This window comes from Microbacterium sp. Z11_20 (assembly GCF_057197605.1).
The window spans coordinates 334,693-443,872 of record NZ_JBXVOQ010000002.1; the positions used below are offsets into that span (position 1 = coordinate 334,693).

The 109,180-nt window shown below is 70.8% G+C and carries 115 protein-coding genes and 1 tRNA gene (2 of these 116 running past the window's edge); 67 read left to right on the plus strand and 49 right to left on the minus strand.

Translation table 11 applies throughout. The features are described from left to right. From AC2DFQ_RS06595 to AC2DFQ_RS06605, 3 genes are all read left to right on the plus strand, one after another. Window positions 1–1,470: the 3' portion of a gamma-glutamyltransferase family protein gene (locus AC2DFQ_RS06595; protein ID WP_484533338.1), read on the plus strand. 324 nt of this gene lie to the left of the window's left edge; the window shows 1,470 of its 1,794 coding nt (coding positions 325–1,794); its start codon lies off the left edge, out of view; it ends in the stop codon at window positions 1,468–1,470. Between the two features lie 123 nt (window positions 1,471–1,593). After that, on the plus strand, window positions 1,594–2,049 hold the full coding sequence (locus AC2DFQ_RS06600) for an SRPBCC family protein (protein ID WP_484508391.1): 456 nt from the start codon (window positions 1,594–1,596) through the stop codon (window positions 2,047–2,049). Window positions 2,050–2,146: 97 nt separating this feature from the next. Next, the gene (locus AC2DFQ_RS06605; RefSeq protein WP_484533339.1) at window positions 2,147–2,641 is read left to right on the plus strand and encodes a GNAT family N-acetyltransferase; all 495 of its coding nucleotides are present in this window, start codon (window positions 2,147–2,149) and stop codon (window positions 2,639–2,641) included. Between the two features lie 14 nt (window positions 2,642–2,655). On the opposite strand, the gene AC2DFQ_RS06610 is transcribed toward AC2DFQ_RS06605, so the two are convergent. Together AC2DFQ_RS06610 and AC2DFQ_RS06615 are read right to left on the minus strand one after the other, a co-directional pair. Further along, window positions 2,656–3,543, minus strand: coding sequence for an SMP-30/gluconolactonase/LRE family protein (locus AC2DFQ_RS06610; protein WP_484533340.1), 888 nt, complete (start codon window positions 3,541–3,543; stop codon window positions 2,656–2,658). Then, complete coding sequence (locus AC2DFQ_RS06615; protein ID WP_484508394.1) at window positions 3,533–5,341, minus strand: glycoside hydrolase family 15 protein; 1,809 nt, start codon at window positions 5,339–5,341, stop codon at window positions 3,533–3,535. The genes AC2DFQ_RS06610 and AC2DFQ_RS06615 overlap by 11 nt, the downstream gene beginning before the upstream one ends. Window positions 5,342–5,510: 169 nt before the next feature. On the opposite strand from AC2DFQ_RS06615, the gene AC2DFQ_RS06620 reads away from it, so the two are divergent. Together AC2DFQ_RS06620 and AC2DFQ_RS06625 are read left to right on the plus strand one after the other, a co-directional pair. After that, entirely contained in the window at window positions 5,511–6,098 is a 588-nt protein-coding gene (locus AC2DFQ_RS06620; protein ID WP_484533341.1) for a Dps family protein, read from the plus strand. Window positions 6,099–6,161: 63 nt separating this feature from the next. Beyond that, entirely contained in the window at window positions 6,162–7,052 is an 891-nt protein-coding gene (locus AC2DFQ_RS06625) for an SDR family oxidoreductase (protein WP_484533342.1), read from the plus strand. Between the two features lie 190 nt (window positions 7,053–7,242). Here AC2DFQ_RS06625 and AC2DFQ_RS06630 read toward each other — a convergent pair whose 3' ends face one another. From AC2DFQ_RS06630 to AC2DFQ_RS06655, 6 genes are all read right to left on the minus strand, one after another. After that, window positions 7,243–8,910 (minus strand): MDR family MFS transporter, encoded by a 1,668-nt coding sequence (locus AC2DFQ_RS06630; RefSeq protein WP_484533343.1) that lies wholly within the window; start codon window positions 8,908–8,910, stop codon window positions 7,243–7,245. After that, window positions 8,907–9,554: a TetR/AcrR family transcriptional regulator gene (locus tag AC2DFQ_RS06635; protein WP_484533344.1), complete on the minus strand. Its 648-nt coding sequence runs from the start codon at window positions 9,552–9,554 to the stop codon at window positions 8,907–8,909. Before AC2DFQ_RS06635 ends, AC2DFQ_RS06630 begins: the two co-directional genes overlap by 4 nt. A gap of 112 nt (window positions 9,555–9,666) precedes the next feature. Beyond that, a complete protein-coding gene (locus AC2DFQ_RS06640; RefSeq protein WP_484533543.1) occupies window positions 9,667–10,806 on the minus strand; it encodes a cystathionine gamma-synthase in 1,140 nt (379 codons plus the stop codon). 104 nt (window positions 10,807–10,910) lie between these two features. Next, a complete protein-coding gene (locus tag AC2DFQ_RS06645) occupies window positions 10,911–12,263 on the minus strand; it encodes a cystathionine beta-synthase (RefSeq protein ID WP_484533345.1) in 1,353 nt (450 codons plus the stop codon). Between the two features lie 153 nt (window positions 12,264–12,416). Next, window positions 12,417–12,851: a Fe-S cluster assembly sulfur transfer protein SufU gene (sufU, locus tag AC2DFQ_RS06650; RefSeq protein WP_484508400.1), complete on the minus strand. Its 435-nt coding sequence runs from the start codon at window positions 12,849–12,851 to the stop codon at window positions 12,417–12,419. Continuing rightward, window positions 12,848–14,116, minus strand: a complete 1,269-nt coding sequence (locus AC2DFQ_RS06655; RefSeq protein WP_484533346.1) for an aminotransferase class V-fold PLP-dependent enzyme — start codon at window positions 14,114–14,116, stop codon at window positions 12,848–12,850. Before AC2DFQ_RS06655 ends, sufU begins: the two co-directional genes overlap by 4 nt. Window positions 14,117–14,477: 361 nt before the next feature. Here AC2DFQ_RS06655 and AC2DFQ_RS06660 point away from each other — a divergent pair, with 361 nt between their 5' ends. The 5 genes from AC2DFQ_RS06660 to AC2DFQ_RS06680 are packed head-to-tail and all read left to right on the plus strand — an operon-like array spanning window position 14,478 to window position 18,129. Beyond that, entirely contained in the window at window positions 14,478–15,323 is an 846-nt protein-coding gene (locus tag AC2DFQ_RS06660) for a DUF2510 domain-containing protein (RefSeq protein ID WP_484533347.1), read from the plus strand. After that, window positions 15,320–16,111 (plus strand): sulfite exporter TauE/SafE family protein, encoded by a 792-nt coding sequence (locus tag AC2DFQ_RS06665; RefSeq protein ID WP_484508403.1) that lies wholly within the window; start codon window positions 15,320–15,322, stop codon window positions 16,109–16,111. Before AC2DFQ_RS06660 ends, AC2DFQ_RS06665 begins: the two co-directional genes overlap by 4 nt. Before the next feature lie 38 nt (window positions 16,112–16,149). Further along, a complete protein-coding gene (locus AC2DFQ_RS06670; RefSeq protein ID WP_484533348.1) occupies window positions 16,150–16,596 on the plus strand; it encodes an FAS1-like dehydratase domain-containing protein in 447 nt (148 codons plus the stop codon). Then, complete coding sequence (locus AC2DFQ_RS06675; protein WP_484508405.1) at window positions 16,593–16,988, plus strand: MaoC/PaaZ C-terminal domain-containing protein; 396 nt, start codon at window positions 16,593–16,595, stop codon at window positions 16,986–16,988. Before AC2DFQ_RS06670 ends, AC2DFQ_RS06675 begins: the two co-directional genes overlap by 4 nt. A gap of 4 nt (window positions 16,989–16,992) precedes the next feature. Beyond that, a complete protein-coding gene (locus AC2DFQ_RS06680; RefSeq protein WP_484533349.1) occupies window positions 16,993–18,129 on the plus strand; it encodes a UDP-N-acetylmuramate dehydrogenase in 1,137 nt (378 codons plus the stop codon). An 84-nt stretch (window positions 18,130–18,213) separates the two neighbouring features. On the opposite strand, the gene AC2DFQ_RS06685 is transcribed toward AC2DFQ_RS06680, so the two are convergent. Further along, entirely contained in the window at window positions 18,214–19,413 is a 1,200-nt protein-coding gene (locus tag AC2DFQ_RS06685; RefSeq protein WP_484533350.1) for a pyridoxal phosphate-dependent aminotransferase, read from the minus strand. A 111-nt stretch (window positions 19,414–19,524) separates the two neighbouring features. On the opposite strand from AC2DFQ_RS06685, the gene AC2DFQ_RS06690 reads away from it, so the two are divergent. Next, window positions 19,525–19,749, plus strand: coding sequence for a hypothetical protein (locus AC2DFQ_RS06690; protein WP_484533351.1), 225 nt, complete (start codon window positions 19,525–19,527; stop codon window positions 19,747–19,749). Between the two features lie 130 nt (window positions 19,750–19,879). On the opposite strand, the gene AC2DFQ_RS06695 is transcribed toward AC2DFQ_RS06690, so the two are convergent. Genes AC2DFQ_RS06695 through AC2DFQ_RS06705 form a run of 3 tightly spaced genes read right to left on the minus strand, consistent with a single transcriptional unit; the run spans window position 19,880 to window position 22,278 of the window. Next, a complete protein-coding gene (locus AC2DFQ_RS06695; protein WP_484533352.1) occupies window positions 19,880–20,452 on the minus strand; it encodes a flavin reductase family protein in 573 nt (190 codons plus the stop codon). Window positions 20,453–20,462: 10 nt separating this feature from the next. Next, a complete protein-coding gene (locus tag AC2DFQ_RS06700; RefSeq protein WP_484533353.1) occupies window positions 20,463–21,035 on the minus strand; it encodes a carboxymuconolactone decarboxylase family protein in 573 nt (190 codons plus the stop codon). A gap of 4 nt (window positions 21,036–21,039) precedes the next feature. Further along, window positions 21,040–22,278: an acyl-CoA dehydrogenase family protein gene (locus AC2DFQ_RS06705; RefSeq protein ID WP_484508411.1), complete on the minus strand. Its 1,239-nt coding sequence runs from the start codon at window positions 22,276–22,278 to the stop codon at window positions 21,040–21,042. Between the two features lie 152 nt (window positions 22,279–22,430). Between AC2DFQ_RS06705 and AC2DFQ_RS06710 the strand changes: the two genes are divergently transcribed. Continuing rightward, window positions 22,431–23,225: an N-acyl homoserine lactonase family protein gene (locus AC2DFQ_RS06710; protein ID WP_484533354.1), complete on the plus strand. Its 795-nt coding sequence runs from the start codon at window positions 22,431–22,433 to the stop codon at window positions 23,223–23,225. A 48-nt stretch (window positions 23,226–23,273) separates the two neighbouring features. Here AC2DFQ_RS06710 and AC2DFQ_RS06715 read toward each other — a convergent pair whose 3' ends face one another. The 8 genes from AC2DFQ_RS06715 to AC2DFQ_RS06750 form a co-directional block, all read right to left on the minus strand. Continuing rightward, window positions 23,274–25,475, minus strand: a complete 2,202-nt coding sequence (locus AC2DFQ_RS06715; RefSeq protein ID WP_484533355.1) for a LuxR C-terminal-related transcriptional regulator — start codon at window positions 25,473–25,475, stop codon at window positions 23,274–23,276. Between the two features lie 116 nt (window positions 25,476–25,591). After that, window positions 25,592–27,058: a flavin-containing monooxygenase gene (locus tag AC2DFQ_RS06720; protein WP_484533356.1), complete on the minus strand. Its 1,467-nt coding sequence runs from the start codon at window positions 27,056–27,058 to the stop codon at window positions 25,592–25,594. Further along, window positions 27,055–27,972: a cupin domain-containing protein gene (locus tag AC2DFQ_RS06725; RefSeq protein ID WP_484508415.1), complete on the minus strand. Its 918-nt coding sequence runs from the start codon at window positions 27,970–27,972 to the stop codon at window positions 27,055–27,057. The genes AC2DFQ_RS06720 and AC2DFQ_RS06725 overlap by 4 nt, the downstream gene beginning before the upstream one ends. A gap of 13 nt (window positions 27,973–27,985) precedes the next feature. Then, window positions 27,986–28,747 carry an HpcH/HpaI aldolase family protein gene (locus AC2DFQ_RS06730; protein WP_484533357.1) on the minus strand — a complete coding sequence of 254 codons (762 nt, stop codon included), beginning with the start codon at window positions 28,745–28,747 and terminating at the stop codon, window positions 27,986–27,988. Next, on the minus strand, window positions 28,744–29,628 hold the full coding sequence (locus AC2DFQ_RS06735; RefSeq protein WP_484508417.1) for a DUF6282 family protein: 885 nt from the start codon (window positions 29,626–29,628) through the stop codon (window positions 28,744–28,746). Before AC2DFQ_RS06735 ends, AC2DFQ_RS06730 begins: the two co-directional genes overlap by 4 nt. Window positions 29,629–29,644: 16 nt before the next feature. Further along, window positions 29,645–30,658: a cyclase family protein gene (locus tag AC2DFQ_RS06740; RefSeq protein WP_484533358.1), complete on the minus strand. Its 1,014-nt coding sequence runs from the start codon at window positions 30,656–30,658 to the stop codon at window positions 29,645–29,647. A 114-nt stretch (window positions 30,659–30,772) separates the two neighbouring features. After that, window positions 30,773–31,705 (minus strand): ABC transporter substrate-binding protein, encoded by a 933-nt coding sequence (locus AC2DFQ_RS06745; protein WP_484533359.1) that lies wholly within the window; start codon window positions 31,703–31,705, stop codon window positions 30,773–30,775. Continuing rightward, window positions 31,702–32,643, minus strand: coding sequence for a DUF6282 family protein (locus AC2DFQ_RS06750; RefSeq protein WP_484533360.1), 942 nt, complete (start codon window positions 32,641–32,643; stop codon window positions 31,702–31,704). The genes AC2DFQ_RS06745 and AC2DFQ_RS06750 overlap by 4 nt, the downstream gene beginning before the upstream one ends. A gap of 127 nt (window positions 32,644–32,770) precedes the next feature. Between AC2DFQ_RS06750 and AC2DFQ_RS06755 the strand changes: the two genes are divergently transcribed. From AC2DFQ_RS06755 to AC2DFQ_RS06780, 6 genes are all read left to right on the plus strand, one after another. Continuing rightward, window positions 32,771–33,502, plus strand: coding sequence for an SDR family NAD(P)-dependent oxidoreductase (locus AC2DFQ_RS06755; RefSeq protein WP_484533361.1), 732 nt, complete (start codon window positions 32,771–32,773; stop codon window positions 33,500–33,502). Between the two features lie 19 nt (window positions 33,503–33,521). Beyond that, the gene (locus AC2DFQ_RS06760) at window positions 33,522–34,337 is read left to right on the plus strand and encodes an ABC transporter ATP-binding protein (RefSeq protein WP_484533362.1); all 816 of its coding nucleotides are present in this window, start codon (window positions 33,522–33,524) and stop codon (window positions 34,335–34,337) included. A gap of 103 nt (window positions 34,338–34,440) precedes the next feature. Then, complete coding sequence (locus AC2DFQ_RS06765) at window positions 34,441–35,499, plus strand: ABC transporter substrate-binding protein (protein ID WP_484508423.1); 1,059 nt, start codon at window positions 34,441–34,443, stop codon at window positions 35,497–35,499. Between the two features lie 13 nt (window positions 35,500–35,512). Continuing rightward, window positions 35,513–36,388, plus strand: a complete 876-nt coding sequence (locus tag AC2DFQ_RS06770) for an ABC transporter permease (RefSeq protein WP_484508424.1) — start codon at window positions 35,513–35,515, stop codon at window positions 36,386–36,388. Window position 36,389: 1 nt separating this feature from the next. Beyond that, window positions 36,390–37,241: an ABC transporter permease gene (locus AC2DFQ_RS06775; protein ID WP_484533363.1), complete on the plus strand. Its 852-nt coding sequence runs from the start codon at window positions 36,390–36,392 to the stop codon at window positions 37,239–37,241. Window positions 37,242–37,257: 16 nt separating this feature from the next. Beyond that, window positions 37,258–38,352, plus strand: a complete 1,095-nt coding sequence (locus AC2DFQ_RS06780; RefSeq protein ID WP_484533364.1) for a zinc-binding dehydrogenase — start codon at window positions 37,258–37,260, stop codon at window positions 38,350–38,352. Between the two features lie 127 nt (window positions 38,353–38,479). Here the strand turns inward: AC2DFQ_RS06780 and AC2DFQ_RS06785 are convergent, their stop codons facing one another. Further along, window positions 38,480–40,012 (minus strand): PucR family transcriptional regulator, encoded by a 1,533-nt coding sequence (locus tag AC2DFQ_RS06785; RefSeq protein ID WP_484533365.1) that lies wholly within the window; start codon window positions 40,010–40,012, stop codon window positions 38,480–38,482. Window positions 40,013–40,116: 104 nt separating this feature from the next. On the opposite strand from AC2DFQ_RS06785, the gene gabT reads away from it, so the two are divergent. The 7 genes from gabT (at window position 40,117) to nusG (ending at window position 46,138) form a co-directional block, all read left to right on the plus strand. Then, on the plus strand, window positions 40,117–41,469 hold the full coding sequence (gene gabT, locus AC2DFQ_RS06790; RefSeq protein ID WP_484533366.1) for a 4-aminobutyrate--2-oxoglutarate transaminase: 1,353 nt from the start codon (window positions 40,117–40,119) through the stop codon (window positions 41,467–41,469). A 121-nt stretch (window positions 41,470–41,590) separates the two neighbouring features. Continuing rightward, window positions 41,591–42,955: an NAD-dependent succinate-semialdehyde dehydrogenase gene (locus AC2DFQ_RS06795; protein WP_484533367.1), complete on the plus strand. Its 1,365-nt coding sequence runs from the start codon at window positions 41,591–41,593 to the stop codon at window positions 42,953–42,955. Continuing rightward, a complete protein-coding gene (locus tag AC2DFQ_RS06800) occupies window positions 42,952–43,833 on the plus strand; it encodes a hypothetical protein (RefSeq protein WP_484533368.1) in 882 nt (293 codons plus the stop codon). Before AC2DFQ_RS06795 ends, AC2DFQ_RS06800 begins: the two co-directional genes overlap by 4 nt. Continuing rightward, entirely contained in the window at window positions 43,830–44,297 is a 468-nt protein-coding gene (locus AC2DFQ_RS06805) for a hypothetical protein (protein WP_484533369.1), read from the plus strand. Before AC2DFQ_RS06800 ends, AC2DFQ_RS06805 begins: the two co-directional genes overlap by 4 nt. A 145-nt stretch (window positions 44,298–44,442) precedes the next feature. Next, window positions 44,443–44,515: transfer RNA gene (locus AC2DFQ_RS06810), tRNA-Trp, on the plus strand. Between the two features lie 45 nt (window positions 44,516–44,560). Next, window positions 44,561–44,836, plus strand: coding sequence for a preprotein translocase subunit SecE (gene secE / locus AC2DFQ_RS06815; protein WP_484508432.1), 276 nt, complete (start codon window positions 44,561–44,563; stop codon window positions 44,834–44,836). Window positions 44,837–44,899: 63 nt separating this feature from the next. Beyond that, window positions 44,900–46,138 (plus strand): transcription termination/antitermination protein NusG, encoded by a 1,239-nt coding sequence (gene nusG / locus AC2DFQ_RS06820; protein WP_484533370.1) that lies wholly within the window; start codon window positions 44,900–44,902, stop codon window positions 46,136–46,138. A gap of 52 nt (window positions 46,139–46,190) precedes the next feature. On the opposite strand, the gene AC2DFQ_RS06825 is transcribed toward nusG, so the two are convergent. After that, a complete protein-coding gene (locus AC2DFQ_RS06825; RefSeq protein ID WP_484533371.1) occupies window positions 46,191–46,586 on the minus strand; it encodes a VOC family protein in 396 nt (131 codons plus the stop codon). Window positions 46,587–46,671: 85 nt separating this feature from the next. Between AC2DFQ_RS06825 and AC2DFQ_RS06830 the strand changes: the two genes are divergently transcribed. After that, window positions 46,672–47,631, plus strand: a complete 960-nt coding sequence (locus AC2DFQ_RS06830; protein ID WP_484533372.1) for a helix-turn-helix transcriptional regulator — start codon at window positions 46,672–46,674, stop codon at window positions 47,629–47,631. A gap of 13 nt (window positions 47,632–47,644) precedes the next feature. On the opposite strand, the gene AC2DFQ_RS06835 is transcribed toward AC2DFQ_RS06830, so the two are convergent. Then, the gene (locus AC2DFQ_RS06835) at window positions 47,645–48,679 is read right to left on the minus strand and encodes a LacI family DNA-binding transcriptional regulator (RefSeq protein ID WP_484533373.1); all 1,035 of its coding nucleotides are present in this window, start codon (window positions 48,677–48,679) and stop codon (window positions 47,645–47,647) included. Window positions 48,680–48,841: 162 nt separating this feature from the next. On the opposite strand from AC2DFQ_RS06835, the gene AC2DFQ_RS06840 reads away from it, so the two are divergent. From AC2DFQ_RS06840 to AC2DFQ_RS06885, 10 genes are all read left to right on the plus strand, one after another. Next, entirely contained in the window at window positions 48,842–50,128 is a 1,287-nt protein-coding gene (locus AC2DFQ_RS06840) for an extracellular solute-binding protein (protein ID WP_484533374.1), read from the plus strand. Window positions 50,129–50,144: 16 nt separating this feature from the next. After that, entirely contained in the window at window positions 50,145–51,017 is an 873-nt protein-coding gene (locus tag AC2DFQ_RS06845; RefSeq protein WP_484533375.1) for a carbohydrate ABC transporter permease, read from the plus strand. Next, window positions 51,014–51,925 carry a carbohydrate ABC transporter permease gene (locus tag AC2DFQ_RS06850; RefSeq protein ID WP_484533376.1) on the plus strand — a complete coding sequence of 304 codons (912 nt, stop codon included), beginning with the start codon at window positions 51,014–51,016 and terminating at the stop codon, window positions 51,923–51,925. The genes AC2DFQ_RS06845 and AC2DFQ_RS06850 overlap by 4 nt, the downstream gene beginning before the upstream one ends. Next, window positions 51,922–53,202, plus strand: coding sequence for a glycoside hydrolase 5 family protein (locus AC2DFQ_RS06855; RefSeq protein WP_484533377.1), 1,281 nt, complete (start codon window positions 51,922–51,924; stop codon window positions 53,200–53,202). Before AC2DFQ_RS06850 ends, AC2DFQ_RS06855 begins: the two co-directional genes overlap by 4 nt. Before the next feature lie 26 nt (window positions 53,203–53,228). Then, on the plus strand, window positions 53,229–56,234 hold the full coding sequence (locus AC2DFQ_RS06860) for an alpha-mannosidase (RefSeq protein WP_484533378.1): 3,006 nt from the start codon (window positions 53,229–53,231) through the stop codon (window positions 56,232–56,234). Window positions 56,235–56,362: 128 nt separating this feature from the next. Then, on the plus strand, window positions 56,363–56,794 hold the full coding sequence (gene rplK / locus AC2DFQ_RS06865) for a 50S ribosomal protein L11 (protein WP_484508442.1): 432 nt from the start codon (window positions 56,363–56,365) through the stop codon (window positions 56,792–56,794). Between the two features lie 11 nt (window positions 56,795–56,805). Continuing rightward, window positions 56,806–57,498: a 50S ribosomal protein L1 gene (gene rplA, locus AC2DFQ_RS06870; RefSeq protein WP_484508443.1), complete on the plus strand. Its 693-nt coding sequence runs from the start codon at window positions 56,806–56,808 to the stop codon at window positions 57,496–57,498. A gap of 177 nt (window positions 57,499–57,675) precedes the next feature. After that, on the plus strand, window positions 57,676–58,479 hold the full coding sequence (locus tag AC2DFQ_RS06875) for an amino acid ABC transporter substrate-binding protein (protein WP_484533379.1): 804 nt from the start codon (window positions 57,676–57,678) through the stop codon (window positions 58,477–58,479). A 63-nt stretch (window positions 58,480–58,542) separates the two neighbouring features. Continuing rightward, complete coding sequence (locus tag AC2DFQ_RS06880; protein WP_484508445.1) at window positions 58,543–59,208, plus strand: amino acid ABC transporter permease; 666 nt, start codon at window positions 58,543–58,545, stop codon at window positions 59,206–59,208. Then, on the plus strand, window positions 59,195–60,016 hold the full coding sequence (locus tag AC2DFQ_RS06885) for an amino acid ABC transporter ATP-binding protein (RefSeq protein ID WP_484508446.1): 822 nt from the start codon (window positions 59,195–59,197) through the stop codon (window positions 60,014–60,016). Before AC2DFQ_RS06880 ends, AC2DFQ_RS06885 begins: the two co-directional genes overlap by 14 nt. A 27-nt stretch (window positions 60,017–60,043) precedes the next feature. On the opposite strand, the gene AC2DFQ_RS06890 is transcribed toward AC2DFQ_RS06885, so the two are convergent. Both AC2DFQ_RS06890 and AC2DFQ_RS06895 read right to left on the minus strand, forming a co-directional pair. Beyond that, entirely contained in the window at window positions 60,044–60,319 is a 276-nt protein-coding gene (locus AC2DFQ_RS06890; protein WP_484533380.1) for an acylphosphatase, read from the minus strand. Window positions 60,320–60,350: 31 nt separating this feature from the next. Continuing rightward, entirely contained in the window at window positions 60,351–60,998 is a 648-nt protein-coding gene (locus AC2DFQ_RS06895) for a LysE/ArgO family amino acid transporter (RefSeq protein WP_484533381.1), read from the minus strand. Window positions 60,999–61,067: 69 nt separating this feature from the next. Here AC2DFQ_RS06895 and AC2DFQ_RS06900 point away from each other — a divergent pair, with 69 nt between their 5' ends. Beyond that, a complete protein-coding gene (locus AC2DFQ_RS06900; protein ID WP_484533382.1) occupies window positions 61,068–61,991 on the plus strand; it encodes a LysR family transcriptional regulator ArgP in 924 nt (307 codons plus the stop codon). On the opposite strand, the gene AC2DFQ_RS06905 is transcribed toward AC2DFQ_RS06900, so the two are convergent. The 4 genes from AC2DFQ_RS06905 to AC2DFQ_RS06920 form a co-directional block, all read right to left on the minus strand. Next, complete coding sequence (locus tag AC2DFQ_RS06905) at window positions 61,949–62,980, minus strand: NADP-dependent oxidoreductase (RefSeq protein ID WP_484533383.1); 1,032 nt, start codon at window positions 62,978–62,980, stop codon at window positions 61,949–61,951. The two genes, AC2DFQ_RS06900 and AC2DFQ_RS06905, sit on opposite strands and share 43 nt — an antisense overlap. A gap of 143 nt (window positions 62,981–63,123) precedes the next feature. Further along, complete coding sequence (locus AC2DFQ_RS06910) at window positions 63,124–63,639, minus strand: MarR family winged helix-turn-helix transcriptional regulator (RefSeq protein ID WP_484508451.1); 516 nt, start codon at window positions 63,637–63,639, stop codon at window positions 63,124–63,126. 1 nt (window position 63,640) lies between these two features. Then, window positions 63,641–65,326 carry an MDR family MFS transporter gene (locus tag AC2DFQ_RS06915; protein ID WP_484508452.1) on the minus strand — a complete coding sequence of 562 codons (1,686 nt, stop codon included), beginning with the start codon at window positions 65,324–65,326 and terminating at the stop codon, window positions 63,641–63,643. 95 nt (window positions 65,327–65,421) lie between these two features. Beyond that, on the minus strand, window positions 65,422–66,102 hold the full coding sequence (locus AC2DFQ_RS06920) for a YqaJ viral recombinase family protein (protein WP_484508453.1): 681 nt from the start codon (window positions 66,100–66,102) through the stop codon (window positions 65,422–65,424). Window positions 66,103–66,385: 283 nt separating this feature from the next. Between AC2DFQ_RS06920 and AC2DFQ_RS06925 the strand changes: the two genes are divergently transcribed. The 3 genes from AC2DFQ_RS06925 to rplL all read left to right on the plus strand — a co-directional run bounded on the left by AC2DFQ_RS06925 (window position 66,386) and on the right by rplL (window position 68,675). Continuing rightward, the gene (locus AC2DFQ_RS06925) at window positions 66,386–67,369 is read left to right on the plus strand and encodes a hypothetical protein (protein WP_484533384.1); all 984 of its coding nucleotides are present in this window, start codon (window positions 66,386–66,388) and stop codon (window positions 67,367–67,369) included. A 355-nt stretch (window positions 67,370–67,724) separates the two neighbouring features. Continuing rightward, window positions 67,725–68,240, plus strand: coding sequence for a 50S ribosomal protein L10 (gene rplJ / locus AC2DFQ_RS06930; RefSeq protein WP_484508455.1), 516 nt, complete (start codon window positions 67,725–67,727; stop codon window positions 68,238–68,240). A 45-nt stretch (window positions 68,241–68,285) separates the two neighbouring features. After that, on the plus strand, window positions 68,286–68,675 hold the full coding sequence (rplL, locus tag AC2DFQ_RS06935; protein ID WP_484508456.1) for a 50S ribosomal protein L7/L12: 390 nt from the start codon (window positions 68,286–68,288) through the stop codon (window positions 68,673–68,675). A 64-nt stretch (window positions 68,676–68,739) separates the two neighbouring features. Here rplL and AC2DFQ_RS06940 read toward each other — a convergent pair whose 3' ends face one another. Beyond that, window positions 68,740–69,786 (minus strand): LacI family DNA-binding transcriptional regulator, encoded by a 1,047-nt coding sequence (locus AC2DFQ_RS06940; protein WP_484508457.1) that lies wholly within the window; start codon window positions 69,784–69,786, stop codon window positions 68,740–68,742. 245 nt (window positions 69,787–70,031) lie between these two features. Here AC2DFQ_RS06940 and AC2DFQ_RS06945 point away from each other — a divergent pair, with 245 nt between their 5' ends. From AC2DFQ_RS06945 to AC2DFQ_RS06960, 4 genes are all read left to right on the plus strand, one after another. Further along, the gene (locus AC2DFQ_RS06945) at window positions 70,032–71,387 is read left to right on the plus strand and encodes an ABC transporter substrate-binding protein (protein WP_484533385.1); all 1,356 of its coding nucleotides are present in this window, start codon (window positions 70,032–70,034) and stop codon (window positions 71,385–71,387) included. 114 nt (window positions 71,388–71,501) lie between these two features. After that, complete coding sequence (locus AC2DFQ_RS06950) at window positions 71,502–72,470, plus strand: carbohydrate ABC transporter permease (RefSeq protein WP_484508459.1); 969 nt, start codon at window positions 71,502–71,504, stop codon at window positions 72,468–72,470. Then, window positions 72,467–73,453, plus strand: a complete 987-nt coding sequence (locus tag AC2DFQ_RS06955) for a carbohydrate ABC transporter permease (protein WP_484508460.1) — start codon at window positions 72,467–72,469, stop codon at window positions 73,451–73,453. Before AC2DFQ_RS06950 ends, AC2DFQ_RS06955 begins: the two co-directional genes overlap by 4 nt. Window positions 73,454–73,518: 65 nt before the next feature. After that, on the plus strand, window positions 73,519–75,984 hold the full coding sequence (locus AC2DFQ_RS06960) for an HAD-IC family P-type ATPase (protein WP_484533386.1): 2,466 nt from the start codon (window positions 73,519–73,521) through the stop codon (window positions 75,982–75,984). Here the strand turns inward: AC2DFQ_RS06960 and AC2DFQ_RS06965 are convergent, their stop codons facing one another. Genes AC2DFQ_RS06965 through AC2DFQ_RS06975 form a run of 3 tightly spaced genes read right to left on the minus strand, consistent with a single transcriptional unit; the run spans window position 75,985 to window position 77,833 of the window. Beyond that, window positions 75,985–76,392, minus strand: a complete 408-nt coding sequence (locus AC2DFQ_RS06965; RefSeq protein WP_484508462.1) for a hypothetical protein — start codon at window positions 76,390–76,392, stop codon at window positions 75,985–75,987. Window positions 76,393–76,435: 43 nt separating this feature from the next. Beyond that, the gene (locus tag AC2DFQ_RS06970) at window positions 76,436–77,110 is read right to left on the minus strand and encodes a DUF305 domain-containing protein (RefSeq protein WP_484533387.1); all 675 of its coding nucleotides are present in this window, start codon (window positions 77,108–77,110) and stop codon (window positions 76,436–76,438) included. A 6-nt stretch (window positions 77,111–77,116) separates the two neighbouring features. After that, a complete protein-coding gene (locus AC2DFQ_RS06975) occupies window positions 77,117–77,833 on the minus strand; it encodes a thioredoxin-like domain-containing protein (protein WP_484533388.1) in 717 nt (238 codons plus the stop codon). 223 nt (window positions 77,834–78,056) lie between these two features. Between AC2DFQ_RS06975 and AC2DFQ_RS06980 the strand changes: the two genes are divergently transcribed. After that, window positions 78,057–79,403 carry a multidrug effflux MFS transporter gene (locus tag AC2DFQ_RS06980; RefSeq protein WP_484533389.1) on the plus strand — a complete coding sequence of 449 codons (1,347 nt, stop codon included), beginning with the start codon at window positions 78,057–78,059 and terminating at the stop codon, window positions 79,401–79,403. Between the two features lie 18 nt (window positions 79,404–79,421). Here AC2DFQ_RS06980 and AC2DFQ_RS06985 read toward each other — a convergent pair whose 3' ends face one another. Then, window positions 79,422–79,916: a nitroreductase family deazaflavin-dependent oxidoreductase gene (locus AC2DFQ_RS06985; protein WP_484533390.1), complete on the minus strand. Its 495-nt coding sequence runs from the start codon at window positions 79,914–79,916 to the stop codon at window positions 79,422–79,424. Between the two features lie 78 nt (window positions 79,917–79,994). On the opposite strand from AC2DFQ_RS06985, the gene AC2DFQ_RS06990 reads away from it, so the two are divergent. From AC2DFQ_RS06990 to AC2DFQ_RS07005, 4 genes are read left to right on the plus strand one after another with little or no spacing between them, the layout of a single operon-like run. After that, on the plus strand, window positions 79,995–80,687 hold the full coding sequence (locus tag AC2DFQ_RS06990; protein WP_484508467.1) for a phosphatase PAP2 family protein: 693 nt from the start codon (window positions 79,995–79,997) through the stop codon (window positions 80,685–80,687). Between the two features lie 55 nt (window positions 80,688–80,742). Further along, window positions 80,743–82,272 carry an SDR family oxidoreductase gene (locus AC2DFQ_RS06995; RefSeq protein ID WP_484533391.1) on the plus strand — a complete coding sequence of 510 codons (1,530 nt, stop codon included), beginning with the start codon at window positions 80,743–80,745 and terminating at the stop codon, window positions 82,270–82,272. A gap of 9 nt (window positions 82,273–82,281) precedes the next feature. After that, window positions 82,282–82,767, plus strand: coding sequence for a MogA/MoaB family molybdenum cofactor biosynthesis protein (locus AC2DFQ_RS07000; protein ID WP_484508469.1), 486 nt, complete (start codon window positions 82,282–82,284; stop codon window positions 82,765–82,767). Continuing rightward, window positions 82,764–83,192 carry a molybdenum cofactor biosynthesis protein MoaE gene (locus tag AC2DFQ_RS07005; RefSeq protein ID WP_484533392.1) on the plus strand — a complete coding sequence of 143 codons (429 nt, stop codon included), beginning with the start codon at window positions 82,764–82,766 and terminating at the stop codon, window positions 83,190–83,192. Before AC2DFQ_RS07000 ends, AC2DFQ_RS07005 begins: the two co-directional genes overlap by 4 nt. A 10-nt stretch (window positions 83,193–83,202) precedes the next feature. Here the strand turns inward: AC2DFQ_RS07005 and AC2DFQ_RS07010 are convergent, their stop codons facing one another. The 4 genes from AC2DFQ_RS07010 to AC2DFQ_RS07025 are packed head-to-tail and all read right to left on the minus strand — an operon-like array spanning window position 83,203 to window position 85,920. Then, entirely contained in the window at window positions 83,203–83,436 is a 234-nt protein-coding gene (locus AC2DFQ_RS07010; RefSeq protein ID WP_484508471.1) for a MoaD/ThiS family protein, read from the minus strand. Beyond that, window positions 83,433–83,915 (minus strand): cyclic pyranopterin monophosphate synthase MoaC, encoded by a 483-nt coding sequence (gene moaC, locus AC2DFQ_RS07015; RefSeq protein ID WP_484533393.1) that lies wholly within the window; start codon window positions 83,913–83,915, stop codon window positions 83,433–83,435. Before moaC ends, AC2DFQ_RS07010 begins: the two co-directional genes overlap by 4 nt. Further along, a complete protein-coding gene (locus AC2DFQ_RS07020; protein ID WP_484533394.1) occupies window positions 83,912–85,144 on the minus strand; it encodes a molybdopterin molybdotransferase MoeA in 1,233 nt (410 codons plus the stop codon). Before AC2DFQ_RS07020 ends, moaC begins: the two co-directional genes overlap by 4 nt. Continuing rightward, entirely contained in the window at window positions 85,141–85,920 is a 780-nt protein-coding gene (locus tag AC2DFQ_RS07025; protein ID WP_484533395.1) for a HesA/MoeB/ThiF family protein, read from the minus strand. Before AC2DFQ_RS07025 ends, AC2DFQ_RS07020 begins: the two co-directional genes overlap by 4 nt. Window positions 85,921–86,001: 81 nt before the next feature. Between AC2DFQ_RS07025 and AC2DFQ_RS07030 the strand changes: the two genes are divergently transcribed. The 5 genes from AC2DFQ_RS07030 to AC2DFQ_RS07050 are packed head-to-tail and all read left to right on the plus strand — an operon-like array spanning window position 86,002 to window position 89,611. After that, window positions 86,002–86,394, plus strand: coding sequence for a TOBE domain-containing protein (locus tag AC2DFQ_RS07030; protein WP_484533396.1), 393 nt, complete (start codon window positions 86,002–86,004; stop codon window positions 86,392–86,394). 7 nt (window positions 86,395–86,401) lie between these two features. After that, on the plus strand, window positions 86,402–87,157 hold the full coding sequence (modA, locus tag AC2DFQ_RS07035; protein ID WP_484533544.1) for a molybdate ABC transporter substrate-binding protein: 756 nt from the start codon (window positions 86,402–86,404) through the stop codon (window positions 87,155–87,157). Beyond that, window positions 87,154–87,939: a molybdate ABC transporter permease subunit gene (gene modB, locus AC2DFQ_RS07040; RefSeq protein WP_484533397.1), complete on the plus strand. Its 786-nt coding sequence runs from the start codon at window positions 87,154–87,156 to the stop codon at window positions 87,937–87,939. Before modA ends, modB begins: the two co-directional genes overlap by 4 nt. Next, entirely contained in the window at window positions 87,936–89,018 is a 1,083-nt protein-coding gene (locus AC2DFQ_RS07045; RefSeq protein WP_484533398.1) for a sulfate/molybdate ABC transporter ATP-binding protein, read from the plus strand. The genes modB and AC2DFQ_RS07045 overlap by 4 nt, the downstream gene beginning before the upstream one ends. Further along, complete coding sequence (locus AC2DFQ_RS07050) at window positions 89,015–89,611, plus strand: GNAT family N-acetyltransferase (RefSeq protein ID WP_484533399.1); 597 nt, start codon at window positions 89,015–89,017, stop codon at window positions 89,609–89,611. The genes AC2DFQ_RS07045 and AC2DFQ_RS07050 overlap by 4 nt, the downstream gene beginning before the upstream one ends. A 7-nt stretch (window positions 89,612–89,618) precedes the next feature. Here the strand turns inward: AC2DFQ_RS07050 and AC2DFQ_RS07055 are convergent, their stop codons facing one another. After that, window positions 89,619–90,155 carry a GNAT family N-acetyltransferase gene (locus AC2DFQ_RS07055; RefSeq protein ID WP_484533400.1) on the minus strand — a complete coding sequence of 179 codons (537 nt, stop codon included), beginning with the start codon at window positions 90,153–90,155 and terminating at the stop codon, window positions 89,619–89,621. Window positions 90,156–90,309: 154 nt separating this feature from the next. On the opposite strand from AC2DFQ_RS07055, the gene moaA reads away from it, so the two are divergent. The 3 genes from moaA to AC2DFQ_RS07070 all read left to right on the plus strand — a co-directional run bounded on the left by moaA (window position 90,310) and on the right by AC2DFQ_RS07070 (window position 92,322). Further along, window positions 90,310–91,368 (plus strand): GTP 3',8-cyclase MoaA, encoded by a 1,059-nt coding sequence (gene moaA, locus AC2DFQ_RS07060; protein ID WP_484533401.1) that lies wholly within the window; start codon window positions 90,310–90,312, stop codon window positions 91,366–91,368. A gap of 64 nt (window positions 91,369–91,432) precedes the next feature. Then, entirely contained in the window at window positions 91,433–91,996 is a 564-nt protein-coding gene (locus AC2DFQ_RS07065) for a PadR family transcriptional regulator (protein WP_484533402.1), read from the plus strand. Window positions 91,997–92,085: 89 nt separating this feature from the next. After that, the gene (locus AC2DFQ_RS07070; RefSeq protein WP_484508483.1) at window positions 92,086–92,322 is read left to right on the plus strand and encodes a hypothetical protein; all 237 of its coding nucleotides are present in this window, start codon (window positions 92,086–92,088) and stop codon (window positions 92,320–92,322) included. A 15-nt stretch (window positions 92,323–92,337) separates the two neighbouring features. Here the strand turns inward: AC2DFQ_RS07070 and AC2DFQ_RS07075 are convergent, their stop codons facing one another. Beyond that, window positions 92,338–92,661 (minus strand): heavy-metal-associated domain-containing protein, encoded by a 324-nt coding sequence (locus AC2DFQ_RS07075; protein WP_484508484.1) that lies wholly within the window; start codon window positions 92,659–92,661, stop codon window positions 92,338–92,340. 27 nt (window positions 92,662–92,688) lie between these two features. Then, entirely contained in the window at window positions 92,689–92,970 is a 282-nt protein-coding gene (locus tag AC2DFQ_RS07080) for a metal-sensitive transcriptional regulator (RefSeq protein WP_484508485.1), read from the minus strand. Window positions 92,971–93,054: 84 nt separating this feature from the next. Here AC2DFQ_RS07080 and AC2DFQ_RS07085 point away from each other — a divergent pair, with 84 nt between their 5' ends. The 7 genes from AC2DFQ_RS07085 (at window position 93,055) to AC2DFQ_RS07115 (ending at window position 99,270) form a co-directional block, all read left to right on the plus strand. Beyond that, window positions 93,055–93,549: a MarR family winged helix-turn-helix transcriptional regulator gene (locus AC2DFQ_RS07085; protein WP_484508486.1), complete on the plus strand. Its 495-nt coding sequence runs from the start codon at window positions 93,055–93,057 to the stop codon at window positions 93,547–93,549. Window positions 93,550–93,584: 35 nt separating this feature from the next. After that, the gene (locus AC2DFQ_RS07090; protein WP_484533403.1) at window positions 93,585–93,938 is read left to right on the plus strand and encodes a hypothetical protein; all 354 of its coding nucleotides are present in this window, start codon (window positions 93,585–93,587) and stop codon (window positions 93,936–93,938) included. A gap of 75 nt (window positions 93,939–94,013) precedes the next feature. Continuing rightward, window positions 94,014–94,730: a hypothetical protein gene (locus AC2DFQ_RS07095; RefSeq protein WP_484533404.1), complete on the plus strand. Its 717-nt coding sequence runs from the start codon at window positions 94,014–94,016 to the stop codon at window positions 94,728–94,730. A gap of 11 nt (window positions 94,731–94,741) precedes the next feature. Continuing rightward, entirely contained in the window at window positions 94,742–97,246 is a 2,505-nt protein-coding gene (locus AC2DFQ_RS07100; RefSeq protein WP_484508489.1) for a DEAD/DEAH box helicase, read from the plus strand. A 26-nt stretch (window positions 97,247–97,272) separates the two neighbouring features. After that, window positions 97,273–97,488, plus strand: a complete 216-nt coding sequence (locus AC2DFQ_RS07105) for an SCO4848 family membrane protein (RefSeq protein WP_484533405.1) — start codon at window positions 97,273–97,275, stop codon at window positions 97,486–97,488. A 108-nt stretch (window positions 97,489–97,596) separates the two neighbouring features. Further along, the gene (gene gnd / locus AC2DFQ_RS07110) at window positions 97,597–98,658 is read left to right on the plus strand and encodes a phosphogluconate dehydrogenase (NAD(+)-dependent, decarboxylating) (protein WP_484533406.1); all 1,062 of its coding nucleotides are present in this window, start codon (window positions 97,597–97,599) and stop codon (window positions 98,656–98,658) included. A 123-nt stretch (window positions 98,659–98,781) separates the two neighbouring features. Further along, window positions 98,782–99,270 carry a bifunctional nuclease family protein gene (locus AC2DFQ_RS07115; RefSeq protein ID WP_484533407.1) on the plus strand — a complete coding sequence of 163 codons (489 nt, stop codon included), beginning with the start codon at window positions 98,782–98,784 and terminating at the stop codon, window positions 99,268–99,270. Window positions 99,271–100,041: 771 nt separating this feature from the next. On the opposite strand, the gene AC2DFQ_RS07120 is transcribed toward AC2DFQ_RS07115, so the two are convergent. The 3 genes from AC2DFQ_RS07120 to AC2DFQ_RS07130 all read right to left on the minus strand — a co-directional run bounded on the left by AC2DFQ_RS07120 (window position 100,042) and on the right by AC2DFQ_RS07130 (window position 102,764). Next, the gene (locus AC2DFQ_RS07120) at window positions 100,042–101,211 is read right to left on the minus strand and encodes a DUF222 domain-containing protein (protein WP_484533408.1); all 1,170 of its coding nucleotides are present in this window, start codon (window positions 101,209–101,211) and stop codon (window positions 100,042–100,044) included. Between the two features lie 257 nt (window positions 101,212–101,468). Beyond that, a complete protein-coding gene (locus AC2DFQ_RS07125) occupies window positions 101,469–102,506 on the minus strand; it encodes an LLM class flavin-dependent oxidoreductase (RefSeq protein ID WP_484533409.1) in 1,038 nt (345 codons plus the stop codon). 69 nt (window positions 102,507–102,575) lie between these two features. Beyond that, complete coding sequence (locus AC2DFQ_RS07130; RefSeq protein ID WP_484508496.1) at window positions 102,576–102,764, minus strand: hypothetical protein; 189 nt, start codon at window positions 102,762–102,764, stop codon at window positions 102,576–102,578. Window positions 102,765–102,965: 201 nt separating this feature from the next. Here AC2DFQ_RS07130 and AC2DFQ_RS07135 point away from each other — a divergent pair, with 201 nt between their 5' ends. After that, the gene (locus AC2DFQ_RS07135) at window positions 102,966–104,138 is read left to right on the plus strand and encodes a zinc-dependent alcohol dehydrogenase (RefSeq protein WP_484533410.1); all 1,173 of its coding nucleotides are present in this window, start codon (window positions 102,966–102,968) and stop codon (window positions 104,136–104,138) included. On the opposite strand, the gene AC2DFQ_RS07140 is transcribed toward AC2DFQ_RS07135, so the two are convergent. From AC2DFQ_RS07140 to AC2DFQ_RS07150, 3 genes are read right to left on the minus strand one after another with little or no spacing between them, the layout of a single operon-like run. Further along, window positions 104,116–105,105 (minus strand): glycosyltransferase family 2 protein, encoded by a 990-nt coding sequence (locus AC2DFQ_RS07140; protein ID WP_484533411.1) that lies wholly within the window; start codon window positions 105,103–105,105, stop codon window positions 104,116–104,118. The two genes, AC2DFQ_RS07135 and AC2DFQ_RS07140, sit on opposite strands and share 23 nt — an antisense overlap. A gap of 13 nt (window positions 105,106–105,118) precedes the next feature. Next, on the minus strand, window positions 105,119–105,304 hold the full coding sequence (locus AC2DFQ_RS07145) for a CDGSH iron-sulfur domain-containing protein (RefSeq protein WP_484508499.1): 186 nt from the start codon (window positions 105,302–105,304) through the stop codon (window positions 105,119–105,121). A 14-nt stretch (window positions 105,305–105,318) separates the two neighbouring features. After that, window positions 105,319–106,266 (minus strand): iron-containing redox enzyme family protein, encoded by a 948-nt coding sequence (locus AC2DFQ_RS07150; RefSeq protein ID WP_484533412.1) that lies wholly within the window; start codon window positions 106,264–106,266, stop codon window positions 105,319–105,321. Window positions 106,267–106,738: 472 nt separating this feature from the next. Between AC2DFQ_RS07150 and AC2DFQ_RS07155 the strand changes: the two genes are divergently transcribed. After that, window positions 106,739–107,263, plus strand: coding sequence for a DUF2231 domain-containing protein (locus tag AC2DFQ_RS07155; RefSeq protein ID WP_484533413.1), 525 nt, complete (start codon window positions 106,739–106,741; stop codon window positions 107,261–107,263). A gap of 1 nt (window position 107,264) precedes the next feature. Here the strand turns inward: AC2DFQ_RS07155 and AC2DFQ_RS07160 are convergent, their stop codons facing one another. Next, a complete protein-coding gene (locus tag AC2DFQ_RS07160) occupies window positions 107,265–108,221 on the minus strand; it encodes an SDR family NAD(P)-dependent oxidoreductase (RefSeq protein WP_484533414.1) in 957 nt (318 codons plus the stop codon). 154 nt (window positions 108,222–108,375) lie between these two features. On the opposite strand from AC2DFQ_RS07160, the gene AC2DFQ_RS07165 reads away from it, so the two are divergent. Next, the gene (locus tag AC2DFQ_RS07165) at window positions 108,376–109,134 is read left to right on the plus strand and encodes an MBL fold metallo-hydrolase (RefSeq protein WP_484508503.1); all 759 of its coding nucleotides are present in this window, start codon (window positions 108,376–108,378) and stop codon (window positions 109,132–109,134) included. 30 nt (window positions 109,135–109,164) lie between these two features. On the opposite strand, the gene chrA is transcribed toward AC2DFQ_RS07165, so the two are convergent. Beyond that, window positions 109,165–109,180 carry the final stretch of a chromate efflux transporter gene (gene chrA / locus AC2DFQ_RS07170; protein ID WP_484533415.1) on the minus strand. It continues 1,178 nt past the right edge of the window, so only the last 16 of its 1,194 coding nucleotides appear in the window; its start codon lies beyond the right edge, outside the window; the stop codon is at window positions 109,165–109,167.

Sequence of the window (109,180 nt, forward strand, 5' to 3'; positions counted from 1 at the left end):
CCCGGCGCCGGCGGCCTGGCCGCGGCCATCCCGGGTGCCTTTCCGGCTCTGCTCCTCCTCTTGCGCGAGTACGGCACATGGGAGTTCGCCGATGTCGTGGCGTATGCGATCGAGTACGCCGACCACGGTGTGCCGGTGGTACCGAGCTGGGCGCGGACGGTCGGCGCGGTCGCCGACCTGTTCCGTGAGCACTGGCCCACGTCCGCGGCGCTGTGGATGCCGGACGGCCGGGTTCCCGCGGCAGGGGAGACGTTCCGCAACCCGCGCTGGGCCGACGCGCTGCGTCGGCTGTCCGCCGCATCCGCGGGGGGATCGTCGCGGGCCGAGCGCATCGACGGGGTGCTCCGCGAATGGCGCGAGGGATTCGTCGCGGATGAGCTCACCGCGTTCCTGCGCGAACCGCACCGGCACTCCGACGGTGGATCGTACGCCGGTGTCCTCAGCGCGGACGACCTGCGCGGGTACGACGCGGCCTGGGAGCAACCCGTCGCGTACCGCTTCCGCGGAGTGGAGGTCGTCAAGGCGCCGGCCTGGGGTTCGGGACCCGTGCTGCTGCAGGCGCTCGCCATCCTCTCCGTCTTCCCCGACGACGCCCTCGACCCCTCCACCGCGCAGGGTGCCCACCTCGTGATCGAGGCGTTCAAGCTCGCGTTCGCCGACCGGGAGGCCTACTACGGCGAAGATGCCCGCGATGTGCTGGAGGTCGTGCTCAGCGACGATTACGCCCGCTCACGCGCCGCTCAGATCACCGACGTGGCCAGCCCCGAGTGGCGTCCGGGATCCATTCCGGGACGGGCGCCGTTCGTCCCTCCCCTGTTCGCCCAGCCGTCCGCGCAGGGCGGCAGCGTGGGCGAGCCGACCGTGCGCGCGTCGGGGGAGACCCGTGGCGACACGTGTCACCTGGATGTCGTGGACGCTGCCGGCAACATCGCCAGCATCACCCCGTCCGGCGGCTGGCTGCAGTCGTCGCCGGTCGTGCCGGGGCTCGGGCTCGCGGCGGGCACGCGTCTGCAGATGACGTGGCTGGACGAGAGCGCCCCGGCCGCTCTCCGGCCCGGCGCGCGCCCGCGCACGACCCTCTCCCCGACGCTGCTGGTCCGCGGCGGGGCGGTGGTCGAAGCGCTCGGCACACCGGGCGGTGACCAGCAGGACCAGTGGCAGCTGCCGTACCTGCTCCGCCGCATCCTGGGCGGGTACTCGGCCCAGGCGGCGATCGATGCCCCGGCCTTCCACACGACCCACCTCCCCAGCTCGTTCTGGCCGCGCGCGTGGGAGCCGCGGGGCGTCGTCGCGGAGGATCGCCTCGGCCCCGCGGTGACGGACGACCTGCGCTCCCGGGGCCACGACGTGACCGTTGTCGACGGCTGGTCGCTCGGGCGTCTTTCCGCGGTGTCGCGCGAGCCCGGCACCGGCGTCCTGTCGGCCGCGGCGAACCCTCGCGGCGCTGCCGGTTACGCCGCCGGCCGCTGACCTCGCCTCGCGCCCGCCCCCGGCACCGGGATGAAACGGACGCGCGGGGCCGTTTGTCAATCCCTCCCCTTCGGCCACGGAACTGCGGTGGGCTGGAGGCAGTTGACCAACACGAGGAGTGACATGGTTCAGATCATCGAAACGATCGACGTCGACGTGCCCGTGAGCACGGCCTACAACCAGTGGACGCAGTTCGAGACGTTTCCGTCGTTCCTGGACGAGGTCGTGTCGATCGAGCAGCGCGACGCCACCCACCTGCACTGGAAGGTGAAGGTCGGCCCCGCCGAGCGCGAGTTCGACGCCGAAGTCACCGAGCAGCACCCCGACGAGCGCGTCGCGTGGCGCAGTGTCGGCGGGGAGACCGAGCACGCCGGAGTCGTGACCTTCCACAAGCTCACCGACACCTCCACGCGCGTGACCGTGCAGATCGACTGGGAGCCCGAGGGGCTCCTGGAGAAGGTCGGCTCGCTCGTGGGCGTCGGCCAGCACGCCGTCAAGAAGGATCTCAAGAACTTCAAGGAGTTCATCGAGAGCCGCGGCGCCGAGACCGGCCAGTGGCGCGAAGACGTCCCGCGCTGACATTCCCTGACCAACGGCGCCCCGGTTGTCGACGCTTCGGCACCGGGGCGCCGTGGTGTGTTTACTCGCGCGCGGATCGACACGGACGGAGGACACCATGAGCGGACAGGACACCGCTGAGCCCGAGGCGCGGGTGCGCCCCATCGAGGCGCGCGACGCGGGGGAGGTGTTGACGCTCCAGCGGGCGGCGTTCGTGTCGGAGGCCCTCATCTACGGCAGCGCCGACATGCCTCCGCTGACTCAGACGCTGGAAGAGGTCGAGGCCGAGTTGCAGGACAACCTCGGATGCGTCGCCCTGCAGGGCGAGCGCATGGTCGCCGCCGCCCGGGCGCGGCTCGACGGCGACCTGCTGCTCATCGGCCGCATCGCCGTGGCGCCCGACATCCAGGGTGCCGGGTTGGGCTCGTTGATCCTCCACGCCGTCGAAGACCGCGGCAGGAAGGCCGGCGCGACGGAGTCCGAGCTGTTCACCGGCAGTCTGAGCGAAGCGAACCTCCGGCTGTACACGCGAGAGGGCTATCAGGAGACCGAGCGTGCCGGCGGCGAATCCGGCGAGGACCAGATCTTCCTCCGTAAGCGCCTCGTGCCCTGACGGCGGCCGTTTCCCTAGCGGCTCGAACCGCCGCTGCCGAAGACATGCACCGGACGACCCTGCGCGAGACCCTCGACGGCGAACAGCGAACCGCTCAGCGGTGCAGCCGCGAGCTGATCGTCGGTCATGTTCTCCCGCGCAGTGCCGATGAACAGCGTGCCGTGCTCGGGATCGCCGAAGGCCACGGAGGTGACCCGGGGGGCGGGGACGGCGACGCTCCCCACCGGCTGTCCGTCCGGACTCCACTGCACGACTTCGCCGTCGCCGTAGATGCCGTTCCAGAACGACCCTGTCGTGTCCATCGCGATGCCGTCGGAGTCGCGTCCGCGCAGATACGGCTCGAGGTCGCCGAGCGGATCCTTGCCCGGGCCGTAGGAGGCACGGTAGACGGTCTGCGTCTCGGTGTCGGTGACGTACATGACGTCGCCGGAGTCCGACCATTCCATCCCGTTCGGGATGGTGAAGCCGTCGTGCAGCATCCATGCCTCACCGTCGGCGGTGAAGATGTAGACGGCGCCGTTCGGCTCGCCCGCGCCATCCATGGAACCGACGACGAAACGCCCGAACGGGTCGACCTTGCCCTCGTTGAAACGCGACTCGCGATGGGCGTGCCGCACGTGCGCGATCGTCCGCCCGAGCGTTCCGTCGGGGTAGAGCTCGACGATGCGGTCCTTCAGCGCGGCCACGTAGCCGCCGCCGGCCGCAGGCTGGACGGCGCTGACCGGAGCGGGAAGGGCGCTGACGCGATCCTCCGACCCGTCGACCGGGCCGTCCAGGCGCGCGCGGTGGAACGTCCCCGCCTCGATGTCCACCCATGCCAATTCTTCGGTGCGTTCGTCCCAGAAGATGCTCTCGGGGACCACGGACTGCAGCTGACGGAACAGACGGGGTTCAGCGTTCATCGAGCACCTCCGGGGGGACGAGATCGCGGATGGTCAGGGCGGCGCTCACCACGGCGAGGTGACTGAGCGCCTGCGGCACGTTGCCCCAGAAGCCGCCGTCGTGCTCGGAGATCATCTCGGCGAAGATGCCGACGTCGTTCGCGCGCGCGACCAGGTCGTCCATCGCCGCGACGGCCTCCTCGTGCCGGCCGATGCACGCCAGGGCCGACACCCGCCAGAACGCCGAGGCGACGAACGTGTGCTCTTCCTGATCCATCCCGGTGTAGCGGTACAGCAGTGCCCCGGCGCTCAGGTCGCGTGTGATGGCGTCGATGGTGGCGGCCATGCGCTCGCCGCGGTCGAAGCCGCTCTCGGCATGCAGCAGCACGGAGGTGTCGAGGTCGGTCGTCCCGGGGTACATGACGTAGCTTCCCGCCGCCTCCGACCAGCCGTATCGCCCGATCCACTGCGCGATCCGGTCGCGTTCGGAGCGCCAGCGGTCGGGGCTTCCGGGTATGGCGTCGCGCTCGGCAAGGAAGACCGCGTCGTTGAGCGCCTGCCAGCATCCCATCTTCGACGACGTGTAATGGCGGACGGTGGGAAGCTCCCACATCCCCGAATCCGGCTGACGCCACAGATCGCACGTGCGATCGGCCATGGCCGCGAGCGACCGACCCGTCGCGACGTCGAGGATGTTTCCCCCGTCGACGTACGTGCGACAGATGGCGAAGAGGTCGCCGTAGACACCGAGCTGAAGCTGCGCGCGGGCCGGGTTGCCGGTGACCACCGGGCCGATGCCCTGCCAGCCGTCGACGTCGTACTCCACGGTACCGTCGGTGACCTCGCCGCGCAGCGAATAGAACACGTGCAGCTCGGGGCCGTTGCGCCGGATGGTCTGCAGCAGCCACGAGATGGCGGCATGCGTCTCCTCGCGAAGCCCGAACCTCACCAGAGCGTGGGTGGTGTACGCCAGGTCGCGCACCCACGCGAAGCGGTAGTCCCAGTTCTTGCCGCCGCCGGCGCTCTCGGGCAGGGAGGTGGTGGCAGCGGCGGCGATGGCGCCGGTGGGGGCGTAGACGAGGAGCTTGAGCGCCAGGGCGCTGCGCTGCACGGCCGCCTGCCACGGTCCCTCGTAGGAGAACTCTCGAGACCATGCGCGCCAGGCGTCGATGGTGCGGTCGATCCCTCGCTGCACGTTGCCCGGGTCGGGCAGATGCAGCGGCTCGCCGTCGGTGGCCACGAGGATCAGAACGGCCGACGAGTCGGGGGCCGTCGTGAAGGAGCCGTGCATGGCGGGACCGGCGTCGCCGTCGCGTTCGGCGTGCGGGGTGCCGAACCCCTCACCCACCACGGCCAGGGAGATGTCGCCGGCCCGCAGGATCGCGACCCCCTCCCGCTCCTCGATCCACGGAGCCGCCGTCTGCAGACGCGTCCCGGGCTGGATGCGCCACTGGAAGCGCACGCGGCCCTCGACGCCCTCGATCCGCCGGGCGAGCTCCGCCCACGGCAGGCGCCCGGCGACGCCGGTGACCATCGCATCCGTCACGCGGGCACGCCCGGACGCGGTGATGAATGTCGTCTCCAGCACGTTGGTGCTCGGGATGTAGCGGCGCTGGACCGAGTACTCCGCATCCGGGGCCAGCTCGATGCGTCCGCCGGTGTGATCATCCAGGAGCCCGGCGAACACCGGCACCGAATCGAGGTGGGGGAGCGGCAGCCAGTCGATCTGCCCCCGTCGCCCCACCAGCGCGACCGTACGGCCGTCGCCGATCGGCGCATACTCGCGCAGGTCGGCGTGCCGGGACGGAGAGGAGGGCATGCAGCCACGGTAGGGAACGCGCGGGCTCCCGGGCGCCGGGGTTGCGCGCGCCACGCGCGGGCAGTAGGGCCGCATAGCAACGGGGAACGGCACCGACAAGCCCCGGCCACCTGGCTCGCTCCCCGCGTAGCGTCGCATACGTCTCGTTCCCGACTGCAAGGAGAACACCATGGCCACCACGACCGAAAAGGCCGCCGCACCCGCCAAGGACGCCCCCACCCGCAACCGCCGCCGCCCGGCGCGCGGCGGCTCCGGCGCCGGCTTGACCAAGGAGGAGAACGCCGAGCACGGCTTCACCGCATCCGCCGATCTGAGCGAGAACCTGCAGAAGGTGCTCGTCGACCTCATCGAGCTGTCGATCCAGGGCAAGCAGGCGCACTGGAACGTCGTCGGCCGGAACTTCCGCGACACCCATCTGCAGCTGGACGAGGTCATCGAGTCCGCGCGCGAGTTCAGCGACACCGTCGCCGAGCGCATGCGTTCGCTGCACGCCCTGCCCGACGGTCGCAGCGACACCGTCGCCGAGACGACGACCCTGCCGGAGTTCCCGCAGGGCGAGATCGACACGGCCGAAGTGATCGACCTCATCACCGAGCGTCTGGATGCGGTCACGACGACGTGCCGCGAGGTGCACGACGACGTGGATGAGGAAGACCCCACCAGCGCCGACATCCTCCACGCCGTCCTCGAGCGCCTCGAGCAGCTGTCGTGGATGGTCAGCGCCGAGAACCGCACGCCCTCCAGCCGCAAGGCCTAGCCGCCGAGGTGCCCCGCCGCAACCCCCGCGGCGGGGCCGCCTCCCGCTCCTAGCGTGGCGGGCATGGCTGACATGTACACCGCCCAGGACCCCACGACGCAGTACCCCCGCCCCCCGTTCCCCCCGCAGCAGCAGTCGGGCCCGGGCGACATCCACAAGATGGACCCGGCTCCCGACCACGGCGAGAGCACCTACATCGGGCTCGGCCGGCTGCCCGGGCGGAAGGCCCTGATCACCGGCGCGGACTCCGGCATCGGGCGAGCCATCGCGATCGCCTACGCCCGTGAGGGCGCCGACGTCGCCCTCAGCTACCTGCCCGAGGAGCAGTCCCAGGCCGAGGAGGTGGCCGCGCTCATCGAGAAGGAGGGGCGCACCGCCGTGCTGCTGCCCGGTGACCTCCAGGTGGAGCAGACCAACGTGGACGTCGTCGAGAAGGCCGTCGACGGACTCGGGGGCCTGGACATCCTCGTCATCAACGCCGGCACGATGCCCACGGTGGACAGCATCGACGATTTCGAGACGAAGACACTCGACCACGTCGTGAAGGCCAACATCTATCCGCTGTTCTGGCTCACGAAGGCCGCGTCGCCGCACCTGAAGCCCGGCGCGGCGATCATCACCACCTCGAGCATCCAGGGCTTCCAGCCGTCGCCCTCGCTCGCGGAGTACGCGGTGTCGAAGGCGGGCATCGCGAACTGGACCCGGGCCCTCTCGCAGCAGCTCATCGAGCGCGGCATCCGCGTCAACGGCGTTGCGCCGGGGCCGGTGTGGACGCCGTTGCAGCCGGCGTTCGTGCCCAACGAGAAGATCGAGGAGTTCGGCGCGGAGACGCCGATCGGCCGGGCCGCTCAGCCTGTCGAGCTCGCCCCCGCGTTCGTCTTCCTCGCTTCGCAGGAGTCCAGCTACATCATCGGCGAGACCATCGCCGTGACGGGCGGCATGCCGGTGCACTAGCCATGCGGCAGTGGTCCGGCGGCGGCCGGCGGTGGCCGGACCGGTCGCCTGAGCCTCCGAGCCCGTTCAGAATTCAGGAGATTCCGGCGCTCGGCGGCCCTTCCGGCGTCGGGCTACGGCGTGTCTCCTGAGTTGTGAACGGGTGACGGCCGGGGAGCCGCCGGCGCTCAGCGCCCGTTCGGGCGTCGGGCTACGGCGTGTCTCCGGCATTCCGCGCGCTGCGGCGGGAGGAAACGACCTTGGCGGTGGCGCGCTGCTCGGCCTCGAGCCGCTCGGCCTCCGCGCCGCCGATGGCTTCGCCGCGTGCGACGAGCCCGGCGACATCCGAGAGCGGGATCTGCCTGAGGAAGAGCGCGAGGATGAGCGCGATGGCGATGAACGGGATGAGGTACCAGAACACCGGCGCCAGCGCGTCGGCGTAGGCGGTGACCACGCCCTCGCGGACGGGCTCGGGCAGAGCGTTCAAGGTGGCCGGATCGATGGTGGCGGTCGCCTGACCGGCTTGGGCGGCGGATGCCCCGGCATCGGTGAAGACCGCCGTGAGGTTCTCGGTGAGGCGGGTGGTGAACAGCGTCCCGAAGACGGCCGTGCCGAGGGCCGCGCCCACCTCGCGGAAGTGGTTGTTCGTGCTGGTGGCGGTGCCGATGTCGGCGGCGGGAACCGCGTTCTGCACGACCAGCACGACCACCTGCATGATGAGGCCGAGACCCGCCCCGAACACGAACAGGTACACGCAGATGAGCCAGATCGGGGTGGATGCGGCGAGGGTCGTCATCGCGGCCATGGCGGCGCCGGTCACGATCGTGCCGAGGATCGGGAAGAGCTTGTACCGTCCCGTGCGCGTGATGAGGAGCCCCGAGACGATCGAGGTGCCCAGGAGGCCCACCATCATCGGCAGCATCAGGAGGCCGGACTCGGCAGCGGACGTGCGCGAGGACATCTGCAGGAACGTCGGGATGAACCCGATGGCGGCGAACATGCTGATACCCAGCGCCAGGCCGATCGCGGTCGCGTTCACGAACACGGGGTTGCGGAACATCGACAGCGGCATGATCGGATCCGCCGCGCGCGACTCCGTGAAGATGAACAGCGCAGCGGACACGACGAGTCCGAGACACCACGCCCACGTGGCCATCGACTCCCAGCCGAAGTCGGAGTCGCCGCCGAAGTCGGTGAAGAAGATCAGGCACGTCGTGGCGGCGGAGAGGAACAGCACGCCCAGCCAGTCGATCGGCTTGTCCGCCTTCTTGTCCGGCAGGCGCAGGGCGAACACGGCGATCAGGAACGCGATGATGCCGACGGGGATGTTGATGTAGAAAGCCCACTGCCAGGTCATGTGGTCGACGAAGAAACCGCCCAGGAGGGGGCCCGCGACCGCGGAGAGACCGAAGACGCCGCCGAGCGGTCCGAGGTACTTGCCGCGCTCGGAGGCGGGCACGATGTCGGCGATGATCGCCTGCGAGAGGATGATGAGGCCGCCGCCGCCGAGTCCCTGGATGGCGCGGAAGGTGACGAACATCCAGAAGTCGGTCGCGAAGGCACAGGCCACCGAGGCGAGCGTGAAGATCGCGATCGCGATCATGAACAGGCGCCGGCGACCGAGGATGTCGCCGAACTTGCCGTAGACGGGCATGACGATCGTGGTCGCGAGGATGTAGGCCGTGGTGATCCACACCTGATGCGACACCCCGCCGAGCTCTCCCACGATCGTCGGCATCGCGGTCGAGACGATCGTCTGGTCGAGGCTGGCCAGCAGCATCCCGGCGATGAGCGCCGAGAAGATGATCCAGATGCGTCGCTGGGTCAGCAGGAGCGGTGCCGCGCCCGGCGGCGTGGTGGCGGTGGGAGAGGTGGTCATGGGCGTCCTGTCGGGGCGTGCTGATCGGTGAACAGTTCGTTGGCGGCGGTGAGGCGCCGCGAGAAGATCTGGGCGAAGGTGTCTGTGTTGGTCGGCTGGAGCAGTTCGTCGGCGGTCGCACGCGACAGCGCGGCGAAGATCTGCGCGGCGGCCACCGCCCGGAGATCCCCGTCGGCGAGTCCTTCGCGGAGGGCGATCAGCCGGGCATCGTCCTGCTCGCGCTCGTGGACGAGTGCCACGAGTCGGGCGAGGAGTCTCGGCTCGCGTTCGACGGCCGCGCCGAGGTCGGCGATGGTCTCCGGGGCGGTGTCCATGGTGTGCCAGCGCGCGTCGGCGAGGTCGACGAGGTCGGAGAGCAGGGTGGGGGAGATCGCTGTGCCCGCGGGGCGCTGGGCCCCCGCATCCAGGAAGCGCCTGACCGCCTCGACGTCTTCGCGTTCGAGGGGAATGCCCAGGACGGCGTCTTCCTTCGAGGCGAAGTAGTTGAAGAACGTGCGGCGGGAGATCCCCACCTCGGTGCACAGCTGCTCGATGGTGAAGCCCGCCAGGCCACTCGCCGCGGTGACCCGCCGCGCCGCCGTCATGAGATGGCGCGTCGTCTCCGCCCGCTGCCGCCCGCGCAGGCCCGTTGCACTATCGGTCACAAAGTGCAGTATTGCACTCCCGCAGCATTAGTGCAAAATTCCCCCAGTCGAGTCGCCACGAAACGCGCGAAATGCCGCCCGCAGCGCACGAATTGTGGCGAGTCGACGGGGGTTAGAGGGCCTCGAGGGCCTGCGTCACGTCGGCGCGGAGATCATCGAGTGCCTCGATGCCCACCGAGAGGCGCACGACCTCGGGCGGCACGGCCAGCTCGGTCCCGCGCACCGATGCGTGGGTCATCTCGTCGGGGTAGTTCACGAGCGACTCCACACCGCCCAGCGACTCCGCGAGCTGGAACAGGCGCAGGGATTCCGCGAAGCGGCGGGCGGATGCGGCGTCCGCGAGCGCGACCGAGACGATCCCGCCGAAGGCCGACATCTGGGCCGCGGCGATCTCGTGACCGGGGTGCGCTCGGAGCCCGGGGTAGTAGACACGCGTGACCCGGTCGTGCCCGGCGAGGAACTCCGCCAGTGCCTGCGCGTTCTCACTGTGCCGCTGCATCCGAAGCCCCAGGGTCTTGATGCCGCGGGAGGTCAGCCAGGCGTCCATGGGTCCCGAGACCGCGCCGGCGGCGAACTGCAGGAACCGCACCTTCTCCGCCAGCTCGTCGTCGTCGAGGATGAGCGCGCCGCCGACGACATCGGAGTGGCCCCCCAGGTACTTCGTGGTCGAGTGCACGACCACGTCGGCGCCGTGGGCGAGCGGACGCTGCAGCGCCGGGGAGGCGAAGGTGTTGTCGACGACGACGAGAGCGCCGGAGTCGTGACCCCGCCGCGCGAGCCCGGCGATGTCGGTCACGCGCAGCAGCGGGTTGCTCGGCGTCTCGACCCACAGGATCTGGGGCGGGCGCTCGGCCAGGGCACGCGAGACCGCGTCGAGGTCGCTCATGTCGACCACGCGCAGCGTGATGCCCCACGGGCCGAGGATGCGGGCCAGGAGCCGGTACGTCCCGCCGTACACGTCATTGCCGAGCAGCACCTCGTCGCCGGGCTGCAGTGCCGCCCGCAGCAGCGCGTCCTCGGCGGCGAGCCCGGAGGCGAACGACAGCCCGTGCCGGCCCCCCTCGAGTGCCGCCAACTGCTCCTCGAGCGCGGTGCGCGTGGGGTTGCCGCTGCGGCCGTACTCGTACCCCGCGCGGAGGTTGCCGATGCCGTCCTGGACGTAGGTGGTCGAGAAATGCACGGGCGGGATCACGGCGCCGGTGCCGGGGTCGGCCGACTGCCCGGCGTGGACGGCCAGGCTGTCGAACGCCAGTCCCTCGCCGGCCGAAGCGAAGGCCGAGGCGTCGGACGCCGGGCCGTCGGGGGCAAGCCCGTCGGCGGCCGATCCGTCGGAGGAATGTGCGGCGGAATCGGCGGTCACGAGGAGGCTCCTTCAGGGGCGGGGGAGAGATCGGCGGGAGTCAGGACCGCCACCGGGCGGCCGGCGCTGGCGACGAGCACGGCATCGGCGGTCTCGAGGAGGGCGCGGGCCTCGTTCTCGGGCGTCCCGACACCCACGAGCGGGAGGGGGTCGCCGGCGAGGTCGGCGACGGGGGTGCCGGGGGATGCGGCGCGCAGGGTGCTCTCGCGAACCGCGCCGGACACCTCGCCGAGGACGGGGTCGGCTGCCGATGCCACGGGCGCGGCCGGCACGCCGCCCCGGTGCAGCGCCGTCAGAGCATCCGCCGCTGTCATGGACGGGGTGACCACGGGGAGAACCCGGTCACCGCGTTCGGCGAGCAGGTCGGCGACCGTGCGGCCGGGCGCGGCCGGGTCGACGGCGAACCCGTGCGCCAGCATCCACGAGTCGTTGAAGACCTTGGCGAGGTACCCGCGCCCGGAGTCGGGAAGGAGCACCACGACGACCGCGTCGGCGGGGAGGTCGCGCGCGACACGGAGGGCGGCGGCGACGGCCATTCCGCTCGACCCGCCCACGAGGAGACCCTCCTCGCGGGCGAGACGACGGGTCATCGCGAACGCTTCGCCGTCGTCCACTGCCTCGACGGCGTCCACGACGGCGGGATCGTACGCGCCGGGCCAGAAGTCTTCGCCGACGCCCTCGACGAAGTAGGGCCGCCCCGTCCCGCCGGAGTAGACCGACCCTTCCGGATCGGCCCCGATGATGCGGACGGCCCCGCCCGAGACCTCCCGGAGGAAGCGACCCGTGCCGCTGATGGTGCCGCCGGTGCCGACGCCCGTGACGAAGTGCGTGATGGCCCCGTCGGTGTCGCGCCAGATCTCCGGCCCGGTCGTCTCGTAGTGACTGAGCGGTCCGTTGGGGTTGTCGTACTGGTTCGGCATGAAGGCGCCGGGCGTCTCGGCCACGATGCGCCGCGACACGCTGTAGTAGGAGCGCGGGTCATCGGGAGCCACCGCGGTGGGAGCCACGACGACCTCCGCGCCGTACGCGCGGAGCACCGCGCGCTTGTCGTCGGCCACCTTGTCGGGCACGACGAAGACGCAGCGATATCCGCGCTGCTGGGCGAAGAGCGCGAGGCCCACGCCGGTGTTGCCGCTCGTCGGCTCGACGATGGTGCCGCCGGGCCGGAGCGCTCCGCTGCGCTCGGCCGCGTCGATGATGTTCGCCGCGATGCGGTCTTTCGAAGAGCCACCGGGATTGACGAACTCGATCTTCGCCAGGACCGTGGCGGCGATGCCCTCGGCGACACGGTTCAGACGGACGAGGGGGGTGTTGCCGATCAGGTCGGTCACGCTCGAGGCGTAGCGCACGGGTGCAATCCTTCGGTGTGCCGCGCGTCGGCGCGGGCGCTGTCAGTGGTCGTCGGAGAGAGAGCGAACGCGCTCAGCGACAACAACGACAGGTCTGCACGGCACCAGTGTATCGGCGGCGCGGCCGGCCGCAACCCGGCCCCGTGCGGCGGGCTACGCGGTGGTGCGCAGGCATGCTTCCAGCGCCACCCACGGCAGCATCGCGCACTTGACCCGGGTGACCAGTCGGGCGACGCCTTCGAACGCCGCCGCATCCCCGAGGCTCTCGGCGGGCTCCACGGTCCCGCCCCCGCGCATGAGCGCACGGAAGTCCTGGATCAGCGCGCCGGCCTCCTCGCGGGTCGCGCCGGTGGCGAGGTCGGACATGATCGACGACGACGCCGTCGAGATGCTGCACCCGTGCCCCTCCCAGGCGAGCGCGTCGATCCGCCCGTCGGGGGTCACCGTGATCCCCAGGGTGATCTCATCGCCGCACGTGGGGTTCAGCTCGTGGTGGGTGTGCGCGAACCCCGACACGTCGCCGCGCCCGATCGGGCGCCGGCTGTGGTCGAGGATGACCTCGCGGTAGAGGTCGCCGAGGTCGCTCATCGGTCGGCTCCGAAGAACGCGCGGACATCCCCGAGGGCCTCGCCGAGCGCCGCGATCTCGTCGTCGGTCGTGTACACGTACGCGCTGGCGCGGGTCGTCGCGGGCGTGCCGAGCCGGCGGTGCAGCGGTTGGGCGCAGTGATGGCCGGTGCGTACGGTGATGCCGCGATCATCGAGGAACTGGCCGACATCGTGCGGGTGCACGCCGTCCACCACGAAGCTGACGAGTGCCGCTCGCTCCTCGCCCGCCGCCGGCCCGACGATGCGGACGGCGGGGATGCGGGCGACGGTGTCGACGAGCGACTGCGCGAGGTCGTGCTCGCGCGCCGCAACGGCCTCCATGCCGAGATCCGTGAGGTAGTCCACGGCCGCGGCGAACCCGACGGCCTGCACCACCGGCTGCGTGCCCGGCTCGAAGCGGTGCGGAGGGGGCAGGAACTCGGCGCTGTCGAAGGTGACCGTCGTGATGGCCGAGCCGCCCGTGCGCCCGGGGGGCAGCGCGCCGAGAAGATCGGCGCGCCCGTACAGCGCACCGATGCCGGTCGGCCCGAGCATCTTGTGCGCCGAGAACGCCGCCAGGTCGACCCCCAGTGCGCGCAGGTCCAGCGGCCGGTGCGGCGCGGACTGGCACGCGTCGAGGAACGTCAGTGCGCCCCGGCTGCGGGCCAGCGCCACGACGTCCTCGACGGGGGCGATGAAGCCGGTGACGTTCGACACGTGCGCGAACGCGATGAGGCGCGTGCGCTCGGACACGACAGCGGCCATCCCGTCGATGCTCCAGAGGCCCTCGTCGTCCACGGGTACGGCGCGCAGCACCGCGCCCGTGCGAGCGGCCAGGCGCTGCCACGGCACGAGGTTGGCGTGGTGCTCGGCGAGGGGGATCACGATCTCGTCGCCGGGATGCAGCACCGCGGGGCCGTCGCCGCCGTGGAGCGCCGCATCCGTCAGGGACCAGGTGGCGAGGTTGATGGCATCCGTGGCGTTCTCGGTCCAGACGATCTCGTCCTCCCCGGCGCCGACGAAGCGCGCGACGCGCGAGCGGGCGGACTCGAACGCGGTGGTCGCAGCGCCCGTCGCTGCGCTGGAACCGCGGTGCACCGCCGCGTAGGCGGTCTCGGCGAAGTGCCGCTGTGCGTCAAGGACCGACACCGGCTGCTGCGAGGTCGCGGCGGAGTCGAGGTAGATCTGTCCCGAGCGGCGCTGCACGAACGGGAAGTCGGCGCGCACGTCCGGAAGGGTGGGCGCCGTGGCGCGTGACGTGGTCATGGTTCCTCCTGGCCCGCCGAACGGGCATCCTCCAGTCTCCTCCGATCCGGCGGCGCGCGGGCGCCTACCAGAGCGCGGATCCCGACGTCAAGCCGCAAACCGCTCGTGCGAGGCCGGGATACGTTCAGTGCGTTCCACCCTCGCGGAGGCCGCGTAGACCGGTGTTCGGGTCACCGTCTGGTCGGCGTCGCGGGGAAGGCGACCCCCGGTGGGCTGAGGCTTCCGCTTCCCGGGGGTCGTGATCTTCTTGCGGGCCGAGGGGCATACTCGCCACCGGTATCGCGGGTGCTTCGGCGCGCGCGACGCGGCGATAGTGTGAACGCGCGGAGCATTCCGCTCCCCGAGCCGAAACGAGACGGTCATGAGCACGACACCCCCGGGCTGGTACGACGACGGCCACGGTGCGCTGCGGTGGTGGGACGGTGCCTCGTGGACCGAGCATGTGCACGTGGTCGATGAGGCACCCCCGGCTGCGGAGGCTTCGCCGTCGTCGAGCGCGGCCGAGGTCCCTGCCGCGGAACTGCCCGTGACCCCCGACGCGCCCGAGAGCGCCACGCCGGGGCCCGAGGCCGCGGATGCATCCGCACCAGCGCCGACGTACCCGCCGCAGTACCCCGGTGCACCCGGCGTCGCCGGTGCGCCCGTGACTCCGGGCTACCCCGCGCAGCCCGGTTCGCCCGCCCCGGATGCCCCGAAGCAGAAGTCCAAGCTGTGGATCCTGTGGGCGGTCCTCGGCGGAGTCGTCCTGCTCCTCATCGTGCTGGCTGCCCTGCTCATCCCGCTCATCGTCGGCTTGTTCACCTCGAATACCGCCGGTGGCAGCGGCGGCGGCGGACCCGAGGAAACGCGCGCCGTTGCCGCCGTCGAGCTGTACGACGACGCGTGGGACGACGCCGACTGCGATGCCTACTTCGCCTCGACGACGGAGGAGTACCGCCAGGGCTTCGGCCTGACCGATTGCGCCGCGTTCGAGGCCGATGCCCAGGACTTCGGCGACTTCACCGACGAGTACGAGCTGGAGGTGACCGGCGTCGAGGTGATCGACGAGGAGCGCATCGAGGTCGTGACGCTCGAGACGTACCAGCAGCTGTACGACGAGACCGGCGAGCTGCTCGACGAGCCTCAGCCGGTAGAGGAATCGCTGCGCTACGTGCTCGTACCCGAGGGCGACCGCTGGGTCATCGACAGTCTCGACTCCAACGAATGAGCCAGGCTCTCCCGGCGCGCGGCGCGCGCTTCGTCCTCCCGTGCGTGGCCATCGGGCTGCTCGCCGGCCTCATGTCGGGCCTGTTCGGCGTGGGCGGCGGGACCGTCATCGTGCCTCTCCTGGTCCTCCTCCTCGGCTTTGACCAGCGCCGCGCGGCCGGCACCTCGCTCGCCGCGATCGTTCCGACCGCCACGGTGGGTGTCATCTCCTATGCCGTGTCGGGGTCGGTCGCGTGGATCCCCGCTCTGATCCTCGCCGCCGGTGCCGTCGTGGGTGCGCAGGTGGGCACCTGGTTGCTTCCCCGGGTGTCGCAGATCGCGCTGCGGTGGGGCTTCATCGGGTTCCTCGCCGTGGTGATCGTGAGCCTGTTCTTCATCATCCCCTCCCGTGAGGCGGTGCTCGATCTCAACTGGCTCACCATCCCGGGCCTGGCCGTGCTCGGCCTCATCACCGGCGTCCTCGCCGGTCTCCTCGGCGTCGGCGGCGGCATCATCGTCGTCCCCGCCCTGCTGCTGCTGTTCGGCACCAGCGACCTGGAGGCGAAGGGGACCTCGCTCCTCATGATGATCCCCACCGCCATCTCGGGAACCATCGGCAATCTCCGCCGCGGCAACGTCGACCTCCGTGCTGCGGCCGTGGTGGGCCTGGCCGCGTGCACGACGACCGCGCTGGGCGCGTGGCTGGCCACCGTCGTCGACCCCTTCGTCGGCAACGTGCTGTTCGCCGCGTTCCTCGTCTTCATCGCCGTGCAGATGGCGCTGCGGGCGATCCGCGCGGCCAAGCGCTGACAGCGGGCGGGGGCGCGCCTCCTCGGTAGGATGGCACGGTGCCCGTCAATCCCGAGCTCGTCGGTCGAACCTTCCCCGCGACCGCGCCGTACCTCGTCGGCCGGGAGAAGGTGCGCGAGTTCGCGCGTGCCGTCTTCGCCGATGCGCCGCTGCACACCGACCCGGAGGCGGCCCGCGCGCTGGGTTACGCCGATGTGGTCGCGCCGCCGACCTTCGCGATGGTGATCCAGGACCTCACGCTGCAGCTGCTGCTGGCCGAGCCGGACTCTGGCATCGAGCTGGCCCGCACCATCCACGCCGAACAGCGCTTCCGCTACACCCGGCCGATCGTCGCCGGCGACGAGCTGACCGCATCCCTCACGGTCAGCGGCATCCGGGCGCTCGGGGGCAACTCCATGGTCACCAGCGAGGCCGAGATCCGGGATGCGGCGGGCGAGCACGTCGTGACCGCGACATCGGTGCTCGTGGTCGGGCAGGCGTCATGACCGCCGTGGGAGATGTCGTCGCCGAGCGCTCGGTGCACCTGACCCGAGAGTCCCTCGTGCGCTACGCCGGCGCATCCGGGGACTTCAACCCCATCCACTACCGCGACGACATCGCCGCCGAGGTGGGGCTGGCGGGGGTACTCGCGCACGGGATGCTGACGATGGGCGTCGCCGTGGGCGCTCTGGGCGAGTGGCTCGGCGACACCGGCCGCATCCTGGAGTACGGCGTGCGGTTCACCCGGCCCGTCGTGGTCGACCCCCGAACCGGTGCCGACCTGCACATCGTGGCGAAGATCGGTGCAGTCGAGGACGACGTCCTGCGCATCGACCTGACGGTCACGCACGCCGACACCACCGTCCTGGGTAAGGCCCAGGTGCGCGTGCGCGCCTGAGTCCATGCCCGAACTCGACCCGATCCCCCTCGCGCAGCTGACGACGCTGCGCACCGGCGGTGCGCCCGAGCGGCTCGTGGAAGCCTCGACGACGCACGAGCTCGTCCAGACGTTGCGGACGCTGTGGGCGGAGGGCGAACCCTGGCTGGTCGTGGGCGGCGGCTCCAACCTCTTCGCCGGGGACGAGGCGTTCGAGGGCACCGTCGTCCTCGTGCGCACCCGGGGCGTGGAGCGGTTGCCCGGGTCGGGCCCGGGAACGGTGCGCCTGCGCGTGCAGGCCGGACACGACTGGGACGATCTCGTCGCGTACACGGTCGCGGAAGGGTTGGCCGGCATCGAGGCGATGTCGGGGATCCCGGGAACCGTCGGGGCGGCCCCCGTGCAGAACGTCGGGGCGTACGGGCAGGAGATCGTCCAGAGCCTCGTGGAGGTCGAGCTCCTCGACGAAGCCACCGGGGACATCTCGACCGTCCCCGCCGCCGAGCTCGGCCTCGGGTTCCGCACGTCCGTGCTCAAACAGCACTACGCCTCCGCGCCGGCGCGTTCGGCGGTCATCCTCACCGTCACCCTCGAACTGCAGGAGGCCGGGGCGGGCGAACGAGTCGTGCCCGGGGAGCAGCTGCGCTCGGCGCTGCGGCTCGACCCCGGTGCATCCGTGTCGCTCCAGCACATCCGCGACGAGGTCCTGACCATCCGCGGCCGCAAGGGCATGGTGCTGGCGCCGGACGATCCCGATACCTGGAGCGCCGGGTCGTTCTTCCAGAACGCCATCGTCTCCGCCGGCTTCGCCCGCACCCTTCCCCCCGAGTGCCCGCGATGGCCGGTGGCTCCCGAGCTGAACACGGTCGTGGTCATCCCGCTCGCCGAGTTCACCGGGATCGTGCCGCCCCCGGCAGCGGCCTCGTCGGATGTGAAGGTCAGCGCGGCGTGGCTGATCGAGCATTCGGGCCTCGGGAGGGGATTCGCGCTGCCCGGGTCGCGGGCGGCCCTGTCGACCAAGCACACCCTCGCCCTCACGAACCGTGGTGGGGCGACGGCGAGCGAGATCGCCGAACTCGCGCGGTTCGTGCAGCAGCGCGTGCAGGCCGAGTTCGGGCTGATCCTCCAGCCCGAGCCGGTGCTGGTGGGCGTCGAGCTCTAGCCCCCTCCCGTCGACTCGCCGGAAAACGTCGGGTTTTCGCGCGCGAACCGACGTTTCCTGGCGACCCGACGGCGGTGGGGGGCGCTAGGCGAACAGGCCCTGGAGGCGCTGGATGCCCTCGAGGAGCTGGTCGTCGCCGAGGGCGTACGACAGGCGCAGGTAGCCGCTCGGCCCGAACGCCTCGCCGGGAACGACGGCCACCTCGGCCTCGTCGAGGATGAGGTCGGCCAGCTCGAGCGAGGTCGCCGGGGTGGTGCCGCGGCACTCGCGGTTCAGCAGGCCGGTCACGTCGGGGTAGACGTAGAAGGCTCCGAGCGGGTTCGGCACGGTCACACCGGGAATCTTCTCGAGCTCCGACACGATCAACCGCCGGCGGCGGTCGAACGCGAGACGGAAGCCCTCGGCCTCGTTCTGCGGGCCGGTGAGGGCGGCAAGGGCCGCGCGCTGGGCGATGTTGTTGACGTTGCTCGACAGGTGCGACTGGAGGTTGGCCGCGAGCTTGATGGCGTCGGCCGGGCCCACCATCCAGCCCACGCGCCATCCGGTCATGGCGTACGTCTTCGCAACGCCGTTGACGAGGATCGTCTGCCCCGCCAGCTCGGGAACGGCCTCCACGATCGACTGCGCGTGGGCGCCCTCGTAGACGAGGTTCTGGTAGATCTCGTCCGAGATCACCCACACCCCGTGCTCCAGCGCCCACTCGCCGATCGCCCTGGTTTCCTCGGGGGTGTACACCGCGCCGGTCGGGTTGGAGGGCGATACGAACACGAGGGCCGTCGTGCGGTCGGTGCGGGCGGCCTCGAGCTGCTCGACGGTCACCTTGTACCCCTGCTCCGCTCCGGCGAACACCTCGACCGGCACTCCGTCGGCGAGGGCGATCGCCTCGGGGTAGGTGGTCCAGTACGGAGCGGGCAGGAGCACCTCGTCCCCGGGATTCACCACCGCCTGGAAGGCCTGGTAGACCGCCTGCTTGCCGCCGTTGGTGACGACGATCTGCGACGCCGGGACCTCCAGGCCCGAGTCGCGCAGCGTTTTGGCGGCGATGGCCTCGCGCAGCACCGGGAGCCCCGCCGCCGGGGTGTAGCGGAAGTTCGCACGATCGCGGAGCGACTCGGCCGCGGCATCCACGATGAACTGCGGCGTGGCGAAGTCGGGCTCGCCTGCGGCGTAAGAGATGACCGGGCGCCCGGCGGCCTGGAGCCCTTTGGCCTTGGCGTCCACCTTGAGGGTGGCCGACTCGGCGATGGCGGACAGCTTGCGGGAGAGGGGGGCGCGGGATGTCACCCTCCCGAGCCTACTCGCGGCGGGTCGATCGTTACGGGGTCGTTGCGGCACGGGCGGCGGGGGTCGCCTACCGTGACGGGAGGGGGGTGCGGATGATGCGGGTGCGGGTGCATGCGCTCGGCCATCGGGTTCGCCGGCCCGGAGTTCTGGCTCGCTGACGCGAGCGGGGGATACGTGCGGGTGAGTCTTCCGTCCGACGGCTGCGGTCTGCCCAGGTCCGACACGCTGGCCGCGGTGCAGGCGGGCATCTCCCGGCTGCACCTGGTGGAGGAGACCTTCACCGCCGCGCCCGCGCCGCCCGAGCTCGTCGCGCTGCTGGCGGCCGCCGCATCCTGACCTCCTCGCGCACGGGGAGCCGCGAGACTGCTTGCTGCCGACGAGACCACGACATTATGCGGCGGTCTCGTCGGCAGGCTGCAGTCTCGCGGTCCGCGGCTCGCCGTCCGCGGTCAGCGGAGCGGGCGGGTCAGTCGATGCGGGAGTGCTCGCCGAGCCGGTGCCACGTGCGGTTGTGATAGACCAGCGGATGCGTCGTCCCCGCGCCATCCGGCTCCTGCGTGTGCGCCTCGAGCGCCTGGACGAGGATCACCGTGGCCACTCCGGCCGGCACCGTGCCGACGACACGCCCCCGGATCCACGACGACGCGGCGGGGAAGTAGGGCTCGCCGGTGGGGAGGCGTGTCCACAGCGACGTGTCGGCGAAGCGGTCGATGCCGCTCGTCGCGCCGAGCTGGGCGATGTGCAGCTGCTCGGCCTCGAGGAGGTGCACCACCACCGTCTCCGCGTGCCGGATCGTGGGGGCGCTGGACGACAGCTCGGAAACGGAGAAGACGAGAAGGGGCGGCGTGACACTGGCCGACGACACGGAGGTGGCCGTCAGCGCCACGGGGCCATCGGCCCCCTCGGCGGTGATCACGGCGACCCCGGCGGGGTGGTTGCGGAACGCGGTCTTGAAATCCTCCGCGTCGAGCATCGGCTCGCCGTCGGGCGTCCCGTCGGCATCGGCGAGGTCGCGAGCGGTCTCGTTGGACACGGTCATGTCGTCCTCCTCAGGCGCTGCCGGGCGGCTGGATGTCGAAGACGGCGAGTTGGGTCGCCGCCATGCGGTAATACCCGACGAGCGTCACCAGGTGAAACAACCGTTCGGTGCCGAAGATTTCCGCCGCGCGGGCGTATTCGGCGGCGTCCAGCGTGTCGGCGGCGAGAATCCGCCGTGCGACATCGAGAGCCGTCCGTACCTCTTCATCGGCCGCATCCGGGTGGCTGCCGTCGCGGATCGCCCGCAGATCGTCGTCGGTCCACCCGGCGGCGCGTGCGGCGGGCTCGTGTGCGTAGAGCTCGAACGGGCTCTCGAAGGCATAGCCGACGGCGAGGATGACCGCTTCCCTGGTCTTGTCCGAGACATCCAGGCCCCAGCGCATCTGGGAGCCGATGCCCGCCAGCGCCAGCCCGATCTCGGGAGAGGTGACCCACACCGACGGCGGTCCGATGAGCTCACCGGCCTCGTCGATCAGCCGGAAGGGCTGGTCGGGCGCGGCGCGCGGCCCGGTGGCGTACCGCTCGTAGAACGACTGCTGGGCCGGCGTGTAGGCGGCGCGGTCGGGCGGATCGAAGCGGGCCATGCGGTCACATCCCGCCGGAGGGAAGGCCCAGCCCCACGCGGCCCTGCGACAGATAGAACACGTCGTACTGCGCCCCGATGTGGGTCTTGTAGAAGCCGGTGTCGCGGTAGTACTTCTCCAGGCGTGTGCCGCGCTTTCCGGCCGAGGTCGACCCCGCCGTCGAGAACGCCAGATCCACCGCCTCGGTGGCCAGGCGGGCTGCGGTGGCGGCCTGGCCGCGGAGGCGCAGGTCTTCGGCCGGTGTGAACTCCGGCCCGCCGTCGGCCCACGCGTACCCGCGGTCCTCCATCTCGGCGACGGTGGCGTGCAGGAGCGCGTCGGCGGAGTCGGTCAGCTGCTGGATGTGCCCGAACCACTGCTGGTACTGCGTCGACTCGGTCCGCGGCATCCGCGGCGGGAAGCTCGTCCCGCGCTGCATGAGCTCCTCGTATTCGTCGAGGGCCGCCCAGGCCGTCCCCACCTGGCTGACGGCCAGGCCCGCGATGAACATCGTGGTGGTGCGTCCGAGGTACACCGGGTTCCCCAGCAGCCGATAACCGGGGGTGCCGTCGTTCTCGCTCCAGAGGTAGTCCTTGAAGTTGAACCGCACGACGTTGTAGTCGGGGACGAAGACGCCGTCCATCGTGATCGAGTTCGACGAGGATGCGCCGAGGCCGAGCACCCGCTCGCCGCCCCAGTCGTCCTCGATCGTGTACTCCGACCGGGGGACGATGAACATGTGCGGCACCGGTGTGCCGTCCTCGGCGAGGATGGGCGCGACGGGCATGAAGTGCGAGCTGTAGGTGCACCCGGAGCTGTAGTCCCAGCGGCCCGAAAGGATGTAGCCGCCCTCGACCGGCTCGGCGGTGGCCGTGACCGGGAACGCGCGCGAGGCAGCGACGAAGGGATACGCCTGGTAGGCCTCGTCCTGCGCCCGCTCGGAGAAATACGAGGAGAACTGGTACGGGTGGCTGGCGCCGAGTTCATACGACCAGCCCACGCCGGGGTCGGCACGGGAGATCTCGCACGCCACCTTGAAGAAGGTCTTGAGGCCGAGCTCGAGCCCGCCGTAGCGGCGGGGGCGCAGGATGTCGTAGAGGCGGGCCTCGGTGAAGGCCTCGTGGATCTCGGGGGAGTAGGTGCCGAGCTGCTCGTGTTCGCGCTGCATCCCGCGGATGCGCTCGCGCAGTCCCCGCGCCCGGGCGATGATCTCTTCGGCGGTGGGGTCATCCGGCGTCCTGGTGGGGGCCTCGGTCATCGCCATCGGATCATTCCTTCTCAGTTCGCTCGGTACCGCTGTCACTCACGCTATGGCGGCGCCGGGGCGCCCGAACCTGCGCGCGGGCAGAATCGGGTAATTCCGCCCTGCACGGCGGACACCGTCGTTCTGCCACGCTGGAGCGGAGGGGAGCCGCCATGGTCTCGGACGCCCAATACGCCGTCCTGCAGGTGACATACGCCGTGCGACAGGTACGCACGAGCCACGTCTGGGCCGACTTCGCCGACCTCGGGATCGCGGATGAGGTGATCTCGATGCCCTACAGCTTCTGGGTGGTGCGCACCGACGACGGGCCGGTGGTGATCGATACGGGGTTCTGGGTTCCCGACGCCTATTGGGTCGACGACGCCCAGTGGCGTCCCGTGCCCGAGGCGCTGGCGGCGGTGGGCATCCGCCCCGACGAGGTGTCGCGCGTCATCCTGACCCATCTGCACTTCGACCACGCCGGTTCGGTTGACCTGTTCCCCCACGCGCGGATCGCGCTCTCGCGCGCCGAGTACGCGCACGGGAGCTCGCGCAGCGCCGAGGAGCTCCGGGCGGGTTTCATCGACCCCCGCCACCTCGCCGCGGTGCGGGCGGCGGAGGAGGAGGGCCGTGTCGACCTCGTCGACGGCCGGGCGGAGGTGGCCCCCGGGATCACCATGATCCCCGCCCCCGGGCACACGCCGGGGGAGACCGCCGTGCTCGTGTCCACGGACGCCGGCGCGGTGCTGATCGCCTCGGACGCCGCGCACTTCTTCGAGCAGGTGGAGCGGGGATGGCGGTTCTTCGCGTACAGCGACGCCGAGGAGTCCGCGCGCTCCCTCCGCACGCTCGGGCACATCGCCCGCGAGGCGGGTGCGGCCCTCATCCCGGGCCACGACATCCGGGTGTCCGAGCGCTACCCGCCCCTGGCCGGACCCGCCGCCGCCTTCGCCACCATCCTGATCTGAGGCCTCCGGGTGCCCTGCGCCCGGTGCGCGCAGGTGACGGAAAGCGGGTCAGCTGGCGAGGACGTGCAGGCCGTCCAGCCGCTTGCTCATCCACACCGCGATCTGAGACCGCGAGCGGAACTGCAGCTTGTGCAGCATCCGCTGGATGTGACCTTCCACCGTGCGCGTGGACAGCACGAGCCGCGCGGCGATCTCCGCACTGCTGAGCCCCTCCACCAGCAGTTCGGCGATCTCGAACTCGCGCGGGGTGAGTTCGTCGGCGCACCCCGTCTCGCCGTCCTCGAGGGCGAGGGCGAGGACGCTGCGGCGATCCAGCTGGCGTCCGCGCGCCGACAGGCGCGAGTACTCCCTGCTGCCGAGGGCGCGCCGCGCGTTCTCCTCCAGGCCCCACCCGATGACCTCGCGCGCGAACGTGCGAGAGCCGTGCATGCGGCCCGCCGCGGCCAGCAACGTCGCCGCCTTCCCCGGATCGCCCTCGCGATGGGCGAGCGCGGCCAGCAGCCGCAGGCACGTGGGCACGCCGGCGCGGTCGCCGAGGGCGTCGAGCATCGCGAGCGCCTTCCGGGTCGTCTCGCGAGCGGACTCGTCCAGTCCGCGGTTGAGCAGCGAGATCGATCGCAGCACGAGCGCGTACGCGACGCCCCACCGGTTGCCGCGGCCGATCATGAGTTCGACGCTCGAGCGGAACAGCTGTTCGGCCCGCTCGTGGTCGCCACGGGCGACGGCGACGAGGGTGAGGAAGTACATCTGCTCGTCGAGGGTCTCGATCCGCCCGCTGGTGCGCGAGCGCTCCACGACGGCTTCGAGCTGGTCTTCGGCTCCCTCGGCGTCGATCGCCCCGAGGCGGCTCAGCGCGCGGAGGAACTCCGTCGGCAGCTCGCCGGGCTCCTGAGGAGCCTCGTCTTCGGGCCCGCATTCGGCCAGCAGTTCGGCCGACCGCTGGAAGTCCCGTCCGATGATCGAGTAGTACGCGATCGTGCGCCGCGCCTCGGTGGCCAGCGCATCGTTGACCTGCCGGCACACGACGGCCTGCTCGAGCCAGGCCTGCACCTGCTCGGCCAGCCCCAGGCTGCTCCAGCGCTTGCGGAGCGGCACGATGAGCCGGATCGCCTCGCCCGCCGTCGCACGGTCGGCGACGTAGCGCGTCAGCAGGCGTTCGAGGCTGGCGCGGTGATGCATGAGGTGGTGCGAGAGCTGCACCTCCGTCGCGCCGGGCGCGGCCTCGGCCAGCTCGCACATCAGGGCGACGAGGTGCTCGTCGATCCGGGCCGTGGTCTCCTCGATGCGGCCGGACGCCTCGAGCGCGGCCCGGCCGCGCTGGCGCATCGCCCGGAGCAGGCGGAAGCCCCCTTCCACGTCGGGGTCGCGAAGGAGGACCGACCGGTCGACCAGACGCGAGAAGGCGCGCACGAGCGACGCGGGCGCGCCGTCGACGAGGGAGACCAGGCAGTCCAGGGTCACGGGTTCGCGGAGCGCGGCGGCCACGCCTACCAGCGCCCGCTCGTCCTCGTCGCCCGCGTGCCACACCTCGTCGGCGGTGGCGAGGAGGCGTTCGGCCTCCGGGAGCAGGTCCAGGAGCGAAGTGGACGACGACGTCAACGCGTCACGGATGGATTCCAGCGACATCAGCCGCGTCGCGGCGGCCGCCAGCTCCACCAGGGCCGGCAGCCCGTCGGTGGCCGCACACAGGTCGCGGATGATCCGCAGCTCCTGCGCCGTGGGGACGAACCCCGGATCCAGCATCCGGATGCGGTCGACCAGGAGCCGCACGACCTCGTAGTCCAGGACCATCCGGGTGGACGCCACAGGCCGGGACGGGATGACGAAGGGCGCCAGGGAGATGAGCCGTTCGGCGTCGGAGCCCAGCCGTGCCGTCCCCGCGACCACGACCACGGCCCGCGGGCATGCGGCGAGCACCTTCTCGGCCAGCGCCGCCGCGGCGACGGCATCGTCCGCGTCGTCGAGGAGGACGATCCCGGCGTGCCTGCGCAGTGCGGGCACGGCCGCGAGCGCGCCCGCGGCATCGTGGCGCAGGTCGAGCCGGACCGGCGCGTCGGCGAAGGTGCGCGCCATCCGCTCCGCCAGCTTCGCGGCGAACCGGCTCTTCCCCACCCCGCGCGGCCCCGTGATCGTCAGAAGACGCGCCTCGACGAGCACCCGTCCTGCCGTCTCGAGTTCGGTCTTGCGGCCGATGAAGCTCGTCGCCTCGCTCGATGCCACCTCGATGGCATCCACCTGTCGTGCGGTCATGTCCTACCCACTCCTGGCCTCTGCGCCCGGCGGTGTCCCGATCGACTGTGATCGGCTACCCTGCCGTCAGTTCGTCATACAAGCTTATCGTCTTCCCGTCGCGATGCCACCTCCTGTCACCGGAAGCGGAGACCCTTCCGGCGCCACATCTTGGTGATCCACCAGTACACGAGGTGGGTGCGCGGCCATTCCGTGACGATGGCTCCCCGCTCATCGGTGAAGTAGTTGTGGCAGCCCGCACTCTTCGCCGAAGCGTGCGTGGCCAGCTGCGCATCCACCCAGGACACATAACGCCGGGCAGCTCCCGGGTCGGTGTCCACTCGGCGCGCGCGTCCTCGTTCGAGTCGCCGGATCGCGGAAACGGCGACCTCGGCCTGGCGCTCCAGCTGCGCGATGATCGAGGTTCCGCCGTTGGTGTTGGGGCCGTAGAGGAGGAAGAAGTTCGGGAACCCCGGCACGGTCACCCCGAGGAACGCGGTGGCCCGCTCCTCCCACGCGTCGTGCAGCCGCACGCCCCCCGGCCCGACGATCTCCAGCTGGGCCAGAAAGCGCTGCGGCTGGAACCCGGTGCTCATCACGAGGACGTCGATCTCGCGTTCGGCACCGGATGCATCGATCAGCCCCGTGCGGGTGGCTCCCACCACCGCCTGCGGGACCAGCTCCACGTTCGGCCGGTTGAAGGTCTCGTAGTAGGTCGTGGCGACGATCGGGCGCTTGCACCCCCAGGCGTACGTGGGGGTCAGGGCCGCCCGGGTCTCCGGGTCGATCACCGTGGAGTCGATGAACTCCGTGCACAGCGCGCGCATCCGCTCCTGCACGGCCGAGGAGTCGTCGTAGCCGCGGAAGCGCCCGTTCGCCTTCGCCCACAGCAGGTACCGGTGCACGCGCTGGGCGAAGGGCACCGTGCGGTACATCCACCGCTCGAACGGGGTGAACGCCCGTTCCGACTTCGGCTCGATCCATCCCGGCTCGCGCTGGTACACCGTGAGCTCGCCCACCATCGGCGCCAGCGCCGGGACCACCTGGGCGGCCGTTGACCCTGTTCCCACGACAGCGACGCGCTTGCCCGCCAGATCGTGCTCGTGCTCCCACCGCGACGTGTGGAAGCGCACACCCTCGAACGCGTCCAGTCCCGGCCACTGCGGGTAGCGCGGAACGTTCAGGAGTCCGACTGCGCTGATGACGGCGTCGAAGTGACCGACGGAGCCGTCGGTCGTGAACACCTCGTACTCGCCGGACGCGTCATCCCACCGCGCCTCCACCACGCGCGCATTCAGACGGATGCGGTCGCGGAGCCCGAACGTGTCGATGACGCGGTTGGCGTAGGCGAACAGCTCCGGCTGGGTCGCGTGCGTGCGCGGCCAGTCGTGTTTCAGGAAGGAGAAGGAGTAGATGTGCGAGGGGATGTCCACCTCGCACCCGGGGTAGCGGTTGTCGCGCCACGTGCCGCCCACCTCCCCGGCCTGCTCGAAGATCGTGACGTCCGTGTCGGCGCGGCGGGTGAGCTTGACGGCGGCGGCCAGTCCGCCGAACCCGGAGCCGATGATGGCGACTCGCAGCGGCGTGGGCCGCCGCCGACTCACGGAGCCGTCACCCCCTCGGGCATCGGGTAGTCCGCGGCGTTGACGACCCACCCGGGCATGAGCGAGAAGTCCTCGCGCGGCGGGGAGAAGATGTCGACGAGGTGATTGCGCCCGGTGCCGACTGCTTCGCTCGTGTGGATCGCCGGCGGCGGGATGACCGTCAGTGACGGACTGCCGAGCAGCCCGTGGTCGTCTTCCCGCCACGTGTTCGCATCCGTGCCCCAGGGCCAGCGCAGGTGATGGATGTATTCGCCCTCGAGCACGAGCGAGTACTGCTCGAAGTCGTCGTGATGGTGGGGGGAGAGCTTCGCGCGGTCGCGCGGGCCGTCCTTCACGTCGATGTAGTTCACCATCATGGTGGTGCAGCGGAAGATCCGGAACGCGCTTCCGGCGCTGGGCGCCACAGTCGCGTCGTAGACGCGCACCCGGTACCCCTCCGGGGGTGCGGGCCAGGGCTGGAACGGCGGGATGTTCGGATGCGGGGTGGCGTAGGACGGGGCATTGGCGGCGAGCGCCGCGAACGCGCTGGTGGTGCGGACCAGAGATACGAACCGCAGCCGGCCGTCCAGCTCGACGGTCGACCGACCCGGTGGCAGGACGATCACGCGTTCCCCCGGGCTGACCACCGATTCCTCGGGGGTCGTGATCCGCGCCGTGATTCCGGCATCGGGGAGGATCAGCATGTGCTCCTCCGGTTCGTCGAACTCGAGGATCGCGTGGCGGTCGACCTCGCCGTACCCCAGGGCGATGTTCTGCCCGCGTGCCCACCAGATCAGCGCGCCGGGGTGGCTCCGGTCGGGCTCGGCCTCGTTCTCGGAGAATCGGGCGTATTCGGCTCCGGCCATCGCCTCGGGCACGGCCGTGGCCGTCGCGGTGGGGAGCGCTGAGCGAACGTCATCTTTTCCGTAGGGCATGTGCGACCCTTCCTCACTCCGCGCCGAGCGACTCGGCGACCAGGCGCGAGGCCCCGGCTGCGAGCATCCCGACGTCGTTGCCGACCATGATGTAGGAGTAGCCGCGCTCGGCGGACGCGCGGAACTGGGCGGGGGACTGCACCGCGGTCCCGACCGGGATGCCCGCGACCTTCGCCAGGTCGAGGACGCGGTCCACGCGGGAGCTCAACTCAGGGGCGTCGCCGGTCAGGCCCGTCGACAGCTGCAGGTCGCCCATCCCGATGAACACGGCGCTGAGGCCTGCCGTCGCGATGATGGCCTCCGCGTCGTCGAGCGCCTCGACGTCTTCGAGCTGCGCCGCGCGGAAGACCTCCGTACCGGTCGCGACATAGTCGTCGCGGGACGCCTGCCCCCACTTCCCTGCCCGGGAGGTGAGACCCATCCCGCGCGTGCCTTCCGGTGGGAACGTCATCGCCGCGACCGCCTCGGCGGCATCGGCACCGCTGCGTACGTGCGGGACGAGGATGCCGTCGGCGCCGGCATCCAGGATCCGCTGGTAGTGGCTTCCGCTCCGATCCGGAACCCGCACGAGCGCGGTCACGCCGCGGGCCTGTGCGAGGGTGATCGCCGCGAAGGCCTGCTGGAAGTCCAGCGGGGCGTGCTCCTGGTCGATCACGAGGAAGTCGAATCCGGCGTCGCAGAGGATCTCGACGACCTCGAGCGCCGGAAGCTTCAGCCACGTGCCCACCAGAGGGCGCGTGGCCTCGCGCAGACGCTGCGAGAACGACGTCCTCACGCGTCCAGCCCGAGGAGGCGTGCCTGGTTGCCGCCGACCATGAGGCGCAGGTCCGCCTCGGAGACGCCGGCATCCAGCAGGCGGGGGAGGAGGCTCCGATACCCCTCGAGCGGCAGCTGGTTGCCCTGCTGGCCGAGGTCGGACCCGAGCACGGTGTGCCCGGGACCGACGGCATCGATCCAGCCCAGCAGGACGTCGAGCGGGAAGAGCTTGTCGTTGTCGTACATGCCGATCTCGTGCTCGAACACGGCGCCGAGCTCCGCCAGGTGGCGGGCGAGGTCGTGGTCGATGCCGGCGATGTAGTTGGGGTGGCTGATGAGGATGCGGGTCTGCCCGGCGGCGGCGGCCGCTTCCACCACCGCGGTTGCCGGGACCGCACCGAGGTGTCCGGTGGAGAGGATGGCGCCGGCATCCCGGGTCATCTCGATGATGCGGCCGACCACGGGGAGGAGCTCACCGGACTCGTCCAGGACCGGCACCTCCTCCTGGGGGAGCATCCCCAGCGGGGTGAAGTGCGATCGCGTGGTCTCATCCACCGACGCGTGCTCGAGGTGCGCGGCCGAGGAGATCGTGGGAAGCCACACGATCTTCCCGCCCAGGCGCAGCGCGAGATCCACGGCGTGGATGTTCAGCCCGCCCGCGGTGGAGTTGAGCGCCACACCGCCGAAGATCTGGGTGTCGATGCCCTCCATGTAGGGGGCCATCGCCAGGATGTCCGGCACCGTGTTGTGGTAGTGGCACTTCACGAGGATCGCCCGGAATCCCGCTTCCGACGCCTGGCGTGCGGCGTCGACGTGGCTGATCCGCCGCGGCATGGGGGAGGGGCCGGAGTGGGTGTGGAGGTCGATCGCTCCGATCAGGAGCTCGTCGATCGCGGTCATGATGGTGTCCTCTCGTTCACTTGATCGCCATGGCGTTCGGCGGGGAGCCGACGCCGCCGATCAGGCTCAGTGGCTTGGCGGTCAGGAAGAAGTCGTAGCGGCCGTCGAGGGCGCACGCGGCGGCCAGCTCGTCCAGTCGCCAGCATTCGCCCAGCGGCATGCCGAAGAGGGCGAGGAGCGGGCGGTGCATCATCCCGTTGTGCACGGGGCCTCGCTCGGGCTTGGGCTCATCCGGGTCCACCCAGCCGGAGTCGGGGCTCACCGGGAACATCTCCACGCCGGCGTTGTCGCTCGCGAGCATCGAGAACCGGTTGTCCCACAGGAACTCCAGCGTCTCCTCCGCCTGCAGCAGCCCCGGGCTCCCGGCGGTGCGCATGGCGGTGCGTCCGTCGTCGTCGGTGCCGAGGTAGTTGCCGGACCACCCGGTGCGCACCAGCAGGACATCGCCCGGCCGGAACGTCGTGCCCTGGCCGGCCGCGGCGTCGGCGAGATCGGCCGCGGTGATGCCGAAGCGCTCGGCGCCGGTGAAGGCGCGCCCCGACTTCTCGTAGAACGGCGGGAGGTCGATGAGGACGCCGCGCGTCGCGATGCCCTTCTCGGCGATGAGCTGGATGCCGAGGTCGGGCGTACCGACCTCGATCCGGTCGTCGGGAACGCCGCCGAAGAAGCCGTGCCGGGGGTGGCGGATGTGGCGGAGCCCGTCGATCTGCGACGTGGACTGCAGGTAGAAGGAGTCCAGCCAGTCGTCCCGGTGGTTGGGGTTGTTCGCGAAGATGTGGTGCGCGGTCTCCGGACGGGTTCCCGCGATGCTCGGCACGAAGGAGTTCAGGGGGTAGTCCAGGGAGAACACGCGGCCGTCGCGCACGAGTCCGGCGGCATCCCGCGTCACCTCGGGCGTGATCAGGTTCAGGGTGCCGAGCTGGTCGCCCGGACCGAACACGTCCCACGCCGACCCCTTCGGGGCATCCGTGCGCTCGCAGAGTTGGCGGTAGGTCGGCAGGTCAGCGGCATCGACGGTCTCTGTGGGCACCACAGCCTCCTCAGGATGTTGCTCTTGGGACACTGCAGCCGCAGGCCCCCGGTGGACTCTATGCAGGCCCGGCCCGCCGGAACCCTGCTGCCGGAACCAATCAGGTAGAAACGCCTAAGGAGCGTCGGCGTGCCGCGCGGCGAGACCCGCCACGGCCTCCTCGTAGACGCTCGTGTCGATCAGCCGCGCCAGTTCCTCGCGCCCGCGGGGCTGCCGATCCTGCTCGCGCGCGACCCACTGCTCCTGCTCCACGAGGATGTCCAGCTGGTCGTCTTCGACGAGCGCGACGAACTCGAGCGAGTGCAGGCACCGGCGGACGAGCCCCGGGTCGAAGCCCGACAGCCGCGCCAGGTACTCCGCCCCGAGCTCCGGCGACCGGGTGACCTGCTCGGAGGCGAGGATGACGTGCTGAATGAACGAGACGATCTCGGCGCGCGTGCCGGGGTCCGACAGTGCCGCCGCCGTCGTGTTCGCGTTGAGCCGCAGGTAGTACGAGCCTGGTCGGTACAGGCGCACGGCGTCTTCGCCGAGGCCCTCCTTGGCGTGCTGGGTCGCGGGTTCCCAGATGGAGATCGCATCGACCTCGCCGTCCAGGAGCGCCTGCGACACGGCCAGCTCCGGGATGAACGGCACGATCTCGACCTCCTCCGCCGGAATGCCGTAGTGCGCGAGCTCGGTGATGAGGAAGTACTCCGAGGAGGTGCGGGGGAAGGTGCCGATGCGCTTGCCGCGCAGATCGGCGGGCGTTTCGATGCCCGCGGATCGCCGCGCGAGGATCTCGTAGTGTCCGCGGGTGGCGGTGAACAGCATCCGCAGGTCGGGGCGCTCGACGGAATAGCGCAGCAGCTGCGTGTCGGCGTTCATCGCCACATCGGCCACGGCCGGTGCGTCGGAGGTGCCGGCCTGCGACACGATGTGGCTGCCCCCGACCAGATGCGCCATGTAGCCGTTGTTGAGCTGCTCGCGACCGCCGGTCATGGTGTCGACGGCCAGGGCGATCGCGGCGTTCTCCATGACGCGGTGAGCGCCGTAGACCTGCAGTGTCATGCGATGCTCCTCGGGATTTCGGGGGAAGGCGGATCGGTGAGCCCGATCGCGCGGGCGGGATTGGTGCGGGCCATCCGCGCGAGGTCGTCGGCCGACCAGCCCAGATAGAACAGCTGCTCCAGGAAGATGCGCAGCGCCTCCGGTTGGGCGGGCGCCCACCGCGAGAAGGCGTCGCTGGTGAGGATCACGTGCTCTGGGCCGAGCTCGGAGAGCGCCGCGTGCACGTCCTTCACCGTGGTCGTGGCATCCGGATGCAGCAGGGGGCCACCGGAGAACTCGATGAAGGCACCCAGGTCGGCCAGCTCCTGCAGCTCCGCCACCGAGGAGGCGTAGTGCAGGGGGTGGTTGATGACGACCCGTACGCCCTCGGCGGCGCCCCGCTCGGCGACGGCCCGCGACTCCGCCAGCGAGATGTGCCCCGTACCGAGGGTCAGGTCGTGCTCGGCGCACAACGACACGATCGCACGCACCTCGGGTCGCAGCGACCCGTCGTCGTCGATCGCGGAGAGGGCGTGGGCGGCGGCGAACTCCCGGAAGCCGCCCACGATCCCCTCCAGCAGGTTCGAGACGTACCCGCCGCGCGCGACGTCGGCGGCGGACCCCCACGTGGGGAGGAACACCATGCGCGCACCGTGCGCGGCGGCGAGGTCGACCGACGCGGGGCTGAGACCCCCGGTGGGCGGGTTGAGGGTGATGCTGCCGAAGACGCGGAACCGGGCGGGATCGAAGTGGCTCTGGATGGCCGCGGCGCGGTCGGTCGTCGGCCACACGTGCGACTTGAGGACCCACGCGCGCACCCCGTACGCCACCGCCTGGCGCGCGGTGGCCACGTCGTCTCCGCGGTTGGCGAGCGCCCGCGACAGGTCGGGCTGCCCGTGCACGTGCAGATCGATCGTGCCGCGGGTGAGGCGATCGAACTCGGGTGGCAGGGAGCGCATCCCTCCACTCTCGTTCACGCTCCGACGGCACGAATAGGGTGGCGTTACGCTATCGGGCCCACCGCGCGCTCTGGTCGTATGGTCCCAGGCATCCGACCAGGGACGCCGGCAACCGAAGCGGAGCGGGATGAGCGGCACGGGCACTCCAGCAGCGATCGTGACCGGAGCCACCGGCGGAGTGGGCGCGGCCACCGTCGCCCTCCTGCGGGCCAAAGGCTACGGAGTGGTCGCCGTCGACGTCGCGGCCCCCGACGCTCCCGCCGCAGAGGGCGTGGTGACGCTGACGGCCGATGTCTCCCTGGAGGAGACCGCCCAGGCCGCGGTACGCGCGGCTCAGGACACCTTCGGCCGGCTCGACGTCGTCGTCAACAATGCCGGTGTCTTCCTGCGCAAGCCGCTGGCCGAGACCACCGTTGCCGACGTGCAGCGGCTGCTCACCGTGAACGTGGTGGGCACCTTCGTCTTCACCCAGGCCGCCGCGGACGCCCTCGCCGAGACCGAGGGATCGATCGTCAACCTCGGTTCGATCTCCGGCCTCGTGGGCGCCGCGGATCAGTCCGCGTACTCCATCACCAAGGGCGCGATCGTGCAGTTCACGCGCCAGAGCGCCATCGAGCTCGCGCCCCGCCGCATCCGCGTGAACGCGGTGGCGCCCGGGGCCATCCGCACGGGCTTCATGGACAAGGCCGTCGCATCCGGATCGCGGCCAGGGGTCGATTGGGATGCGATCCAGGACAACAACCCGCTCGGGCGGGTGTCCTCGCCCGAAGAGGTCGCAGACGCCATCGTGTGGCTGGCCGAGTCGCGCGCCGTCACCGGCGCCATCTTGTCCATCGACGGAGGACACACCGCGCGCTGACGCGCGGAGAGAGGCAATCATGACCAACGAGACCACATCCGAGGCCGACGCCCCGCTGCTCGTCGTCGACGACATCGGCCACACCTACGGCGAGGGCGCCAAGGCCCACCACGCCATCCAGGGGCTCTCGTTCGCCGTCCGCTCCGGAGAGTTCGTCTCCATCGTCGGACCGTCCGGTGCCGGCAAGACGACGCTCCTGCGCATCCTCGCCGGGCTGCTGCACCCCACCCACGGGACCGTGCGCATGAACGGGCGCATCGTCGATGACGTGCCGCCGGGCATGGCGATGGTGTTCCAGGACTACAGCCGGTCGCTTCCGCCGTGGCTCACCGTGGCCAAGAACGTCAACTTCCCGCTCCGCGGCGACAAGCACACCGCCGCCGAACGGCGGGAGCTCGTGCAGGAGAGCATCGAGGCCGTGGGGCTGGCCGGCCACGAGAACAAATACCCCTGGCAGTTGTCGGGCGGGATGCAGCAGCGTGTCGCCATCGCGCGTGCACTCGCCTACGAGCCGAGCCTCCTGCTGATGGACGAGCCGTTCGCCTCCGTCGATGCCCAGACCCGCGCGGGGCTGGAGGACCTCGTCCTGCAGATCCAGGCGAAGACCGGCGTCACGATCCTCTTCGTCACCCACGACGTGGACGAGAGCGTCTACCTCGCCGACCGCGTGCTCGTCCTCTCCAAGCCGCCGTCGCGGATCGTCGAGGACATCGTCGTGCCGCTGCCGAGCCCGCGCGACCAGATCACGACCAAGGAGCTGCCGGAATTCGTGCACCTGCGCGGTCAGGTGGCCCGCCTCATCCACGGCTCGGACAACCTGGCCCGATCCGCGTAGTTCAACGCATGTCTCGGGCACAGGCCCCTGGCTAGCGTCGTCATCACCCGACCTTCACCTGACCTTCACCCGAAAGAACCTTCCTCAAAGGAGAGGCATCACCGTGTCAACACTCACCACACCGCGCGCACTGCGCCGGAAGATCCTGGGAATCGGCGCGCTCGCCGCCAGCCTCGCGCTCGTCCTCAGCGGCTGCGCCGACGGCGGAGATGCCGGCTCCGGGGGCTCCACCGGCGCCAGCGAGGAGGAGCAGAGCGAGATCGAACAGCTCGCCGCCGAAGCCGACCCGAACGAGCCGGAGTCCGACACGATCGTCGGGCGCCTGTGGCAGGGGCCGATCTCGGCGCAGTTCATCCTCGGCGGCGATGTCGCCCAGGAGAAGTACGGACTGAGCTTCGAGCACGACTGGATGACCGACGCCAACGTCGGTCGCGCGCAGCTGGCCGCCGGCGAGATCAACATCGCGCCCGGTTCCCCCTACGGCGCCGTGAACCTGACGCTGAGCGGCTCCGAGGCGCTGATCGTCGGTGGCAACTACATGAGCCAGCCGGGCGAGCAGCTCGTCGTCGCCCTCCCCGACTCCGGGATCGAGTCGGCCGCCGACCTCGAGGGCAAGACCGTCGCTTTCACCGCCGTGAGCGGCGTGCACCCCAACCGCCTCCGCCTGGAGATCAAGAAGGCCGGGGGTGACCCGAACAACGTCACCATCGTCGCGGTGCCCTACGCCGAGATGGCCGCCCAGCTGGAGGCCGGGGTGATCGACGCCGCCGCTGTCGCGGCATTCGCGATCGCCAACGTGCGGGCCATCGGCGCGGTGGATGTGTTCGACCTCGGCGCCGGCGACTACTCCGGACGCCCGGAGAACGTGTGGATCACGACGCGCGAGTACTACATGGAGCACCCGAACACGATCGCGGCGTTCCAGTGCGCGACGGCCGAGGGTGGCGCGCTCGCCAACGACCGCGAGGTCATGGAGCAGTTCATGACGGACGTCCTCGGGTGGAAGGAAGGCCTCATCGCGGTGTCGCAGTCGCCCAACTCCGTCGACGGCCCGCTGCCCGACGACAAGCTCCAGGTGGACTGGGACGAGGAAGTGGAACTGTACGGCTCCGAGGAGTTCGACGTCTCGACGATCGTCATCCCCTTCCCCGAGAATTGCTGAGCGAAGGACCGGGATGTCTCTGATCACGGATCAGCGCCGCGGCGGTGCGCCCTCGACTTCGGTCGCCGGCGCATCGCCGCGGCGTGCGGGAAAGCGTCGCCGCGCCCCGCACCGCTGGAAGATGTGGGAGCGCGTCGGCCTCGGCTTCGCCGGCGTCCTCGTGCTGGGGCTCGTCCTCGAGATCGCGAGCCGCTACGGGTTCGCCGATCCGACCTACCTCCCGCCGCTGACGGACATCCTCGGTCGATTCGGCCGGTTCTTCACCGAGGCGAGCTTCTACACCCAGGTCGGATCGACCCTCGCCGGCTATCTCGTGGGGCTCGGGATCGCGATCGTCCTCGGCATCGCGCTGGGGGTGCTGTTCGGCCTCTGGGAGATCACCTACCGTTCCTCGCGGACGGTCATCGAGCTGCTCCGGCCGATTCCGCCGGTCGCCCTCATCCCGGTCTTCATCCTGCTGTTCCAGACCGGGCCGGTCATGAAGACGATCATCGTCGTCTTCGCGTGCGTCTGGCCCATCATGTTCAACGCCCTCTACGGCGTCCGCAACGTCGATCCGATGATGAAGGACATGGCGCGCACCTTCGGCCGCACGCGGGGAGACATCATCCGCACGATCGTGCTGCCCGCCGCCATGCCGCAGATCTGGGCCGGCATCCGGGTGTCGTCCACGATCGCACTCATCGTCGTCATCACCACGGAGCTCATCGTCGGCGGGACCAGCGGGGTCGGCGGCATCCTCGCCACCGCCCGGGCGCAGGGCAACGACGTGCTCACGTTCTACGCCGCCATCATCGTGGCGGGAATTCTCGGTCTGCTCGTGAACATCCTGCTCGGCACGATCGAGCGCCGCTTCTTCGCCTGGTCGACGACGTCGAAGGAGGGCTGACATGACCGCCATCGTTCCCACCGAGACACAGGCCATCCGTACGGCGCGGAGCTCCCCGCGCCGCGGCCCCGTGTGGTGGATCAAGTGGTTCGCCATGACCTTCGGTCTGCTCATCATCCTGATCGCGGCGTGGCAGGTCGCATCCCTCATCAGCCCCACCCCCGAGGTGCCCTCCCCGTCGCGGATCGGGGCGTACTTCTGGAACCAGTTCTTCGGCAGCGGCGGCCGTGGACTGTCGGCGCGTGACGCGTGGTTCGGTCACGCGTTCCCGACCATGGGACGCGTGCTCGCAGGCTTCCTGCTCGGCTCTGCCGTGGGCATCCTCCTCGGCATCCTGACGGGACTGTCCCGACTGTTCCGCTACTCGACCAGCTGGGTCGTGGACTTCCTGCGGGCCGTTCCCGTGGTGGCCGTGCTCCCGCTGTTCATCGTGCTGCTCGGCGGCGGCGACGGCATGCGCATCGCCTTCATCACCTACGGCGTCTCGCTGTACGTGCTGATCAACGCGGCCAACGGTGTCGCCTCCGTCGATCCGACGCTGGTGATGATGGGGCGGGTGTTCCGCCTCACGCGGTGGCAGATCATCCTGCGGATCGTCCTCCCCGCCGCCCAGCCGCAGATCTGGGCGGGTCTTCGCATCGCCACGATCGGCTCGCTGATCCTCGGCATCGTGTCGGAGTTCTTCAACGCCACCAACGGCATCGGCTACCAGATCCAGTTCACCATCGGTCCGTTCAACATGCCCGGCATGTGGTCGTGGATCCTGCTGCTCGCGCTGTTCGGCCTCGCACTGAACCTCACGATCGAAGGCATCGAACGACGCGCGCTGCGCTGGCATCGCCAGTCCCACTGAGAGGCATCCTCCCGTCATGTCGAACACCGCCGCGCTGGTCACCGGATTCAGCGAGCCCATGGAGTACGTCGACCTGACGCTGCGCGACCCCGGACCCAACGAGGTGCTCGTGCACCTCGATTACGCCGCCGTGTGCATCACCGATGCCTACGCCTGGCGCGGCGGGTCGACGCGCTCGGTTCCGCCGTTCGTGACGGGCCATGCCGCGACCGGCATCGTCGTGGAAGCCGGCGCCGGCGTGACCAAGGTGTCGGTCGGTGACCGGGTGTCGGTCACCGGCACGACCGAGTGCGGCGTCTGCCACTACTGCCTGCGCGGGGTGCCGGGTGCGTGCGCGGAGGTGTTCGAGCAGGGCGTCCGCATGATCGGGCACACGGCCGAGGGTGTTGACGTGCGCGTGGAGGGCGGCATCGGCGCCTACCTGCAGTACAACATCTACCGGGAGGGCACGGTCGTGCGCCTGTCGGATGACGTCGATCCGGTGCAGGCCGCTCTGTTCGGCTGCGGCATCTCCAGCGGCCTCGGTGCCGTGCTCAGCGTCGCGGAGGTGCAGGTCGGAGCATCCGTCGCCATCTCCGGGGCAGGACACCTGGGCTTGTGGATGCTGCAGGGCGCGAAGATCGCCGGGGCCGACCAGATCATCGTGGTCGAGCCCATCGCCGAGCGCCGCGCCCTGGCCCAGCAGCTGGGTGCGACGGCGGTCATCGACCCCGCCGAGGGCGACCCGGTGGAGCAGGTCAAGGCGCTCACGCCGCGCGGCCGCGGGGTGGACTACTCCTTCGAGGCGGCCGGCAACGGCGGCGCGATCGAGCAGGCCTTCGCCATGACCGCCAACGGCGGCACGATGGTGCCCACCGGCATGCGCTCGCGCACCGAGACGCTCACCCTCAACGTGCTGGACTTCGCCATCCGCGCCAAGCAGGTGAAGTCGTCCCAGACCGGCGGTGCCTGGATCCACCGGGACATCCCGCGGTGGGAGCGCCTGCTCAACGACGGCCGGATCGACGCGACCCCCATCATCTCCGGCGTGTACCCGCTCACGCGGCTGGACGAGGTCTTCGCGAAGGCCCTGAACCGCGAGGTCATCACCGCGGTCATGGACCTGCGCTGACCCCGCCCTCCCCTTCGCCGTTCAAAACTCAGGAGATCCGGCCCCTCCGGCTCCCGTACGGGGCCTCCCATCGGCGTGTCTCCTGAATTTTGAACACGACGACGGCGGTCGCCGCGGCCCGGAGGCGTCAGAGGCCGGAGACCTGAAGGGCCGCCCACAGCTCGGCGCGCGCCGGGAACGACGACAGGTCGGTGCCGAGCACCGACTCGGCCTGCGCGATGCGCGTGCGCACGGTGTGACGGTGCAGCCCCAGAGCGGCGGCGGTCGCGTCGATGCGCGCATCGTTTTCCAGCCACGCGCGCACCGTCGCGATCAGTTCGGAGCCGCGCGCGGTGTCGTGGTCGATCAGAGGCGACAGGGATGCGGTGGCCAGCACCCGCGCGAGGTCGCTGTCGAGCGCGCCCAGGACGCCGGATGCCGCCGTCTCACCGAACCGCGCGACCGCTGTGCGCTGCCGGCGAAGCGCCGCGAGCGCCTCGCCGTGGGCGCGCGAGAACTCCGACCACGCGGCGGGGGCCGACACGCCGACCCGCACCGGGAAGCGCTCGGCGAGCACATCGGGCAGCCCCGAGTCCGGGGCGACGGCCACGACGAGCCCGTCGGGGCCGCGGCCGAAGACGATCGCCTCGATCGGGGGGACGGCCAGCCACTCCGCGGCATTGTCCAGTTGCGCCGAGGGTCCCGCCACCACGCACACCGCCGCCGACCCCGCCGGCAGGGCACCGCCGAGCTCCCGCACGAAACGGCGCGCGAGAGCGACCTCGCCGGCGAGCAGCGCCTGAACGACCCCGGCGCGGAGCATCCCCTGCGCGCGCTCCACGCCCTCGTTCTGCTCGAGGGCGAGTCCGGCCATCGCGATCACCGAGGTGACCACCCCGCGGCTCTCCGAGTCCAGGCCGCCCGACGCGATCGCCAGCACCCCGCGGAGGTGCCCGCCGCGACCGAGCGTCTGGAGGGAGAAGGGCACCTCCCCGATGCGCAGCGCCGAGCCGGCGCGCACACCGCGGCGGAGGACCGTGCCGACCTCGGTGCCGAGCTCCGCCCGGACCGCCGCATCCAGCGCTCCCACCGGGTGTTCGCGGCGGAGCTCGCCGACGGCGTCGAACAACCCCACCCACGCGTCCAGCTGCCGCGCCAGCTCGGCGAGCGTGGCATTCAGTCCGTCGGGGCGGAGCGCTGCGAGCGAGACGGCGCGCTGCGCCCCCAGCGCCCACGTGCGCCGCGCGTAGGACTCGGCCGCGATCGCCTCCCCGTTCGCGCGGGCCACCGCGATGAACGGCGTCCGGTACGGCACCTCGAACAGCGGCATCCCGGCCGCACGGCAGGCCGCTTCCAGCAGCGGGGGGATGCCGTCGCGCACCACGTCCGTTCCGAACCCGAGCGCCACCACGCCGCGCTCGTGCAGGCGACCGACGTACGCGTGGAAGGCCTCCTCATCCTCGGATGCGGCGGAGAACTGGGTGCCCGTGGTCAGGAGCGCGAGGCCCTCGGAGAGGAACGGGGTGGGGTCGGCCAGGTCGCTGCTGTGCACCCAGCGCACGGGCAGGTCCAGTGCCGCCGGATCCAGGGCCTCTTCGGGGGTCGCCAGACGCAGGCCGAGGTCGGCGCGCGACAGGAGCGCGCGCACGGTGGAGGCGGAGGATGCGGACGGGTCGACCACGGCGGATCCTTTCTCGGCCCCGTGTCCGTGACGTACAGGGGCTGCCCCCGAATGTACATCGCGGCGAGTGCGGGGGAGTCGGCGCCCTCCCTAGCATCGCGCCCATGAGCACTTCCGCCGTCCTTCCCTCCGTCGGCGGGCCGTCGCTGCCGCAGGAGCGCCGTCTCGTCACCGATCTCCCCGGCCCCCGGTCGCGCGAGCTGCTCGAGCGCAAGTCCGCCGCCGTGGCATCGGGAGTCGCCCACACGGTGCCGATCTCCGCCGTCGCCGCCGGCGGCGGTGTGGTCGTGGATGCCGACGGCAACTCCCTCATCGACCTGGGGTCCGGCATCGCCGTGACGACGGTCGGCAATGCGCACCCCGCGGTGGTCGCCGCCGTCCAGGAGCAGGTGGCGCGCTTCACCCACACGTGCTTCATGATCTCGCCCTACGAGTCGTACGTGGCCGTGGCCGAAGCGCTGAACCGGCTCACCCCGGGCACGCACGCGAAGAAGAGCGCCCTGTTCAACAGCGGAGCCGAAGCGGTGGAGAACGCCGTGAAGATCGCGCGGAAGGCCACGGGCCGGCAGGCCGTCGTCGCCTTCGACCACGCGTACCACGGGCGCACGAACCTCACGATGGCGCTGACGGCCAAGAGCATGCCCTACAAGAGCGGCTTCGGGCCGTTCGCCTCCGAGATCTACCGTGCGCCGGCGTCGTACCCGTATCGCGACGGCCTGTCCGGGCCGGATGCGGCGGCCAGGGCCATCGCCCTGATGGAGAAGCAGATCGGCGCCGACAACCTCGCCGCCGTCCTCATCGAGCCCATCCAGGGCGAGGGCGGTTTCATCGTGCCGGCAGAGGGGTTCCTGCCGGCCCTGGCCGACTGGTGCCGCGCGAACGGGGTCGTCTTCATCGCCGACGAGGTGCAGACGGGGTTCGCCCGCACCGGGGCGATGTTCGCCAGCGAACTGTTCGACGTCGTGCCCGACCTGGTCACCACCGCGAAAGGGATCGCGGGGGGTCTGCCGCTGGCCGCCGTCACGGGGCGCGCGGAGATGATGGACGCGGCCCATGCCGGCGGACTCGGCGGCACGTACGGCGGCAACCCCATCGCGTGCGCCGCTGCGCTCGCCGCCCTCGAGGTGTATGAGAGCGAGAACCTCGCCGGACGGGCGCGGGAGCTTGGCGAGATCCTCCAGCAGCGTCTGCGGGCGATGCAGGACGATGACCCGCGCATCGGGGACGTGCGCGGCCGGGGGGCGATGGTCGCCGCGGAGTTCGTCGACCCGGCCACCGGCGCCCCCGATGCCGCCCTCACCTCGGCCGTCGCCAGGGCGTGCCTCGCGGAGGGCGTGATCGTGCTGACGTGCGGTACCTATGGCAACGTCATCCGTTTCCTCCCCCCACTGTCGATCGGAGACGATCTGCTGGGGGAGGGGCTGGATGTGGTGGCCGGAGCCCTCCGGCGCGCGTAGCCCCGGACGCCCAGAGGATCGCCGACGGGCGGCGGCGCCGCCATCGGCTGCGGCCGCGCCGGGAGGATAGCCACCGGCCGGCCTCGCCCACGGCAGACTGGGGGCAAGGGAAAGGATCGTCATGAGCGGATACGCCGTCATCAACCCCGCCACGGGGGAGAAGCACGCCGAATACGACACGCTGACGGACGCGGGGCTGGAAGGTGCGATCTCCGCGGCCCACGACGCCTTCCGCGGCTGGTCGCGCACCCCCGTCGCCGACCGTGCCGCGCTCCTCCGCCGCGCGGCCGGCCTGCATCGCGAGCGCCGGGACCTCCTCGCCCGGATCATCGTGCGCGAGATCGGCAAACCCCTCGAAGCCGCGCTCGGCGAGGTCGACTTCGCCGCCGACATCACCGAGTACTACGCCGACCACATCGAGACGTTCACCGGCGATCAGCCGCTGGAGATCCTCGGCGAAGGCACGGCCGTCATCCGTCGCTCACCGCTGGGCGTGCTCCTGGGCATCATGCCGTGGAACTTCCCCTACTACCAGGTGGCGCGGTTCGCCGCTCCCAACCTCGCGGTGGGCAACACGATCCTGCTCAAGCACGCGCCCCAGTGCCCGGAGTCGGCCGAGGCCCTTCAGCTGATCTACCGCGACGCCGGCTTCCCGGAGGGCGCCTATGTCAACGTGCGGATCACCGACGACCAGGCCGCCTCGGTCATCGCCGACCCGCGCGTGCAGGGTGTCTCGGTGACCGGCTCCGAGCGGGCCGGAGCCGCCGTCGCCGAGGTCGCCGGGCGCCACCTCAAGAAAGTGGCGCTGGAACTCGGCGGGTCCGACCCCTTCCTGCTGCTGTCCACCGACGACCTCGACGCCACCGTGCAGGCCGCCGTCGACGCGCGCCTGGACAACACCGGGCAGTCGTGCAACGCGGCCAAGCGGTTCATCGTGACCGACGAGCTCTACGAGCCGTTCCTGGAGAAGTTCACCGCGGCGATGTCGGCGGCCAAGGTCGGCGACCCGCTCGCCGGTGACACCGTGCTCGGTCCGCTGTCGTCCCTCGCCGCCGCCGAACGCCTGGAGCACCAGGTCGAGCGGGCCGTGGCGCAGGGCGCGCGGCTCGTGGCCGGCGGCACCCGTGAGGGCGCGTACTTCACGCCCACGGTGCTCACCGGCGTGACGAGCGACATGGATGCGTACCGGGAGGAGTTCTTCGGGCCCGTCGGCGTCGTGTACCGCGCATCGGGGGAGGACGAGGCCGTCGCGATCGCGAACGACACCGGCTTCGGCCTGGGCTCCTACGTGTTCACGACCGATTCCGACCAGGCCGAGCGCGTGGCCGACCACATCGAGGCGGGCATGGTGTACGTCAACGTCGTGCTGGCGGACTCACCCGAACTCCCCTTCGGTGGGGTCAAGCGCAGCGGTACGGGGCGGGAGCTCGGGCTTCTCGGGGCCGACGAGTTCGTCAACAAGAAGCTCATCCGCGTCGCGGGATGAGTCCGCCACCTGTTGTCCTCGACGCGCTCGTCGAGGGGCTGCTCCGTCGCCGCCGTCGCCGGATCATCGGCTGGACGGTGGCCGCCGCATCCGTCCTGCTCGTCGCTGCCGGCGCGGGGATCGGATGGGCGGTGGTGGATGCGCAGCAACGCGCTCTGGCGGCCCGTGCGGTCACCTCCGCGCAGCAGTCCGTCATCACCGCGACTTTCCAGGCAGGCGCCGAACTCGCCGGGCGTATCGACGCGCAGCGTGCCGCCTATCGGGACGCGGAGGCGCTGTGGAACGGAGCCGTCGCGTCGACGGAGGCGTTCAAGGCCGAGGATGCGGTGCCCACCGCCTCGGCCCCCAACCCCGGCGGGGAGAGCATGCCCGGCGGCGACGGCGAGGCCCGGGCGCTCCTGGACCGCGTCGGCGGCACGGCGGTGCAGATCGTGTACGACGGCGGCCCGCAGAACTGCGGGTATGCGGCGGCGGACGAGACGTACCGGATCGCCCTCGGCGGATGCTACGACAGCAGGTTCCGCAATCGTGTCTTCCTCGCGTGGGATGTGGGGGCCACGCGCGCCAATATCTGGCCCATCTTCGTCCACGAGGCGATGCACTGGTATCAGTGGGACCGCTATTCGACGCAGTTCGCCGCCGCCGAGCAGACCGGCGTGACCCAGGATGCCTACCGCGAGCAGATCGAGGCGGATGCCAGCTGCCGCGCCGTCATCCAGCACGGCGTGCCGGCGACGGCATATGAAATGTCCTCGGCCCCGTGCGACCTCGCGGACTGGCACGACGGCTGGCTCGTCGATCAGCTCGCCGGTCTCGGCGTCCCGGTGGCCGCTCCCGTGGCGGAGACGTACGAGGTGCAGGAGGTGGTTCGCCCATGACGCGCGCACGCAGTACGCGTCTCACCGGGGCGGTGATCGGGCTCGTCCTGACGGCCGCCGCGGTCACCGGGTGCTCCTTCGGGCCCGACCCGGACGTGGTCCACGCCGACGCGCGAGCGGTGTTCGACGACCTTCTCACGACGATGGCCGACACCGACCCCGCCATTTTCCGCGCCGTCGAGGAGCTTCCCGAATCCGAGCAGGAATGCGACGGCGACGGCCGCGGCACCCAGCGCGCGCTCGTGGCGACCGGCACCCTGTCGATCACGGCCGCCGAGGATGCCGCCGACGCGACCATCGAGGCGATGGCGGACCTCCTGGACCCCGAGGCGTGGGACCGCATCCGGCGCGCGTCGTCGGCAGCCGGCCAGCAGGCCTGGGCCTCGCGGGACGGCATCGTGGTGACCGTGACGTTCGATGACCCGGTGCTGGTGGCCGCCGTCTTCACCCCGTGCACAGCGTGAGCGCGTTCGCGAGGGCGGAGGGGATGACGTAGACTTCCTCTGCAGTCGAAGTCTGCATTCTTTCGCCGTGCCCGCCGGTCGGGCCGACCCCTTTCGGACAGGTCACGGTGGCGGAGTGCGGGCATCCCGAGGCCCCAGGGCCTTTAGGGCGGTAGCTCAATTGGCAGAGCAGCGGTCTCCAAAACCGCAGGTTGCAGGTTCGATTCCTGTCCGCCCTGCGCGCCGGCGCATGCTGGCACACGGAAGCAACTCAGGTAGGTGCGATGGTCCAGGATGAGCCGCAGGGCGAGGTGGTCGCCGGGCGCGATGTGCCGCGTGCGAAGAGGCCCAACTTCTTCAGTCGCATCGCCGTGTTCGTCCGCCAGGTCTTCGCGGAGCTTCGCAAGGTCGTCACCCCGACCCGCTCGGAACTGCTGAAGTTCACGGCGGTCGTGCTCGGCTTCGTCGTGGTCATGATGGCGCTGGTGTACGGACTGGACGTGCTGTTCGTCTGGATCACCACGGCCGTCTTCGGCGTGCCGGGCGGCTCCACCCCCTGAGCGGCGCCGTGAGCGCTTGCGGAGCGTCTTCGGCATCCGCACCACCAACGGAAGAGATCACAATTGTCTGAAAGATATTCCGACGACGCCGACTGGGCGACGGCAGCGGAGCAGTCCAGCGAAGACGACGAAGCCCAGTCGGGCAACGTCCTCGCATCCGAGGACCGCGCGAACAGCGCGGCCGAGCACCTCGCGATCCATGTCGTGGACGACGATGACGTAGACGCTGACGTGGACACGTTCAGCGACGATGACATCGAGATCGAAGACCCCGAGGCCGATGCGATCGTGGACGACGCCCTCACCATCGACGAGGCCGCCGAAGTCGAGGCTGCGGCGGAAGCGCTGACCGAGTCCCTTGAGGACGAGGCAGCCGAGCGAGTTGCCGAGGAGGCTGACGACGTGACCCCTTACGACGGACCGGATGTCAACGGCGAGCCCGACGAGCCGGTGCTCGATCGCGAGTTCCTCGACGAGATCCAGGAGGCCGAAGGCGTCGTGGACGAGGTCGAGGCATCCGTCGACCCGGCCAACGCGGCGGAGGAGCCGGAGGGCTTCGACCCCACGGTCAACCCCGACGACACGGTGGCCGACTCCGACACGGCGGTCGACTCCGACACGGTGGCCAACCCCGACGACACGGCTGCCGACTCCGACGAGTCGCCAGAGTCCGACGAGGACGAGGACCCGTACGAGGCCTTCCGGACCGAGCTGCGGATGCTGCCGGGCAAGTGGTTCGTCATCCACTCCTACGCCGGCTTCGAGCGCAAGGTGAAGGCCAACATCGAGCAGCGCAAGTCCACGCTCGAGGTCGAGGACGACATCTACCAGGTCGAGGTCCCGATGGAGGACGTCGTCGAGATCAAGAACGGCCAGCGCAAGATGGTCACGCGCGTCCGGATCCCCGGGTACGTGCTCGTCCGCATGGAGCTCAACGAAGACACCTGGTCGGTCGTGCGTCACACGCCGGGCGTCACCGGGTTCGTCGGCAATGCCCACAACCCCACGCCCCTGCGCTTCGAGGAGGCCTTCAACATGCTGAAGAGCCTCGTCGAGGTGAAGGAAGTGGCGCCCACCAAGACCGGTGCCGCCAAGGGCGGCCAGGCCGTGGCGCGCAGCATCCCCGCCGAGGTCGACTTCGAGATCGGCGAGACCATCACGATCAAGGAGGGCTCGTTCGCGGGTCTTCCGGGCTCGATCAGCGAGATCAAGCCGGAGAGCGGCAAGCTCACCGTCCTCGTCTCGCTCTTCGAGCGCGAGACGCCGGTCGAGCTCAGCTTCGACCAGGTCACCAAGCTCTGACATCCTGCGCGCACACGCCCCGCTGGGCTCCGGCCGGGCGGGGCGTTTCGCGTCACGCGTGGCGCGCGGCCCAGTGCGGGCTCTGGATGAGGCCCAGCAGGTTTCCGAACGGGTCGGTGACCGAGGCCGACCACCATCCCTCCCCGCGCGGGGTGATCGGGTCGAATTCGGTCGCTCCGAGGCTGGCGAGGCGATCGAAGGCGGCGCGGATGTCGTCGACATGGATGCTGACGAGCGCCCCGCCCGGCGCATCCAGCGGGGCGCGATAGGCGCCGGACATCAGCGCCAGTTCGTCTTCGTCATCCCCGAAACGCCACTCGGCGTACTGGACGGTGCCCGTCTCGGGCCGCACGAAGTAGGGCGGGGCGCCGAGCACCTCGCTGTACCAGGCGACGGCACCGGGCATGTCGTCTGCGACGAGGTTGACGTTGGCCAGTCCACGGAACATGTCCTTCTCCTTCTTTCGAGCGTTTCTCCCAGTCTTCCGCTCAAAGAGATCACCTCATGATCACTTTTCCTGGCAGGGTGGCGATATGCGCGCCGACCGGTTGATCCAGGCACTGCTCGTGCTGCAGGCGCGCGAGAGTGTCACGGCCGCCGAGCTCGCGGCAGAGCTGGAGGTGTCGGTGCCGACGGCACGGCGCGACCTGCAGGCACTCCTCGTGGCGGGGGTGCCCATCTACCCGCGGCCGGGACGGGGCGGAGGCTGGCAGCTCATCGGCGGCGCGCGCACCGACCTGACCGGGCTCACCGCTCCCGAGGCCTTCGCGCTGGTGCTCCAGCTGGCGCGCACCGGGTCGGAGACCGAGGCCGCCGTCCGCGCCGAGCGGAAGATGCTGCAGGCTCTGCCCCGTCCGTTCCGCGACGCCGCCGAACGTGTCGTGGCCTCGACGTTTCACGGAGCGCCGTGGGGGAGCGCGCCCGCCCCGGAGCCGCCCGCCTCCGCGCGCACGCTCCAGGAGGCCATCGCCGCCCAGCGGGCCGTGGGGGTGGCCTATCGGGACGGCGACCGAGTCGAGCTGGTTCCGCTGGTCGTCGGCCGCCGCGGGGATGTGTGGTACCTGCTGGCGGCTCCCGTGGAAGCGGGATCCGATGTCGCCGATACGGCGCGGGTGCGCACCTACCGCGTCGACCGCATCCGTGAGGTCGTCCTCACGCACTCGTCCGGGCGCGTTCCCGAGGACTTCTCACCCCAAGCCGCGTGGCAGGCGATGGGCGAGGCGGTCGAGGCGCACCGTGGCGCCGTGTCAGCCGTCGTGGAGGTACGGGCCGAGGTGATCGAGGCCTTCGGAAGATACTTCGGCCGCCACACCCGCCTCCCGCCGACCTCCGCGAACGGTCGTCCGCGGGTGGAGGTGCGCGCTCAGGACGTCGGCGCCCTCGCCGAGCAACTCGCGGGATGGAGCGCCGACGTGGAGGTCATCCAGCCGGAGGCGGTCCGTCGCGCCCTCGCCGAGATCGGCATGCGCCTCGTGGCCACCTACGGAGAGTGAGCCCGGCCGGGCGTCAGGCGCGCGGCGGGGCGGTGGAGTCGCGGACCGAGAGCGTCAATGCCGGTCCTTCGACGGAGGAGAGAGGGGAGGGGGAGTCCACCTGCGCGAGGAGAAGGCGCGCCGCCCGCTCGCCGAGCTCCACGGTGTCACGGGTGAGGGTGGTCAGCGACGGGCGCACCACTTTGGCAAGGATCGAGTCGTCGAACGAGGCGATGGACAGGTCGCCGGGAACAGCGACGCCCATCTCTTGAGCAACACCGAGGCCCGCCACGGCCAGGATGTCGTTGTCGTACACGATCGCGCTGGGCCGCACCGTGCGGGACAGGAGCATGCGGGTGATCGAGGTGCCCGCGTCCGCGCTGTAATCCGTTGTGAGCGTTTCAGCTTCCTCGAGCCCGCTGGCTTCCGCGAAGGATGCCAGGGCTTGCGCGCGCAGGATGGTGTGTTCGAGCTCAGCCGGGCCGGTCACGTGCACGAGGCGGCGATGCCCCAGCGCGTGGAGGTAGCGGAAGAGCGTGAGCGCGGCCGCGGAGTCGTCGATCCACACCGCCGGGGGGTCGCCAGCGCGAGCGGGGTGCGAGCCGATCACCACCGCCGGCAGCGAGAGGGATCGGATCACTTCGACGCGCGGGTCGTCGGCGCGGGGGTCGATCACGACGACGCCGTCGACGCGCCGTCCACTCCACCAGTCCTGGTAGGTCGCCACTTCCTCGTCGAGGTCACGTGCGACGAGCAGCGTCAGGCCGGTGCGCCTCTCCGACAGCGCCAGTTGCATGCCCGAGATGAGGTCTCCGAAGAAGGTGTCGGTGCCGATGGTGCGGGCGGGCCTGTTCACGACGAAACCCACCGCGCCCACACGCGCCCCGCCCAGCGCGCGCGCTGCCGAATGCGGGTGCCAGTTCAATTCGCGAGCGATAGCGAGGATGCGCTCGCGGGTCTGGTCGGAGACGCCTGGGCGGCCGTTGAGGGCGAAAGACACGGCCCCGATCGAGACCCCGGCTCGCCGGGCGATGTCACTGATGGTCGCGCGACGAGGCGCGCCAGTCATGCGTGCGCTCGAGGACGGAGGAAACGAGTCATCCATTGACTATAGCGTTTTAGTTCTTCAAGATGATGCGAACCAGGCTGAGGCGTCCTCCTTGAGCGGGCGTGCACTGAACCGCTTAATCCGGCACCGCCGAGCCGACCTGACACGCGAAGGAGCACCGCAATGACGCACCGCACCACATCGTCACCCCGGATCATGTCCCTCTCGGCCGGCATCGTGGTGGCCGCTCTCACGCTGGGCGGCTGCGCGGCCGGGGGTGGGGGCGCGGGAGCCGACGACGGCGATGTGGCCGGAAGCATCACCCTGCAGACCTGGTCGCTCACCCCGACCTTCACTGACTACCTGGACGGCGTGATCGCGGCGTTCGAGGAGGAGTACCCCGACGCCTCGGTGGAGCTGGTGGATCAACCGGGGGAGGGCTACGCCGAGAAGGTCCTGAGCCAGGCGTCGACCGAGTCGCTCCCCGACGTGATCAACCTTCCCCCGGAGATGGCCTATCCGCTCGCGCAGCGCGGCATCCTGGCCGATGTCTCCGAGAGCGACGACACGGTCGAGGACGACTTCGTTCCCGGCGCACTGGATGCCTACCGGCTCGACGGCGAGGGCGTCTTCGCCTACCCGTGGTACCTCAACACCGACATCAACTACTGGAACGCGTCCCAGCTGGATGACTGTGGACTCGACTCGGCCAATCCGCCGGCGACCGTCGGCGACCTCTTCGCGCAGGCCGCCGTCATGGCCGAGAACTGCACCGACACGTACCTCATGAGCCGCAAGCCCACTCTCGACGACTTCGCTCGGTCGGGGGTGGAGGTGATGTCGGAGGACGGGGCGCAGTTCGTCTTCGCCGACAACGACGAGGCGGTTGCACTCATCGACCGGTACGCCGACGCCTACCAGCAGGGCCTCATGCCCTCCTCGGTGCTCAACAGCGACTACCTCGGCAACTCGACATTGTTCACGCAGGGCCGCGTCGCGTGGACGACGGGAGGCGCAACAGCGCTCGACAACTTCGAAACCGACAATCCCACCCTCGTGGGCAACATCGTCGTCAACCCGGCGTTGGACACCCCGCCGCTGTACGTCCAGGGACTCGCCGTCTCGGCCCAGAGCGAGAATCCGACCACGGCGCTGGCCTTCGCCAAATTCCTCGCCAACGCGGAGAACCAGGAGGAGTTCGCGCACCTGGCGAACATCTTCCCCTCGACGGTGTCGTCGCAGAGCGACCCGTACTTCTCCGAAGACGACGGCACTCTCGCGGCCCAGGCTCGGATCCTCGCCAACGAGGCTCTCAACGTGGCGGAGAACCTCACCCCCGTGCAGGTCAACGACGCGATGAAGACGATCCTCGACCAGCAGATCGCCCTCGCGATGCAGGGGTCCGTCGCCAGCCGGGACGCACTCGCGGAGGCCCAATCCCGGATGAACGACCTCCTCGCCGACGGCTGAGCGACGGGGAAGGCACGTGAGGACCAATCGATCGTTCACGCCCTGGCTGCTGCTGGCGCCGGCACTCATCTGGCTCGCCGGCTTCAGCGCGTGGCCGGCGGTGAACACCCTGTGGCTGTCCTTCACCAACGCCAGCCCGCTGGGCGGGGAGACCGACTTCGTCGGCGTGGAGAATTTCACCCGGATGCAGGGTGACCCGGCCGTGGCCGACGCGCTGATCAACAGCGTGATCTACATGGTCGTGTGCCTGCCCGTGCTCACCGTGCTTCCCCTGCTCCTGGCCGTCCTGGTCGAGAAGAAGCTTCCCGGCATCGGTTTCTTCCGGACGGCGTTCTACACCCCCGTCATCGCCTCCGCCGTGGTCGTCGGGCTGATCTGGACGTGGCTGCTCGATGACCGCGGTCTCATCAACGCCATGGTCCGGGCACTGGGGGCGGCGCCCATCCCGTTCCTCACCGACCGGTGGTTGCTCCTGTTCAGCGCCATCAGCCTCACCATATGGAAAGGGCTCGGCTATTACATGATCGTCTACCTCGCCGCGCTGGGGAATGTCAGCCGCGACCTGCACGAGGCGGCGGCGCTGGACGGGGCAGGTGCCGTTCGGCGGTTCTTCAGCGTCACCGTCCCGGGGGTGCGGGGGACGATGATCCTCGTGGCGATGCTGACCGCGGTGTCGGCGCTGCGGGTGTTCTCGGAGGTGTTCATCCTCACCAACGGCACCGGAGGACCGGGCGGTCAGGTCCAGTCCATCGTGATGCTCATCCAGCAGTACGCCCGCGGCTTCACCGGCAACCTCGGCTACGCCTCCGCGCTGAGCGTCCTGCTGTTCGTCGTCACGCTGGTTCCGCTGATCGTGGTGGCACGACTGAACGCGAGGGCGCAGCGATGACCATGACCACGACCCCGCCCCTCCCTCTCATCGGCCTCGGCGGCGATGCGCCGCCACCGCGTCGCCGTCCGCGATCGTTCACGTCGATCGGACTGGGGGAGCGGATCCTCCGGTACCTCCTCCTGGGGTTCGTGCTCCTCATCACCCTCGGCCCCTTCCTGTGGCAGTTCTCGACGTCCCTGAAGGGTCCGGGCGAAGACATCTACACGCGGACGCCGAGCTTCCTGCCGACGCAGCCGACCCTCGGGAACTACGGTGCCGTCGCGGACGCCATCCCGGTGTGGCAGTACATCGGCAACTCGCTCACCGTGGCCGCGCTGACCGTCGGCGGCAACATCGTCTTCGCCACCCTCGCCGGATACGCGCTCGCGCGGCTGCGCTTCCGCGGCCGCCCCGTGGTGCTCGCCGCCTTCATCGGGGCACTCGTGCTGCCCGGTGAGGTGACGATCATCGCGCAGTTCGTCACGGTGAAGGAACTGGGCCTCGCCGACACGCTCCTCGGCGTCGCGCTTCCCAGCATGGCGGCGGTCCTGAACGTCCTGCTGATGTACAACGCGTTCCGCAACATCCCCGACGAGATCGATCAGGCCGCGATCGTCGACGGCGCCAATGCGTGGCAGCGCCTCCGGCACATCGGGCTCCCCGCGGTGTACGGCACGCTCGCCGTCGTGGCGATCTTCTCGTTCATCGCCGCATGGGACGACTTCCTCTGGCCGCTGATCGTGCTCACCTCGCCCGATCAGTACACGCTCACCGTGGGGCTGCAGTACCTGCAGGGCACATTCAGCACGAACCAGCGCCTGATCGCGGCGGGGACGATGATCGCCTTCATCCCCATCGCCGTGATCTTCGCCGTGCTGCAGCGCTACTTCTTCCGCGGGGTCGAGGAAGGCGGGGTGAAGGGATGACGCGCTTCGGTGTCAACTACACGCCCTCCCGAGGGTGGTTCCACTCGTGGCTCGATTTCCGCACCGACGACGCCCACCGCGACCTGGAGGCCGTGGCCTCCCTGGGCGTCGATCACATCCGGATCTTTCCGCTGTGGCCGCTCGTGCAGCCCAACCGCGGACTCATCCGCGAACGGGCGCTGGCGGACGTGGTGGCGCTCGTGGACGTCGCGGCCGAGCACGGGCTCGACGTCAACGTCGATCTGCTGCAGGGCCACCTCTCGAGCTTCGATTTCGTGCCGTCGTGGCTGGAGAGCTGGCACCGGCGCAACATGTTCACCGACGCCGAGGTCGTCGCCTCCACCGCCGGCTATGTGCGGGCCGCGGCAGCGGCACTGGCCGACCGGTCGAACCTGCTCGGGGTGACGCTCGGCAACGAGATCAACCAGTTCGCCGCGCCGCCGCATCCCACCCCGCACGCGGTGGATGCCGAGGGCGCCCGCGCGTGGCTGGTGACCATGGTCGCGGCGGCCCGCGACGGCCTCGCCGGCGCAGGCAGCGCTGCGCTGGTCACCGCCGCTCTCTTTGACGCCACCTGGTACGACGAGGCGCAACCCTTCCTGCCCACCCACGCCGCCGAGGTCGGGGATGCGACGATCACCCACTCGTGGGTGTTCAACGGGTCCGCGCAGCTGGCCGGGGGGCTGGGGGCCGGGTCGGTGCGTCACGCGGAGTACCTGCTGCACCTGGCCGCCGCGTTCAATCCCGAGCCGGATCGCCCGAACTGGCTCCAGGAGGTGGGCGCTCCGACCAATGTCCTCGAGGTGGCGGACACCCCCGCGTTCCTCGACGCGACCGTCCGTCATGCGGTGACCACGCCGTCGCTGTCGGCGGTGACCTGGTGGTGCTCGCACGACGTGTCGCGAACGCTCCTGGACTTCCCCGAACTGGAATACGACCTCGGGTTGTTCACCGCGGATGGAGAGCTCAAGCCCACCGGTCGGCGTTTCGCACAGGTCGTCCGGGAACTGCGCGACGCGCCTGCGCCCGCGCCGTCGAGCTCCGCGCTGATTCTGGATGACGCGGGGCCGTTCCGCTCGGCCTGCGCTCCGGGTGGTGCCTTCGCAGCGGAGTGGCTGCGCCTGACCGAAGCGGAGGGCGACGCGCCGCAGATCATCCTGGCGTCCCGCGTGGGCGAGACGGAGCAGAATGATCGGGGGATCACCACCGTGCGGACGCCGCCTGCCCGCGTCGCCGGGTCGCGACTGCCGGTGAACCGCCCCGCGACCACTCCCTGACAACCGCCACGAAGGACACTGCTGTCATGCACGACGACGTCCCCCTGACCGTCGGCCGCGCGACCCGCGCACTGGCCGAGCGCATCCTGCCGGCGGTGTACTCGCACGCGACCCCGCTGAGGGTGGAAGCCGCCGCCCTCCCCGGGGAGCCGGTGACGGCGGCCGAGGGATTCGCCCTGGAGTACACGCCGTACGAGGTCGGTACGCCGTGGGGCCCGGCGTGGGGCACCACGTGGTTCCGACTCACCGGCACCGTGCCGGCGGAGTGGCGCGGGCGGCGCGTGGAGGTGCACGTCGATCTGGGCTTCGACCCGACCATGACGGGGTTCCAGTGCGAGGGGCTCGTCTACCGGGCCGACGGCACGCCGGTGAAGTCGCTCAACCCCCGCAACCAGTGGGCACCGGTCGCCGAGGCCGCCCAGGGCGGGGAGATCGTGGAGCTGTACCTGGAGGCGGCAGCGAACCCCGTGCTGCTGGACCACCATCCCTTCCTCCCCACTCAGCAGGGCGACATCCTCACCTCATCGTCACGGCCGCTGTACACGACGCGGCGCATGGACCTCGTCGTCTTCGAGCGGGACGTGCACGAACTCGCCCTCGACGTCGAGGTGCTCGTGGAGCTGCAGGCCGAGCTCGGTCAGGGCCCACGCCGCATGCGCATCCTGCAGGCCCTGGATGACGCGCTGGACGTCCTCGACCTTCAGGACATCCCCGGAACGGCCGCTGCGGCGCGCGCCGCGCTGGCCGGAGTGCTGGCCGCACCCGCCGAGTACTCCGCGCACCGCGTGCGCGCCATCGGTCATGCGCACATCGACTCCGCGTGGCTGTGGCCGGTGCGCGAGACGATCCGCAAGGTCGCCCGCACCGCATCGTCGATGACCGAACTGATCGACGAGACGGATGACTTCCTCTTCGGGATGTCCAGCGCCCAGCAGTACGCGTGGCTCAAGGAGCATCGTCCGGAAATCTACGACCGCGTGAAGCGCGCCGTGGCCGACGGGCGGTTCCTCCCGCTGGGCGGGATGTGGGTCGAATCCGACACCGTGATGCCGCATGGCGAAGCACTCGTGCGCCAGTTCCTCTACGGACAGCGGTTCTTCGAGCAGGAGTTCGGCATCCGCTCCGCCGGGGTGTGGCTCCCCGACAGCTTCGGATACTCGCCGGCGCTCCCGCAGCTGCTTCGCCGGGCGGGGTTCGAGTGGTTCTTCACGCAGAAGATCTCCTGGAACCAGGTGAACAAGTTCCCCCACCACACGTTCCTGTGGGAGGGCATCGACGGGTCGCGCGTCTTCTCGCACTTCCCGCCGATGGACACGTACAACTCGCGCCTCTCGGCCGCCGAACTCTCCCTCGCCTCGCGTCAGTTCCGGGAGAATCGCGTCGCGACCGAGTCCATCGCGCCCGTGGGCTGGGGCGACGGCGGCGGCGGCACGACGCGGGAGATGGTGGGCCGCGCGCAGCGGTTCGCCGACCTCGAGGGCGCCCCGCGGGTGTCGTGGCAGCATCCCGACGCGTTCTTCGCGCAGGCGCGCGCCGAAGTGGCCGAGCCGCCGGTGTGGGTGGGGGAGCTCTACCTCGAGCTTCACCGCGGCACCCTCACGTCGCAGCACCGCACCAAGCAGGGCAACCGCCGCTCGGAGCACCTGCTGCTCGAGGCGGAACTGTGGTGGGCCACCGCTGCCGTGCGCACCGGGGCGGACTACCCCTACGAGGAGATCGACGGGCTGTGGCAGACCGTGCTGCTGCACCAGTTCCACGACATCCTCCCGGGCACCTCGATCGGGTGGGTCCACCGGGAGGCGGTGGCCGAGTACGAGCGAGTACGCGCGGGTGCGGAAGACCTCATCCGCCGCGCGCTGGATGTGCTCACCGGACCCGGGTCGACGACGCTGACGGTGAACGCCGCGCCCGTGACGCGCCTGGGCGTCGGCCCGCTCGCGGTGTCGGTGGCGGCGCAGCCCGATGGGCCGGTGGACCTCACGGAGCGGGATGGCGCGATCATCCTGGACAACGGCGTGATCCGCGTCCGGGTCGAGCCGACCGGACTCATCTCCTCCGCGGTCGACCTCGCCATCGGCCGGGAGGCGATCGCCCCGGGCGGCGTCGGCAACCTGCTGCAACTGCATCAGGATTTCCCCAATATGTGGGACGCGTGGGACGTCGACCGCTTCTACCGCAACGCGGTCACCGATCTGACGGAGGTGGAGGCGATCACCGCGGACCGCGGCGAAGACGGGGCTGCCCGTGTGACGGTGCGCCGGTCGTTCTCGTCCTCCGCCGTCACCCAGGTGCTGTCCCTGGCCCCGGGCTCTCGCACCCTCGTCATCGACCAGCTCACCGACTGGCACGAGACCGAGAAGTTCCTCAAGGTCGCCTTCGCCCTCGACGTGCGCGCCGAGCACACCGCCGCCGAGACGCAGTTCGGTGCGCACCGGCGGGTGACCCACACCAACACGTCGTGGGAGGCCGCCAAGTTCGAGACCTCGATGCACCGGTTCGTGCTCGTGGAGGAACGGGGATTCGGCGTCGCGCTCGTCAACGACTCCGTGTACGGATACGACACCGCCCGGTCCTCCGGCGCGGAGGGGGTCACCACCACGGTGCGGCTGTCGCTTCTGCGCGCACCGCGATTCCCCGACCCGCAGACCGACCAGGGGGAGCAGACCCACCGGTTCGGCCTGGTGGTCGGCGCAGATCTGGAGAACGCAACGGCGGAGGGCATCTCGATGAATGTGCCGGTGCGCACCGTGCACGGCGCGGACGAGGTCGTGCCGCTGGTCGTCGCAGGTCCCGGGGTCGTGGTCTCCTCCGTCAAGCTCGCCGCCGACCGCTCGGGCGATCTGGTGGTGCGCCTGTACGAGCCGGTCGGCCGGCGCGTGCACACCAGCGTGCGCTTCGCCCTGCCGGTGCGGCGCGTGCGCGAGGCGACGCTCCTGGAGGATGACCTCGAGGATGTGACCGTCGAGGACGGCGCCGTCCCGCTCACGCTGGGCGGGTGGGAGGTGCGCACGCTGCGGGTGACGCCGGCCTGAGTGCCGCCGCGCACCGCACGCGGCTATACTTGGGTGGTTGTCCGTATCGGATGACGACCCCCACCACTGCCAGGATTCGCCTGGTTCGTGGCAGCGCGCCCCCGGGGCGCACGACAGTGAGGAAACGAATGGCACCCAAGAAGAGGGTGACCGGCCTGATCAAGCTCCAGATCAACGCCGGCGCCGCCAACCCCGCACCGCCGATCGGGCCCGCGCTCGGTCAGCACGGTGTGAACATCATGGAGTTCTGCAAGGCGTACAACGCCGCGACCGAGTCGCAGCGCGGCAACGTCATCCCCGTGGAGATCACCGTCTACGAGGACCGCAGCTTCACCTTCATCCTGAAGACCCCGCCCGCCGCCGAGCTCATCAAGAAGGCCGCCGGTGTTGCGAAGGGGTCGCAGACCCCGCACACCACCAAGGTCGGCAAGCTCACCAAGGAGCAGGTGCGCCAGATCGCCGAGACCAAGCAGCCGGATCTCAACGCGAACGACATCGAGGCCGCAGCGAAGATCATCGCCGGCACCGCCCGTTCCATGGGCATCACGGTCGAGAGCTGAGGGGCACGAACATGGCTACCAAGTCCAAGGCGTTCCGCGCCGCCGCCGAGAAGATCTCGGCTGACAAGTTCTACACTCCGACCGAGGCCGTCGCCCTCGCGAAGGAGACCGGTTCGAAGAAGTTCGACTCGACCGTCGAGGTCGCGCTCAAGCTCGCCGTCGACCCGCGCAAGGCCGATCAGATGGTCCGCGGCACCGTCATGCTCCCGCACGGCACGGGCAAGACCGCCCGCGTCATCGTGTTCGCGACCGGCCCCGCGGCCGAGGCCGCGATCGCCGCGGGCGCCGATGAGGTCGGCGGCGCCGAGCTCATCGAGCGCGTCGCCGGCGGCTGGACCGACTTCGACGCCGCCGTCTCCACGCCCGAGCTCATGGGCCAGGTCGGTCGCCTCGGTAAGGTGCTGGGCCCCCGCGGTCTCATGCCGAACCCGAAGACCGGAACGGTCACTCCGAACCCGGCGAAGGCCGTCGAGGAGATCAAGGGCGGAAAGATCGAGTTCCGCGTCGACAAGCACGCCAACGTGCACTTCGTCGTCGGCAAGGCCTCGTTCTCGGCCGACCAGCTCGACGAGAACCTGCAGACGGCGCTCGAGGAGATCGTCCGTCTGAAGCCGTCCAGCGCGAAGGGCCGCTACATCCAGAAGGGTTCGGTGTCGACGACATTCGGCCCCGGCATCCCGCTGGACGTCAACGTCATCGCCTGACGCTCCGACGCGCTCGTCACGAAGGGCTCCACCTCCGGGTGGGGCCCTTCGTCCGTCAGGGCGGGCCGTCGCCTGCAACGCGGCGTCACGATGGCATGAACCGGGTCCCAGCCGTGTTGTACTCGAGAATCCCGCGGGTCGCCGACCCGCACCGCCGTCACACGTCAGGAAACCCGCATGTCTCGTCGCCGTCCGACCGTCGCCGCCGCTCTGATCTTGTCCGCAGCGCTGGGCCTGGCCTCGTGCAGTGGCGGAGCCTCACCGGGTGCGACGCCCGCCGGTGACCAGTACGGTCTGGTCGACGCCGGCACGCTCACGGTCGCGACCGAGGGCACCTACCGTCCGTTCAGCTTCCATGACGCCTCTGGAGACCTGGTCGGATTCGACGTGGAGATCGCGGAGGCGGTCGCCGACAAGCTCGGCCTGGAGGTCCGCTTCCGCGAGACGCAGTGGGACGCGATCTTCGCCGGCCTCGACGCCGGCCGGTTCGACCTGATCGCGAACCAGGTGTCCATCAACGCGGAGCGCGAGGAGAAGTACCTCTTCAGCGAGCCCTACACGGTGTCTCCCGGAGTGATCGTCGTGCGGGCGGACGACGACTCCATCACGAGCTTCGACGACCTGGACGGGAAGACCACAGCCCAGTCGCTCACCAGCAACTGGTACGAGTTGGCCACCGACAGCGGCGCGACCGTGGAAGCCGTCGAGGGCTGGGCGCAGGCCGTTGCTCTGCTGCAGCAAGGGCGCGTGAACGCGACCGTCAACGACAACCTCACCTTCCTCGACTACGAGAAGAACGAAGGGCCGAGCGGGCTGAAGATCGCCGCCGAGACCGACGACCCCGCATACAACGCGCTGGCCTTCACCCAGGACAAGGACGCGCTCGTCGAGGAGGTCAACGCCGCCCTCGCCGAGTTGCGGGACGAGGGCGTGCTCGCGGAGATCAGCGAGAAGTACTTCGGCGCGGACGTCACAGAGTAACGTCTCTGCATCGCCTGCCCGAGCCTGAGCGGCGAGCGGATCCAGCTGCCCGGGAAGGACACCATGGATGAGACGTGGACGCTCATCGTCGACTCGTTCTGGCCGCTGCTGCTGGCGGGCCTCACCGGCACGATCCCGCTCGCCCTCGCCTCGTTCGCCCTCGGCCTGGTGCTCGCCCTGGGGGTGGCGCTCGTGCGGCTCTCCCCGAACCCGCTGCTGTCGGCCATCGCGCGCCTGTACATCTCGGTGATCCGTGGGACGCCGCTGCTCGTCCAGCTCTTCGTGATCTTCTACGGGCTGCCGTCGGTGGGCGTGGTGATCGATCCGTGGCCGGCGGCGATCATCGCGTTCTCCCTGAACGTCGGCGGGTACGCCGCCGAGGTCATCCGCGCGGCCATCCTCTCGGTGCCGAAGGGGCAGTGGGAGGCCGCGCACACCGTGGGGCTGTCACCGGGCAAGACCCTGACGCGCGTCGTGCTGCCTCAGGCGGCCCGCGTGTCGGTGCCGCCGCTGTCGAACACGTTCATCTCGCTCGTGAAGGACACGTCCCTCGCGTCGCTCATCCTCGTGACCGAGCTGTTCCGGCGGGCGGAGAACATCGCGGCCTTCACCTATGAGTTCATGGTCGTCTACCTCGAAGCCGCCGCCATCTACTGGCTGTTCTGCCTCGTGCTCTCCAGCGGTCAGAGCGGGATCGAGAGGAAGCTGGATCGCTATGTCGCCCACTGATGCTCCCGGTGGCGACCCGCTCGCCCCGGCGGCCGGACCCGTCGATCGGCCGCTCCTGCGCGTGAGCGGACTGACCAAGAGCTTCGGGCGGGATCTCGTGCTCGGCGGGGTCGACTTCGAGGTGCGTCGTGGTGAGGTCGTCGTCCTCATCGGCCCCAGCGGGTCGGGGAAGACGACAGTGCTGCGGTGCCTGAACGGCCTGGAGGTCGCCGACGCCGGCATCGTCGACTTCGACGGCGGCCCCGCCGTGGACTTCTCGCGCCGGGGGACGAAGGCGGATCGGCGGGCGCTGCGCGATCGGTCGGCGATGGTGTTCCAGCATCACAACCTGTTCCCCCACCGCACCGTGATCGAGAACGTCGTCGAGGGCCCGGTGCACGCTCACCGCACGGCCAGGGGCGAGGCCGTCGCCCAGGCGGAGGCGCTGCTGGATCGCGTCGGCCTGGGCGACAAGCGCGACGCCTATCCGTTCGAACTGTCGGGCGGGCAGCAGCAGCGGGTCGGCATCGTCCGGGCTCTCGCGCTGAAACCCGACCTTCTGCTCTTCGACGAGCCGACCAGCGCGCTCGATCCCGAACTCGTCGGGGAGGTGCTGCTCGTCCTCCGCGAACTGGCCGATGAAGGCTGGACGATGATGATCGTGACGCACGAGCTGGGTTTCGCCCGGCAGGTGGCCGATGAGGTGCTGTTCTTCGACCACGGCCTCATCGTCGAGCGGGGTACCCCCGCCCAGATCCTGACGCGACCGGCGCACGAGCGCACGCGCCGGTTCGTCGACCGGATCCTCCGCCCTCTCGACGGGGGGTGAGGGTCCTCGAGCGCGCTCCGGCCGGGGTTACTCGCTCGGGCGCACCTCGAACGAGGCGTCCGCCGAGGCCGGCACCTCGGATGCTTCCACAGCGCTGACCTCCGATCCCGGCGGGCCCTGCCGCATCCACCCGAGCAGGGTCTCCACGGCCTCGGACTCGCCTTGGATCTCGGCCTCGACGCTGCCGTCCCGGCGATTGCGCACCCAGCCCGTGACGCCGGACCTCCGCGCCTGAACGTGCGTGGAGTACCGGAATCCGACACCCTGCACTGTCCCGCGGACGATCACGTGAAGACGCTTCATCCTCCCATCGTCGCGCACGCGGGGAACCGCGTCAGTGCGGGAGCACGAGACTTATTGCGATCCCGATCATCACGACGGCGATGACGGCGTCCAGGATGCGCCACGCTTTCGGGGTGGCCAGCCACCGACCGAGGAACCGGGCGCCGAAGGCGAGCCCGAAGAACCACAGGATGCTCGCGGCCATCGCCCCCGCCGCGAACACCCACCGGTCATCGCCGTGCGTGCTCGCCACCGAGCCGAGGAGGAAGACGGTGTCGAGGTAGACGTGGGGGTTGAGCCACGTCAGCGCCAGGCAGGTCAAGACCACCGGAGCCAGGCGCACGCGCGTGCTCACGCCACGGGCATCCGGCGCCGCGGTCGCGGTCGTCGGCGGGCCCGCCTGGAGCGCCTGGCCGTTCGGTCGCAGTGCGCGGCGGGCGGCCAGCAGGCCGTAGCCGACGAGGAAGAGCGCGCCGGCCCACCGGATGACATCCACCAGCCACGGCACAGCCTCCAGCACGAGCCCGATGCCGGAGACGCCGAGCGCGATGAGAGCGGCATCCGACGCGGCGCAGATCATCGCCACCGCGACGACGTGCTCGCGGCGGACTCCCTGCCGCAGGACGAAGAGGTTCTGCGCGCCGATCGCGACGATGAGCGAGAGGCCGACGCCGAACCCGGCTGCCAGGGAGGTGATCACACCGCGACGCTACGGCGTCGACGGCAGCGAGTACAGTTCAGGATTCTTCATAACCTTTAGTATTACTTCATGTCCGTGCCTCTCGACCTCGCGCGAACCCTCGCGGTGATCCTCGACGAGGGAACCCTCGAGGCCGCGGCGCGGCGCCTGTCGCTCACACCGTCCGCCGTGAGTCAGCGGGTGCGGGCCTTGGAGGAGCGCCTCGGGCGGGTGGTTCTCGTCCGCACCAAACCCGTGCAGGCCACCGACGCGGGCCGCGCCATCGTGCGCCTGGCCCGTCAGCTCGACCTCCTCGAGCACGATGCGCTCGCCGACATCGGCGCCGACGGATCGGGAGCGGCCGTCGTACCGCTCGCCGTCAACGCCGACTCGCTCGCCACGTGGTTCCTCGCGCCGCTGGCACGTCTGACCGAGCGGCGGCAGGTCGTGTTCGAGCTGCACCGCGACGACCAGGACTTCACCGCCGGTCTCCTGGAATCGGGCACCGTCATGGGGGCGGTCACGTCACGGGAATCGCCCGTCGCCGGTTGTCGCGTGCGACCGCTCGGGATGCTGCGCTACGAGGCCCTCGCCGGCGCGGCGTTCGCCGCACGGTGGTTCCCCGACGGTGCCGACGCCGATGCGCTCGGAAGAGCGCCGGTCGTGGATTTCGACCGACGTGACGACCTGCAATCGCGCTGGCTCGCCGCGCGCGGCGTGACCGGCACCCCGCCGCGGCATCTGGTTCCCGCGTCGGCCGACTTCGCCACGGCCATCCGTCTCGGCCTCGGGTGGGGGCTCCTCCCGCGCTTGCAGTCGGCGGAGCATCTCGCCTCCGGCGCCCTCGTTCGGCTCGGCGGTCCGCCGGTGGACGTTCCGCTGTTCTGGCAGCAGTGGAATCTCACCTCGCCCCTGCTGGACGCCATCGCCGACGAACTCGTCGCCGAAGCGCGTCGGGTGCTCGCCCAGCCTCAGTCGTCGCTCACGCGGAGGACGAGCTTGCCGCGTGTGTGACCGCGTTCCAGCTCCACGTGTGCGGCGGCAGCGTCGTCGAGATCGAACACCTGGTCGACGTAGACCTGCACCGCTCCGGAGTCCAGCAGTCGCGAGATGGTGGCCAGCACCCCGCCGTCGGGGATGACCTTGTAGCTCGTCGCCCGCACCCCCGCCGCCGCTGCCGCCTCGGCGAAGTCCGGCCAGCCGCCGGTGGGCACCTCGATCAGGAGACCTCCGGGCCGCAGCACGCGGAGGGAACGCGTTCCGGTGTCGTCGTCGGCGTTGCCCACGAGGTCGATCACGACGTCCATGTCGCCCGCCATGTCTTCGAAGCGCTGCGTCGCGTGATCCAGCACGACGGCCGCTCCCAGATCGCGCAGCCAGTCGGCGTTGCGCGCGGAGCCGGTGGCGGTCACATGCGCACCGAAATACGCGGCGAACTGGATGGCGAAATGTCCGACGCCGCCGCTGCCGGCATGGATGAGGATGCGCTGTCCCTCGTGCGCCAGCGCGGTCTCCACGACAGCGCCCCACGCCGTCAGGGCCGCCAGCGGGACCCCCGCCGCCTCGACGTGGGAGAGGGAGGCGGGCTTGCGCGCGATCGACAGGGCGGACGCGACGACGTACTCGGCGTAGGTTCCCGACGCGCGGGGGAACGCCGCCATCCCGAACACCTCGGTGCCCGCGGGGAAGGGGTACGCCTCGAACGGCGCCTTCACCACCACGCCGCTGAAGTCGTACCCGAGCGTCGAGGGATACTGGGCGATCGCTGCCGAGACACCGGCGCCGTGGCGGGTCTTGGCATCGATGGGATTCACCCCGGCCGCGACCACCCGCACGAGCACCTCGCTGAGGACCGGCGTCGGAACATCCACCTCGCCGGTGTGCAGGCTCGCGTTCCCGCCACGATCGAACAGGGAAGCACGCATGCGCGCCGGCGGCGTGGGGGGAGGCGCCAGCACGGTGTCCGTCGGAGTGGACTCGGGGTGCAGCGGCCGAAATCTCATCCGTCGCTCCTTCCGTGCAGTCGGCGTCGGCAGCACTGGTGCTGGGGACGAGCCCAGTCAACCCGAGCAATGTCTCGCCGGTGTTACACGGGCGTCACTGTGCGGAGAAGCTCCGCGCCGCGGGAGGGGGCGGAGCTACCGTGTCAGGGCGACTCGCCGGGTGGCCGGCCGTTGGCCAGTGCCGACAGGAGGACGGCGGCGTGGCGGATGTCGTCGGTCGACCATCCGTCCAGCGCGGCGACCAGGCGGCCGCCGTGCGGGGCGCGGGCTGCCTCCAACCGCTCCGTGCCCAGGGGCGTGATCGCGATGAGACGCGAGCGCCGGTCGGTCGGGTCGGCGGTACGCGTGACGAGGCCGAGGGCCTCCAGCTCGGTGGCGCTGCGACTGGTCAGGCCCTTGTCGGCGCTCAATCGCTCCGCGAGCGCCGACAGGGTCACGGGGCCCACGCGCTGGACGGAGGAGAGCACCTTGAACGTTCCCGGCAGCATTCCCGGGCTGGCGGTCTCCGCGGCTTCCGAGAGGAGGCGGCGGAAGACGGTGACCAGTTCGGAGAAGGAGCCCTCCAGCGCGCGGATCGCCTCGGCGCGGTCATCGCCGTGGGCGAGCGCGGGGGAGTCGGATGCGGGGGAGTCGGGCACGGGGGAGTCGGGCACGGTCACGTCAGCCATCTTCGCCGATGTCCCGGCCGCGGCGCGCCGGCTGGCGAGGCGCTGCCGGCACGGACCCCGTGGCGGCCAGGGCAGCCATCCCCTCCGCGGCCGACACCGTCGCGAGATCGGCTTCGCTGGCGGCGATCCGCTCGGCGGTGGTCATCCGGGTGAGGGGGTGGTTCGGCAGGAAGACGATCGCCAGCAGGCTCAGCACGGCCACGGGGACGGCGATGAGGAACGCCTGGGCGATCGAGGCGGCGTAGACGTCTTCGACGATGACCCGGACGACCTCGGGCAACGCCGAGACCTGCGGGAGCGCGCCGGAGCGCAACTGCTCGGCGACGCCCGCGCCATCGGCCCCGAGGCCGGCGATGGCCGCCGCGATCTCCTCCTTGCGGCCCGCCAGGAGGGAGCTCACGGAGGCGGCGACCGTCGCGCCCATGACGGAGACGCCGACCGTGCCGCCGAGGCTGCGGAAGAACGCCACGCCCGAACTGGCCGTGCCGAGCACCGACGGCTCGGCGGTGTTCTGGACGATGAGCACGAGGTTTTGCATCGTCATGCCGACGCCGGCGCCGAGGAGGAACATGTAGATCCCGACGAGGACGAGCGACGTGTCGTAGTGGATCGTCGAGAGCAGGAACGAGCCGGCGATCAACAGCACCGCCCCGAGCACCACGTAGGCCTTCCACCTTCCGAACCGGGTGATCAGTGCGCCGACGACGACGGAGGCGATCAGGAGCCCGGCGATCATCGGGATGGTGAGCAGGCCCGCCTCGGTGGGCGAAGCGCCGCGGGCGAGCTGCATGTACTGGCTGAGGTACACCGACGTGCCGAACATGGCCAGGCCCGTGGCGATGGAGGCGATGACGGCGAGGGTGAACGTGGTGTTGCGGAAGAGGCTCAGGGGGATCAGCGGCTCGGAGACTTTCAGCTCCGTGACGATGAAGAGGATGGTGGCCAGGGCTGCCCCGCCGACCATGAGTGCGGTCTCGGTGCTGGCCCACTCATAATTCTGCCCGGCGTTGGTGATCCAGATGAGCAGCAGCGAGACCGCCGCGGCGAGGAAGACGATGCCGAGGTAGTCGATGCGGGCCTTCCGGGGCGGATGCTTCGGCAGGTGCAGAGTGCGCTGCTGGATGACGAGCGCGGCGACGGCGAAGGGGAGGGCGACGAAGAAGTTCCAGCGCCATCCGAACGCGTCGGTGATGAGGCCGCCCAGGAGCGGCCCGCCCACGGTGGCCACCGCCATGACAGCACCGAACAGTCCCATGTAACGGCCGCGCTCACGCGGGCTGATGATGTCGGCCATGATGACCTGGCTCAGGGCGGCGAGCCCGCCCGCGCCCAAGCCCTGGACCGCGCGGAAGGCGATGAGCGTCTCGGGGTTCTGCGAGAACCCGGCGGCGGCGGTGGCGAGCACGAAGATCACGATGGCGATCTGGATGAGCAGCTTGCGGTTGAACAGGTCGGCGAGCTTGCCCCAGATCGGCGTGGAGATGGCCGTCGTCAGGAGGGTGGCGGTGACCACCCACGTGTAGACGGCCTGGTCGCCGTCGAGGTCGTGCACGATGACCGGCAGGGAGGTCGAGACGACCGTGGACGCCAGCATCGATACGAACATTCCCAGCAGCAGCCCGAGGAGGGCGGGGAGGACGCGACGCGGGGAATCCGTCACGGGGGTGTCGAGAGCCATGCGGGCCTTTCGCCGAAGAGGGGGTCCGCGACGACGACGGCGCGATAGTTGACTTCTGTCAACGATACGCCTCTTGCTTGACTTATGTCAACGAACTACTCGGCCAGAGCGAGTGCCCGGAACGCCTCTCGGGGGCGGGATGCGGTGCTCTGTGGCGCCGCATCCGCGCGTGCCGTCGTGGTGCGCCGGTGCAATTCGTCGATGAGCGCGGTGGCGAGTCCCACGAGCTTCGCGATCTCGCGTTCGTCGCGGTCGATCCACTGGCAGCGCGGCTCGTCGTCGACGGGCACGAAAGCGTCGTGCACCTCCCAGGCGACCAGGGTGCGGTCGGCGCCGAGGACGTGCTGCTGCCACCACACCTGTCGCAGGTACGTGCGAGGAATGCTGCGCCAGGTCTTGTTGGTCGTCTTGATCTCCGCGAGCACGACGCGGCCGGCCGCATCCACGGTCACGCCGTCGGGTGTGGCGAGGTGCCGCTTCTCCACGACGGCGTGGAAGAGCGCCGAGGACGGCTGGATGCCGTGGGTCGCAGCCACCCATGCCGCGATCTCGGGCTCGCGCAGCCGGCCGTGCGCGGTGTAGGCGTTGCCGGAGAATCCCGAGCCCATCAGCTTCGCGTCGGCGGCGCGGGGGATGGAGCCCGGGCCGGTGAGGGCCGCGACATCCGTGGCCGTGATGCCCCGCGATCGCGCCCGGATCCACGCGACGCGGTCGCGCGAGTCCGCCACGATCCGCGCCGCCAGCTGTGGGCTGCGCGAGACGAGGTCGGGGGACATGTCTTCGACCCTAACCCCCGCACCCGAAGCCGCCCGCCCGACCCGCCGCCCCCCGGGGTCCCGCCCGCGCGGCCCCGCCCCCGCCCCCGCCCCCGCCCCGCCCCCGATCGCACGGCATCTCACCGAGCGCACGGCTTTCCCACGCTGCTACGTCGTGCGTTCGGTGCGAAGTGGTGCGCTCGGCGATGGGCGTGGCTCCTCCACAGGGGGGCGGGTGGCGGGGGGTTTGCACAGAGGGGAGGAAAGCGGGGCGCGAGGGGGCGCGGGGGGCTGGGGTGGGAGGATGCGCAAACTCGCTCAGGAGGAAGCCGGGGCCGCCCTGCGAAGCCGAGAGCACTATCGGCTCCTCGGCGTGGGCGAGCGTGAACTCGTCGCTCTCACCAGGGCCGGCGAACTGCGGAAGGTCAGGCGCGGGTGGTGGGTCGACAGCGTGCTATGGAATGAGCTGTGGCCCGAATCGCGCCATCTCCTGCATCTCACCGCCGTGGCTCGCGACGGTCGGAGCGCCGGAGCCGCAGCATCCCACCACTCGGCCGGAGTCCTGCACGACCTGCCGTTGTACCGCACGGCGCTCCCGCGGGTGCACCTCACGACGCCTCACGCGGGGCGCATCTCCAGCGGAGAAGACGTCATGCGGCATGTGCACGTGCTCGCGGATGACGACATGACGGTGGTGCACGGCATCCGGTGCACCACCCTGGCCAGGACGACGTTCGACCTCACGCGGGTCCTCTCACCAGAGGGGGCTCTCGCCGTGGCCGACGCCGCTCTTCGTCAGGTCGCCGTCCGCGGTCACCAGTACGACGAGGACCGCGCTGAACAGTGGCGTGAGGATCAATTCCGTCGGCTCCGCAACGCCGCGGGTGCACGGGGCGTGCGCCAGGCCCGCTGGATCACCGAGATCGCCGACGGGCGCGCGCAGCTGCCCGGGGAGAGCGTCAGCAGGCTCCAACTCCTGCGGCTCGGCTTTCGCGTGCTGCGTCTGCAGGTGCCCGTCCGCTCGCCGAACGGCGGCTGGTACTGGGTCGACATCGGGTTGGATGAGGCCGGCGCATGGGGCGAGTTCGACGGCGCGATGAAGTACCTCGATGAAGCGATGCGGTCGGGTCGCACGGTCGAGCAGGTCATGCTCGCGGAGAAGACCCGAGAGGACTGGATCCGCGGCACCACGCATCGGCGCTTCGCGAGGTGGGGCGACGCGCACATCGACACCCCGGCGTCGCTCGGCGCGCGACTCGCGGCCTTCGGGATCTACCCGCCCCGCTGAGTGCGAGCGTACGGCTCCCCACCGAATGCACGATGTTGCTGCGCGATCAGGCCGTGCGGTCGGTGAGAAGCCGTTCGCTCGGTGGGGGTGGAGCGGGATTTGGCGGGGGAGGGGAGGGCGCGTATGCTGGGAGGAAGCCAAAGACCGCCGGTCATCGGCGTGCGCGCCAGCGCATGACGATCGAAGCTCTGCGAAAGCAGGGGCCCGCGCAGGTGTACGAACGACTTCCCGGATCGGGAATCGAGCTCCGTGCGCTTGCGCCGGAGCTCTTCTGTTTTCCTGGGGTCGAGAACACCGGATGCTGCGGCCCGACGCCTCGCCATCGCGGAGCGTCTCGTACACACAAGGAGTGGCCATGGCGCAGAAGGATGCATCGGTCGCCGAGCTCACGAAGAACTTCGAGGACTCGACCGCCGTTCTGCTGACCGAGTACCGCGGTCTGACGGTTGCCCAGCTCAAGGAGCTGCGCAACAGCATTCGTCAGGACGCGGAATACGCCGTGGTGAAGAACACGCTGACCAGGATCGCCGCGAACAACGCGGGGGTCACCGGCCTGGACGACGAACTCAAGGGTCCGTCGGCCATCGCCTTCGTCCACGGTGACCCGGTCACCGTGGCCAAGAGTCTGCGCACCTTCGCCAGGGCTAACCCTCTTCTCGTGATCAAGGGCGGGTACTTCGACGGTGCCTCCCTGACCGCGGATGAGGTCAACAAGCTCGCCGATCTCGAAAGCCGTGAAGTCCTGCTGGCGAAGCTCGCCGGTGCGATGAAGGCCTCGATGACCAAGGCGGCATACGTCTTCAACGCGCTTCCGTCGAAGGCCGTTCGCACGGTCGACGCACTGCGCGAGAAGCAGGAGTCCGCGGCCTGACATCGGGCCCCGGCATAAGCGAAACCCCAATCAAGGAGAAACATCATGGCAAAGCTCAGCACTGAGGAGCTGCTCGACGCGTTCAAGGAGCTCACCCTCATTGAGCTCAGCGAGTTCGTGAAGGCCTTCGAGGAGACCTTCGACGTCACCGCAGCTGCCCCCGTCGCGGTCGCCGCGGCCGGCGCACCCGCCGGTGGCGCCCCCGCCGAGGAGGAAGAGGTCAAGGATTCCTTCGACGTCATCCTCGAGACGGTCGGCGACAAGAAGATCCAGGTCATCAAGGTCGTCCGCGAGCTCACCTCGCTCGGCCTGGGTGAGGCCAAGGCCGTCGTCGACGGTGCTCCCAAGGCCGTCCTCGAGGGCGCCAACAAGGAGACCGCCGACAAGGCGAAGGCTGCTCTTGAAGAGGCCGGCGCTTCGGTCACCCTCAAGTAACACCTGTTCTGCGAGAAGCCCCGGATGCTGCGGCGTCCGGGGCTTCTCCGCGTTCGCGGGAGCGTCAGCTGCGACCGAGTCCGGTGTCGGAGACCACCACCGCGAGTGCGGGGTCGGCCGGAGCCGTGGAGCTGCGCACGACGAGGCGGGCTTGCAGCCGGACTTCCGCATGCCCGGCGCTCGGATCCTCCATGGCGCGCAGCAGCAGATCCACGGCCGCGCGGCCCTGCTCCCTCGGCACCTGCTGCAGGGTCGTCAGGGAGAACATCTCGGCGTACTCGTGGTCGTCGATTCCGACGACGCTGAGTTCACCCGGGACCGGGATGGCCAGGCGCCGCGCGGCGATGATGGCGCCGATCGCGACCTCGTCGCAGGCCGCGACCAGGGCCGTCGGGCGCGATCGCGTCTCTCCCAGCAGATCGACCGCTGCGGCATAGCCCCCGGGCATCGATGGACCGGAGCGCACGTGCCTCGCCAGTTCGCCGAGCCCGGCGTCGTTCATCGCTTCCTCGTACCCCCGTAGACGCAGGCGGTCGACGTGCGCGAAATGCTCGTCGGAGCCTCCGCCGAGGAACACGATCGCCCTGTGGCCGAGCGCGATCAGGTGGTCGGTCGCCCGGCGCGCGGCATGGAGGTCGTCGATGGTGACGAGGCTCGTCCCTCCTGCCGCGCCGACCACGCTCACCACCGGCCGGCCCAGGCGATGGAGCTGTTCCCACTCGCCCTCGGCCGGTTCGATCCCCACGGCGATGAGGCCGTCGAAGCGGCGGCGGGGGAGGAAGTCCTGGAAGATGCGCCGCCGATCCTCGGTGCCCGGGGGCGCCTCATACAGCGTCAGATCGAGGTCGTGCTCCAGCAGAGCGGACTGGACGCCCTCGATCACCTCGGCGAAGAACCACCGGGCGACTGTCGGGACGAGCACGCCGATCGTCTGCAACCGGCCCGTCGCCAGGCTCACCGCGCTGGTGGAAGGGACGTACCCGAGGGAGGCCGCCACCTCGGCGACGCGGCGTCGCGTCTGGTCGGAGACGTACCCGCTGCCGGTGAGCGCGCGGCTGGCCGTCGACTTGGAGACACCCGCGACCCGCGCGACCTCGGAGATACCGTTCATTCGTCTCCTCATCCGCATTGCCGCACTGCCCTGCGCGAGAAAGGCTACCGCCGATCTGTCGAAATGGAACCGGTTGCGATGGCGGCTCTGGACAAGGGACCGTTCCCACACGTCATGAGAGCGCTCCCAGCGGGGGTTACGCAGTCGTGATCAATCATTCTTGTGCCCTGCACGGAAGTCGCATACCGTGGCCTGGAATCGGTTCCTCACGGGGCCGCACCAGAGTCTCAAGGAGGAGGAACCACATGGGCATGTCACAGCACCGTCGCCTTTGGGCGCCGCTCGCACTCGTCGGCGTCGCCGGCCTGGCGCTTGCCGGCTGCACGGGTGACATCGAAGCCGGGGGCGACGACGTCGACTGCTCGGACTACGAGGAGTACGGCACGTTCGAGGACGCCACCGTCACCATCAGCGGAACGATCCTCGACCTGGAGGCCGACCGTCTCGTGGAGTCGTGGAGCGACTTCGCCTCGTGCACCGGCATCGAGATCGACTATCAGGGCTCCGGCGAGTTCGAGGCGCAGATCGCGGTGCTCGCCGAGGGCGGGAACGCCTCCGACATCGCCATCGTGCCGCAGCCGGGCCTGCTGGCCCGCCTCGCCGCCGGCGGCTGGCTCATTCCGGCATCCCAGCCGGTGATTGACAACATCGACGAGGGCTGGGACCCGATCTGGAAGGAATACGCCACGATCGACGGCACGACGTACGCCGCCCCGCTGATGGCGAGCATCAAGGGCTACGTCTGGTATTCGCCGACCCAGTTCGAGGACAACGGCTGGGAGGTCCCCACGACCCTCGACGAGATGATGGAGCTGTCCGAGACGATCGCCGCCGACTCCGGCCACCAGCCGTGGTGCGCGGGCCTGGAATCCGCTGAGGCGACCGGATGGCCGGGCACCGACTGGATCGAGGACTTCGTGATCCGCGAGGCGGGCGCGGACTTCTACGACCAGTGGGTGACCCACGAGGTTCCCTTCAACGCGCCCGAGGTGGTCACGGCGTTCGACTCGGTCGGGGAGTACCTCAAGAGCGACGAGATGGTCAACGGCGGGTTCGGCGACGTCTCCACCCTGATCAGCACGCCGTTCCAGGAGGCGGGGCTGCCCATCCTCGACGACGAGTGCTCGCTGCACCACCAGGCCTCGTTCTACGAGACGTTCTGGAACTCGGACGGCGGGGAAGAGGTCACCGTCGCACCCGACGGCGACGTCTTCGCGTTCCTGATGCCTCCCGCCAGCGCCGACGACCCGCAGGCGGTCACCGGTGGCGGCGAGTTCCCGGTGGCGTTCCGTGACGCCGAGGAGGTCGAGGCTGTGCGCACCTACCTCTCCAGCGCCCTGTGGGCCAACAACCGCGTGAGCCTGGGCGGCGTCATCAGCGCCAACAAGGGCCTCGACCCGGCCAACGCCTCGAGCCCGCTGCTGGAGCAGTCCATCGAGATCCTGCAGGACCCCGACACCGAGTTCCGCTTCGACGGTTCCGACCTGATGCCCGGCGCCGTCGGCGCGGCGTCCTTCTGGCGGGGCATCGTCGAATGGGTCGGCGGACAGAGCACGCAGACGGTGGTCGATGAGATCGAGGCCAGCTGGCCCGCCAGCTGACCGTGAGCGGGCCGAGGCGGATGCTCCGTCCCGGCCCGCTCACTCATCCCGTCCGTATGCGCGGCGGGACCGGAGTGACGTTCTCCTCGGCAGGCGAGGCGAGAAAGGGCAACGATGACAACCGCTGATCTCCTCGGGAAGATCCTTCAGGTGGTGCTCGGCCTCGTGGTCTTCGCCGCCATCGTGGGGATCATCGTCCTCCTCATGGGCCGCGCCCCGCGGCGGGGACGCAACGCGTGGCAGCTGCTGTGGTTCCTCCTGCCGGCGCTCCTCCTGCTGGCGGTGGGACTCGTATGGCCCGCGATCCGGACCACCCTCCTGGCGTTCCAGGACAACAGCGGCAACTTCAGCTGGAACAACTTCGCGTGGATGTTCACGCAGCCCGCGGCCATCCGCACGCTCATCAACACCGTCATCTGGGTGGTCCTGGTGCCCACCTTCGCCACGGCTCTGGGACTCGCGTACGCGGTCTTCATCGACAAGTCGCGTGGCGAGAAGATCTACAAGGCCCTGGTGTTCATGCCGATGGCGATCTCGTTCGTCGGAGCCGGCATCATCTGGCGCTTCGTCTACGAATACCGCTCGGCGGGCAGGGAGCAGATCGGGCTGCTCAACGCCTTCGCCGTGGCCTTCGGCGGGGAGCCGGTGCAGTGGCTGCAGACCGATCCCATCAACACCGTCCTGCTCATCGTCGTGATGATCTGGATCCAGACCGGGTTCGCGATGGTCGTGCTCAGCGCCGCGATCAAGGGCATCCCGACCGAGCAGATCGAGGCCGCGCAGCTGGACGGCACCAACGCGTGGCAGCGGTTCTTGAACGTCACCGTCCCGGGAATCCGGGGATCGCTCGTGGTGGTGCTCACGACGATCTCCATCGCGACCCTGAAGGTCTTCGACATCGTCCGCACGATGACCGGCGGCAACTTCAACACCAGCGTCGTGGCGAACGAGATGTACGTACAGGCGTTCCGCGCGAGCGAAGTGGGCCGCGGCTCGGCACTGGCCGTCATCCTCTTCGTGCTCGTCCTTCCCATCGTCATCTACAACGTGAACGTGCTTCGCAAGCAGAGGGAGATCCGATGAGCAGTAGTGTCGCCCCCGTCGACCTCCCCATCCCCGACGGCGGGAAGGATGAGTACCGGATCGCCATCGCCGGCACGGCGACGTCGCGGACCAAGCGGCGACTGACCTCCCGCGGCGCCACGGTGGCCGCGCTCATCATCGCGATCCTGTGGACGATCCCCACGTTCGGGCTGTTCGTCTCGTCCTTCCGCCCGGCCGAGCTCATCCAGGAGACCGGCTGGTGGACGATCTTCCAGAACCCCGGTTTCACGCTCGACAACTACCGCGACGTCCTGCTGTCGCCGTCGCAGTCCTCGCCCCAGCTGGGCGCGTACTTCGTGAACTCCCTCGCGATCGCCATTCCGGCGACCATCTTCCCGCTCGTGTTCGCGTCGATGGCCGCCTACGCCTTCGCGTGGATGAGGTTCCGCTTCTCCAACGGGCTGTTCATCTTCATCTTCGCGCTGCAGATCGTTCCCATCCAGATGGCGCTGGTCCCGCTCCTGCAGACGTTCTCGGTATGGCTGCGGCCGGGACAGCAGTGGCTGCACGACGTCATCCCGTTCATCCCGGAGCAGAACTATCTGCCGCTGTGGATCGCCCACACGATCTTCGCCCTGCCTCTGACGATCTTCCTGCTGCACAACTTCATCTCCGAGATCCCCGGGGACGTCATCGAGGCCGCGCGGGTGGACGGCGCGAGCCACACCCAGATCTTCTTCCGCGTCGTGATCCCGCTGGCAACGCCCGCGATCGCATCGGTGGCTATCTTCCAGTTCCTCTGGGTGTGGAACGACCTCCTGGTCGCCCTCATCTTCTCGGGCGGAACGCAGGACGTCGCCCCGCTCACCCAGCGGCTGGCCGAGATGGTGGGCTCCCGCGGGCAGGACTGGCAGCGGCTGACCGCCGGCGCGTTCGTCTCGCTCATCGTGCCGCTGATCGTGTTCTTCTCCCTCCAGCGCTACTTCGTGCGCGGCCTGCTGGCCGGCAGCACCAAGGGGTGACCGCGGGGCGAAGCGGTCCCGGAGCCGCCGTACCGGTGGCTCCGGCAGCGGCGTAGCCTGAGCCCATGGATGCCGCCCCCGCTCCTGGCGTCGCGGCGGAGCAGTCGGGGCAGGCGGAGCCGGCGGAGCCGGGGCTCGATGCCGCCGCCGTGGCCGAACGCACAGCGGCCGGCAAGACGAACGCGTTCATCCCCGACACCAGTCGCAGCGTCTGGAACATCGTCCGGGCCAACGTGTTCACGCTGTTCAACGGCATCATCTTCGGATGCTTCTTCGTCCTGCTCCTGGTGGGGCGGTGGCAGGACGCGCTGTTCGGGGCCATCGCCCTGTCCAACTCGGTCATCGGCTGCGTGCAGGAGTTCCGCGCGAAGGCGGCGCTGGACCGCCTGGCCCTCCTCAACGCCCCCCGCGCGCGCATCCGCCGGGACGGCGCGGAGGGAGAGATCTCGCCCGCCGCGGTCGTCCTCGACGACCTCCTCGTGCTGCGCCCCGGCGACCAGGTGCCCGCCGACGCCGTCGTGACGGTCACCCGCTCCCTGCAGATCGACGAGTCCCTGCTCACCGGGGAGTCCGATCCCGTCGACAAGCGCACCGGCGATCAGGCGCTGTCGGGTTCGGTGGTGGTCGCCGGTGACGGCCTGGCCCGCGTCACACGCGTGGGCGCCGACTCGTACGCCAACCGGTTCGCCGGAGAGGCCAAGCGGTTCTCGCTCGTCAGATCAGAAGTGCGCACGTCGGTGAACCGGGTGCTCATGTGGATGGGATGGATCATCGGGCCCGTCGGGCTGCTCGTGCTCAATGCGCAGATGGTGGTCGCCGGCGGGTGGGGCGCGGCGTGGCGGAGCGGGAGGTGGGTGGACGCCGTGGTGAGCACGGTCGCAGCCGTCACCGCGATGATCCCGCTGGGGCTGGTCCTGATGACCTCGATCGCCTTCGCCGTCGGCGCGGCCCGGCTCGCCCGGCAGCAGGTGCTCGTGAACGAACTGCCCGCCGTGGAAGGGCTCGCCCGCGTGGATGTGGTGTGCCTGGACAAGACCGGAACCCTGACCGCGGGCGACATCGCCTTCGACGCGCTCCACGCGCTGGCCGACGCTCCGGCCGGGGTCGAGGACACCCTCGCGTGGTACGGCGCCGCCCCGGATGCCAACGCGACCGCGCGGGGCCTGCGCGAGCCGTTCCCGGTCACCCGGCCGAGTCATCCGGTCGGCGAGATCCCCTTCTCCTCGGCCCGGAAGTGGAGTGCGGTGTCATTCCGCGGCGAGGCGGAGGGGACCTGGGTGCTCGGGGCACCGGAGATCGTCCTCGGGGCCGCGGCCGGTGAGGGCGGCACGGAGACCGGACGCGTGGTCACGGAGACCCGACGCGTGGTCGCGAGGCTCGCCGACAGCGGCCTGCGCACCGTGGCGCTGGCCCATTCCACCCACGCGCTCACCGCGGCCGACGTCGCCGCCCAGCGGCTGCCGACCGGTCTCCGCCCGGCGGCGGTGGTCACCTTCCGCGAGCGGATCCGGCCGGATGCTGCTCGTACTGTGGCCTATTTCGGCGTGCAGGGCGTCGGGATCCGCGTGATCTCCGGTGACAATCCCCGCACCGTGGCCGCCGTCGCCCGCGAGGTGGGGATGGATGTCGGCGAGGGGTACGACGCCCGGCTGCTCCCCGACGCCGACAGCGAGCTCGCCGACGTCCTGGAGCGCACCACCGTCTTCGGGCGGGTCACCCCCGAGCAGAAGAAGCGGATGGTGCTCGCGCTGCAGTCGCGCGGTCACACGGTCGCGATGACGGGGGACGGCGTGAACGACGCCCTCGCGATCAAGGCTGCGGATCTCGGCATCGCGATGAGTTCGGGCGCCGCCGCGACCAAGGCCGTCGCCCGCATCGTGCTGCTGGACGGCCGCTTCTCCCACCTGCCCGATGTCGTGGCCGAAGGCCGCCGGGTGATCGCCAACATCGAACGCGTGTCGATGCTGTTCTTCACCAAGACGGCGTATGCGACCGCCCTGGCGGTGCTGTTCGGCGTGCTGGTGCTCCCCTTCCCGTTCCTGCCGCGCCAGCTGGCGATCACGGACGGCCTCACCATCGGCATCCCGGCGTTCTTCCTCGCGCTGCTGCCCAACGCGCGCCGATACGTGCCCGGACTGCTCAGGCGCTCGCTGTCGTTCGCCGTGCCCGCGGGTCTGGCCATCGCGATCGGGCTCCTGGTGTACGCCCTGCGCGCCGAGGAGCTCGGGCTGGGCGACGCACAGGTGCGCACCGGGGCGACGATCATCCTCGCCGTCGTGGGGATCTGGGTGCTCGCGGTGCTCTCGCGTCCGATCACGCCGGTCACCGCCGCCGTGGTCGGGGCCATGTTCCTGGCTCTCCTGAGCCTATTCACCGTCCCGCAATCGACGGAGTTCTTCCAGTTGGTCGACACGGGGGAGTCCGGCGCGTGGCTGGTCACGGTCACGACGGTGGCAACCGTGCTCGCGATCGAGGTCGTGCGGTTCTTCCACCGCCGCTTCCTCGCGCGGACGCTGCCCGCCGCCGCGTGATCAGGGAGCCGGGCGCCCGAAGGCGCGCGAGCCGGGCGGCACCCACACGGCGATCGCCACGAGGACCTGCACGATCCCCTGCGCGATGATCGCCGTGTCCCACGGGTCGGTGGCGATCCAGGCCATCGCGTTCAGCACCCCGAGCACCCCCAGATATGCCGTGCTGAGGACGCGCGAGAGCCGGCTGCCGCGGGCGAGACCGGATGCGACGGCGAGGAGGAGCAGCCCGGTCAGGATGATGCCGGAGCCGAGGAGGGAGACCGGCAGGACGTCCTCGGCGGCGACGCGATAGCGGCTGAGGAGCACGAGGATGCCGACGACGACGTTCCCGACGGCGCTCGCGTAGACCAGCACCACCGCGACCCACAGGACGACGGGGCGACGACGCGGACTCGGGGCTGCCGTCACGCGACCACTGTAACCGGCGGAGACGCGGCGCCCCCGAGTGTCGTTACGCGGTGCAGCCCAGGCGCGCGGAGATGGACTCCATCGCGCCGATCTCGCCGCTCTGTGCCGCGATCATCCCCTCGGCCACGGTGTCCACGCGCGGGTCGGAACCGAGTTCCACGACGGCCTCCGCCATCGGGATCGCTCCGCGGTGGTGGCGGATCATCAGGTCGAGGAAGAGGCAGTCCGCGGTTGTCCCGTCGGCTGCCCGCAACTGCTCGAGCTCGGCGGACGTGGCCAAGCCCATCTCCGCTTCGAGCTCTTCCTGCGTCGCCGCCGCCGCGTCGTGCCCGTGCTCGGACGACTCCGCCATCCACGCCATGAGCGGGCCGCCGGACTGGGGGAGGCCCCACTGCACCAGCCACCCGTACATCTCACCGCGCTGTCCGGCCTGGGCCGTTGCGATGTCGTACGAGAGCACGCGCAGCTCCGGATCGTCCGTCTTGCGGTGGATCTCCATCGCCATCCCGACGGCCTGTGCGTGGTGCACCTGCATGTCGCGCGCGAACCCGGCCTCCGCCGAGGAGGTGGAGGGGTGCACCGGCGCTGCCGTGGCACCGAAGGCGGTGAAGCGGCCGATCGCGAAGGCCACCGCCGCCACGGCGACGACGGCCACCAGCACGACGATCCATGGCGCCGCCCGGCGGGCGGGCGCCGGAGCGCCGGTGCCTGCGGTCATCGCCGGTCAGGACCGGCCGGGGCCGTCGATGGCGCCGGAGCAGCTCGCGTTGGGCTCGGGGACGTCCTGGCTGCGCCAGTACTCCTCGAAGAACTCCGGAATGCGCTCGTCCGACGCCTCCTCCAGGGTGAGCTGGTGGTTCCAGGAGCTGAGCACGATCGGGGAGTCCAGCCCCTCGTAGGGGGAGAGGATGACGTAGGTGGAGGGGAGGTGCGATTCCAGGGTCGCCAGCTCGTCGCCGGAGACTGCCGCAGGGTCGTAGGTCACCCACACCGCGCCGTGCTCCATCGAGTGGACCGCGTTCTCGTTGACCTGGGGCTCCGTGTAGATCCCGCAGTTCAGCCACGCCGAGCTGTGCGGACCGCCGGCCGGGGGCGACTGGGCGTAGTCGACCGTGCCCTCCACGTGCGTGGTCTCGTTCTCGAAGGTCTCGACACCCTCGATCTCGATGCCCTGGCTGTCCAGCGCGCCGTAGGTCGGGGCACCGCGGGGGGCGAAGACGAAGGAGGCCACGACGAGCGCGATGATCGCGAGGGCGGCGGTGGATCCGACCACCCACCACACGATCTTGCCGCGGCGTCGCCGGGCCAGCTGACGCTGGTACTCCGCGAGCTTCTCCTGGCGCTTCTGCTCGCGCTGCTGCTTGACGGTCTGGTTGAGCTGGGACTGGGTGGCCGGGTTGCCGCTCGCGCGGCGGTCGGACGGGCGTGACGAAGGGGTCATGTGCGGCGTGTTCGGGTTCCGGTCGTGAGCGAAGGCACGTCGGCACGGTGCCGACCGCCCCAGCCTATTCGTGCGCATGGTCATATGGCTGGGAAGGTCCCACACACGGTCCGTCGCCCCCGGTATCATGGATGCGTTCCGAATCGATTCGGGCGCCGCTCTCCCCCCTCCAGAAACCCGTGCCTCGGCCGGGTTTTTTCGCTCACGCTCGAACGAAGGCTCCGTGCTCGACACCGCATCGAACCCGATCATCCCGCCCACCGGCCCTCAGCCCACGTCCCGCCCTGCGACGACCGGCGCGATCCGAACGCTGGGGAAGAACCCGGCGACGGCGCCCATCATGCTGCATCCGGGCGACTCGCTGTCCACCGGCCGCCGCGTGGTCTACATCATCCTGCTCGGTGCGCTGACGGCCCTCGGGCCGTTCACCATCGACCTGTACCTTCCGGCGTTCCCCGCACTGGAGAGCGACTTCCGTACCTCCGCCGCGGCGATCCAGCTCACCCTCACCGGCACCATGATCGGCTTCGCGGTCGGCCAGCTGATCGTCGGCCCCCTCAGCGACAAGGTCGGCCGGCGCCTGCCGCTGCTCGTGGTGACGGGTATCCACGTCCTCGCGAGCACCGCCGCGGCCCTCGCGCCCACGCTCGAGCTGCTGTCGGTCGCCCGCGTGCTCATGGGAGCGGGGGCTGCCGCCGGTGGCGTGGTGGCCGCGGCCATCGTCCGCGACCTCTTCGGCGGACGTCGGCTGGTCGTCATGCTGTCGCGTCTGGCGCTGGTCTCCGGCGTCGCTCCGGTCCTGGCGCCGCTCGTGGGTTCGGCGCTGCTGCTGGTGGTGTCCTGGCGCGGCATCTTCGTCGTCCTCGCCGCGTACGGTGCGGTCATGCTCGTCTCGGCGATCTTCCTGCTCCCCGAGACCCTCCCGCGCGAACGCCGTGCCGAGCAGGCCACGACGACGATCGGCGCTCGTTATCGCAGCGTCCTCACCGACCGGGTGTTCCTCGGCGTTCTCGTCATCGGGGGCATGTCCTTCAGCGGCCTGTTCTCCTACCTGTCCTCCTCGTCGTTCCTGTTCCAGGGGGAGTACGGCCTCGACCCGCAGCAGTACGGGTTGCTCTTCGCGGCCAACTCCGTCGGCGTGGCGCTGGGGGTGCAGACCGCCTCGCGACTGGCCACGCGCTTCGGCCCCCAGTGGGTCATGGCGTGGTCGACCGCCACGCTTCTGGTGGCCAGCATCGCCATCATCGTGACCGACCAGCTGGGCCTGGGGATGTGGGGCACGATCGTGCCGCTGTTCGTCTTCATGACGGCCTGCGGTTTCACCTTCCCGTGCGTGCAGGTGCTGGCACTGGACCGCCATGGCAAGGCGGCAGGCACCGCGCAGTCCATCATCGGGGCCTCGAACTTCGGTGTCGCGGGCATCATCTCCCCGCTCGTGGGCTGGCTCGCCGGTGCCGCCGGCATCACGGCGACCACGATGGCGTCCGTGATGGTCGGTTGCGCCGTCGTCGGTGTGCTGGGCCTGTGGCTTCTGGTGCGGCCGCGAACCGTCGGTCTCCTCGCTCCCTGACCCGGTCGACGCCGGCGATCAGCCGGCGCGGCGGACGGGCTGAAGGCGGAACAACCGCACCACCCGCCCGGATGCCTGCTCGTACCGGCGGTACCCCGGCCACTGGCGCTCGATGCGCGCCCACACGCCATCACGCTCGTCGTCGCCGATGAGCGTGGCACGCACGGGCATGCGCCGACCGCGCACCGTGATCTCCGCATCGGGGTGCGCGAGAAGATTGGTGGTCCAGGCCGGATGGCGGGAGCCGGCGAAGTTCGAGCCGGCCACGATCGCACGGCCCTGTCCGTCGGGGCAGTACATCAGCGGCACATCGCGGGGTTCGCCGGAGTGGGCGCCGACCGTGTGCAGCACGAGCGAGGGCACCAGCAGGGCACTGATCTGCACGCGGCCGTCCGTGGCCCGGGCGATCGCCCGTTCCACCGGCGGCAGCACGCGCGGCCCGAGCCGGCGGAACAGCCGCGTCCGGGTCAGGGGGGCGACGGCGCGGCGGACGACGTCGACGACGGAGGTCATGCGGCCATTCTCCCGTGGTCGGTTCGGCGGGGCGCAACCCCCAGGACGGGATCTCCCACGTCCGGGCAGACTGGCCCGATGGATGATGCAAGGGCGCTCCCGTGGCGCCGGGAGGCCCTCGTCGGCGCAGTGCTGCTGCTGCTGGCGTGCGGACTCGGGGCGTGGGTGTTCGCGCGGGGCAACGACCCCTTCCCCGTGGACGCCTGGTGGAACACCCTCCTGGCCGACTCGGCCGGTAACGAGGTGCTCTTCACCTTCTCCCTGGTGATGAACCGGCTGGGAGGCAGTTGGGTCGCGATCTACGTCGTTCCGATCGCCGGGGCGCTCGCGCTCATCCTGATCCGGCGGCCGTGGGCGGCGGCGTACTTCCTCACCGCATCGATCCTCAGCGCCGCCGCGGTCCAGCTGCTCAAGCGCAGCTTCGGGCGCGCGAGACCCGAAGACATCCTCATCACCAGCGACTACGGGTCGTTCCCGTCGGGCCACAGCGCGAACGCCGCCACGATCGCCGTGGTGGCCGCCGTACTGTTCGCGCGGGCATGGGTCGTGGTCGTGGGGGTCGCGTGGGTCGTGCTCATGGCCTTCAGCCGCACGTACCTGCACGCCCACTGGCTGAGCGACACGCTGGGCGGCGCGCTCGCGGGGGCGGGGGTGGCGTTGCTGGTGGCGGCGGCGTTCTCGGCGCTGCTGGCCCGCGACCCCGGATACGCCGGTGTCTCACGGAGGCGGACCCTTCCCGTGCCCGAAGCGCAGGAGTCCCCGCCGGCGTGAGCGCACGCGCCGTCAAGCCCTGGGCGGACCACCGGGCGGTGCCTACCGTCGGAGGGTGAGCGAACTGACCACCCCCACCGGGCGGGAGTCGGCGCTGCGGGCGATCCCCCGGCCGGACGGCTCCGCCCCGCGCGCGCTCGTCTTCGGCGCGACCGGGTATCTCGGTGGGCGGCTGGTGCCGCGGTTGCTGGCCGCCGGGTATCGCGTGCGGGTTCTCGTCCGCTCGCCCGAGCGCGTGCGGGCCTTCTCGTGGGGCGAGGACGTGGAGGTCGTCCGCGGGGATGCCACCGACGCCGTCGCCGTCGCCGACGCCGTGGGCGACGTCGATGTGCTCTACTACCTCGTCCACTCGATGTCGGCGGGGAAGGACTTCGAAGGCTCCGACCGGCTCGCGGCGCAGACGGTGGCGGATGCGGCCGCGGCGGCCGCGGTGCGGCGCATCGTGTACCTCGGCGGCCTGCATCCGGTCGACGTCCCCCTGTCGCCGCATCTGCGGTCGCGCGTGGAGGTGGGGCGGATACTCCTCGGCAGCGGCGTGCCCACGCTCGTGCTGCAGGCGGGAATCGTGATCGGCTCGGGGTCGGCGTCGTTCGAGATGGTGCGCCACCTCACCGAGGTGCTGCCGTACATGCCGGCGCCGCGGTGGGTGCGCAACCGGATCCAGCCGATCGCGGTCCGCGACGTCCTGCACTACCTGCTGGGGGCGGCCCGCGTGGACGGCACGGTCAACCGCGCCGTGGACATCGGCGGCCCCGACGTGCTGCGGTACGGACAGGCTATGAACGGATACGCGGTGGAAGCGGGCCTCCCGCAGCGGGGGATCGCCGCCCTCCCGGTACTCACGCCGCGGCTGGCCTCCCACTGGGTGAACCTGGTGACGCCGATCCCGCGATCCATCGCGCGACCCCTGGTGGAGTCGCTCCAGAACGACTGCATCGTCAAGGACGGGGATGTCGACGCGCTCATCCCGCCCCCGGCCGCGGGGCTGACCCCGTATCGGGAGGCCGTGCGACTGGCCCTCGGGCGCGTGCGGGCGGACGACGTGGAGACGAGCTGGTTGGATGCCGAACTCTCGGGCGTGCCGAGCGATGCGCTGCCGAGCGACCCGGAGTGGGCGGGGAAGACCGTGTTCACCGATGTGCGGACGGCGCGCACCACCGCGTCGGCGGAGCAGCTGTGGGCGGTGGTGGAAGGCATCGGCGGCGCGAACGGCTGGTACTCCTCGCCGCTGCTGTGGGCGGCGCGCGGATGGATGGACCGGCTCGTGGGCGGGGTGGGACTGGCCCGGGGGCGCCGGAGCCGCCATCGCGTCACGGTCGGGGATGCCCTGGATTTCTGGCGGGTCGAGGCGCTGGAGCCCGGCCGGCTGCTGCGGCTCCGAGCGGAGATGAAGGTCCCGGGGCTCGCCTGGCTCGAGCTGCGCGTGACGCCGGACGGTCGCGGCGCCCGCTACGACCAGCGGGCGGTGTTCTTCCCGCGGGGCCTGGGCGGGCGACTGTACTGGATCGCCGTGCTGCCGTTTCACGGGTTCGTCTTCCGCGGCATGGCGAACCGCATCACCGCCGCCGCTGCGCGAGCCTCCTAGGCTGGGCGGATGCAGCGCATCGCCCGGGTGATCACCGTGTCCGACCGCTCCGCCGCGGGAGTACGGGAAGATCGCAGCGGACCCCGCGCGGTGGGGATGCTGCGCGACGCGGGCTGGGACTGCGCCGATGCCGAGATCGTCCCGGACGGCGCGGACAGCGTCGAGGAGGCGCTCCGCCGTGCGGTCGGCGAACGACCCGTGCTCGTCGTGACCACCGGGGGGACAGGCGCCGGCCCCCGGGACGCGACCCCGGAGGGGACGGCCCGGGTCATCACCCGCGCCCTCCCGGGCGTCGTGGAGGAGCTCCGCCGGGCGGGCCTGGCCGACACCCCGCTCGCCCTCGTCTCCCGCGGCATCGCGGGAGTGGTCGATCCGCAGGGGGCGTTCGTCGTGAACCTTCCCGGATCCTCGCGGGCGGTGTCGGCGGGCATCCCGATCGTGCTGTCCGTCGCCGCCCACGTGCTCGACCAGCTCGCCGGAGGGGATCACGCATGAGCGCCGTGCGGATCGCGGAGATCGCCGCTGACCCCGTCGACGTCGCCGCGCACCTGGCCGCCGTGGAGGGTCCGGCGCTCGGTGCCATGACGGTCTTCGTCGGACGTGTGCGCGACTCCGACCCCGACGCGGCGGGCATCGTGGTCGCGCTGGAGTACAGCGCGCACCCGGACGCTCCCGCGACCCTTCGGAATCTGGCCGAGCGGGCCGCCGAGGAAACCGACGCCGTGGTGGCCGTCAGCCACCGGGTCGGCCGGCTGGAGGTGGGTGACGCGGCCGTCGTGATCGCCGTGGCATCCGGGCACCGTGCCGCGGCGTTCGAGGTGTGCCGCGCCCTGATCGAGGCGATCAAGGTCGAGCTCCCGGTGTGGAAGCGCCAGATCGAAGCGGATGGCACGACCGCGTGGAAGGGCCTCGGCGGCTGACGTCGCCCGCTCAGCCGCCGGCGAAGGGCGGCAGGACGTCGACCTGCGCGCCGTCGGCCAACGGCGTGTCCGCGTCGGTGCGCACTCCGTCGACGAGGATCGCGCAGCGGGGGAGGATCTCGGCGAGGTCGGGATGCTCCGCCACAACCGCGGCGCGAAGAGCGGAGAGGGTGGGCTCCGTGCGGTCTTCCCCATCGCTGCCGGCGGCGTCGGCGGCGGCGGCGAAGTAGCGGACGCGGGTCATGCCGGCGCCTCGCCCGGGCGTGTCCAGTCGCCCGAGCGGCCGCCGGATTTCGCCACGATGCGGACGTCGTCGATGACGGCGACGCGATCGAGGCCCTTGATCATGTCGACGATCGCGAGGGCGGCCACCGACACCGCTGTCAGGGCCTCCATCTCCACCCCGGTCCGGTCGGCCGTCCCCACGGTCGCTTCGATCGCGACCCCCTCGGCGGTGATGTCGAGATCGACCGAAGCGCGGTGAACGCCGATGACGTGGGCGAGGGGCAGCAGCGACGATGCGGACTTCGCCCCCTGGATGCCGGCGATCCGGGCCACGGCCAGGACGTCGCCCTTCGGCGCCGTGCCGTCCAGGAGCGCTGCGACGACCTCGCGAGAGCAGCGGACGAACCCCCGGGCCGTGGCCGTGCGGACGGTCGGCTGCTTCGCGGTGACGTCGACCATGTGCGCCTGCCCGGCGGCGTCGAGGTGGGGGAAGCTCATCCCACCAGCATGACATCCACGACGTCGCCCGGAGCGACCGCGTCGGTCTCCGCCGGCACGATCGCGAACGCGTGCGCCCGGGCGAGCCCCCCGGCCAGGTGCGAGCCGGAGCCACCGGCGGTGGCCGGCCGCACCGTACGGGCGGCGAGGTCGACCGCCGCCGGCAGGTATTGCCTCCGGTGCGGGGGCGTCCGCCATCCCTCGATTGCCGTGAACGGGGCGCGTGGGCGCTGCAGCGACTCCCTGCCCTGCATGCTCAGGAGTGCGGGACGGACGAACACCTCGAACGACACCGCGACGCTCACCGGGTTGCCGGGAAGGCCGAAGACGAGGCATCCCGACGGCAGGACCCCGAACGCCTGCGGCTTGCCGGGCTGCATCGCGACGCCGACGAATTCGACGTCGCCGCCGCCCTCGAACGCGCCACGCACCGGCTCGTAGGCTCCCGCGCTGACCCCGCCGGTGAACACGATGACATCCGCGTCGGCGGCTTCGGCCTCGGCCGTGACGCGCGCGACGGCGGCGGGGTCATCGATGACGCGGGCGATGTGGACGACCTCGGCGTCGGTCTCGGTGACGAGGGCCTGCAGGAGCGGCCCGTTCGAGTCGGGGATCCGACCCCGCGAAGGGACTTCTCCCGGCGCGGTCAGTTCGCTCCCCGTGGAGACCACCGCCACGCGAGGGGCGCGGGTGACGGACACCTCCGCCACCCCGGCGGCCACGGCAGCGGCGATCTGGAAGGCGCCGAGCCGCAGGCCGGAGCCGAGGACCACGTCGCCTGCCCTCAGGTCGCCGCCGCGAAGTCGGATGAATGCGCCGGGGCGGGGCGACCGGGTCACCCCGATCGTGCCGAGCGAGTCGGCCAGACCTCCCGCGGTGTCCTCGAACGGCACGATCGCGTCGGCGTCGGAGGGCACCGGAGAACCGGTCATGATCCGCGCGGCCTCGCCGGCGCCGAGCGCGGGGTCGGCCGCCGTACCGGCCGGAAGGTCGGCCACCACGCGGAGCCGGGTGGGATGCTCCGCCGAGGCGTGCTCAACGTCGCCGGAGCGCACCGCGAAGCCGTCCATCGCGGAGTTGTCGAACAGCGGGATGTCGTGCGTGGCCCGCGCGGGGGCCGCGAGGGTGCGGCCGGCGGCAGCCGTCACGCCGAGCATCTCCGCGGGAAGCGGACGGGTGGCCGCGAGCACGCGGGCCAGCTGGTCCTCGACGCTGCGGAGGGTGCTCACGCGACCGCCTCGGTGGATGCTGCCCGCAGCGGCACCTCGGCGATCCGACCGCGGAGCGCATCCACCGTCAGCATCCGTCCGAGAAGCGGCTCTCCCGCTCCCGTCACGATCTTGACGACCTCGGTTGCGAGCATGCCGCCGATCTGCATGCACAGCGCCCCGAGGACGCCGACCTGCTCGCACGTGGGGGGCTCGCCCTCGGTTCCCTCGGGGAACAGGTGTGCCAGGCGCACCGCCGGCGACCCGACCGGGGGTCGTGACCAGAACACCGTGACCTGTCCGTGCCACTCCTGCACCGCGCCCCACACCAGCGGCACGCCCAATTCGTCGGTGGCGCCGGCGACCGCGCGACGTGTCGCGAAGGTGTCGCTGCCGTCGACGACCACGTCGGCGCCGCCGAGGAGGGCGACGGCGTTGTCCGCGGTCAGCCGTTCGGTCACGGCGATGACGCGCGTGAACGGGGCGAGGTCCGCGGCCGCCCGCACGGCGGAGGCGGTCTTGGGGGCGCCCACATCGCTGACCCGGTGCAGGATCTGGCGTTGCAGGTTCGTCAGCTCGACGACGTCGTCGTCGATGACGACGAGTTCCCCGATTCCGGCCGCGGCGAGGGCGAGGAGAGCGGGCGAGCCCAGCCCGCCGGCGCCGATGACGGCGACGCGTGATGCCGCCAGCCGGCGCTGGCCCTCTTCACCGATACCGCTGAGCACCGCGTGCCGGGCCGTGCGGATGAGTTCGGTCGGGGGGAGGACGTCGAGCGGTTCCACCAGCGGCTGCATCCCCTCAGGGTACGCCGCACGCGGATCGGCATCTGCGGCAATAAACCTGGATTTTCTCCGCCGCTGCGGTAGATTTGCGCGATGACCACGTTCCGAATCGCCCAGGCCGCGCGCCTGCTCGGCGTGAGCGACGACACCGTGCGGCGGTGGATCGACGCGGGACAGCTCGAGGTCACGGGAGCCGTGCCCGCGGAGATCCCGGGAGAGGCGCTCGCCGCCCGCGCGGTGGAGCTCGCCGGCGCGATGGCGGACCCGGCCGACATGCTCTCCAGCGCCCGCAACCGATTCGTCGGCATCGTCACCCGCATCCTCGTCGACGGGGTGATGGCGCAGGTGGACCTGCAGAGCGGCCCCCACCGGGTCGTGTCACTGATGTCGGCGGAGGCCGTACGGGATCTCCGGCTGGAGGTCGGCTCGCTCGCGGTCGCCTCGATCAAGGCGACGAACGTCGTCGTCGAGACCCCGAGGCCGTGACGTGCGGATGCCCCGGCGTCCGTTCCTCGCCGCGATCCCGATCGCGGCGCTTCTCGCCGTCACCGCCTGCGGCCCGACGACAGCAGCCACGCCCGGCGACGGCCGGCCCGGCGGCACACTCACTCTCTACGCCGCCGCCTCCCTCGCCGGCGCCTTCGATCGGATCGCCGAGCGGTTCGGCGACGAGCACCCCGCCGTGGAGATCATCCCCGTCTACGACGGATCGAGCACCCTGGCGACGCAGATCGGCGAGGGAGCTCCCGCCGACGTATTCGCATCGGCGGACGAGGTGACGATGCGCCGGGCCGCTCCGGAGGCCGAACCGGTCGTCTTCGCCACCAACACCCTCGTCATCGCCGTACCCGCCGACAACCCGGCGGGCATCTCCTCGCTCACCGACCTGCCGGGAGCAACGGTCGTGCTCTGCGCTTCCGAGGTGCCCTGCGGCGCCGCATCCAGCGCACTCCTCGAGCGCGCCGGCGTGCGGGTGACTCCGGCCAGCGTCGAGCAGAGCGTCACCGCGGTGCTCACCAAGGTCGCCGCCGGCGACGCGGATGCCGGACTGGTCTACGCCACGGACGTGCGCGGGATCGACACGGTACGCGCGATCGTGCCCGACCAGGCCGCCGAGGTGGTGAACCGGTATCCCATCGCGGTGCTTCCGGAGGCGCGCAATCCGGAGGCCGCGGAGGCCTTCGTCGCCTTCGTCCGATCGGGCGAGGGCCGGCGGATCCTCACCGAGTCCGGTTTCGGTGCGCCGTGAGCCAGACCTCCCCGGGATTCGTTCCCCGCTGGCTGGCGATTCCGGCCGTGGTCGGCCTGGCGTTCCTCCTCCTTCCGCTCGTGGCGCTCGTGGCCCGTGTGCAGTGGAGCACCCTGTGGGTCGACGTCACGTCGCCGGCCGCGCTGGCGGCACTCCGCCTCTCCCTGCAGACCGCCCTGTCCGCCACCGCGCTGTGCATCCTCGCGGGCGTGCCGCTGGCTCTCCTGATCGCTCGATCGAGCGCCCGGACGGCGGCGGCGCTTCGTGCCGTCGTGACCGTGCCGCTCGTCCTCCCGCCCATGGTGGGCGGCGTCGCGCTGTTGTACCTGTTCGGCCGGAACGGATGGCTGGGGGCGAGCGGCCTGCCCTTCACCACCGCCGCCGTGGTGCTGGCGCAGACCTTCGTCGCCCTGCCCTTCCTCGTCCTCGCGGTCGAGGGGGCGCTGCGGACCACCGGTGTGGAGTTCGAGCGCACCGCCGCCGCTCTGGGCGCGGGACGCTGGGTGATCCTCCGCCGTGTGACGCTGCCGTTGGCAGCCCCCGGCATCGTGGCGGGGGTCGTGCTGTGCTTCGCCCGCGCGATCGGGGAGTTCGGGGCGACCGCCCTGTTCGCGGGGAACGCCCCCGGCATCACGCGGACGATGCCGCTGGCGATCTACACGGCCTTCAACGGCGCCGGAGTGACCCAGGGCACGGCCGTCGCCCTGTCCCTTCTGCTGCTGGCGACGGCGATCGCTATCCTTCTGCTCGTGCGCGGGTGGCGCCCGGGGGCTGCGCGGTGACGGACCTCTCCGCGCGCGTGGTCGTCCACCGGTCGCGGATCACGGTGGACGTGGAGCTCGAGGTCGCATCCGGGGAGACGGTGGCCGTCATGGGGCCGAGCGGCGCCGGAAAATCGACGCTCCTCGGCGCTCTGGCGGGCCTGGTGCCGCTGGATGAGGGCGAGGTGCGTGCGGGCGAGCGGGTTCTCGAGCGGACGCGGGCACCGCGCATCCGGACGGCACCCATGCAGCGGGGCGTCGTGCTGCTGGGCCAGGACCCGCGGTTGTTCCCGCACCTGACCGCTCGGGAGAACGTGGCCTTCGGGCCGAGGGCGGCGGGAGTGCCCCGACAACGCGCCCGCGCCGATGCCGACGCATGGCTCGCCCGGGTCGGGTTGCCCGCGGCGGGGGAGCGGCGCCCCGACCGGCTGTCGGGGGGAGAACAGCAGCGGGTCGCGGTCGCGCGCGCTCTCGCCGCCTCGCCCCGCGCGGTGCTCCTGGACGAGCCTCTCGTCGCGCTCGACCCGGAGACCGCCGCCGACATCCGGTCCATGCTGCGGGAGCAGCTGACCGCGACGACCGTCGTGGCGGTCACCCACGACGCCGTCGACGCGGCAGCGCTCGCCGACCGCCTGGTGGTGCTCGAGGACGGCCGGGTGACCCAGTCCGGCGACGTCCGCCGTGTGCTCTCGGCCCCGGCGACGGGGTTCGTCGCCGCGATCGCCGGGCTCAACCGCGCCGAGGGTGTCGCCGTCGACGGCCACTGGGAACGTGACGGCGTGCGGCTGGGGTCGGCGGATGCGGCGTCCCGCGCGCTCGCCCGCCACGGGCATCGGGCGCTCGCCGCGGTCTTCCGGCCCGCCGCCGTGCGGGTCGGCCCCGGTGACCGGGCCGGCGCGGGCACGACACGGCCGAACGCGTGGGCCTCATCGGTGACACGGATGGAACCCACGCCCGGCGGTGTCCGCCTCCACGCCGGATGGTGCGTCATCGACCTCGACCCGGCCGGTGCGATCGGGCTCGCTCCCGGTTCGCCCGTGACGCTGTCTGTGGACCCCGCCGACGTCCGCTTCATCCCCGTGGATAGGCTCGGAGGATGATCACGATCCGCGGGTTCCGGGGCGGCGATGAGGCGGCGCTCGCCGACATCTGCCTGCGGACGGGGGATGCCGGCAGCGACGCCACCGGGGTGCTGGAGGACGACGCCCTGTGGGGCGAGATCTTCGTCCTGCCCTATGTCGCCCGGCACCCGGAATTCGCCTTCGTCCTGGAATCCGACGCCGGGCGTGTCGTGGGATACGTCGTCGCCACGCCGGACACGCGCGCGTTCGAGGAGTGGTTCCGCGACCGCTGGTGGCCGCGGTTCGCCCAGCGCTGGCCCTATCCCGAGACCGAGCGGACGCGGCAGGACGGCCTCGTGCGCTACGCCTACGGCCGCGCCCCGGGGGCCGAACCGTACGGCGATGCGTACCCGGCTCACCTCCACATCGACCTGCTCCCCGAGGCGCAGGGTCAGGGGTGGGGGCGCCGGCTGATCGATACGGAGGTCGATGCGCTGCGTGCGGCCGGCGTGCCGGGGGTGCACCTGGTGGCGTCGGCCGACAACCTCGGAGCGCTGGCCTTCTACGACCGGCTCGGATTCCGGCGGTTGGCGCCGGCCGAGGGTGGGCAGGCGTTCGCCCGCGACCTCTGAGAGGTGCTCACCCGAGCGTGCGGACGCGGCGACGTTCTCGGAGCACGTACGCGGGGCCGAACGCGGTCGCGGGGCGTGCGTCGTCTCGCGCGGCACCGTCCTCCCGCCAGTCGTGCGCCTCGTAGAAGCGGGCAGCGCGGTCGTTCCCGTCGAGAACCCACAGGAACGCCGACGTGAACCCGGCCTCGCGGAGCCACCCCTCGGCCGCCTCGATCAGGGCGTGACCGAGCCCGCGTGACCAGTGGCCGGGAACGACGTAGATCGCGTAGAGCTCGCCCCAGTCGGCCAGATCCGCAATCCGGGACGGGCCCACTCTCGCCCATCCGACGACGTCGTCGCCGATAGCGGCCAGCAGATCCACCGCCCCGTCACGGTGGTCGAGCCGCCACCGGTCGGCGCGGACGAGACCCTCCCGCTCGGCGTCCATCCCCGCCAGGACGCTGTCCGGAATGAGCCCGCGGTAGGCGGCCAGCCACGACTGAACCCGCACGCGCGCGATGACCGCCGCATCCGCCCGTCGTGCCCTCCGCACCGTCACACCCATGACCGGAACCCTGCCATACGGCGGAGTTGATCACGCGGTACCTCCGCTTTTCCGTCCCGTGGCGGAACTCTCTCGCCGTCGAAGCATCGGCATCCGTGCCGTTGGTCGGCAATAGCGCCTAGCCTCGGTACATGCGGCGATCGGCGGCGGGTGGATGAGCGCGGTCCCAGTGGTCGTCCGCCTGCGGGGTTCGCATCCGGCTGCCCAGCCGGATGGGCTCATCGACGCGCACGGACGCGTGCACCGCGACCTGCGCATCTCCCTCACCGATCGCTGCTCGCTGCGCTGCACGTACTGCATGCCCGAGCAGGGCAACGAGTGGCTGGCGCGATCGAGCATCCTCACGGCCGACGAGATCGTCGAGGTGGCCACCGTGGCGGCGCGGCTCGGGGTCAGCACCTTCCGCCTCACCGGGGGTGAGCCGCTCCTGCGCGCCGACATCGTCGACGTCGTACGACGCATCGCCGCCATTCCCGGGGACTCCGGGCCGGTCGAAGTCGCCATGACGACGAACGGGATCCGCCTTCCCGAACTCCTCCCCGATCTCGTCGAGGCAGGCCTCGGCCGGCTCAACATCAGCATCGACACCATCCGCCGCGACCGCTTCGCCGCCCTCACCCGCCGAGACCGCCTCGACGACGTGCTCGCGGGGATCGCTGCGGCGGCGGCCTCGCCGCTGCGTCCGCTCAAGCTCAACGCCGTCGCCATGCGCGGCGTCAACGACGACGAACTCGTCGACCTCGTGCAGTTCGCCGTCGATGCCGGCGCCGAGATGCGTTTCATCGAGCAGATGCCTCTGGACGCCGGACACACGTGGGACCGGACCACGATGGTCACCCGCGAGGAGATCCTCGCGGCGCTCGCCGGGCGCTGGCACCTGGAACCCGTCCCCGGGCGGGGAGGTGCGCCGGCCGAGACGTGGCTGCTGGACGGCGGGCCTCACCGGGTCGGTGTGATCGCGTCGGTGACCGCGCCGTTCTGCGGCGCGTGCGACCGCCTGCGCCTGACCGCCGACGGTCAGCTGCGCAACTGCCTCTTCTCGATCGCGGAGTACGACCTGCTGCCGGCGCTGCGGGATGCGACCCCCGGCGCGCGTGAGGCCGGTATCGCCGACATGCTGCGCTCGTGCGTGCACGGCAAGCTCCCCGGGCATGCGATCGATGACCCGGGGTTCCTGCAGCCTCCGCGGGGGATGAACGCCATCGGGGGATGAGTCGAGCGCCGCACGGGCTTTCCTATACTCGGTAGACACATACTCGATATCCCAGGGGGGTCGCATGTCGGTGCGTCGCGGGCTGCTGGCGATCCTCGATCAGGACGCGTGTTACGGCTACCAGCTGCGCGCCGAGTATGCGCGGCGCACGGGCGCCGCGCTCAACGTCGGCCAGATCTACACGACCCTCGACCGGCTGGAGCGGGACGGCCTCGTAGAGAAGCGGGGCACCGACGAGCGCGGTCACACGTACTGGGGCATCACGCCGGCCGGGCGGGATGACACCCAGCGGTGGTTCGCCGAGGCAGAGGCTCCGGCCGCACGGGATGAGCGGGCGTTCAAGCTCGCGCTGGCGGCGACCCTGCCCGGCGTGGATGCGGCGGGGCTGGTCGCAGCCGAGCGGCGCGCGGCCGTCGACCGGCTGAACGCGATCGAGGAGGACGCGTCGGAGGATGTCGCCGTCGCGATCCTCCGGGAGGCCGAGCGTTCCCGCGTCGCCGCGGAGATCGCGTGGCTCGATGCCGTCGCCCCGCTCGTGGCCGGAGTCGACGGGGATCGGGTGTTCACGCTGTCATCCGACCGCCCGCGCCGGGGTCGCCCCGCGCGGAGCGACACCGCCGAGCGATAGGACTATCTCTCGCAACGCTTACCGTCAACCCCGCGCGCGATCGTCGAAGCCGGCGCCACCCTGGATGCAGGAGCGAAAGGGGCCCGGCAATGGTGATGGAAGCACGTCACGTCGAGTCCACTCCGCTGGCAGCGCCCCAGCCGTGGACGCGCATCGATCTCGACCTCTACGAGATCACGTGGGACGGGAACGTCGCGGGGTACGTCGAGGTGGTCGGGCACGTGTTCGTCGCCCTGTCGGGGCCCCGTTATGACCGCGCCGTCGAAGTGTGCCAAGCGCTGAGCTTCCCCGACGCGGTCCAGGCGCTCCGCCGCGCGCTCCTCTGATCCCGGCGGTGCCGGCTAGCTCGCGAGGGTGTAGCCGGCCTCGTCGATCGCTGCGCTCAGTGCGTCGGGGGAGAGGGGTGCGGTACCGCGCACCGTCACGCGCGACGTGCCACCGGCCACCAGCTCGACGTCGACGTCGGTCACACCCTCGAGGGCGGTGATCTCCTGGGTGACCGCGCGGACGCAGTGGCTGCAGGTCATCCCGTCCACGGCCAGCTCGGTGACGACGGGGGTCGATGTCGGCGCGCTCGCCTCGGCCGGCGCGCCGCACATGCAGGAGTCGCCGCCGCACCCGGCGGCGGGGGCGGTCAGTCCGAGGTCCAGACGCTGAACGGTCATGATCTTCTCCTTCTCAGGCAATGCGGTTCACGAACGGACGAGACGCGCGATGGCCTCGTTCGCTTCGCGGAGTTTCTCTTGGGCGACGGGCCCGCCTTCGGTCGTGGCCTCGGCCACGCAGTGGCTGAGGTGATCGCTCAGCAGCGACAGGGCGACGGTCTCCAGCGCCTTGGTCGCGGCGGAGACCTGGGTGAGGATGTCGATGCAGTACTTGTCGTCCTCGACCATCCGCGCGATGCCGCGCACCTGGCCCTCCGCGCGCCGCAGCCGCTTGAGCAGATCCGCTTTGCTGCCCTCGTACCCCTGCATGCGCCCATGATACCCCGGGAGGGTATATTGCACGGTGGCGGGATGCTGCCGCCACGGCGCGCCCGGAGGCGTTACGGTCGGATCATGACTTCCTCCGACCGCGACGACGAGGTCGATCTGCTCATCGACGCGTGGTCGCGCCGTCTGCCGGAGATCGATCTCACGCCGCTGGATGTCATGTCGCGCCTTCGCCGCGCGTCGCATCGGCTCACGAGGCTCCGGGCGGGAGCCTTCGCGCATGCGGGCCTGTCGGCGTGGGAATTCGATGTTCTGGCGGCGCTGCGGCGAGGGGAGGCGCCGCACGAGATGAACCCGGCGCAGCTGATCGAGGCGACGATGATCGGCTCGGCCGCGATGACGAATCGCCTGGAGAAGCTCACCGCGCGGCGCCTGGTCGAGCGGCGCCCGAACGAGTCCGACCGGCGGAGCATCCTCGTCCGCCTGACGCCGGAGGGAGCCGCGCGGGTGGATGCGGCCATGACCGAGCTCGTGCGGCGCGAGGCCGAGGAGCTGCGGGCACTGACGCGCACGGATCAAGCCGACCTCGCGCGCATCCTGCGCCTTCTCGTCGAACCCTGACGCGACCGCTCGGCCCGTCGCACCACAATGGAGGCGTGGCCCCACCGACCAGCAGCGGAGCAGCCCGACGCTCGTGCCTCAGCCGCCGCGCCGGCCAGATGTGCACCCGGGAGGCCGGCCACCGTGGCCTCCACAACCGCGTCGGCACGGGGTTGCTGTGGAGCGAGCGCGAGGCCGACGCCCCCCGATGCCGGGGCGGCGGGCAGCCGGCCCAGCCGGCCGCGGCTCTCCCGGACGGCTATCCCGGCGGGCGTGCCCTCTGCTCGGCGTGCTGGGGCTTCGTGCCCATGGATGGCGGCGCGCTCGCCGAGCACGACTCGTGGCGCGGCGACGCGGACGAGGAGGAATCCGATCGGCGTCGGGCGTGGTTCAACACGCACGGCTGGTGACCGCGGATCGACCGCGCCCGGGCTCGCGTCCATCGTCATCGCCCCCGCGGTCATCCACGGTGTGATGCTGTAACGATGGAGGACACGAGCGACGAGCTGCGGATGCTGCGCGCTCGCGCGTACGGACCGTCGGCCGACATCCACGCCGACCCGCAGGCGCTCGCCCGTCTTGCCGCGCTCGAGGACGCCGAGCGCAGGGCCGCGTCGCCGGCCGACGTCCCCGACGCTGCCCCGCCGGCCGAGCCCGCCCCGCCGGCCGAGGCCGATGGCCCCCCGCCACCCGCCCCGGCGCCCACGCCGCGCGCCGCCTGGGCGCCCCGGTGGCCGGCGATCCTGTGGCCGGCCGCGGTCATCGCGGCCGCGGCCCTGGGTGCGGCCTCGGCCGCCATCCCCGTGGTCTCGCGCGATGGCGGCGGGGCGCAGGTGGCGACCCTGTCGGAGGATCCGAACTTCCAGTGGCCGGAGAACTTCTTCGGTCCCCCCGAAGACGGCGGCGCGGGGTACGAGGACTTCTTCGGCCTGACCGTGATGACCACCTCGGGCGGCCGGTGGCAGCCCGACACCAGTGACGAATGCATCGTGGTGACCAGCGTCGCGCCGGACGACGACGGAACCTCGTCCCCCTCCCTGCTCTACACCGGGTGCGGCGCGGGAGCGTTCCCCGCCATCGCGGTGCTCAGGGTCGATTCGACGCTCCCGGAGAGCATCCGGGAGCGCTTCCCCGCCGGTAGCGCCCTGCAGTTCGTGTTCGACGGTGAGCGGGTGGGGGTCTTCACCGACGCCGGGGAGTGAGAGGGTGGAGTGTGCCCCCCACCCTGCTCGATCTCGTCCCGGTCGGCGCCGATGACGACACCGTCTACGGCGGCTTCGTGTCGTGGGCCACCGAGCGCGGGCTGACGCTCTACCCCGCGCAGGACGAAGCGGTGATCGAGCTCGTCTCCGGCGCCAATGTGATCCTGTCCACGCCGACGGGGACGGGCAAGTCACTGGTCGCCGTGGCCGCGCACGCCGCGTGCCTGGCCCGCGGCGGACGCACCTACTACACCGCCCCGATCAAGGCACTCGTGAGCGAGAAGTTCTTCGCGCTCGTCGACATCTTCGGAGCCGACAAGGTCGGCATGGTCACCGGCGACTCCTCCGTCAACGCGGATGCACCGATCATCTGCTGCACCGCCGAGATCCTCGCCAACCTCGCCCTCCGCCAGGGGCCGGACGCGGCCGTCGACCAGGTGGTGATGGACGAGTTCCACTACTACGGCGACCCCGAGCGAGGCGGCGCGTGGCAGGTGCCGCTGCTGCTGCTGCCGCGCGCGCAGTTCCTGCTGATGTCGGCGACGCTCGGCGACGTCACCGCGATCGCCGATGACCTCGCTCGCCGCACCGGTCGCCCCACCGCCCGGGTCACCGGCGTGGAGCGGCCCGTGCCTCTGCACTTCTCGTACGCTCGCACTCCCGTGCACGAGACGGTGCAGGAGCTCCTCGACACCCGCCAGGCGCCCATTTACATCGTGCACTTCTCGCAGGCCGCGGCGATGGAGCAGGCACAGGCCCTTTCCAGCATCCGCATCATCTCCCGCGAGCAGCGGGACGAGATCGCCGAGGCGATCGGCGGGTTCCGCTTCACCACCGGATTCGGGCGCACCCTCTCGCGCCTGGTGCGCTCCGGCATCGGAGTGCACCATGCCGGGATGCTGCCCCGCTACCGTCGGCTGGTCGAGACACTGGCCCAGCGGGGCCTCCTGCGGGTGATCTGCGGCACCGACACCCTGGGCGTCGGGATCAACGTCCCCATCCGCACGGTGCTGCTCACCGCGCTGTCGAAGTACGACGGACAGCGCATGAGGCATCTCTCGGCGCGGGAGTTCCATCAGATCGCCGGGCGGGCGGGCCGCGCCGGGTTCGACACGGCGGGCACGGTCGTCGTCCTCGCTCCCGAGCACGAGATCGAGAACGCGACCGCGGTGGCCAAAGCCGGGGACGACCCGAAGAAACTGCGGAAGGTCGTTCGCAAGAAGCCGCCGCAGGGATTCGTGAACTGGAGCGAGGGCACGTTCGAGCGCCTCGTCTCCGCCGAGCCCGAACCACTCGTGCCGCACCTGCAGATGACCGCGGCGATGCTGATCAACGTCATCGCCCGCGGCGGGGACGTGTTCGGCAACGTCCGAGCACTCGTCTTCGACAACCACGAGCCCCGCGCCCGCCAGCGGGAGCTCGCCCGTCGTGCCCTGGCGCTGTTCCGGACCCTGCGCGCTGCCGACGTGGTCGAGGTCGTCGGGGGCGAGGTGCGGCTCACGGTGGAGTTGCAAGCCAATTTCGCGCTCAACCAGCCGCTGTCGCCGTTCGCGCTCGCCGCCATCGAGCTGCTCGATCCCGAAGACCGCACGGGCGCCGCCGGGACCGGGCACTACGCCCTGGACGTCGTGAGCGTGATCGAGGCCACCCTCGACGATCCTCGGCAGATCCTGTCGCAGCAGGAGCATCTGGCGCGCGGGGAGGCGGTCGCCGCGATGAAGCGCGACGGCCTCGACTACGACCAGCGCATGGAGGCGCTGGAGGAGATCACCTACCCGCGGCCGCTGGCCGAGCTGCTGGCCCAGTCCTTCGAGGTCTTCGCCTCGAGCCAGCCGTGGGTGCGCGACTTCGCCCTCTCGCCGAAGTCGGTGGTGCGCGACATGTTCGAGCGTGCCCTGTCGTTCGGCGAGTTCGTGTCGCTGTACTCCCTCGCTCGCAGCGAGGGCCTCGTCCTGCGCTACCTCAGCGACGCGTACCGCGCGATACGCCAGACGGTGCCGGTGGAGGCGCAGACCCCCGACCTTCTCGACCTGATCGAGTGGCTGGGCGAGCTGGTGCGTCAGGTGGATTCGAGTCTCGTGGACGAGTGGGCGGCGCTCATCGCCCCGCCCGCCGAACAGGATGCGCCGGTGGTCCCGCCGGCGCCGCCGTCGGTGCTGACGAACCGTCGTGCCTTCGGGGTGCTGGTGCGCAACGAGATGTTCCGCCGCGTGCAGCTGGCGGCGCTGCAGCGCGACGACGAGCTGGCCCTCCTCGATCCCGACGTGGACTGGTCGGCCGCGCTGGATGCCTACTATGCCGAGCACGACGAGCTTCTCACCGGTGGTCCGGCCCGCTCGGCCGCCCTGGTCGCGATCGACGAGACCGACGCGGCATCCGGGATCTGGCGCGTCGAACAGACCCTCGATGACCCCGCCGGCGATCACGACTGGCGGATCCGGGCGGTCGTCGACCTGGCTGCATCCGAGGAGGCGGGTACAGCCGTCGTCCGCGGCACCGAGGTGGTCCGGCTGTAAGCGGGTGCGCGCCTAGGCTCGGGAGGGTGGAGACCTCGCTCGCGATCCTGCTGCTCGTCAACGCCGTCTTCAACGTGGTCGTCTGGCCGCGTTTCTACGGCCGGGTGGCGAAGGATCCGCGCGCACGGGACGCGGCGGGGAAACCCACGCGGTTCCTGATCGTGCACGTCGTGCTCATCGCCGTCGCCCTCGTCCTGGCTCTCGCTTCGGCCATCGCCGGACTGGCCGCCCTCGTGAGCTGAGCCCGCGGCGGCCGACGCCCGCGCACGCCCGGCCCCGGGGGCTACCGGAGTCCCTAGACTCGCGGTGGAGCCCGTCCGGCTCCGGACGCCGCTGGGAGGAGCCACGAGATGCAACTGGCCATGGTGGGACTGGGGAGAATGGGCGCCAACATCGCGCGGCGCCTCATGCGCGACGGGCACGAGTGCATCGTCTACGACGTCAACCCCGCATCGGTGGCGACCCTGGAGGGCGAGGGAGCCGTCGGCGCGCGCGATTTCGCCGACCTCGCCGCCCGGATGACGGCACCCCGCGCGGTGTGGCTGATGATCCCCGCGGGCCTGACCGGCGGTGTCGTCGAGGAGGTCGCGGCGGTGCTCGAGCCGGGCGACATCATCATCGACGGCGGCAACTCGAACTACCGCGACGACGTCCGGCGGGCGGCCGCTCTGCGCGAGCGCGGCATCCACTACGTCGATGTCGGCACGAGCGGCGGCGTGTTCGGACTCGACCGCGGCTACTGCCTCATGGTGGGCGGACCCGATGAGGCGTTCACCTACATCGAGCCGGTGCTGCGGACGATCTCCCCCGGGCCCGGCGAGATTCCGCGCACGCCCGGTCGTGACGGGGACTATGCCCCGGAGGAGAGCGGCTACCTGCACTGCGGTCCCTCGGGCGCCGGACACTTCGTGAAGATGGTGCACAACGGCATCGAGTACGGCGTCATGGCCTCGATCGCCGAGGGGCTCAACATCCTGCACAACGCCGACGCCGGCCTGCGCGAGTCCACGCACTCCGCCGAAGTCGCACCTCTGGAGGAGCCGGAGTTCTACCAGTTCGACATCGACACCCCGAAAGTCGCCGAGCTGTGGCGACGGGGCTCGGTGATCTCTTCGTGGCTGCTCGATCTCACCGCCGCCGCGCTCGAGGACAACCCCAGGCTCGAGGGACTGGCCGGTCGCGTGTCGGACTCGGGAGAGGGACGGTGGACGGTGAAGGCGGCGGTGGACGTCGGTGTGCCCGCGCCCGTGCTGGCGGCCTCGTTGTTCGAGCGGTTCGCCTCACGGGGGGAGGATCGCTTCGCCAATAAGGTGCTCTCGGCGATGCGGCTCCAGTTCGGCGGGCACCAGGAGCTCCCGGCGGGCGACGTGCTCGAAGCCGGCGGTGCCAACTCCGACAGCTCCTCGCGCTGAGCGGCCGCCACTCCACTCGTGCACCGCGTCGCGAGCGGGCGCAACCCCGGATGACGGATGCGGGGGCCGGACGTAGGCTGAAGGACATCTCACCGCACGGGGGGCAGCATGGTTCGGGTACGCGTGGCAGGAGTCGCGCTGGACTCCGCCCAGCAGCATGTGATCCTCCTGAAGCCCGTCGGGCCCTCGGAGGCCGCCGGGTCGGTGCTGCCGGTGTGGATCGGAGCGCAGGAGGCGACCTCGATCCTGGTCGCCGTGGAAGGGGTGGTACCGCCGCGTCCGCTCGCGCATGACCTGATGGTGCGCCTGGTCGAGGCCTTGGAGGGCACGGTCGAGCGCGTCGAGGTGACGCGCGTGGACGGCGGGACGTTCTACGCCGAGGTCACCCTCTTCACGCCGCATGGCCTGCGCGTGATCGATGCCCGGCCATCGGACGCGATCGCGCTGGCGTCCCGCCTGGATGCACCGATCTGGGTCGCCGACGCCGTCTTCGCCGAGGCGGGCGTGCCGGAGTCGCTGGCCGAGCCCGCGGACGAGGTCGACGAAGAGGAGAAGCTCGACGAATTCCGTCGATTCCTCGACGACGTCGACCCGGACGACTTCGTCCCCTGAACCCGGTGCCTGGGGTCCATGTCGTTCGTCAAGAGGTTGAGCGATCTCGAGGCGTGCGGCTGCTGCTGTGAGCGGTCTGGGGATTCGTAGTCCAGCGGGGGTTCGTTCGTAGGATCGTGACATGCCGAACCATCGGGTGGCGGGTGTGCCCAGGTGGGTGCGGGTCGTGGTGTGGAGCATCGCGGTCAGCCTCGCGGTGCTGGGGATTGTGCTCGCGATCGTGTCGAGCAGCTTCTGGCCCCTGATTGCGTTCGCGGGCTTGGCTATCCCGATGTTCCCGATCGGAACGCCTCGAACTTCGGGTTCCGGGTCCGGCCGAGCTTGAGCGCGCGATCAGGCCGCCAGTTCGCCGCCTGTGATTCCGTGTGACCGCTGGTAGAGAGCGCCGTCACGGAGCATTGCGATAGCACGTCAGATCGGCGAGCGCATACGGCATCGCCCGCGGTCGGTTGTAGGGCTTGTTGCCGGTCCGGTCGAGAGCGACCGCGTGATGTTCGCCTCTGCCGACCTCGAGTCCGGCGAACACACCGACCTGGTCGTCGTTGCGGATGTCGAGCCCGGCAGGCTGCCACCGCCCAGCATCCTCGCTGAATGGCTAAGGAAAGTAACGGGGGCGAACGGTCGGTCCGACGGGTCAGAACGGTGGTGGGTCGCCCTCGGGTACGAACACCACGCGCGGTGGCGGCTGGTCGGTATAGGTGTTGCCGAGCGGGCTCGTGAATTCGAGGGCGCCGTGTGGCAGCTGCCGGACGGTCCACTCGGTCTCGGATTTCAGCGTGTGATGTCGGACGCAGAAGTGGCTGAGGTTGCCGATCGCGGTAGCGCCGCCGTCGTGATGCTCATGATTGTGGTCGAGCTGGCAGCGGTGGGCGGGGGTGCGGCATCCGAACCCGCGGCAGTGCTGGTCGCGGGCTTGGAGGAAGCGTTTCTGTTCGAGTGCGGGGGTGTACCGGTCGACTTCGAGGACGGTGCCGGTGATCGGATCGCACAGCACCCGGTCCCAACCGGGGGCGTCACCCGCGAGGCGCCGGGCGGTGGCGGGGTCGATGGGGACCTGACCGTGCAGGCTCGCCCCGGTGTCGGTGGTGCCGGCCAGGGTGGTGGCGGGCACGATGATCTGCACGTGCGCGCGGATCGCGCCGAGCCCGCCCGGGTTCGGTCGGCGACCGGATCGATGGCGGGTGCTCCGGTGAGGAGCATGTCGGCGACGAGGTCGGCGGAGATCTGGCGGAGCGTGCGCGTGTCATCGATCTCCGCCTCATCCACTTCGTCCGCGGATGCGTCCGCCTCTGGCGCCTGCTCGGCTGCCCTGCGCTCGCGCTCCGCATTCGCGGCATCGCGGATCGCGCGGGCCTGCTGGGTGATGCGGTCGCGGGCTCCATAGGCGAGGGTCGCGGGGAGCAGCACCTGCAGCAGGGCCATCCCGTCATCCAGATCGAGAACGCTCACGCCGCGGGCCTCGTTGGCGCGGGCGTGGCGTTCGGTCATCCCGACCGGGTTGACCACCTCGGCCAGCTCCCGCGCGTACGCCCGGGTACGGCCGGGGGTCTCCCGGGCGGCGAAGCCGAGAACGGTCTCCTCCCACGCCCCGCGCACGCCATCGTCGTCGATCGTCGTCCCGGTTTCGAGGATCACGTCCGCGTGCCGTTTCGAGATCCGCGCCGCCTCCAGCGCGTCCACTGTCGCGGCGAACCGGGTGACGAGGACGTAAGCGTCGTTGAGCTCCTTCTGCGCGGTGAGGTCGTGCACATGAGTGGCGAACGCGACCTCCGCCGCGGTCGACCGCATCGGCATCTCGCGCTTCCGGGAGGCGTGGGAGCTCATCCGCCCGATCTGCTCGATCGCGACCTCAGCGACGACCGCGTGGTGGCGGATCAGCTCGGCCTGCACCTTCGCGAGCATCGCCTTCTGCTCCACGATCCCGGCGAGACCCGCACGCATCCGCGTGGCATCATCCGGCCGGGTTTCCCCAGGTTGGGAGCTATTTTCCATACCTCAGAAACTACTCCGGGCCACCGACATTCCAGACGCCCCGGCCGCCACTCCGGCAAACCTGTGGAGAACTCGCGAAGCTCGTTCGCTGTGCACTGAAAGGTGCGAACGCACCGAAGCGACGGACCCCTCGGCCACGTCCTGCGGGGAGGAATCCCGTCGGCCGGTTCACAGCCGGCCACGCGCGGGTGGCGGCTCCGATTCCGTCAGGCGGTAGGAGCGAGCGTCGACTGCCAGCCGAGCGAGGGCGCCACGTACCGGGCGAACGACTCGACGATCCGCAGATTCCAGTCCACCCCGAGCTGGCTCGGGATCGTGAGGACCAGGGTGTCCGCGCTGCGGATGGCGGCGTCGTCCAGGAGCTGGTCGATGAGCACGTCCGGTTCGGCCGCGTACGTGCGGCCGAATGTCGAGCGCATCCCGTCGATGATGCCCACCTGGTCGGAGTCCTGACCACCGCGCAGGAGCATCGCGTCCCGTTCGCTCGTGATCGGGAAGATGCTCCGGCTGACCGACACGCGCGGCTCACCGGCATGCCCGGCCTCGCGCCAGGCGGCGCGGAAGGCGTCGATCTGCTGCGCCTGCAGCTCGTCGAACGGCACGCCGCGGTCCTCGCTGATGAGCGTTGACGACATCAGGTTCACCCCGATGCGACCCGCCCACTCCGCGGTGGCGATGGTTCCTGCACCCCACCACACGCGCGAGCGCAGGCCCGGCGAATGCGGCTCGATGCGCTGCATCCCGCTGGCCACGCCGAACGGGCTGGCCGGGTCGGGCTCGGCGAGTCCTTCCCCGTCGATGGCGCGCAGGAACAGGTCGAAGTGATCCCGGGCGATGTCGGCGCCGCGCGGATCGGCCGACCCCGTGTAGCCGAACGCCTCGTAGCCGCGCACCACCGTCTCGGGTGACCCACGGCTCACGCCGAGGGCGAGTCGTCCGCGACTGAGGAGGTCGACGGCCGCAGCCTCTTCGGCGAGATACAGCGGGTTCTCGTAGCGCATGTCGATGACGCCCGTCCCGATCTCGATGCGCTGGGTCCGCGCCGCGATCGCGGCGAGAAGGGGCATCGGCGAGGAGTGCTGACGGGCGAAGTGGTGCACGCGGAAGTACGTGCCGTTGACGCCGAGGTCGTCCATGCCCTGCGCGAGGTCGACCGCCTGGAGGAGCGTGTCGCCCGCGGTGAGCTCGCGGCCACCGCCGAGGGGGCCGTAGTGCCCGAAGGAAAGGGTGCCGAATCGCTGCATATCAGGGGGAACCCGCCGGCCGTCGGATGCATTCCCGTGAATGCATGAGCCGGTGGCCGGCGGGTGCGGTCACTGCGCCGCTGTCGGGTCGTCGTGGTCGACCTCGTCGTCATCGTCCACCGCGAGGTGTTCGGCGATGGCGACGTCGTCCGCGCGGGCCGGAGCCTGGTCGGCGAGGTCGGCGCGGTCGCGGTTCGGATAACCGGAATCCGTGCGGAGGTCGGGCTCGGGATTCTGCGGGGCGGCGGGGTCGGACATGCCGGTTCCTTTCGTCGGGAACTCCATCGCATCGCACCGGCCGGTCCCGTGGGATGGGCTTGACAGCCGCCGGCCCCGCGATACCGCGGTAGCCCGGGCCGGTCTGCACTGTCAATCCCCTCCATCCCGCCTCCGCCGGCCGACATCCTCGGGAGTACGGATGCGCGGTCGCGCCTCCGTAAGGCGAAGGAGCGCAACGGCATGAGGGCACTGACCTGGCAGGGAAAGCGCAACGTCGCAGTCAAGGAGGTGCCCGACCCGCGCATCCAGCACCCCACGGACGCGATCGTGCGCATCACGTCGACGGCGATCTGCGGGTCCGACCTGCACCTGTACGAAGTGTTCGGGCCGTTCCTCGATGCGGGAGACATCCTCGGGCACGAGGCGATGGGCATCGTCGAAGAGGTGGGCGCCGACGTCACCACGCTCGCGCCCGGCGATCGTGTCGTGGTCCCCTTCAACATCGCGTGCGGGCACTGCTTCATGTGCCGCAACGGACTGCAGTCCCAGTGCGAGACCACGCAGGTGACCGAGTACGGGTCGGGCGCGGCGCTATTCGGCTACACCAAGCTCTACGGCCAGGTCCCGGGCGGACAGGCGGGGATGCTGCGGGTACCCCTGGCCGAATACAACACCGTCCTCGTGGGCAAAGAGCTGCCCGATGACCGGTACCTCTTCCTCAGCGACATCCTGCCCACCGCGTGGCAGGGCGTGGAGTATGCGAACCTGCCCGACAACGGCACGCTCGTGGTGCTGGGGCTCGGACCCGTCGGGCAGTTCGCCTCCCGCATCGGCGTGCACCGCGGGCACAGGGTCATCGCGATCGACTCCGTGCCGGAGCGACGCGAGATGGCGGCACGGTTCGGTGTGGAGGCCTGGGATGAGGCCGACGCCGTCGAACGGATCCGCGATGCCACCGAGGGGCGCGGCGCCGACGCCGTGATCGACGCGGTGGGCCTGGAGGCGCACGGGAGCCCCGCCGCGCAGCTCGCGCACCAGGCGATCGGGGTCCTCCCGGACGCACTCGCCCGTCCCCTGATGGAGCGGGCGGGAGTCGACCGGCTCGCCGCCCTCCACGCCTCGATCGACATGGTGCGCCGCGGCGGCACGGTGTCGATCAGTGGCGTGTATGCCGGCGACGCCGACATCCTTCCGATGAAGACGATGTTCGACAAGCAGCTGACCCTCCGGATGGGGCAGTGCAACGTCAAGCGGTGGATCGATGACCTGCTTCCACTCGTCGAGGATGCGGCCGATCCCCTGGGCACCGAGCGGCTGGTGACCCACCGGGCACCGCTCGAGGAGGCGCCCGAGCTGTACCGGACCTTTCAGCGCAAGGAGGACGGCTGCATCAAGGTCGTCCTTCATCCGTGAGCCCGGCGCGGCCCGCGATGGCGCCGCGGTGGCGTTCGCGGAGCAGGCGCGACGGGGTCGCGGCGCGGGGGAGTCGCCGGCCGGCGTAGTTCACTCCGCCTCGCGCGCGCTGGAGCACCGCCAGCCAGGCCGTGACACCGCGCTCGAGCATCCACAGCGGGACCCACAACGCGCTCGTGGGCGGGAAGACCCTCCGCCCGCCGTGCCGTCGCCGGCCGGCTTCGGCGAGGAGGACGAGCGCCGTGGCGAGGGCGGTGATTCGCAGCGGTCGGTGTCGGGCGAGGAGGACCAGGGGGAGGATCGCCAGTTCTGCGGCGAGACGGCCCGGCTGGGCGAGGCTGTCGTACGCCTGCCGAACCCGCTGGAAAAGGAAGTGGCGGGTCGACGGTGGCCGGCGGAGGACGAAGACATCGTCGCGAACCACCACGCGCCCGCCTGCGGCGCGGATGGTGCGCTCCATCTCCAGGTTCTCGAACAGCACGTCGGCGTCGTACCCGCCCGTCGCCCTCAGGGCCGATCGTCGGAGCCCGTACGTACCGGGGTAGTCGGCCCCCAGGGCCCGGTTGAGGAGCGAGCGCGCCGTGTCCCATCGCGCGTGCCAGGGCAGGGGGCGGAAATGGTTCTGCGGCTTCACCAGGTCGGCGTTCGCCAGCGCCGCCACCACCGCCGAGAGCGCGGCCGGGTCGTACCGGACGTCGTCGTCGGCAAGCACGATGCGCTCGTGCCGGGCCAGGCGCACGCCGGTGAGCACTCCGCACACCTTTCCGTTCGCACCGCTGTGATCATCCACCGGCACGTGACGGACGATGCCGGCCCAGGCGGCGGCGTGCGCCGAGAACCTCTCGGGGGCAGACCCGTCGACCACCGTGACCTCGATCGACCGGGCGAGGTCGCGCAGGTACGTGGTCAGCTCCGCCAGGCCGGCGTCATCGCTCCACTTCAGCGGGAGCACGTATTCCGCGGCCATACGCGGACCGGGCTCACTCGTCCGTGCGGAACCCTGCGGCCTTGTGGGTTCCGTCGCAGAACGGTTTGATCATCGACAGCCCGCAACGGCACAGTGCCACCGTGCGGCGCGTGCGGGGAATCGGCTCCCCGTCGGCGGTGCGCAGATCGGCGTCTCCGCGCAGCAGCAGAGGGCCGTCGGGGTAGGCCGTGATGGTCACGGGTCCCTCGTCCTTCATGCCGCAGTCCGCAGAGACGTCTCCGAGCGCGCCCAGGCGTCCATCATGTGCGCGCCCACCCATCCGTCCGCCACGAGGGACGCGGCGGCGCCGAACAGGATGTCGGAAAGCAGGTCGGGGCGGTCTTCGGCGAGGGCGCCCGCCATGTCGCGACCGGCGATCTGCTCGTGCACCGCATCGGCTTCGACGTGCTCGTCGAAGTAGTCGGTGACCTCTGCGCTGTACCCCAGCCGTCGCAGGCCGTCGGCGTACTTCTTGTTCGGAATGGAGGAGGTCATCTCGAAGGCGGCGAGGTGTCCGACGACCGCCCCGAGGAGACGCCGGTTCAGGCCGAACATCGACATCACGTTGTGCGAGGCGAGGGTCACCGCGGGCACGGAATCGATGTATGCCCCGTAGGTGTCGTCCAGGCCGGCGCCGCGCATGGATGCGGCGAACATCGTCGCGTGCACGCGGTCGGGCCGGCCGCCGCCGTACTCGTCGGCCTGGATCTCCACCAGGGCGGCCTTCGCCCGTCCGCGCAGACGCGGAATCGCCCACGAGTGCGGGTCGGCCTCGCGGAGGGTGTAGATGGAACGCTGGATGAAGAACTCCTGCGCCTGCTCGTGCGTGGCCTTCTTGAACAGGTACCGCGACAGGCTCGGACCGCTGTCGGCCGAGGTCATCTCGAAGAGCAGGCGGGCCACCGCATCCGCCGTCGGCTCCGGGGCGACCGGGACCTCCACTTCCGCGCGCAGTTGTGCCTCGAAAGCCTCCTCGAGAACCCTTCTCGTCCGCACGAGGCCGGGGTCCCACTCGAGGTCGGGGGAGAATCCGTCGATCGATCCGTAGGCGGAGGCGTACAGCGCGAACAGCGCCACCTGGATGTCATCGTCCCACGCGATGTCGTCCGCGTCTGCCACGGCCTGCATCGCCCGCTCGAGATGCTCTTCGCTGTCGGTCACGCCCGTGAGCCGACGCACAACCGCGTCGCTCAGCGGACCTCGGGCCGAGAAGGGCACGCCTACCGCGGGCAGGGCGAAATCAACGACGGACACAGATTCTCCTGATCTCCCGGGCAACGCGACACTCCACCCTGTCGCCCGAAGCCGCCGGGATGCACGCCCTTGACAACCATGTCGGGCCCAGACACGGCCTGCCGACCCGGGTGCGGGGATTGTCCACCCGCGGACACGCCACGGCAAGCCCCGTGAGGAACGCGGCGATCCAACGTTTGGTGGTCGGTAGGCGCCCACTCCGGTCGACCGGCCATCCCCTCGTCGGCGCAGCAAGGAGAATCATGTTCCTTCATCGGCACCAGGGTGCGGTCCCCGTGCCGCCGTCCACGCACCCGGGCGCTCGATTCTCCGGCACGACCGAGCCGCCCCATGCGATGGGGAAGCTTGCCGGGCGCGCCCAGGACGCGCTGCACAAGGCATGAACGCGGCTCGGGACACGGCCTACCCCGGGATGCGGAGTGCGAAGGTTCCCGCCACCCCGCTCGCGGGCCCCTACGGGCATCCCTTCCACCCGGTCGCCATCACGATTCCGATCGGGGCGTGGACGGCCAGCCTCGTCTTCGACATCATCGGGATGGTCGCCGATGACCCGGAGGCCTTCGCCATCGGGGCGCGTGTGCTCGTCCTGATCGGACTGATCGGTGCCGTGGTCGCCGCAGTACTGGGACTGCTGGACCTGTCGCGCATTCCGCGGGGAACACCGGCGCACCGCACCGGTGTCATCCACGCGCTGCTCAACACGGCGGGGATCGTCCTGTTCGCCGTCGGCCTCGTCATCCGCTTCGCGGTGGGGGATGAGATCTCCGGATGGGCGGTCGCGATCAGCGTCGTCGCCCTCGGCGCGCTGGGCGTGTCGGGGTGGCTCGGCGGGAAGCTCGCCTACCGCTGGGGCGTGCGGGTCGCCGATGAGAGCACCCAGCGCGAAGGCTACGTCGAAGCGTGACTCAGCGCCGTCGCCGTCGTCCCGCAAGGGACGCGGCGCCGGCGGCCGTCGCCACGGCCACGACCACGCGCAGTGCCGGCGAACGCCAGCCACCCGTGACGGTTCTCGGGCCCGCCTGCGGCGACTCCAGCGCGCCCAGCGTGTCGGGGGTCGGCCGCCGGCGCAGACCGAGGCCGTCCATGAGGGTGCGGATGACGCGGTCATATACTCCCGGCAGCCCGGCGGACAGCAGGATCATGGACGACTGCACGAGGCCGACGTGGACCGCGTGCCGGCCCCGCCCCCGGGACGCGCGCTCCACCGCGCGGCCTACCCGGTAGGGCGATGACACCGGTGGAAGCGGATGCGGCGCGCGGCCGGTGACGTTCGTGGCGCGCTGGTAGATGGGCGTGTCGATCGTGGCGGGAAGGACGATCCGCACGTCGATGTCCTTCGCGCCGATCAGTTCCTGCCGTAGGGAGCGGGCGAACCCCAGGAGCGCGAATTTACTGGCGACGTACGCCGACATGTACGGCGCCGCGATGCGCGAATACAGCGAGCCGACGAGCACGATGCGTCCCGAACCCTGGGCGCGGAAGACCGGCAGCACGTGCCGGACGCCGTCGACCTGGGCCACGACGTTGGTGTCGAGGATGCGCCGGAACACCTCGGTCGGCGTCTGCTCGACACTCCCGTAGGCGAGCACCCCCGACATGCCCACCCACACGTCGATGCGCCCGAACCGCGCGAGGGTGCGACGCACGACACCCTCCAGGACGGAGGGCTCGGTCGCGTCGCCGACCACCACCAGGACTTCGGCCCCGACTCCGCGGCACTGGGCAGCGGTCTCCGCGAGGCCCTCCTCGTCGCGGGCGACGAGGATCAGACGGCACCGGCGGCGGGCGAAGGTAAGGGCCGCAGCGCGCCCGATTCCTCGCGAAGCGCCGACGATCACAACGACGCGGCCTGCAGTGCGCATGGGTCCTCCCGGGCTCCCCGGAACGGTAGGTCCGACGGGCCGCGACGTTGAGAGGGTTGACAGCGGTGTCGGCTCGCGCATCGACGGCTACCAGGGCACCCCCGCTGAGGCAACCCCGTGCGTCCCGAGGCCCCAGACGCGCACAGTGTCGGGCATGGCTCGCAACCCAGACGGTGTCTTCCCCGTCGCGGACGGGGTGATCCGCATCAGCCGCGCAGCGGTGAACTGCTACCTGGTTGTCACATCCGACGGTCCGGTGCTCATCGATGCGGGGCTGCCGCGGACGTGGCCACTTCTGCGGGAGGCACTCCAGTCGCTGGGATACCGGCCCGACGACCTCGCCGCGGTGTATCTCACGCACGGGCATTTCGACCACGTCGGCATGTGCGACCGGCTGCTGCACGACCATCACGTGCCCCTGCACATCCACGAGAAGGACGTTTCTCTGGCCAGACATCCCTACCGTTACGACCACGAACGGCCGCGTTTCCCCTACCCGGTGCGCCACCCGGGGGCGGTGCCGATCCTGGCGCGGATGGTGGCCGCCGGGGCTCTGGGCGTGCACGGCGTGGACGCTCATGGCGACGTGCATCCCGGCGAGGGAGCGTCCGCGCTCGGAGGGATCGTCCCGGTGTGGTCACCGGGGCACACCTACGGCCACTGTGCGTTCTTCCTCCCCGACCGGGGGATCCTCTTCTCCGGGGATGCGCTGGTGACGTACGACCCGTATACCGGCGAGACCGGACCGCGCGTGGTGGCCCGCGCGGCGACCGCCGACGGCAGCGCCGCGTTGGCGGCCCTGAACGCGCTGGGGGCCACCGGGGCGCGGATCGTCCTTCCCGGTCATGGCGAGCCCTTCGACGCCGGAGCGCGGGAGGCGGTGTCACGCGCGCAGGCGGCGGGGCTCGCGTGAGCGCCGCCCGCCCGCGCGCCGCCGGCGGCATCACCCGGGGAGGAGG

What these genes read in the sequence shown, in the direction of transcription:
- AC2DFQ_RS06600 (WP_484508391.1), top strand. Translation starts at nt 1,594, where the DNA reads ATGGTTCAGATCATCGAAACGATCGACGTCGACGTGCCCGTGAGCACG.
- AC2DFQ_RS06605 (WP_484533339.1), top strand. Translation starts at nt 2,147, where the DNA reads ATGAGCGGACAGGACACCGCTGAGCCCGAGGCGCGGGTGCGCCCCATC.
- AC2DFQ_RS06610 (WP_484533340.1), bottom strand. Translation starts at nt 3,543, where the DNA reads ATGAACGCTGAACCCCGTCTGTTCCGTCAGCTGCAGTCCGTGGTCCCC.
- AC2DFQ_RS06615 (WP_484508394.1), bottom strand. Translation starts at nt 5,341, where the DNA reads ATGCCCTCCTCTCCGTCCCGGCACGCCGACCTGCGCGAGTATGCGCCG.
- AC2DFQ_RS06620 (WP_484533341.1), top strand. Translation starts at nt 5,511, where the DNA reads ATGGCCACCACGACCGAAAAGGCCGCCGCACCCGCCAAGGACGCCCCC.
- AC2DFQ_RS06625 (WP_484533342.1), top strand. Translation starts at nt 6,162, where the DNA reads ATGGCTGACATGTACACCGCCCAGGACCCCACGACGCAGTACCCCCGC.
- AC2DFQ_RS06630 (WP_484533343.1), bottom strand. Translation starts at nt 8,910, where the DNA reads ATGACCACCTCTCCCACCGCCACCACGCCGCCGGGCGCGGCACCGCTC.
- sufU (WP_484508400.1), bottom strand. Translation starts at nt 12,851, where the DNA reads ATGAGCGACCTCGGCGACCTCTACCGCGAGGTCATCCTCGACCACAGC.
- AC2DFQ_RS06655 (WP_484533346.1), bottom strand. Translation starts at nt 14,116, where the DNA reads ATGACCACGTCACGCGCCACGGCGCCCACCCTTCCGGACGTGCGCGCC.
- AC2DFQ_RS06660 (WP_484533347.1), top strand. Translation starts at nt 14,478, where the DNA reads ATGAGCACGACACCCCCGGGCTGGTACGACGACGGCCACGGTGCGCTG.
- AC2DFQ_RS06665 (WP_484508403.1), top strand. Translation starts at nt 15,320, where the DNA reads ATGAGCCAGGCTCTCCCGGCGCGCGGCGCGCGCTTCGTCCTCCCGTGC.
- AC2DFQ_RS06675 (WP_484508405.1), top strand. Translation starts at nt 16,593, where the DNA reads ATGACCGCCGTGGGAGATGTCGTCGCCGAGCGCTCGGTGCACCTGACC.
- AC2DFQ_RS06680 (WP_484533349.1), top strand. Translation starts at nt 16,993, where the DNA reads ATGCCCGAACTCGACCCGATCCCCCTCGCGCAGCTGACGACGCTGCGC.
- AC2DFQ_RS06690 (WP_484533351.1), top strand. Translation starts at nt 19,525, where the DNA reads ATGCGCTCGGCCATCGGGTTCGCCGGCCCGGAGTTCTGGCTCGCTGAC.
- AC2DFQ_RS06695 (WP_484533352.1), bottom strand. Translation starts at nt 20,452, where the DNA reads ATGACCGTGTCCAACGAGACCGCTCGCGACCTCGCCGATGCCGACGGG.
- AC2DFQ_RS06700 (WP_484533353.1), bottom strand. Translation starts at nt 21,035, where the DNA reads ATGGCCCGCTTCGATCCGCCCGACCGCGCCGCCTACACGCCGGCCCAG.
- AC2DFQ_RS06705 (WP_484508411.1), bottom strand. Translation starts at nt 22,278, where the DNA reads ATGGCGATGACCGAGGCCCCCACCAGGACGCCGGATGACCCCACCGCC.
- AC2DFQ_RS06710 (WP_484533354.1), top strand. Translation starts at nt 22,431, where the DNA reads ATGGTCTCGGACGCCCAATACGCCGTCCTGCAGGTGACATACGCCGTG.
- AC2DFQ_RS06715 (WP_484533355.1), bottom strand. Translation starts at nt 25,475, where the DNA reads ATGACCGCACGACAGGTGGATGCCATCGAGGTGGCATCGAGCGAGGCG.
- AC2DFQ_RS06725 (WP_484508415.1), bottom strand. Translation starts at nt 27,972, where the DNA reads ATGCCCTACGGAAAAGATGACGTTCGCTCAGCGCTCCCCACCGCGACG.
- AC2DFQ_RS06735 (WP_484508417.1), bottom strand. Translation starts at nt 29,628, where the DNA reads ATGACCGCGATCGACGAGCTCCTGATCGGAGCGATCGACCTCCACACC.
- AC2DFQ_RS06745 (WP_484533359.1), bottom strand. Translation starts at nt 31,705, where the DNA reads ATGACACTGCAGGTCTACGGCGCTCACCGCGTCATGGAGAACGCCGCG.
- AC2DFQ_RS06750 (WP_484533360.1), bottom strand. Translation starts at nt 32,643, where the DNA reads ATGCGCTCCCTGCCACCCGAGTTCGATCGCCTCACCCGCGGCACGATC.
- AC2DFQ_RS06755 (WP_484533361.1), top strand. Translation starts at nt 32,771, where the DNA reads ATGAGCGGCACGGGCACTCCAGCAGCGATCGTGACCGGAGCCACCGGC.
- AC2DFQ_RS06760 (WP_484533362.1), top strand. Translation starts at nt 33,522, where the DNA reads ATGACCAACGAGACCACATCCGAGGCCGACGCCCCGCTGCTCGTCGTC.
- AC2DFQ_RS06770 (WP_484508424.1), top strand. Translation starts at nt 35,513, where the DNA reads ATGTCTCTGATCACGGATCAGCGCCGCGGCGGTGCGCCCTCGACTTCG.
- AC2DFQ_RS06775 (WP_484533363.1), top strand. Translation starts at nt 36,390, where the DNA reads ATGACCGCCATCGTTCCCACCGAGACACAGGCCATCCGTACGGCGCGG.
- AC2DFQ_RS06780 (WP_484533364.1), top strand. Translation starts at nt 37,258, where the DNA reads ATGTCGAACACCGCCGCGCTGGTCACCGGATTCAGCGAGCCCATGGAG.
- gabT (WP_484533366.1), top strand. Translation starts at nt 40,117, where the DNA reads ATGAGCACTTCCGCCGTCCTTCCCTCCGTCGGCGGGCCGTCGCTGCCG.
- AC2DFQ_RS06795 (WP_484533367.1), top strand. Translation starts at nt 41,591, where the DNA reads ATGAGCGGATACGCCGTCATCAACCCCGCCACGGGGGAGAAGCACGCC.
- AC2DFQ_RS06800 (WP_484533368.1), top strand. Translation starts at nt 42,952, where the DNA reads ATGAGTCCGCCACCTGTTGTCCTCGACGCGCTCGTCGAGGGGCTGCTC.
- AC2DFQ_RS06805 (WP_484533369.1), top strand. Translation starts at nt 43,830, where the DNA reads ATGACGCGCGCACGCAGTACGCGTCTCACCGGGGCGGTGATCGGGCTC.
- secE (WP_484508432.1), top strand. Translation starts at nt 44,561, where the DNA reads ATGGTCCAGGATGAGCCGCAGGGCGAGGTGGTCGCCGGGCGCGATGTG.
- AC2DFQ_RS06825 (WP_484533371.1), bottom strand. Translation starts at nt 46,586, where the DNA reads ATGTTCCGTGGACTGGCCAACGTCAACCTCGTCGCAGACGACATGCCC.
- AC2DFQ_RS06830 (WP_484533372.1), top strand. Translation starts at nt 46,672, where the DNA reads ATGCGCGCCGACCGGTTGATCCAGGCACTGCTCGTGCTGCAGGCGCGC.
- AC2DFQ_RS06835 (WP_484533373.1), bottom strand. Translation starts at nt 48,679, where the DNA reads ATGACTGGCGCGCCTCGTCGCGCGACCATCAGTGACATCGCCCGGCGA.
- AC2DFQ_RS06840 (WP_484533374.1), top strand. Translation starts at nt 48,842, where the DNA reads ATGACGCACCGCACCACATCGTCACCCCGGATCATGTCCCTCTCGGCC.
- AC2DFQ_RS06850 (WP_484533376.1), top strand. Translation starts at nt 51,014, where the DNA reads ATGACCATGACCACGACCCCGCCCCTCCCTCTCATCGGCCTCGGCGGC.
- AC2DFQ_RS06855 (WP_484533377.1), top strand. Translation starts at nt 51,922, where the DNA reads ATGACGCGCTTCGGTGTCAACTACACGCCCTCCCGAGGGTGGTTCCAC.
- AC2DFQ_RS06860 (WP_484533378.1), top strand. Translation starts at nt 53,229, where the DNA reads ATGCACGACGACGTCCCCCTGACCGTCGGCCGCGCGACCCGCGCACTG.
- rplK (WP_484508442.1), top strand. Translation starts at nt 56,363, where the DNA reads ATGGCACCCAAGAAGAGGGTGACCGGCCTGATCAAGCTCCAGATCAAC.
- rplA (WP_484508443.1), top strand. Translation starts at nt 56,806, where the DNA reads ATGGCTACCAAGTCCAAGGCGTTCCGCGCCGCCGCCGAGAAGATCTCG.
- AC2DFQ_RS06875 (WP_484533379.1), top strand. Translation starts at nt 57,676, where the DNA reads ATGTCTCGTCGCCGTCCGACCGTCGCCGCCGCTCTGATCTTGTCCGCA.
- AC2DFQ_RS06880 (WP_484508445.1), top strand. Translation starts at nt 58,543, where the DNA reads ATGGATGAGACGTGGACGCTCATCGTCGACTCGTTCTGGCCGCTGCTG.
- AC2DFQ_RS06885 (WP_484508446.1), top strand. Translation starts at nt 59,195, where the DNA reads ATGTCGCCCACTGATGCTCCCGGTGGCGACCCGCTCGCCCCGGCGGCC.
- AC2DFQ_RS06890 (WP_484533380.1), bottom strand. Translation starts at nt 60,319, where the DNA reads ATGAAGCGTCTTCACGTGATCGTCCGCGGGACAGTGCAGGGTGTCGGA.
- AC2DFQ_RS06900 (WP_484533382.1), top strand. Translation starts at nt 61,068, where the DNA reads ATGTCCGTGCCTCTCGACCTCGCGCGAACCCTCGCGGTGATCCTCGAC.
- AC2DFQ_RS06905 (WP_484533383.1), bottom strand. Translation starts at nt 62,980, where the DNA reads ATGAGATTTCGGCCGCTGCACCCCGAGTCCACTCCGACGGACACCGTG.
- AC2DFQ_RS06915 (WP_484508452.1), bottom strand. Translation starts at nt 65,326, where the DNA reads ATGGCTCTCGACACCCCCGTGACGGATTCCCCGCGTCGCGTCCTCCCC.
- AC2DFQ_RS06920 (WP_484508453.1), bottom strand. Translation starts at nt 66,102, where the DNA reads ATGTCCCCCGACCTCGTCTCGCGCAGCCCACAGCTGGCGGCGCGGATC.
- AC2DFQ_RS06925 (WP_484533384.1), top strand. Translation starts at nt 66,386, where the DNA reads ATGCGCAAACTCGCTCAGGAGGAAGCCGGGGCCGCCCTGCGAAGCCGA.
- rplJ (WP_484508455.1), top strand. Translation starts at nt 67,725, where the DNA reads ATGGCGCAGAAGGATGCATCGGTCGCCGAGCTCACGAAGAACTTCGAG.
- rplL (WP_484508456.1), top strand. Translation starts at nt 68,286, where the DNA reads ATGGCAAAGCTCAGCACTGAGGAGCTGCTCGACGCGTTCAAGGAGCTC.
- AC2DFQ_RS06940 (WP_484508457.1), bottom strand. Translation starts at nt 69,786, where the DNA reads ATGAACGGTATCTCCGAGGTCGCGCGGGTCGCGGGTGTCTCCAAGTCG.
- AC2DFQ_RS06945 (WP_484533385.1), top strand. Translation starts at nt 70,032, where the DNA reads ATGGGCATGTCACAGCACCGTCGCCTTTGGGCGCCGCTCGCACTCGTC.
- AC2DFQ_RS06950 (WP_484508459.1), top strand. Translation starts at nt 71,502, where the DNA reads ATGACAACCGCTGATCTCCTCGGGAAGATCCTTCAGGTGGTGCTCGGC.
- AC2DFQ_RS06955 (WP_484508460.1), top strand. Translation starts at nt 72,467, where the DNA reads ATGAGCAGTAGTGTCGCCCCCGTCGACCTCCCCATCCCCGACGGCGGG.
- AC2DFQ_RS06960 (WP_484533386.1), top strand. Translation starts at nt 73,519, where the DNA reads ATGGATGCCGCCCCCGCTCCTGGCGTCGCGGCGGAGCAGTCGGGGCAG.
- AC2DFQ_RS06970 (WP_484533387.1), bottom strand. Translation starts at nt 77,110, where the DNA reads ATGACCGCAGGCACCGGCGCTCCGGCGCCCGCCCGCCGGGCGGCGCCA.
- AC2DFQ_RS06975 (WP_484533388.1), bottom strand. Translation starts at nt 77,833, where the DNA reads ATGACCCCTTCGTCACGCCCGTCCGACCGCCGCGCGAGCGGCAACCCG.
- AC2DFQ_RS06985 (WP_484533390.1), bottom strand. Translation starts at nt 79,916, where the DNA reads ATGACCTCCGTCGTCGACGTCGTCCGCCGCGCCGTCGCCCCCCTGACC.
- AC2DFQ_RS06990 (WP_484508467.1), top strand. Translation starts at nt 79,995, where the DNA reads ATGGATGATGCAAGGGCGCTCCCGTGGCGCCGGGAGGCCCTCGTCGGC.
- AC2DFQ_RS07000 (WP_484508469.1), top strand. Translation starts at nt 82,282, where the DNA reads ATGCAGCGCATCGCCCGGGTGATCACCGTGTCCGACCGCTCCGCCGCG.
- AC2DFQ_RS07005 (WP_484533392.1), top strand. Translation starts at nt 82,764, where the DNA reads ATGAGCGCCGTGCGGATCGCGGAGATCGCCGCTGACCCCGTCGACGTC.
- AC2DFQ_RS07010 (WP_484508471.1), bottom strand. Translation starts at nt 83,436, where the DNA reads ATGACCCGCGTCCGCTACTTCGCCGCCGCCGCCGACGCCGCCGGCAGC.
- moaC (WP_484533393.1), bottom strand. Translation starts at nt 83,915, where the DNA reads ATGAGCTTCCCCCACCTCGACGCCGCCGGGCAGGCGCACATGGTCGAC.
- AC2DFQ_RS07025 (WP_484533395.1), bottom strand. Translation starts at nt 85,920, where the DNA reads ATGCAGCCGCTGGTGGAACCGCTCGACGTCCTCCCCCCGACCGAACTC.
- AC2DFQ_RS07030 (WP_484533396.1), top strand. Translation starts at nt 86,002, where the DNA reads ATGACCACGTTCCGAATCGCCCAGGCCGCGCGCCTGCTCGGCGTGAGC.
- modA (WP_484533544.1), top strand. Translation starts at nt 86,402, where the DNA reads ATGCCCCGGCGTCCGTTCCTCGCCGCGATCCCGATCGCGGCGCTTCTC.
- AC2DFQ_RS07050 (WP_484533399.1), top strand. Translation starts at nt 89,015, where the DNA reads ATGATCACGATCCGCGGGTTCCGGGGCGGCGATGAGGCGGCGCTCGCC.
- AC2DFQ_RS07055 (WP_484533400.1), bottom strand. Translation starts at nt 90,155, where the DNA reads ATGGGTGTGACGGTGCGGAGGGCACGACGGGCGGATGCGGCGGTCATC.
- moaA (WP_484533401.1), top strand. Translation starts at nt 90,310, where the DNA reads ATGAGCGCGGTCCCAGTGGTCGTCCGCCTGCGGGGTTCGCATCCGGCT.
- AC2DFQ_RS07065 (WP_484533402.1), top strand. Translation starts at nt 91,433, where the DNA reads ATGTCGGTGCGTCGCGGGCTGCTGGCGATCCTCGATCAGGACGCGTGT.
- AC2DFQ_RS07070 (WP_484508483.1), top strand. Translation starts at nt 92,086, where the DNA reads ATGGTGATGGAAGCACGTCACGTCGAGTCCACTCCGCTGGCAGCGCCC.
- AC2DFQ_RS07075 (WP_484508484.1), bottom strand. Translation starts at nt 92,661, where the DNA reads ATGACCGTTCAGCGTCTGGACCTCGGACTGACCGCCCCCGCCGCCGGG.
- AC2DFQ_RS07080 (WP_484508485.1), bottom strand. Translation starts at nt 92,970, where the DNA reads ATGCAGGGGTACGAGGGCAGCAAAGCGGATCTGCTCAAGCGGCTGCGG.
- AC2DFQ_RS07085 (WP_484508486.1), top strand. Translation starts at nt 93,055, where the DNA reads ATGACTTCCTCCGACCGCGACGACGAGGTCGATCTGCTCATCGACGCG.
- AC2DFQ_RS07095 (WP_484533404.1), top strand. Translation starts at nt 94,014, where the DNA reads ATGGAGGACACGAGCGACGAGCTGCGGATGCTGCGCGCTCGCGCGTAC.
- gnd (WP_484533406.1), top strand. Translation starts at nt 97,597, where the DNA reads ATGCAACTGGCCATGGTGGGACTGGGGAGAATGGGCGCCAACATCGCG.
- AC2DFQ_RS07120 (WP_484533408.1), bottom strand. Translation starts at nt 101,211, where the DNA reads ATGCGTGCGGGTCTCGCCGGGATCGTGGAGCAGAAGGCGATGCTCGCG.
- AC2DFQ_RS07125 (WP_484533409.1), bottom strand. Translation starts at nt 102,506, where the DNA reads ATGCAGCGATTCGGCACCCTTTCCTTCGGGCACTACGGCCCCCTCGGC.
- AC2DFQ_RS07130 (WP_484508496.1), bottom strand. Translation starts at nt 102,764, where the DNA reads ATGTCCGACCCCGCCGCCCCGCAGAATCCCGAGCCCGACCTCCGCACG.
- AC2DFQ_RS07135 (WP_484533410.1), top strand. Translation starts at nt 102,966, where the DNA reads ATGAGGGCACTGACCTGGCAGGGAAAGCGCAACGTCGCAGTCAAGGAG.
- AC2DFQ_RS07140 (WP_484533411.1), bottom strand. Translation starts at nt 105,105, where the DNA reads ATGGCCGCGGAATACGTGCTCCCGCTGAAGTGGAGCGATGACGCCGGC.
- AC2DFQ_RS07155 (WP_484533413.1), top strand. Translation starts at nt 106,739, where the DNA reads ATGAACGCGGCTCGGGACACGGCCTACCCCGGGATGCGGAGTGCGAAG.
- AC2DFQ_RS07160 (WP_484533414.1), bottom strand. Translation starts at nt 108,221, where the DNA reads ATGCGCACTGCAGGCCGCGTCGTTGTGATCGTCGGCGCTTCGCGAGGA.
- AC2DFQ_RS07165 (WP_484508503.1), top strand. Translation starts at nt 108,376, where the DNA reads ATGGCTCGCAACCCAGACGGTGTCTTCCCCGTCGCGGACGGGGTGATC.